This is a genomic window from Paraferrimonas sp. SM1919, from assembly GCF_010993985.1.
Taxonomy (GTDB): domain Bacteria; phylum Pseudomonadota; class Gammaproteobacteria; order Enterobacterales; family Shewanellaceae; genus SM1919.
The window spans coordinates 1-104,980 of the sequence record NZ_WINH01000013.1 but is presented as its reverse complement, the minus strand read 5'-3'; the positions used below and the strand labels follow the sequence as shown (position 1 = coordinate 104,980).

The window sequence follows — 104,980 nt, the reverse complement described above, 5'->3', positions numbered from 1 at the left end:
AGATTAGATTAGCGCGCTAAAACAGCGAGTTAACAACAAATTATGCTTGGCGACCATAGCATTTTGGACCCACCTGACTCCATTCCGAACTCAGAAGTGAAACGAAATTGCGCCGATGGTAGTGTGGGGTCTCCCCATGTGAGAGTAGGTCATCGCCAGGCTTTAAATATCGAGAAAGCCCCAACCGAAAGGTTGGGGCTTTTTAGTATGTGCGATCTTAACTTGTTGGCTGTTAATTTTTTGCTAGCACAAAGCTATGCTTTTTCATGCACTTTAGTGATTCTTTAACTTGAGTAATGCTTTGTTTGTTGTAAGCATACATTTTAGAATCTTCATTAAATGAAGCGCGTGAGTCTTGATACTTTTCTAGGTTTTTTTGTTCTGCAAAACGATCCCCTTCTTTTTCTAGGTAATTAACCTTAGTCTTTTTAACGCCTGTAGTTGCGGCTTTTAAGGTCAACTCGCTTGCAGATCTTTTAGCCTGTTTATACTGGCAAACTTCTAAAGCATTATTTAATTCAATAGGATTGACTTGGACTTTATCTAGAGAAGCCCAGTTGGTTTGATTGCTGCATGCGTTTAAAAATGCTAAGCCTACAACGGTTACTGCAAGTTTAATTTTCATGCTATCTTCCTTATGCGTGAACATGACACCCGAAAATGTGGGTGTTTTTTGTACAGTCACTGTTTGTAGTAAAGCGTAATTATGTCTATAAATCAAACACAAAGATTTACTTTATATAAGAATAGTGAATATTGATTGGTCTGAACGGCAAAATCTATTATTTCCGCTTAAGCACCTTCCGGACGCGAAGCGTTCGCCAGGATCTCTGCTGCTCCTACTTCACGATAACTGCATCAGTTTCTTAAAATTCCCCAATTATTTAGGTTTCCTAAACTCATGGGGCTAATTTGAATCACTTCCTTGTTCTCGAATCGTAGGGTTTGCAGAGAAGTTTCTATTCTTTGTTTTTGTATACGCGAAATATGTTACATCTCGTCAATTGGGCACATAATCCCGCCGTTCGCCGTTCGCTGTTTAATACATACAAAAAAGGAGCCTTACAGCTCCTTATTCAAATACCTATATCACTTTAGATGAAAGCGAATGCGTCACCATAGAGTTGCTCTACAGGTAAACCTTGGGCAGTAAATTTATCTCTTGCAGCCGCTGACATTTCGAATCGACCTGCAATGTAAACATCTAACTTAGACATATCGGGATGTTTTTCAGCGATCACGTCTAATAATAGTCCTTGTTCAGCGCTAACTCCCTCAGCAACCTCTTCCATTACTGGCACGAAAGTTAACCATGGATTATTGGCTTGCCAGGCTTGAGCCTGTTCGTAGTAATACATTGCTTCTATATTCTTACAGCCCCAATATACGATAGTAGGTTGTAAATTATTTTTTGCGATACTGTCTTCAGTCATACTTTTAACATAGCTAAAGCCAGTACCGCCGGCAACCAGAATTCGGGTATGGTTGCTGTCATGACGAATATGTGCATTACCAGCTGGGGCTTCAATGGTAATGCTGTCATGTTGTTGCATACGCTCAATGACTTGCATTGGGTAGCTTTCAGCAGCTGATGCGCCAATGTGTAATTCTATATCAGTATTACCTGGAGCGCTCGCAATAGAAAAAGGTCTCTTGTCATCTTCCGCCATGACAACGCTGAGGTATTGACCAGCATTAAATTCTAGCGGCTGTGGTGGTGTTAAAAGGACTTGGAATACAAAATCATTTAACGGCTTTATGCTTTTTACTTTACATTCAATAGTTTGCATTATTACTTCTTCTTATATTTTCTAGTCATCTAGGCCTAAATTAGCCCACATATCATCAACTTTTGATTTTGTTTGCTCATCCATAACCATTGGCACACCCCATTCTCGGTCCGTTTCTGCATCCCATTTGTTGGTCGCATCTAAGCCCATTTTTGAACCTAGGCCTGCAACTGGTGAGGCAAAGTCGAGATAGTCAATAGGGCTCGAGTCAATAAATTGAGTATCTCGCTTAGGATCCATTCGAGTGGTAATTGCCCACATTACATCATTCCAATCCCGACAGTTTATATCCTCATCGACGACAATGATAAATTTTGTGTACATAAATTGACGTAAGAAAGACCATATTCCTAACATGACCCGCTTAGCATGACCAGGGTATTCTTTACGAATGGAAACGACGGCCATTCGGTAACTGCAGCCTTCAGGCGGGAGATAGAAATCGACAATTTCTGGGAATTGCTTAATTAAAATTGGCACAAAAACTTCATTTAAAGCTAAACCCAACATCGCTGGCTCATCAGGTGGACGTCCAGTATAGGTGCTATGGTAGATAGGATCGCGCCGATGAGTAATCTTAGTTACAGTAAATACGGGAAAATTTTCCACCTCGTTATAGTAGCCGGTATGATCTCCATAAGGACCTTCAGCGGCCATTTCTTCTGGATCAATATACCCTTCAAGGATATATTCTGAGGTGGCGGGTACTTCAAGATCGCAGGTCAATGCTTTAACGACTTGAGTACGCTCTCCACGAAGTAGACCAGCAAAGGCATATTCACTCATACCATCGGGAACTGGCGTGACCGCGCCTAAAATAGTGACGGGATCGCTTCCTAAAGCAACGACCACTGGGTATTTTTCACCAGGATGCAGTTTCTTAAAGTCCCGAAAGTCCAAGGCTCCACCACGATGTTCAAGCCAGCGCATGATAAGTTTGTTTTTATCGAGTAATTGCTGACGATAAATCCCTAAATTTTGCCTGTTTTTACGGGGCCCTTTAGTAATGGTTAATCCCCAACTTACTAAGGGTGCGACATCTCCAGGCCAGCAATGTTGTACAGGTAATTTAGTAAGGTCAACATCTTGTTCATCGATGACGATTTCTTGACAAGGCGCTTTTGAGACCAGCTTCGCTGGCATATTCAGAACTTGCTTAAATTTTGGCGCTTTATCCCAGGCGTCTTTAAGTCCAGCAGGTGGCTCTGGCTCTTTTAAAAATGCGAGTAATTCTCCAATTTCTCGTAAATCCTTGATATCTGATTTACCAATAGCTCGGGCAACTCGTCTAGGGTGGCCAAATAAATTGGTTAGAACCGGAGTATCAAAACCGACAGGGTTTTCAAAAATTAATGCTGGGCCATCTGCGCGTAGGACACGATCGCTGATTTCAGTCATCTCTAAATGAGGGTCGACAGGATGGGTTATCCTTTTTAAGTCACCTTCATCTTCTAGAGTATTAATAAAGCTGCGAAGATCTTTGAAGCTCATGCTGTTTTTCATTATTGGTTAAGTACATTGCAACTATAACATAGCTATGGCTTTTGCCTAAAGCTTAGACTTAAGTCCTGAATGGCTTCATGTTATTATTCCGCAGTTTTAAAATAATAATGGATAGCATTGATGAGTGACCTTAAGCTCAACCCTTTAGAAAAGAAAGTTGCTTTCACTTTAGCCGGTATTTTTGGCATGCGCATGATAGGTTTATTTATGATTTTGCCTATTTTTGCATTATATGGCCAGCATTTAGAGGGATTTAGCCCTATGTGGATAGGGATTGCGATCGGTGCTTATGGTTTGACACAGGCTTGTCTACAGATCCCTATGGGGATTTTATCTGATCGTATTGGCCGTAAACCGGTTATTTTGATTGGGTTAGTTGTTTTTGCCATAGGATCTTTGGTAGCGGCTATGGCTGATAATGTTTTTACCATTACTATTGGTAGGGCAATGCAAGGCATGGGGGCGATTGCCAGTACAGTGTTAGCATTGTCGGCGGACCTTAGCCGAGAACAGCAACGCCCTAAAGTGATGGCTATTATTGGTGCAGGTATTGGCTTATCTTTTGCGCTTTCATTACTGATAGGCCCTATCTTAGCAGAGCAATTTGGACTCTCTGGTTTATTTATTGCTACGGCAGTTTTTGCAATCGTGGGAGTGTTGTTGGTGTTATGGTTGATTCCTAATCCGATAGTTAAGGCGCCAACCGGCGATACAACTGCAGATTTGACCAGATTGAAAAGTATGTTAAAAGATCCCCAGTTAGTTAGGCTAGACGCTGGCATTTTAATTCTACATCTGTGTCTGACCGCTATGTTTGTGGTTGTGCCAATGATGCTTATTGAGGCGGACTATTCTAAAGCACAGCACTGGAAATTATACTTTCCAGTATTCATGTTGGCCTTTGTGTTAATGGTGCCGATGATATTGATTGGTGTAAGAAAGAATATTACCAAGCCAATGTTTCAGTTTGCATTAGTACTCTTACTGGCGGGTACATTATTATTAACCTTCGCTTCGACGAGTTGGTTAATTGCATTTTCATTGTTAATCTTTTTTATTGGCTTTAATTATCTTGAAGCGAGTTTGCCTAGCCTTATTGCCAAGCTTTGCCCGATTGGAGCTAAGGGCTCTGCAATGGGAGTATATTCTACGAGCCAATTTTTAGGTGCTTTCCTTGGGGGCCTATTTGGCGGAGTACTTTATCAATATTTAGGGCAACATGCGGTGCTACTCTTTATGTCTATCATGTTGCTATTTTGGTTATTCCTAAGTATTGGTATGGTGCAGCCAAAGTTAGTTAGAAGCGTAACAATTTCTACTCAGTTTGTAGATGCTGAAGCAGCGGTATTAGGCATGCAAAAGTTGTCTCAGTTAGAAGGTGTAGATGAAGCTATAGTTGTGTATGAAGAGCAAGTTGCTTATCTGCGTGTGGGCAATAAATTTGATGTTAGTTTAGCTAAAGCTGTGGTAGGCTCTGTCAATTAATATTGAAAAATTTTGCAGGTTAAGATAGGAGATTTCCATGGCCAGTAAAGGCGTAAACAAGGTAATTATTATTGGTAATTTAGGGCAAGATCCTGAAATCCGTTATAACCCTAGTGGTGTTGCTTTTGGTAATTTATCAGTGGCAACGAGTGAGTCATGGAAAGATAAGCAAACTGGTGAAACTAAAGAAATGACCGAATGGCACCGTTGTGTTGTAAATGGTCGCCTTGCTGAAATTTGTGCAGAGTACTTGAAAAAGGGCTCTAAGGTTTATCTAGAGGGGAGTCTTCGAACTAGGAAATGGCAAAATCAACAAGGTCAAGATCAGTACACAACTGAAATTCGTGTTCAAAATTTACAAATGCTGGATTCGCGAGTTCAAGGTCAAGCGATGCCAAATCAACAGGCAGCGAATAATTTTGCTCCTGCAGGACAGCAAGGCTATAGTCAAGCCCAACCATCTGCACAGCCACAGCCACAGCCACAATACGGACAGGCTCCGGCTCAACCACCGCACAGTACAACTGCACCTGTGAATGTGCAATCACAGCAACCAGCCGTTAACCCTAGTGCAGGTGTAGCACAACCAACAGGGCAGCCTGTTCAAAATAATAATTATACCCCTGATCTTGATGATGGCTGGGATGATGACATCCCATTCTAAGCAAAAGCGTAATTTTTAAAGTTTAAAAATATAAACCCAGCGTTAGTGCTGGGTTTTTATTTGGGATTTTGACTAAAGGTTGATACAGTTAATCCACACTTCCTTTGTTTGAATATTTTTTCAAAAAAAGGCTTTTAGAGCAAAAAGTTTACGGAAGACGAAACAAATGAGTAAAGGATTGTTATTCTCAAGGCCAATAATCAATTACTGGTTGATTTTTGTATTCATTATCTTTTCGCTGACAACTACCTTGTGGGCAGTTCAACAGTCCAGTAACGCCAATACTCTTCTTAAATCTAAGCTCGAGAGTGTTAAGTTGGTGCTCGAAGCAATCGACTTTAAAGATAGTGGGATCGAACAACAACCAAAATATTCTTGGGCATTAGCGTTATTAAAGCAAAATGAGGTTGCTCAAGTTGTTATCTTTGAAGATAAGTCTGAAGTCAAAAAAATTATTATTGATGAGCAATGGACGGTTCAAGTTAGTAGTCACAACATTGATGTTGATGGTTATGGTATCGCTGTATATTTAACAACTAATCCTAATTGGATTTATAGCATTGAAAATGGGGTGTTTTTAGTTTTATTGTTGAGCTTATTTGTGATTGTTGCCGTCGTTGGAAGTAAATGGTTGCAGCTGCAATTAGCCGGTGTGGATATACTCAATCAACGCTGCGATAAAATCATTAGAGGTGAATATCAGCAAGCGATAGAGCAGCCTAAATTTTCGCAACCTAGAATTATCAATAATGCTATTTCACATCTGTTAAGAATTTATGCAGAAGCTAAAGTCGAACAAGGTGAGTTTTATGAATTTATTCAAAATTCTACTCTTATCGATAGAGAAACAGGTATCGGTAACCGACAGTTTTTAGAAAATAGGCTTCAGTTAATTCAAAAAGACACAGTTAATCAAAGTCATAGTGCATTATTTATTCTTGAGCTCGATGACATTGAATCTCCGGATTCTGGGTTTAACAGTGAAGAGGCAATGGAATTACTGAACACTATTATTAAAGTATGGAAACAATTACTGAGTAAGCACGATAATAATTTAATTGCTCGATATTCAGAACATCAGTTGGCGGTATTATTGGTCCAGATTTCTAATAAAGATGCACAAAAGGTTGCTGAAAAGTTATTGCGGGCGGCCAGCTCAGTTCCGCTGCCAAGGGGGAAAAATACCGATAACTTATTCCATATTGGCGGTGTTTACTTTAATTCAACTTCATCCGCTGATGTAATTAGTGAATGTTTTGCAGCTCTAAAGGCCGCACAATTACAAGGGTATAACAATTGGTTTATGTATGATGAGGGGCAATTAAACCACAATTTAGAGCAAGGTAGTGTACGCTGGCGAGTATTACTAGAAAATGCTGTTGCAAAAGCTTCCTTTGTAATCTTTGGTCAAGAGGTGTTTACCGTAGATGGTAGAGTCAATCACTTGGAGTGTTATGTGCGCTTGCAACAAGAACAGCAACTTATCAGTGCCGCTCACTTTATTCCAATGGCTAAGAAGTGCGGACAAATGGCGGCTATAGATAAGATAGTCCTTGAAAAGGCTGCTCAATACTTAGATTGTAACCCGCAAGCACCAGCCCTAGCTGTCAATCTATCGAGTGAAACCTTAATTGCAAATGGTTTTGAGCAATGGCTTAAAAACTTTCTGGATAATAACCGTAGGGTTATGCATAGATTATGGTTTGAGTTTAGTGAGCTTTCATGGTCGCTACAGTTTGAACAATCAGAGACCATCAGCAGGATGATATTACAAGCTGGTGGGCGTTGCACAATGGATGGTTGTGGTAGGCAACTACTCACACCTGAGGGGAATATCGTCAATAGTATTTCAAGAGTGAAACTGCATCGTTCACTAATTAGGCATATCGATAAAAATCCTCCCCAACAATTATATGTAAAGAGTCTGATAGAGCAAATTAAGCAATTAAAACTCTCCGTTTATGCGGAAGGCGTGGAGCATGCCAATGAACTGAGTATCTTAAAAAAATTAGGGGTAATGGGTTATCAAGGGATTTTGACCTCTGTACCGAAGAGATTAGGCTAGAACTTGAGATACTCTCAATTACAGGTTGACTTATCACTGCAATAAGATCGTTTTTAAGTGTAGAATGCTGTTAGGTAAAAATACTTTTTTTAAAAAAAAGTTTTCCTAGTTCAGGCATTTTCAAGAAATAATTTGATATGCTTTAGGTTGTACCAATCAGTATAAATATTGTGACTGATCTAAGCCTTGGTTCGAACAATGTTAAAACTTACAGTTGAGGCAAGTATTTATATTCATTGGTACATTTTATAGTTTAGTAAGATTGGTCGCTTGAGATCTTACAGTTTTAGTTTTTAGTATAGAAGTGAGCTGCTTTCATGTTTAAAAAGCTTAGAGGAGTGTTCTCAAATGATCTGTCTATCGATCTGGGAACAGCAAACACGTTAATTTATGTACGTGAGGAAGGGATTGTTCTAAATGAGCCATCGGTTGTCGCAATTCGTGGCGAGCGTGGTGCTCAAGGACAAAAGTCTGTAGCAGCTGTCGGTTCTGAAGCCAAACAAATGCTTGGCCGTACGCCCGGTAACATTCAAGCAATTCGCCCGATGAAGGATGGTGTAATTGCGGATTTTTACGTAACAGAAAAAATGTTGCAGCACTTTATTAAACAAGTACATAACAATAGTTTTTTCCGTCCAAGCCCTCGAGTATTAGTATGTGTGCCAGTAGGTGCAACCCAGGTAGAGCGTCGTGCTATTCGTGAATCGGCATTGGGTGCTGGTGCTCGAGAGGTGTACTTAATCGAAGAGCCTATGGCAGCCGCCATTGGTGCCGGATTGCCTGTTTCAGAAGCAACAGGTTCAATGGTGGTTGATATTGGCGGTGGTACTACCGAAGTTGCGATTATTTCTTTAAATGGCGTAGTGTATTCATCATCAGTTCGCATTGGTGGTGATCGCTTTGATGAAGCGATTATTAATTATGTTCGCCGTAATTATGGCAGCTTAATTGGTGAGGCCACAGCAGAGCGTATTAAGCATAAAATTGGTGCAGCCTACCCAACCGATGAAGTGCAAGAAATTGAAGTTCGTGGTCGTAATTTAGCAGAAGGTGTGCCACGCAGCTTTACTTTGAATAGTAATGAGATCCTAGAAGCGCTACAAGAGCCTCTACATGGCATTGTTAGTGCGGTTATGGTGGCATTAGAACAATCACCACCAGAGCTTGCTTCTGATATTTCAGAGCGTGGTATGGTGTTAACGGGTGGTGGAGCATTACTAAAAGACTTAGATCATTTATTAATGCAAGAAACTGGTATTCCGGTTGTTGTCGCTGATGATCCACTTACCTGTGTTGCCCGTGGTGGTGGTAAAGCTATCGAAATGATAGATATGCATGGCGGCGATTTATTCTCAGAAGAACTATAATATGAGGCGGCTTAGCCGCCTAAGATCTTATGAAACCAATCTTTGCTGATGGCGTATCCATCCAAGCTCGTTTAGTGATAGCAGTTTTGCTATCACTGATGCTTTTTGGGGGCAAACAAAAAATTGAGCCCCTTAGGCAGTCTCTTGCTACTCTTTTAAGTCCTCTTCAGTTTGTTGCTAACCTTCCTAGTTACGCATTAGATTGGATAGATGAATCGTTAGCTGCTAGAGAACATCTATTAAAGAAAAATGCACAGCTACTGCAGCAGCAGTTAGAAATTAGTGAGCGTTTACAGCGCTTTGAACATTTGAATCAAGAAAATGCTCGACTAAGGGCGTTGCTCGGTTCGAGAGTGCATTTTGATGCAAAAAAAATGGTTACCGAAGTGATATCAGTAGCTTCGGATCCATATCAGCATTTTGTGACAATCCCATTAGGCTTAAGTCAAGGGGTATATGATGGGCAACCTGTTATTGATAATAAAGGGGTTATTGGCCAAGTAATACAAGTGAACCAATTAACCGCTAAGGTACTACTTATCAGTGATCATCGACATGGTATCCCAGTGAGAGTCAGTCGCAATGATGTGCGTTCTATTGCCGTTGGCAGTGGTGATCTAGATCAATTAGTGCTGAATTACTTACCTAATAACACCGATATTAAAGAAGGTGATTTGCTGGTTTCCTCTGGACTTGGTGGTCGCTTTCCTGAAGGTTATCCGGTGGCTAGGGTTAAATTGGTAGAAAGGAGTGAGCAACAAAGATATGCAAAGGTAATTGCTGAACCTGTGGCGGCTCTTTCTAGGTTAAGATACTTATTATTGCTGTGGCCAGAAGGCAAAACACAAATAGGAGTGACTGATGGTGACTAATGCTAATGGTAGGCAAGTAGTCTGGACTTCTTTGTTTATAGCATTGTTGTTGCAAATCATGCCATTACCAGATTTGGTTGTAGATTTTAGACCTGATTGGTTGTTGTTAGTCTTGTGCTATTGGGCAATGGCATTACCTCATCGATATGGTATTTTAACAGCCTGGTTGATGGGGGTGATGTTAGATATTCTATTGGGTTCTAGTCTTGGGGTGAGAGGCTTAGCTCTCGCTGTTGTTACTTATATCATCGCCATTCACTTCCAAAGGTTGAGAAATTTTAGCACATTCCAGCAAGGATTGGTGATTGCACTTTTTAGTGTGTTTTATCACTTAATGATTTTTGTACTCGAACAGTTAATGGGGGGGGCTAAATTCACCATTACCGCTCTTTATCCGGCAGTAATTAATGCGCCATTATGGATATGGGTATTTTGGGTATTAAGAGACCTAAGAAGACACTTTAAGGTTAGGTAATGATACTCATTTTGGCATCGGCTTCACCACGCAGAAAGCAGCTTTTGCAGCAATTAGGTTACGATTTCCTACAAATTGCTACAGACATTGATGAAACACCAATAGCAGGTGAAAAGCCAGTCGATTATGTATTAAGATTGGCCAAATTAAAGGCCATTACCGCTTTGAATGAGCACCCAGAAGAGGCGATAAGTTTGGGATCTGATACTATAGTCGTACTTGATGGCCAGTTACTTGGCAAGCCCGTAAATAAGCAGCATGCCTGTCAGATGTTACAAAGTATGCAAGGGCGTAAGCATCAAGTTGTTACGGCGGTGGCAGTTACCAACGGTAATAAAACCCTCACCCAAGCTGTCACTACTGAAGTGGAGTTTTGTCCAATGACTTTATCTGAAATAGAACAATATTGGCTTACCGGAGAGCCAGCAGACAAGGCTGGCGCTTATGGCATTCAGGGTATTGGTGGTAATTTTGTTAAAGCCATAGTAGGCAGTTATAGTTCAGTAGTTGGTCTACCGTTGGTAGAGACAAAACAGTTACTTCAGCAAATAATGGAATGACCCATGGCTCAATTGGAGAAAATCCAAGATAAAATAAATGCCGAATTATTGATCAATGTGACTCCTACTGAATCAAGAGTTGCTTTGGTTGAGCATGGTGCACTCCAAGAAGTCCATATAGAGCGAGAGCTAAAACGCGGTATCGTTGGCAATATCTATATGGGTAAAGTTTCTCGAGTACTTCCTGGTATGCAGGCTGCCTTTGTTGATATTGGTCTCGAAAAAGCGGCTTTTTTACATGCATCTGATATTGTTCCGCACACTGAGTGTGTAGCAGAAACAGAAAAAAAACAATTTCAAACTAAAAGTATCTCAGAGTTAGTAAGGCAGGGGCAATACTTGATGGTTCAAGTAGTAAAGGATCCCTTAGGCTCAAAAGGCGCTAGACTAACAACAGATATTACTCTGCCCTCAAGGTATCTCGTCTTTATGCCGGGCTCTGCCCATGTTGGTGTTTCCCAGCGAATTGAATCAGAACAAGAAAGAGAGCGTTTAAAAAAAATCACCAAGCCATTTATTGATGATGATGGTGGCTTCATCATTCGCACAGCAGCCGAAGGTGTAGACGACAACGAACTGGCACAAGATGCCAGTTACCTTCGTAAAGTTTGGCGTAAAGTTATGGAGCGTAAGCAGTATCAACAAATTAAGCCTCTTTATACTGACGTAAAATTACCCATTAGAATTATTCGTGACTTCGTTGGAATGGGCCTTGATCGCATTCAAGTGGATTCTCGGCGTACGATTGAAGAGCTTATAGAGTTTACCGAAGAGTTCATTCCAGAAATGGCAGACAAGTTGACTTTATACCATGGAAATAAGCCAATTTTTGATCTGTATGATGTTGAAAATGAAATTCAAAAAGCACTTGATAAGAAAGTAGAGCTTAAATGCGGAGGCTACTTAATTATTGATCAGACCGAAGCGATGACGACTATCGATATCAACACCGGTGGTTTTGTGGGGCGCAGAGATCTAGAAGAAACGATTTTTAATACTAATTTAGAAGCCAGTCAAGCTATTGCAAGGCAGTTAAGGTTAAGAAATCTAGGTGGCATAATTATTATTGATTTTATCGATATGAAGAACCCAACACATCAACAAAGAGTTCTCGATTCACTGCAGTTGGCGCTTGAACAAGATAGCGTAAAAACTAATATTAGTGGCTTTTCTTCATTAGGATTAGTAGAGATGACGCGCAAGCGTACGCGTGAGAGTTTAGGCCATGTATTGTCCGATGACTGCCCTGCTTGTCAGGGGCGAGGGATAATGAAAACGGTTGAAACAGTCTGCTATGAAATTTTCAGAGAAATCATAAGGGTTGATCGGGCATACAGTACCGATGAGTTTGTGGTGTATTGTTCTAATGCCGTACATGAAGTGTTGTCACTTGATGAGCATCAGCATCTGGCAGAATTAGAAGTTTATGTAGGTAAGAAAATTAATTTGAAGTGTGATCACCTTTATACTCAAGATAAGTTCGATGTAGTGATGATGTAACACTATGAAATTTCTACAACGGCTCACTCGATCATGTATTTTAGCGATAACCACTATATTAGTGATTATTGCCTTGCTATTGAGTTTTATTCGCTTACTGCTTCCCCAGCTCGAAGATCAACATAGCAAAATAGCGCAATATGTCGAAAATGAATACCAATTGCAGATTGCCGTTGGCCAGTTAAAAGCAGGTTGGGCGGCATATGGCCCTGAGGTGATTATTCAAGACCTGCAACTGCCTGAGCAGGTTGGCATGCCTTTTACGCTCAACGTTAATCAAGTTCAAATTAAACTCGATTTTTGGCAAACAATACGCCAGCTCAAACCCGTACTTGAAGATGTCAATTTTGATGATATTGAATTAGTTCTGGATCTAAAAAAGTTCGCTCAATTAGAGTCGGATCAAAATAGTAATACCGATTGGGTTTATGAGTTGCTATTGGAGCAGTTAGGCAACTTTAGTTTAAATGACTTAGAGGTGGTTTTTAAAGGCGACCAAAAAATAGCACCACTAATTGTAAACTATCTAGATTGGCGTAATACCAAACAAGGACTCCATCAGGGTAAAGGCGAGTTGTTGCTTGATAATGACAACCCGAATTCCACTTTAGCATTAAGAATGGACTTTAGTGGTGATGGTTATGATCCCGATTCCGTAACCGGGGATATTTACTTGGTGGCTAAGGATTTTGATGTTGGCGCATGGCATCATCAACAAAAAGAACAAAGAATTTTAAATGGTGTTCTGAATTTCCAGTTATGGGGTCGTTGGCAACATAGACAACTTGATAATGCTCAATTAAGTTTTGGTGCGTCAACTATAAAGTGGGAAAATCAATATCTTAGCTTAGTTTCAGGCAACCTGATTTGGGAGATGGCTGATTCAGGTTGGCAACTGTATGGACAGAATTTTGAAGCCTACTCCAATGGCGAAAAGTGGCCGGAACTTAACTTTGCGGCACAACTCGAGAATGAACAATTAACCAGTTATTTCAGCCAAATACAGCTGACACATTTGACCCCAATTTTACCTCTACTACCAAATGTTACCGCTAAGGATATTGAGTTATGGCAACAGCTTTCGCCTCAAGTTTTAGTTCATGATGGCTTTTGGCAAAGTAATGCGCAGCACTCAAATTGGAAGGTCGATTTTGAACAGTTGAGTTGGAAAAACCATGGTTCGATTACAGGAATCGATTCCCTTACGGGCGTGCTAAGGGGTAACCAAGGGCGTCTTAAACTTGAGTTAGGACCGCAACAGCTGGCCGTTAGTGATCAATTACAATTTGCCGAAGTACGGCCTTTGATCATTAATAATGTTGAGCTTTGGGCTGATCTTACAACGTTAAACTCAATTGTTGTGGATGATCTTTCCATTGAGTTCAATGGCGTAAAATTAGATGGTTCCGTTAGTGTAAATAAAATAGAACAGCAACAACACTTAGCTGCAGCAATCAAGGTTAGCACCTCTAATATTGATAATCTGACACAAGCCTTCCCGGAGAAGTTAATGGGTAGGGATTTAGCTGGTTATTTGAAGGCGGCTTTAGTCAAAGGGTACTTTGATGATGCAAAGTTAGTTTGGCATGGTTTTCTAAACCAGTATCCATTTACCTCTGGAGAAGGTCTCTTCCAGGCTGGTTTTACTTTGCAAGATTCGGAATTTAAATTTTTAAAAGACTGGCCTAGTGTTGCTCAGATGAAGCTTAATGCCTTGTTTGAAAATGATAAAATGGAACTTTACATTGACCAAGGAGTACTTGGCGAAGTGCCTGCTGGTGGCGTATTTGTCGGCATTAAAAAGCTCGGTAAAGGATCAATTCTAGACGTCAAAGGCAAAATCACTTCGCCTGCTATTGCTGCTGCACAAATGTTCAATGAAACACCGTTAACAGGCAGTGTAGGTAAAGCTCTGGAGTTTTTGGGCATCGATGGTCAAATTAGCAGTAATTTAGATTTAAGCTTCTCCCTTTCTGGTAAGGCCCCGCCACAAATTATTGGCGATATCGAATTTACTAATAATGATTTGTGGATACAAACACCGGGCGTGGCGATTGAAGGGTTAACAGGAAGGGTCGCTTTCAATGGCGCAAGTCTGCAAGCTGAAAATCTTCAAGCGAAATTATATAAGCAGCCATTGCAGCTTGATCTAGTCGCAGACAAGCTAGGCAAAAATTATGGTATCGATTTAGATATGAGTGGCCAATGGCAGCTTGATAAACTCCCTGAAAAATTGGCCAACATTTATGATCATTATTACCAAGGGCAATTATCATGGCAAGGTAAAATGACCATTATGCTGGATGAAACAGGACATTCATTACAGGCACAAGCGCAGTCAGACATGAAAGGGGTGGAGTTATTATTACCTGAGCCACTGTTTAAAGCTCGAACTCAGTCGAGGCCACTGCTGTTGCAATTGATAGGGGATAATAAAGAAACTTCGCTTTCGATCAAGTATGCCGATAAAGCAGAGTTTTGGGGCAGAATTACTGGCAATTCAGAGAGTTTTATCGATCGTTATGATTTGATGGTTGGGCGTAAGTTAAAAACAGGTGATCCTGTCAATGATAATGACGGCAAAATTATTTTAGACTTAACGGCCACTGAGTTTGAACCTTGGTTGCAGCTAATGAAATTAAAAGAGCAACCTAAAAAAATAACAACCGCAACCAAAACATTATTTCCGCCACTTAAATCGGTAGCTGCCAAAGTAGGTAAAACGAATATTTTAGGCCAGGATTTTAATAATGTTGAATTTGATGCAAATCCACAACAACAGAATTGGATCCTCAATATTCGCTCTGATGAACTTGATGGCAAGCTCACATTTTATCCCGATTGGCACCAACAAGGCTTAAAGTTAGTGGCGTCGAAATTGCAGATTGGCCAGACTAACCTCGCTAGCCAACAGGCAAATGATTCGACTCAAGATATTGAACTTGTTGATGTCGAAATCGCCCAGTTACCGCCTTTGGCACTTGATATTGAAAACTTCGAATTATATGGCCGCAAACTTGGAAAAGTTGAGTTTCAAGGTCAACCACAAGATTATGGTTATCAAATTCAATCTTTATCTGTGACCGATGGCAATGCGGATTTTCGGGCTAAGGGGAATTGGTATATTGATAATAGCCAAACAACCGAAGTTGACTTTCAGTTAAATGCTAAGAAATTTGATGAGTTGACTAAGGCCTTAGGTTTTAACCCTGGAGTCATTGACTCTAGCCAGTCAAGTAGCGGTAGCTTGTCATGGCGAGGCGCCCCTTTCCAGCCGAACTTAAAAACCTTATCTGGCCATTATAGGTTTGAACTAGGTAAAGGCCATTTAGCTGATGTCAGTGATAAGGGCGCGCGCATCTTTTCTTTATTTTCTCTTAATTCTATTTTAAGGAAGTTATCTTTAGATTTCACAGATGTATTTGGTTCTGGCTTTTATTATGACAAGTTTAGTGGTGACCTTGAAATTAATAATGGAGTAATGAACACCAACAATACCGTTATTGATGGTGTTCCTGGTGACATGAAGATTAATGGCTACACCAACTTAGTCAATGAGCAAATACAATATGATATTCGTTTCTCGCCACATATCGCATCAAGTGTTCCAACAGTAGTGTTATTAAGTACGAGTGCTTGGAACCTTGGCTTAGGCGCTTTTGCTTTGACTAAAGTGCTTGAGCCGGTGATTTCGGTGATTACTGAAATTCGTTTTGATCTTGGTGGTACACTGTCAGAGCCAACCCTTGACGAGCTCGATCGTAAAAGTAAGACTATCGAAGTACCGGAAGAAATTTTTGAACAAAACAATTCCATTGAAAATAAGGAACAACCCGCCAATGGTCAGAGTTTGCCTACTGCAAATGCAGTCGAGCCAAAATCTACAGGTCAACCTTCAACAGCTGGATAAGTTTGCTGAACAACTTGAGCCTAGTGTTGATGGCCGGCAATTGATCGTTCTGCCTGAATGTGCGTTGTTCTTTGGCCAAGGAGCACAGCAACAACTCAAGAATGCAGATGGTATGCAGCAGTATCCGCTAAGAGATAAGCTTGCCGAACTGGCTAGGCAAAAAAATAGCTATATGATCGCAGGCTCAATAAGTGTTCATGCCGGTAACAATAAACTCTACAATCGTAGCTATTGCTTTAGTCCTGAGGGGAAAGTATTAGCTCATTATGATAAGCTGCATTTGTTTGATGCCAATGTCAATGATGGTCAGGGTTATCAAGAGAGCAAACTATTTAAAGCTGGTGACAAAATACAGGTTGTAGATACTAATATTGGCAAACTCGGTCTTTCTATTTGCTATGATTTACGTTTTCCAGAACTGTACCAGCACCAACGTCAACGCGGTGCTGAAATTTTAGTTGTACCAGCGGCATTTACTGAAAATACCGGCAAAGCCCATTGGCAAACTTTACTGAGGGCTAGGGCGATTGAAAACCAATGTTTTGTAGTTGCAGCCGGACAATGGGGTAAACACGACAATGGCCGCTCCACTTTTGGAAATACCATGGTGATTGACCCTTGGGGTGAGGTTCTCGGCTGCAAACAGCAGGGCACTGGGTGGTTATGCATAGACATTGAACTATCGAGACTGACAGAGATAAGAAGCAACATGCCAGTATTTGAGCACAAGCGTTTATCTCTCCAATAAGGCTAAATTAAGTCTGTATGTATCATTTACTGAGCAAATTCAGCTCATAGGAATTTAGATGACTATTATTGAAAATGTTGCCAATGAGTTGCTATTACCAGGCAATTTAGACTTCGATAAAATACAAAATATGCTTGAGTTAGCTCACCATCATCAAATCGATTTTGCTGATCTTTACTTCCAAGATAGTCGCAATGAAAGCTGGGTACTAGAAGATGGCATTATCAAGGAAGGCAGTTTTCATATTGAGAGAGGCGTAGGTGTTAGAGCTATAGCTGGAGAAAAAACAGGATTCTCATACGCGGATGAAATTAGTGAGGCTACCTTACAACAAGCGGTATTAGCGGCGAGAGGGATTGAGCATGCAGGGAATTGCAGTAAGCCGCAAACATTAACTCAGGTATCAGCCAAAGTGCTATATGATGGTGCGGATCCTATCAATGCCTATAGCCAAACCAAAAAAATACAACTTTTACAGCAAATCGATCGCTATATAAGGACATTGGATGAGCGCATCGTTCAAGTTGTTGTTAGCCTTTCTGCTGTTTATGAAAGGATATTAGTCGCTGCCAGTGACTCGACTTTAGCCGCTGATATTAGACCTTTGGTGCGTTTAAATTGTTCAGTCGTCTTAGAGCAAAATGGTCAGCGTGAGCGTGGTGGCAGCGGCATGGGCGGGCGTTATGGTTATGAACCATTGTTTGTAACTGATAATAATGGTGATTTGGAAGTATTTGAATATGCTAGAGAAGCTGTCCGTCAAGCGCAAATCAATTTAGATGCGGTAGAAGCACCAGCGGGGGAATTACCTGTCGTATTAGGCAATGGTTGGCCGGGGGTGCTATTGCATGAAGCGGTTGGTCATGGTTTAGAAGGTGACTTCAATCGTAAAGGAAGTTCTGCATTTAGTGGCCGTATAGGTGAAAAAGTTGCGGCAAAAGGGGTTACTGTTGTTGATGATGGCACTTTAGAGGGCCGTAGAGGCAGTTTAAGCATAGATGATGAAGGTACCCCTAGCCGATATAATACCTTGATTGAAGATGGCATCCTCAAGGGTTATATGCAAGATAAACTCAATGGTAGATTAATGGGGGGCGAGTCCACGGGTAATGGTCGCAGAGAATCTTATGCCCATTTACCTATGCCAAGAATGACCAATACCTATATGCTTGCAGGTAAAGACAAGCCTGAGGATATGATAAAAGCCGTTGAAAATGGTATTTATGCCGCTAATTTTGGTGGTGGCCAGGTTGATATTACTTCAGGAAAATTTGTGTTTTCGGCTTCGGAAGCATACTTAATTGAGAATGGTGAAATCACTAAGCCTATTAAGGGGGCAACTTTGATAGGTAATGGCCCTGAATCTATGGCTAGGATTGCTATGATAGGAAATGACTTAGCCTTAGATAAAGGCGTTGGTGTCTGCGGTAAAGACGGTCAGAGTGTTCCTGTTGGTGTTGGTCAGCCAAGTTTATTGATTGATGGTATGACTGTTGGTGGCACCGCATAATTAACAAAAGGCGCATTAAGCGCCTTTTAATTTGCCCAGTAAGCTAAATAACCTGATCAGCGATTCATAGCCGCAAACAGTACTTTAATCATCAAAAATATTCTGTTTCATATCTAATGCAGGCATTTCACTGCATGGTGAGCCCATGATTTTAGCTGGTATACCTGCAACCGTGGTATGAGGGGCGACATCTTTTAGAACGACTGAACCTGCACCAACTTTAGCTCCAGTACCAACTTCAATGTTGCCAAGTACTTTGGCACCAGCACCAATCATTACCCCTTGGCGTATTTTAGGGTGTCGATCGCCGCTTTCATTGCCTGTACCGCCCAGAGTGACCGATTGCATGATAGAGACATTGTCTTCAATGACACAGGTTTCACCGATCACTATGCCGGTGGCATGGTCAAACATCACCCCTTTGCCAATTCTGGCTGCTGGGTGAATATCAACCCCCAAACGCTCTGATACTCTACTTTGTAGATAGATTGCTAAAGATTTTCGATTTTTACTCCATAAGCAGTGAGCGATGCGATGACATTGAATGGCGTGGTAACCCTTTAGGTACAACAACACTGAACAATAATCGCTAATCGCAGGGTCACGGTCTCTAACCGCTACGATGTCTTGTGCCGCGGCTTCTACAAGCTCAGGTTGTTGAGCATAAGCTTGTTTGAACAGCTCACGAAGATCAATGGCTGGCATGGTGTCATTACCAAGTTTAATTGCTAAAAGGTAACTTAGAGCCGATGACAAACAATTATGATTAAGGATACTAGTATGGAAAAAGCTGGCCAAAGTATCTTCATGACCTGCCAATTCGCCAGCTTCTTTATGGAGAGACTGCCAAATTTGAAAGCTGCTAATAGTCATGGAGTTTCCTTATGCTTTAATGGAATTAAAAGTTAATAAAGTAAGCGTAATCAGAATAACTGAGATAGGCCAATTTGCAAAATGAAGATTATTCGAGCTCTTCTCTTAGATAGCGAAACAGTTCTTTACCTGCTTTAGAGGGGATTCCTTTTTCTGCATCTTTTTGTGCAGTACGAACCCAGCTACGAAGTTTTTGCCTGTCCAAGTGAGGGTATTCTTGCATCAGTTCATTGATTGCAGATATGCCTTCAGCGACTAGAGTATCTCTTGTGTTTTCAAGAACATAAAATTCCGCAGAAGATTGGCTGCGTTTAGAATTAATTTTATCTAAAGTGGCTTCAATATCCGTAGGGTTGAGCATCCGCAGAGCTTTACCGATAAACTGTAATTGGCGTCTGAAAGCTTCATGCTTACCTTTAAGTTTTTGAGCCAATGTAATGGCGTCTAACACGGTCTCATCAAGTTCAAATTTATCGAGTTGATCTATTGGTAACATAACGAGTTCTTCTCCGAGCTTTTGGAGTTTATCCATATCTCTTTTCATCTCGGTTTTACTAACAATTTCATATTCGATTTCTGCTTCGAATGGATCTCTTTTTTTGCGAGCCATGATTAACCTTGCTGCTGATAATAATCTTCTAATAATAACATGGAAATTCAGTTACTGGGATCTTTGCTCAATGGTCACAGCCGGTATAGCCGTTGTCGATAGCATCGGGGTTAATTCTGTCCTGTGGCTTTAGCTTCTGGTATGCTGTAGCTATCAAAAATTAGGAAATGATACTTGTGAATACTTCCCAACAAAAAGTACAACTTGAGCAATTAAAGCAAGCCGTCACGAAAGCCTTGGATTATGCCAAGCAGATGGGGGCAGAGCAGGCTGAGGTTGCGATTAGTCGCCAGCAAGGCTTAAGTGTTGCTACCCGTATGTGTGAAATTGAAACGGTAGAGTTTAATCAAGATGGTGCCTTAGGGATCAGTGTTTACAAACAAGGTTGTAAAGGAAACTCATCGACTGCAGATTTAAGTGATGAGGCTATTAAGCAAAGTGTTAAAGCAGCTATTGAGATTGCTAACTATACCCAAGCGGATGAGTGTAATGGTTTGGCTGATGCTGAATTGATGGTTGCCCAAGCCGAAGATCTAGACCTCTTCCATCCCCATCAATTGGATGCAGCTCAATTAGAGAAAATGGCGATAGCGGCGGAAAAAGCAGCGCTTAGTCATGGTATTGAAATGTCAGATGGCGGTAATGCCAGTGGGCATACTGGTACCAAAGTATACGGTAATACCCATGGCGTCTTAGAGGGCTATAGTTCTTCCCGTTATGGATTAAGTTGTGTTGCCATTGCCAAAGATCAGCAAGGTATGCAGCGAGATTACGATTATACCGTGAGTCGTAAATTTGAAGATTTGTTAGATCCTGAACAGATCGGTCTAATCGCCGCTCAAAAAGTGAAAAGTCGTTTAAATGCTCGTAAATTGAAAACCCAAAGTTTGCCTGTGATTTTTGATGCCGATGTGGCCACTGGCTTATTGGGACATTTAGTATCAGCAATCAGTGGGACAAGTATTTATCGTAAATCCAGTTTTTTAATGGATGCTGTGGGCACTCAGATCTTTCCTCAATGGTTTAATATTTCAGAAAGACCACACTTAAAAATGGGGCTTGCCAGTGCTGCATTTGATTCGGAAGGGGTAGCGACCAAAGATAGGGAAATAATCGAAGCAGGGATTTTAAGTCAATATCTACTCAGTGCTTATTCTGCAAGAAAATTAGGCTTACAGAGTACCGGGCATGCTGGTGGGATTTATAACTGGTTAATAGCGAATAGCCAAATTAATAAGTCCGCATTGCTTAAAAAAATGGGCACAGGGATATTGGTCACAGAAGTCATGGGGCAAGGAGTAAACTCAGTAACAGGTGACTACTCCAGAGGAGCCGCCGGTTTTTATGTCGAGAATGGCGAAATCCTCTATCCAGTTGAAGAATTTACTATTGCGGCTAATTTGAAAGATATGTACCGTAACATGGTGGCAATTAGTGACGATATAGATCATAGATCAACAATAAAGACAGGTTCAATATTACTTGAAAATATGAAAATAGCGGGTAATTAAGTCAGGCCAAGCATGAGGCTGGGAGTGACCCTTAGCCTCATGCTCAAAGTAAAATTAAAGTAGCTAACCCTAAGAATATAAATAGCCCTGCAACATCGGTCACGGTCGTCAAAGCCATTCCTCCAGCTAACGCAGGATCAATATTAAGTCTTTTAAGTAACAATGGAATAGCAGCCCCTGCCAAGCCAGCAATAATCATATTACATAACATCGCTGCGCCAATTAGAATGCCGAAGCGAATGTCGCCATGCCATAGCCAAACTACGATAAAAACAAAGCTCGCCCAAATTAACCCGTTTAACAAACCAATTGCGGCTTCTTTACCTATTAACCATTTTGAATTGACATCGCTAATGTGACCAAGAGCGATACCACGAATAACGAGCGCTAAAGTTTGATTTCCAGCGACGCCCCCCATGCTTGGTACGATTGTCATCAATACCGCAATCGTTGCAAATTGCTCTAAAGTCGCTTCAAACGTATGGCTTACCGATGCGGCTAACAGGGCGGCAAATAAGTTTACTGTAAGCCATAATGAGCGGCGAAGGGTGGATTGAAGGACTGGACCAAAGGTATCTGCTTCATCTTCCATACCGGCCATGGACATCATCGAATGTTCGGCATCCTCACGAATAACATCGACGATATCATCAATGGTGATACGTCCTAATAAATTCCCTTCAGAATCAACTACAGGGGCAGAAATCCAGTCATATCGCTCAAATAGATGCGCGACTTCAGTCTCATCCATAGTGGCTGAAATCGCTTCTAGCTGATCATTCATGATCTCGGTGATACTTAAACTAGGATCACTGGTGAGTAGATCGGTAATATAAACCCCACCTAATAAGCGATCATTTTTATCTACCACATATAAGGTATCGGTTGCATCCGGCAAATCACCCCTTCGCCTTAGGTAGCGCAAAATCACATCAATAGAGACATCGGGGCGAATTGCAACGGTATCGGTATTCATTAATGCCCCAGCACTTTCTTCAGGATAAGAAAGTGCCTGCTCAACTCGCGCCCTATCTTGGGAATCCATGGATTGCAGTACAAGTTGGTAAACGCTGTCGGGAAGGCTTCTTAAGATATAGGCAAGATCATCGGTATCCATACCGGCAGTGGCATTGATCAGACTCTCGGTGCTCATTTTTGCAATGAACTGATCTTTTAAATCTTCAGAAAGCTCTTCGAGGATTTCCCCTTGTTGACTGGCAGGGGTCAAGCGCCATAGAATTTGGCGAGTTTGCGATGGACTGGATTCAAGTAACAGAGCAACTTCTTCTGGGGCGAATTCCTGTAAAAGTTCTCTTACTTGAACGAACATGCCTCGGCTTAAGGATTGATTAATTTGGGCTAGGCGTATGTCAGCTTGTTCTTCTTCTAATACACCTAGAGCCATAATATATCCTCAAATGTTATTAAACTTCATCGAAACCTGACTGGATGAGCTGACAGATTGCATCGAGAGCGGCTTCAGCGTCATGACCGCAGGCGCTGATAGTAATATTCTTTCCCATGGAGCTTTCTAGCATCAATAAACCTAATACACTGGCAGCATTCGCAGATTTTTCACCTTGTTGTATGGTAATTCTAGCATCGAATTGGATTGCTAGCTTGGCTAATAAAGTTGCTGGACGAGTATGAATACCGAGTTTATTGGTTATCATAATTTCCCGCACCCACTGGCTCATAAATTCAATTCCCTATGATGGGTTTCCACTTTATGCATGGAATCTTTAAATCTGTTAGCCAGTTTTTCTACCATATAGACACTGCGGTGTTTACCACCAGTACAACCAATAGCCACAGTAAGGTAGCTACGATTGTTTTTTTCTAATGAAGGCAACCAAGTATCAATAAAATTGTAGATTTGCATCTCCAGTTTATTCACTTCTTGTTGTTGCATAAGAAACTTTTGCACCGGTTCATCGCGACCAGTAAATGGCCTCAGTGATTCTTCCCAGTGAGGGTTCGGTAGGAAGCGGACATCAAACATAAAATCCGCCTCTTTAGGTTGACCATACTTAAAGCCAAAAGAGGTGAAGTTTAGTATCAGTTCTTTTGCAACTTGACCATTGATGAGTTGATTAATTTTATCAGCTAACTCGTAAATGGTAGATTCACTGGTATTTATGATATGGTCAGCCTCCTGCTTTAATGGCTGCAAGAGCTCTCTTTCATATTCAATTGCGCCTTCTAGAGTACTTTCTTTGGCAGCTAAGGGGTGGATCCGACGACTTTCAGTGTATCGTTTAAGCAAGACGTCGTTATTGGCATCAAGAAAAATACTGGTTACTTCAATATCCTTTGGGAAGTTACCAAAAGAGATAATTGAGTTATCAATATCAGAGTTTAAGTTACGAACATCTAAACTAATGGCGATTTTGTCGAATCCGCCTTTTAATTCAGTCAATAAACTGTTAATTAAAGTGATAGGTAAATTATCTACACAATAGAAATCTAAGTCTTCTAAAGTACGTTGGACAATTGATTTTCCAGAACCTGAAAGGCCTGAGACTATCACTAGTTTCATGGGTTAATTACCTGATAAAGTTGTTCATTATCCTGTGCTCGACGCAGCTTTTTGGTGATACTCTTATCACCAAATAATTGAGCCACCTGAGACAGAGTTGATAAATGTGCTTGGCAATCCTCTGTGGGCACAAAAAGAGCGAAAAGGATGTCTACAGGTTTATTATCCATAGCATCAAATTCTATTGCATGGTCGCATTTTATAAGTACAGCAATCGGTGCTTTGAGGTTATCAAGTTTACCATGGGGAATTGCGATCCCATTGCCTATGCCAGTGCTGCCCATTCTTTCCCTATTGATTAGGGCTTCAAAAAATTGTTGAGCGGTGACATCGCTTGTTTTTATAGCTGCAGTGCGACTGATCAGCTCTAAGACTTTTTTCTTGCTGCTGATGTTTGTGCAAATAACGCACTCTTTGGCAAGTAAATTCGATATTTCCATGTTAAATACAAAATTGCTTTAGCTGTTGCAATGTTAAATGATCTCTCTGCAAATGTGCAGTTTAAAGAGTAACCGCTACCCCTTAAAAGTTGTATCCGCTGCTACAGAAAAAGCCAGCAAATAATCATATTTACTTTAGAGCATTTTCCGTTGGTTTGATGGTGGTATTTGCAAAACATCACGATATTTTGCAATCGTTCTTCTCGCAACTTTAATCCCTTGTTCTGCCAGTAATTCTGTAATTTTATTATCACTTAGGGGCTTCTTAGGGTTTTCGGCCGCAACCAGTTTTTTAATGATGGCTCTGATTGCTGTGGAAGAGCATTCACCACCATCATCAGTAGCAACATGGCTAGAGAAAAAATACTTAAGTTCAAAAATACCCTTAGGGGTATGCATGTATTTTTGGGTGGTTACACGGGAAATCGTCGACTCATGAAGGTCTAAAGCCTCCGCAATATCATTTAGAACCATAGGTTTCATTGCTTCAGCACCATACTCAAAAAAGCCTTGCTGATATTGCACAATGCAGTTTGACACCTTCATTAAAGTGTCATGGCGGCTTTCGAGGCTCTTAATAAACCACTTTGCCTCTTGTAAGTGGCCCTTGATAAATTGACTATCAGACTTATTAGAACTGGATGCCAATGCTGCATATTGTTGATTAATATTCAATTTTGGTATGGCATCAGAGTTTAGTTCGACACGCCATCTGCCATTAATCTTTTTCACCGTGACATCTGGAATAATATAATTCTCATCACTAAGGTTTAAGCTCGTACCTGGTCTAGGGTTGAGGGTCTGAATTAACTCTAGTGCTTGTTTAAGCTGATGCTCTTTAAGGCGCGTTTTTTTTACGAGACCGCGAAAATCCTTAGCGGCCAGAGTATCAAGATGATGCTCAATTAGAATTTTAGCGTGCTCTAGTGCAGGGGTATCTGGAGGCAATTGGTTTAATTGTAATATTAAGCATTCTGATAAGTCTCGGGCTGCGACGCCAATGGGGTCAAAATGTTGAATGCGTTTTAACACTGCCACAACTTCATCAAGTTCAACGTCATCATCACCTATCGCGCTTAGAATTTCCTCAGTGGTTTGACATAAATAGCCATTTTCGTCTATGGCATCAATAATGGCGGTAGCGATCGCTTTGTCAACCTCACTAAATGGCGTTAGTTGCATTTGCCAAAGTAAGTGTTGCTCTAAGTTCTCAACCGTTTGTCCTTGGTATACATAGTCTTCTGAAGAATGAACCGGTGATGCGCTTGTTGAAGTTTGCGCGCTGTAGCTTTCTTCCCATTGGGTATCAAGGGGCAGGTCATCTTTTACCTGTTCGGAATTAAGCGCTTCGCCAGTATCAACTTCACTGGCTTCAAAGGTTTCTTCTGTTTTAGTTTCACCTAGTTGTTCTTCAGCTTCTAGAAGAGGATTAGCATCTAAGGCTTCTTGAACTTCCTGCTGTAATTCTAATGACGAGAGCTGCAATAAGCGAATGGCTTGTTGCAGCTGAGGTGTCATTGTCAGCTGTTGGCTAAGTTTGAGTTGCAATGAGGCTTTCATGATACGACTTAACTTCCCTATTAATGAGTCATAGCCTTGAATGACTGATGGGTTTACTAGGTAATATAAACTAACTATAGCTTGAATTGATTACCTAAGTACACAGCTCGTACTTGTTCATTGGCTAAAACTTCATCAGCGCTGCCTTGAGCAATTAACGAACCGGCACTAACAATGTAAGCCCTTTCACACACATCAAGGGTTTCACGAACATTATGGTCAGTGATCAATACCCCTAAACCACGGTCTCTAAGTTGTTGAATAATATTCTTGATCTCACCAACAGAGATTGGATCAACACCGGCAAAGGGTTCATCAAGCAGAATAAATTTTGGATCAGCAGCCAATGCTCGAGCAATTTCAACTCGACGGCGTTCACCACCCGAAAGGCTCATACCTAGGCTGTCACGGATATGAGTAATAGAAAACTCTTCTAATAAATGCTCTAGCTCTTCATGGCGTTGTTGCGGGCTTAAACTATTTCTAGTTTGCAAAACCGCCATGATGTTATCGGTGACACTCAGTTTACGGAAAATACTGGCCTCTTGGGGTAAGTAGCCAATTCCCTGTCGAGATCGAATATGCATTGGTTCTAGGGTTAAATCTAAGCCATCGATAGCAATAGAACCCTTATCACTTTTGACAAGTCCCACTACCATATAAAAGGTGGTGGTTTTGCCTGCACCATTAGGACCAAGTAGACCAATAATTTGACCGGCAGCGACTTCTAAGCTGACATCTTTAACGACCTGCCTACCCTTGTATGCTTTGGCTAGACTATTAACCTTAAGTACTGAAGGATTCTGCATTTATTGTTTCTCTTGGGAAAGCTGTTGTGGTTGGATGATAGTGATCACCTGACTGTCATTGTTACCATTACCTTCAGCTTGAATTTCTTGGGTTTCAATATTGTAGGTGATAACCTCACCCTTAATTTGGCTTTCATCTTGTGACAATTGCGCATCACCAGACATGGTCAGGGTTTTGGCTGCTAGATCATAGCGAATAGAATTAGCACTGGCTGTCGCAATAGTGCCATTCTCCATGGTTTGGCTGTAAGTCGCAGGTTTACCAGTGGCAATTAAAATTGAGTTATTACTCTGTTCCTGGTTAACCGCTTCGACCTGGTCGGCATTGAGTTTGATAGAACCTTGGGTGATAGTGACAGGACCAAAAAAGATAACCTTATTATTTTTAATATCACCACGCTGCTTGCTTGCCGCTATTTTTACTTGCTGTAAAAAGTCTTGTGTCGCCGCCACCACCGAACTTGAGCTGAAAATTGCCCAAATCAATAGGATTAAAAGTTGTTTATTGTGCTTCATAAGTACCATTAACTTGCTGTTTGAGGTCAATATAATTTGCTTCTAAATCACCGTATAGACCAACACCAGTGAGGTGGTAGTTGCTGCCATAAATATCTACTTTTCGCTGGCTAGAGATTATCATGGTGTCTAAATTTAGTTCTAAGTATTGACTGCTAAGAGACTGAATTGGTTCATTTGGTTCAATGGCTTGTATGATAACTTGATTAGAGAGTGATAGCACTTGAGTATCGGTATTAAATGTTCCTTGGGCAGAGGTTGCTGTCCATTGGGAACTGCCATTATTCGGGTAAATATAAACCAAAGGTTTCTCAAAGTTAGTCATATCTAGAGATTGGTAGTGTTCCATATAATCGGCTTTTAATTGGCTTTCTTTAAACCCTTTTGCCGTAAACGTAACACTGGTTAACCCCGTCGCAATAAAGTCGGGCTGAATACTGGTATTAGCTGCTGCGTCACTATTCGCTCGCTTAAGCTGAGCCTGCCAGTATAAAGTAAAGGCTAATAATCCACAAAAGAGACAAACGGCAAAAATACGTTTCATATACTCAGACCTTTGGCTTGCTCAAAATTCCCCTGAGCAAGTAGGATGATATCACAAAGTTCGCGAACGGCCCCTTCACCCCCTTTGATATGGGTGCAATACAATGCGTTTTGTTTAAGTAGCGGATGCGCATCATGAACAGCAACGCCTAAGCCACAAATTTCCATCACAGGCCAATCAATCAGATCATCACCAATATAGGCGACTTCGTCGGCTGTGCACTGACATTGTGTCATTAGGTCATTATAGGCAACGAGCTTATCATCCACACCTTGGTAAATATGTTTAATTCCAAGTGCTTGCATTCTATTGTTGACAATTTCTGATTTGCGACCAGTAATAATCGCGACGTCAATCCCTGTAGAAAGCAGAGCCTTAACGCCATAGCCATCGCGGGTATGGAAGGTTTTTAACTCTTCCCCATTGTTACCCATATAGATTCGACCATCAGAAAAAACACCATCAACATCACAGATAAGCAGCTTAATTTTCTTCGCAGCAGCCCAGGCCTGTTCATTTATTTCACCATAGAAAGTGCTAGCCATTTATAATACTCCAGCTTTAACCATATCAAGCATATTCAATGCACCAATTGGCTGATTTTTTTGATTAACCATGATAATGCCATTGATATCATGTTGCTCCATCACCTTGAGAGCTTCGGCTGCCAATATGTTCTCGGTGAGGGTGATGCAGTCCGGGGTCATCACACTGGCAATATTATCCGATTTAAGGTTAAAGCCACCATCAAGCATGCGTCTAAGATCACCATCAGTAAAAACACCAGCTAAAGAGCCATCGCCATTGACTACGGTCGTCATGCCAAGGCCTTTGTTGGACATTTCAAGCAGAGCATCGGCAATTGGGTCGGTTGTTTTAACCATAGGCAGTTGTGTGCCTTGATGCATAATGTCAAAAACACGAATAAGTAATTTTCGACCTAGGCTGCCACCTGGATGTGAAAGCGCGAAGTCCTTTGCAGTAAAACCATTGGCTTGTAGTAAAGCCACCGCAATAGCATCACCCATCACCAAAGTAGCGGTAGTGCTTGAGGTTGGAGCAAGGCCTAGGGGACAAGCTTCTTCTGGAACCTCAATACACAAATGAACGTTAGCCATTTTAGCAAGAGATGAATTCTCGTTACCCGTCATAGCGATCACAGGTAAGCCTAAACGTTTAATGACAGGCATTAATGTGAGAATTTCGTGGGCTTCACCTGAATTAGAGATGGTTAGGATAATATCTTGAGAATCGAGCATACCTAGATCGCCATGGGCCGCTTCACCAGGATGAACAAAAAAGGCAGAAGTGCCAGTACTCGCTAAAGTCGCAGCGATTTTATGGCCAACATGTCCCGATTTTCCCATACCCATAACGATGACTTTACCTTTACCATTTAAGATAAGGTTGCAGGCAGCTGCGAATTCATCTGAATCAACATATTGATACAAATTTTCTAACGCAGCTTTTTCAATATCGACGACAGTCCGTCCCCATTGTTTTAATTGTTGATTACTCACTAGAGTTAACCTTATGAAATCTGGGTATTAGAGGATAATAGTACGCCTTGGTAGGCAAGGAAACATATTAATAATAAACCACCTTGCCAGCGCTTGATGGATCTTGGTTGGCGACTCAGCATTAGCAAACCAACAAGTAAGAATGCACTGGCTAACATTAAATAGTTATCACGACTGGCTGCCGCTGCATCAATAGCGCCAGGGGCAATCAAGCCAGGAATCGCCAGTACGGCGAGAATATTAAATAAGTTTGAACCGACGACGTTACCGATAGCAAGATCATCTTCACCTTTTAACACGCTCGCAACTGAGGCCGCTAATTCTGGTAATGAGGTACCTATGGCCATGATAGTTAGGCCAATAACCAAATCACTGATGCCAAAAGTTTTGGCAATACCCACTGCGCCATCGACCATTAAATCGGCACTTATTGGCAATAATACAATACCAAAAATTAGCCAGCCAATGCTTCTGGGTAAATCTAATTCTGGTTCTAAAGGCGAAGTATCGGCAAGTTTGTCTAGTTTTCTCTGGGTTAAGGCTCGGCTAATGAGGTATCCCATAGCCGCAATGAATGCCGCCATTAGAATATAAGCTTCGTGGCGCTGAAAATGGCCATCGACTAGCAGCCAGGCGGCTAACATTGATGCCGCAAGCATAATTGGAAGTTCGACTTTTAATGTAGCGGAGTCGACTTTAATGGCTTTGATGAGAGCGGTAATACCTAATATAAGGCAAATATTAGCAATATTTGAACCGAGGACATTGCCAATGGCCGTATCAGGTTTCGCTTGTAATGAAGCTTGTGCAGCAATAAACATCTCTGGGGCTGACGAACCCATAGCGACAATGGTTAAGCCAATTATCATCGGTGATAAACCCAATTTGCGGGCAACGTTAGAGGCCCCATAAACAAATTTATCAGCACTAAACATGAGTAATAACAACCCTGCACTAAGCAGGCCAAGATCCATTAACAGCATTATTGCGTTATATCCTGAAACAAATAAAGGGGAGCATTTTCGCTTTTTATTAGGTTAAATGGAAGCCTAACGACATAGCAATATCACCAGATGATGGAATTTTTAGATATAATCATTGTCAACTGATAGAATTTTTATACTTTATGATCAGATGATTAGCATATAGGTTGTCTGATATTCCAATTGGGAATTTTTCCAAGGAGAGGGGGCAGTATGGCACAAGCCTTAGTTGAGGTTGAAAACTTAAGTTTTAGTCGTGGTCCTAGGCAAATTTTTGATGGCTTAAACCTGAAAGTATTAAAGGGTAAAGTGACAGCCATTATGGGGCCTAGTGGTATTGGTAAAACCACACTATTGAAGTTGATGGCTGGCGAATTGATACCCGATGCAGGCAGCGTAACTTTGTTAGGTCAAAAACTGTCGCAATTAGATCGTGCACAGTTATTCAAATTACGTAAAGATATGAGCATGCTATTTCAAAGTGGCGCGCTTTTTACCGACTTAAGTGTTTTTGATAATGTTGCCTTAGCACTTCGCGAGCATACTCAGTTAAGTGAAAGCTTAATTAAAAAGCTGGTATTAATGAAGCTGCAAGCCGTAGGGCTAAGGGGCGCCAAAGATTTAATGCCTTCTGAACTCTCAGGCGGTATGCAACGCAGGGTTGCTTTAGCAAGAGCAATAGCCCTAGATCCGCAACTGTTATTTTTTGACGAACCTTTTGCGGGTCAAGATCCCATTTCTATGGGAGTACTCACTCAGCTTATTAGACAATTAAGTGATGCACTCGATTTAACGTCTGTGGTTGTGTCACACGATGTTGTAGAAGTTTTATCTATCGCTGATTATGTTTATGTTGTTGCCGACAAAAAAATTATTGGAGAAGGTACACCGGCGCAATTAAAAGCGACTAATGATCCAAGAATTCAACAGTTTTTGGCTGGTTCAGGCGATGGGCCAGTAGCATTTCATATGCCAGCAGCGGACTATTTACAGGAATTACAATAATGTTTGATTTTGTTGCTCGCCTTGGTCGTAGCGGTATTGATAAAGTTGGCTCCCTTGGGGCGGCCACTATAATGTTAAAACGAGCCCTTTGGGCTTGGCCTGAATTCTCCAAGAATTTCCCTCTATGGGTTCGACAAATGTATGTGCTTGGAGTGCAGTCGGTATTAATTATCACGATATCGGGATTATTTATTGGAATGGTGATAAGCCTGCAGGGCTATACCATTTTAGTGGACTTTGGTGCCGAAGATAGCCTTGGTCCCATGGTTGCATTATCCCTGTTGCGAGAACTAGGCCCGGTTGTTACCGCGCTTTTATTTGCAGGTCGGGCAGGCTCTGCGTTAACGGCTGAAATAGGATTGATGAAAGCCACGGAACAGTTATCAAGTATGGAGCTGATGGCCATTGATCCGTTAAGAAGAGTGGTGGCTCCAAGGTTTTGGGCAGGCTTCATTAGTATGCCTTTGCTTACGATGATGTTCGTGGCGATTGGTATTTGGGGGGGGCAACTTGTAGGCGTGGATTGGAAAGGAATTGATCACGGAACATTCTGGTCGATACTGCAAGCCTCGGTAGAGTGGCGCCAAGATATAGTAAATTGTTTAATTAAAAGTTTTGCCTTCGCTATGGTGGTAGTATGGATTGCGCTATACAAAGGTTACAGCACTATTCCTAATCCCGAAGGTATCTCGAAAGCGACAACTGATACGGTAGTTCATGCATCGCTTGCAATTTTAGGTTTAGATTTTGTTTTAACAGCAATGATGTTTGGGAGCTAAAATGAATTCAAGGAAATTAGAAGCTTTAGTTGGGTTATTTATTCTTGCCGGTATTGGTGCATTCTTAGTGCTCGCCATTAAAGTTGCCAACAGTGAAATAGGTAGCGATAAGCAAACGTATAAATTGACCGCTATATTCGACAATATTGGCGGTTTAAAAACTCGTTCACCAATTAAAGTTGGCGGCGTTGTCATAGGGCGGGTGGAATCCATAACCCTTGACCCTGAAACTTTGCAGCCTCTGGTTATTATGAACATTGATAAACAATATTCGGCATTGCCCGAAACCAGCAGTTTATCCATATTAACTGCTGGCTTACTCGGCGAGCAATACCTTGGATTGACTCCGGGTTTTGTTGATGACGATATTGCTATGCTGGCTGATGGTGATAGGGTTGAGGACACCCGTTCGGCGATCGTGTTAGAAGACTTAATTGGCCAATTCCTATTCAGCATTAAGTCAGAGGACTGAGTGAAATGAAAAGCATTTTTAAAGTAGCCATGTTGTTAACCCTATCTTTGCTGTCATTGATGATTCATGCCGAACAGCTCAGTATGGCCGAGCAAAAGGATCCTTACCAATTGGTGCAGCAGGTATCGGAGCGAACGTTTGCTCGCTTTGAAGCAGATAAAGCGCTTATCGCAAAGGATATTAATCATTTAAAAATCATTATAACCGAAGAGCTTTTACCTTATATCGATACCAAATATGCATCTTATAAAGTTTTAGGTCGTCACCTAAAAAGTACATCAAAACAACAACGCAATGAGTTTGTTGATGCATTTACTCAATATATGGTGATGACGTATGCGCAAGCCTTCACCGAATACACAGATCAAAAAGTGGAGTTTCAGCCGACTAAGCCGATAACAAGCAACATCGTCTCAGTAGCGGTGAACATTGTAGAGCCAGGCCGACCAGATATAAAAATTAGCTTCAAAGTTAGAAAGCTTAAAAATGAAACCTGGCGAGCCTTTGACATGATTGCCGAAGGGGTGAGTTTAATTGCTTCAAAACAGTCAGAAATTGGCGCCTTAATAGAAGCGCAAGGTATAGAGCAAGTGTCAAAAACGTTGCTGGATAAAAGTGCTACCGAATTAAAGCCGAAATCATGACACAAATTATTAAATTGCATGGTGACATTGACATAAATAATGTCGCCAATCGACAAGATATTACTGACATCCCTGATTCAGATTGCTGCCTAGACTTAAGTGATGTTTCTAGAATAGATAGTGCTGGTTTGGCTTACTTGATAGAATGCCGTCAAAACTTGCAACAGCAAGGTGTAAATATGTCATTTAGAGGTGCTAGTGAAGCTTTGCTAAAACTTGCTAAACTATATGACCTAACGGATATTTTTATAAGTAGTAAAGGCTAGGTAAAGGTAGTTTAATGGATAGTGAACAGGTTAAAGCCTTGTTGCTTGAACAAATTGTCGCTGACGAGATTCGAGTTTCTCAAGAAGGAACCCATTACAAAATCATTGTCGTTGGTGAACAGTTTGGACAAATGCGCAAAGTTAAGCAACAACAAACAGTTTATGCCCCTTTAATGGATAAAATTAAAGATGGTACTCTGCACGCGATTACGATTAAGGCTTTTACGCCTGAACAATGGCAGCGTGAAAAATTATTTAATTTATAGGTTTTGAAGTTTTGGATAAGTTAAAAATTACCGCTAGTGGCCCGTTATCAGGTAACGTAACTATTTCTGGTGCTAAAAATGCAGCGTTACCGATATTAATGGCTGGGGTGTTAGCGGATGGCCCTTTCACTTTGTCAAATACTCCAGACTTACGTGATGTGCAAACAACGGCTAAATTACTGCAATGTTTAGGGGCTAAAGTTGAGGTCAATAAAGATGTCTTTACTATCGACCCTACCACTATTGATGAATTTGTCGCGCCTTATGATCTCGTTAAAACGATGCGAGCATCTATCCTCATTCTAGGTCCATTATTAGCTAAATACGGCAAAGCCGATGTTTCTTTACCTGGTGGCTGTGCTATTGGAGCAAGGCCTGTTGACTTGCACATTAATGGCTTGAAGCAAATGGGTGCAAAGATTGAAGTGACTGACGGTTACGTTAAAGCACGGATTGATGGCAAACTTCAAGGCGCTCGTATCATGATGGATATCGTATCGGTTGGTGCGACAGAAAATCTATTGATGGCTGCTGTGTTGGCTGAAGGTGTTACCCTGCTAGAAAACGCTGCGCGTGAGCCTGAAATTCTCGATCTTGCCAATTGTTTGATTGCCATGGGAGCTAAAATCGAAGGTGCGGGTACTGACGTAATAAAAGTTACTGGAGTTGAGCGCTTAAGGGGTATTCACTATAGCGTAATGCCTGACCGCATTGAGACCGGGACCTTCTTAGTGGCTGCTGCGGTCACCCGCGGTAAAATCCGCTGTCAAAAAGCGGATCCTAAGTCACTCGATGCTGTTCTGCTAAAGCTTGAAGAAGCAGGGGCGCACATCACTACCGGTGATGATTGGATTGAACTGGACATGCAAGGTAAGCAGCCTAAAGCCGTGAACATTAAAACGGCGCCTTATCCAGCGTTTCCAACTGATATGCAAGCTCAGTTTTGCGTACTCAATGTACTTGCGACAGAGCACGGTAATGTGACTGAAAATATTTTCGAAAATCGCTTTATGCATGTCCCTGAATTAATTCGTATGGGGGCCGACATTGAAATGGCTGGTAACTCATGCACGATTACTGGCAAACAGCGTTTAAGTGGTGCACAAGTGATGGCAACCGATTTAAGGGCTTCTGCCTCTTTAGTGATTGCAGGATTAGTGGCAGAGGGTGAAACCATCGTTGATCGTATTTACCACCTAGACCGTGGTTACGAGCACATTGAAGATAAGTTTAAAGGCTTAGGTGCCCACATTGAGCGTATTAGCTAAGTTTCTGTAAAATACACAAACCTAAAAAAACCCGCTTTCATTAGCGGGTTTTTTGTACCTAAATAGAACTTACTTTGTTTCGGGTTTAGGTGGGTATTGCTTCATCATTTCAGTGACCGCATTGACTACTTGAGCTGTCGCTTCTGCTGGTGTTTGATTATCCTTAACAGTATCAGCGGCATTGCCACGCCATATTAGCTTTTTAGTAGAAGCATCAACGAAATCTAAAATTAGAGTACCAACTTTATACTCGCGAACACGGGTGTGGCTCATACCAGTACGGGAACCATAACCCCAATAGCCGTCCCAGTATGGATCATAACCAAAGTTAGAATGGAAAGTGGTTGAGTCCATTTTCTTTTCCACTTTTGTAAAATAATTCACCAGTAAATCGGCTTCGGCTGTGCTGACTTTGGTAAAGCCATCTTGGGCAAGTTGAGCCTCAACTGAAGAGCGGATGCGCTCATCCATTAGGCCGTCTAAGTGGTAAGGAGCATCCGCTTCAGTTTCCACAATCCAGGCATAAGTTTTATATTTGTTAAAGTCTACATCCGGGTTGTAATCTTGGGCAGTTTTTAAAGAGCTACAGCCTGCTAGTATTAACATAGCAACCATTGCAAATAGCTTTTTCATAAAGACTCCTTAGTCAATAATATTAAAATTCAGCTTAATAAACTGATAGTTACAGTGTAACAGAACAAATTGTATTAATACTGAACATATTACACAAATTGTATAAAAAAACCTCCTTCATGGAGGTTTTTTTGACAACTTTTTAGTAATAAAGTTCCGCAAATAAAGAGGTCACCAGACCCTAGTCTTTAAATGCCTGCCGACATACCACCGGCTACAGGCATTGTGATACCAGTCACATATTGTGCAGCAGGGCTTGCTAGGTAAACGATGGCATCCGCAATTTCAGAAGGCTCAGCTGGGCGACCTACAGGGATAGTAGAGTTTTCTAGCGCTGCAGCTTCTTCTACAGTACAACCTTCCGCTTCAGCAATAGCCGCGTAAGCTTCAGCAAGCATGTCAGTTGCGATAGCGCCTGGTGCTACCACGTTAGCACGGATATTCTTTGAACCGAACTCAAGTGCCATGGCTTTGGTGGCGCCAACCAGTGCGTGCTTAGTGGCAATGTAAGGGTAAGGCATACCAACAGAAGCACCGATACCCGCTAGAGAAGCAACGTTCACGATTGAACCGCCGCCAGCAGCTTCCATGTGTGGGATAACGCCAGCACACATAGTGAAAGTACCTTTAACGTTTACAGCGTAGTTAGCATCCCAGTCACGCTCAGAGTTTTCTAATAGGATACCAGAACCCGCACCGATACCTGCGTTGTTTACTAGGATATCAACACGACCAAATTTAGCTGCAACTTCAGCAATCGCTGCTTCTACTTCGTCAGATTTAGATACGTCAACACATACACCGATAGCGTCTGCGCCGCGAGCACGTAAGTCTTCAACCACTTCGTCTAGACCCGCTTTTGAGCTAGCACGACCGGTTAAAGCGATTTTAGCGCCTTGCTCCGCCATTTTAATTGCAATAGCTCGGCCAAGGCCTTTCATTTTGTTTGCGCCAGTAATAATGGCAACTTTACCTTCTAGGATCATGATGATTTCCTTTGTTTGGTCGCTATTTAGGCCATGCCTAAATATAAAAAATTTTAAAGCTATTAAGCCGCCTGTAACGACGGCTTATTGAACAGGCGATTAAGCTTGTTTAGCTTGCTCTGCTTCCCACTCAGCGCGTAGGCTTTCTTCAGTGAAGCCGTGACGACCTGCTTGAGTGTCGAAGAACGGTGCCCAGTGGCTGTCTAGTACTTCACAGTCTTCAGCGTTGCTTAGCAGTGATTTCCAGCCTTCTGCACCAGGCATACGACAACCGCGACTGTTTGGTAGTGGCTGGGTGTTCTCAATTGCAGTGGCTAGGGCATCAGACTTGCGCTTCACTTCTTCGATTGGACCGAAGTGTGATGGGTCAATGACTAACATGTAAGAACCACCTACAGACGTTGACTTAGCTTCACCCGCTGCGATTTCTGTGAGTGATGGTACTTCAGGAGCGATAACACCTTTAGGGTTGATGATCGCCGTCATCAGTTCGTTCCATAGGTTTAGCATGTAAGTACGTGGCTCGCCTAGTGCTTGGTAAGCGCTTTGGTCGAATACACGGCCGTAACCTTCAATTGGACGAGCGTATGGTGCGAGATCGTTAGATAGCTCACCTGTGTCAGGATCGATGACGAAATCACCCTTAAGTTTCGTGCCTTGTAGGATGGCTTGAGCGGTATCGGCATCGTACCATTCACATAATTTAGTGGACATCCATACCGGTGGTTTTTCACCGTAAGGGCCGATAGCATCTAGCGGTGGTACCGAAATAACGTTACCCATGCCGCCTAGTGGCGAACACATAGGAACAGAGTTGTTCGAAGTTAGGGCAACCATGTCTTGTTGCGCAGCCATCCAAGTGTAAGAACCGAATGAACCCGCATCATTGTGGTTATAACCAAATACAATAGCAATACCATGCTTTTTAGCTTTCTCGATTGCCGTTTGAGTCATCTTGGTTAGGGTCCAGTAACCGGTAGATTCTTTACCGTCGTATACTGCCCAAGTTTCACCTTCATCAACAATAGCTGGCTCAGCTTTGATGTCTAGTAGACCCATTTGGTTCATGATGTCGATAGCTTCGTATACACCAAGACCTTGGTTAAGTTTACCTTGACGAATACCCGTCATTAGAGCATCTGCAACCGCTTCACCGTGTTCTTCAGAGGCGCCTTCTGCCATCCATACGCGCTTTAAACAGTACTTAAGGAATGATGCGTTAGTTTTCTTTGTCTTACCAGGAGCTGCCATAATATGCCTTCCTATCTATAGTCAATCGAGTTACGGGACTGAGCCCTTTTAAACAGGAGTCAAACTAGACTCTATTAAGTTGAGTTAAGTATCTACAACAAACGCCCATTAGTGGAGTTGCTTACGGTAATGACATGGAGTGATAAGGTAAAATACCTTGATGTGACTGTTTTTATTGGGTGACAGGGCGGCAAGTTACTTAGCAAATTAAGGTAACAAACTAATCCGCAGGATACATTTTGCGCTGACACATCTCATCGAGAAGTTTTTGCTCTAGACGTAAATGTTGTCTTTGTTGTTTTAATTGTTTCTTTTTTAACAGTAGCTCAATGGTCTTCATCGCAATCGCACTTTTAGCTTGCTGTTTATGCGCGCTTTGCTGCTGCAATTGAGTCAATTGTAATTCTTGATGAGTAGTGGTTTTTAAGCTATCGAGGTTTTTGGACAGTTGGCTGCGATTTCTAAGTAAGATTGCTTGACCATTGTTATTTTGGCTACGGTAATAATGTTCAAGCTGATTTAAAGCATCAAGTTGTCGCTCTAACTCTTTCGACTGGTGGCAGAGACGATTATGCTGTTGCGCATCATTTTCTAATTGTTTTTGTCTTGCTTGCAGCAAAAGAGTTAGGCTCATCGATTAGGCTCCTTGGTTGAAAAGCCGGGCAAGTTCACTCAGACTTTGTTGGGCATCCACCGCTTGATCCATTTTTTGAGAGACATACTGTTCGAGTAATGGGTACTGCTGCACAGCAAGATCGAGCTCAGGATCGTTTCCAGCTTGATAACCACCGAGCGGGATAAGCTCTTGAACTTGACGATACTTACCAAGCAAGCGTCTGAAATAATTGACCAAATCAATGTGCTCAGGTTGGCAGCACAAGGGCATGGTACGACTGGCAGACGCGGCAATATCAATGGCCGGAAATTGGCCGGCCTCAGCAAGTTCTCGTGACAGTACAATATGGCCATCTAGGATTGCCCTAGCGGCATCGGCAATCGGATCCATATGATCATCACCTTCTGTAAGGACGGTGTAGATTGCACTCATGCCGTTTCCTGGATTTTGGCCATTTCCGGCACGTTCTACTAATTGTGGCAATAAACTAAATACAGAGGGTGGATATCCTTTGGTTGCTGGTGGCTCACCCAGAGCCAGTGCAATTTCACGTTGTGCTTGAGCATAACGGGTTAATGAGTCCATCAGTAACAGCACATTTTGGCCCTGGTCACGAAAATATTCCGCTAAGCGATGACATAATAAAGCCGCATTCTTTCGCATTAATGGCGAACTGTCCGCAGGAGCGGCGACCACAATTGCTTTTTGGCTTCCAGCTTGCCCTAAGTTATGGTCAATAAATTCTTTCACTTCACGGCCGCGTTCACCAATCAAGCCAACAATGACGATGTCGGCCTTAGTTTGTTTGGTCATCATGCCGAGTAATACACTTTTGCCGACCCCAGAACCAGCAAATAGACCCATTCTTTGGCCTTGTCCGAGGGTCAGTAAACCATTGATAGCCCTAACACCTACATCCAAAGGCTCACTGATAGCTTGTCTAAGCATGGGATTGATCGCAGGCTGATGTAATTCGATAAAGTGTTCACAATTTATTTCACCTTTGCCATCAATAGGCCGTCCAAGACCATCGATGACACGGCCTAACAAAGCGTTACCAACAGGGATTTTTGAATTCTGTTCTATCGGTATAACCTTGGCGCCAGCATAAAGTCCACTGGCTTGATCGATTGGCATTAAGCAAAGGGTCGACTCTTTAAAGCCAACCACTTCGGCTTCTACCATGCCAAGCTCAGCATTATCAACTAGGCAACGTTGACCAATCCGCAAATTAAGGCCGACAGCTTCTAATAATAACCCTGAAACACGGGTTAGGCGGCCGTAAAGCTTGGCCACAGGGATGTCATTAATGGCTCTTAAAGCGTTATCTATGGGGTTACTTTGGCTAACCATAGACTGTTAGACCTCAGCAGTGCTGTTATTAATATGCTTAGTAACGGCTTCCATGCAATCATCTAGACGTTGATTAATGGTGGCGTCAGCTTCGCTATTATCTGTGCTGATAATACAGCCGCCAGCTTCTATGCTAGGGTTAGCTTTTAGTAACCAGTGTTCAATCTGCTCTGGAGCAAGTTCTTGTAACAGTGCCACATCACGGGGGTTTAACATGATGGTGTATTTACCATCGTTATGGGGCATTTGTGAAATGGTTTCTTCAATCAGGTTCATAATCTGCTCTGGGTGCAAGCTTAATTCACCGCGAATCACCTGTTGTGATACCTTTTCAACTAATTTCAGTAATTGCTGTTTCAGCTCTTGCTGGGCATCGGCTTGTTGCTCAGAGAAATTTTGTTGCAATTGGTTTAATGCTTGGATTAAAGGCATAACTTGCTGAGTATGCTCGGCTTTAACTTTCTGTTCGGCCTCGAGTTTACCCTGTTCAAAGCCTTCTCGATGACCTTGTTGTTGGCCTTTTTGAACACCTTCTAAAAAGCCTTGGTCAAAACCTTGTTGTTGCCCAACTTCGAAACCTTTGGTTAATCGTTGCTGATACTGCTCTACTTCATTTTGGCTTGCTTCGCTATCGGCCGTTGGTAACGGTGGAAACCGATGACGATACTGATTGCTTTCTAGTGTTTTAAATAAACCTGCCATTATTCAACCACCTGAGCTGCAAATAATTGAATTTCAATTTCACCAGCATCCATGAGCTCGCGTAATAGTTGCATGATATCTTGGCGTGCTTGTTCAGCACGACGCATAGAAACGCCACCAAGGGCTTCCATTTCCGCTTGTAAAGTTTGCACCATGCGTTTGGGCATGGCCTGGATAAATTTATCTCTAAATTTAAACTCAAGTCCTTTAAGCGCCATCGCCAGAGTATTCAGCGGAACTTCCTGGACAATTCGTTGCATGGTTTGCTCGTTTTGGCGATCTAGTATGATGAAGTCGAACATGTGCTCCTCGACTTTCTTCGCTAACGCCAGATCTTGATCTTCGATGATCTTCATCATTTCTTTAGGATCACCTTGGAAGGTGGCAATCATATCGGCAACTTGTTTAATACCAGTGATGCGAGAACCTGAATTATTAACCAGCTCGGTTAAGCAGCGATTCACTAATTGATGTAACTCCTCAACCACATCCTTAGAAATCTCATTTAAGTTGGCAATTCTTAAGAGTAAATTCTGATGACTTTCTTTAGGCAGATAGCCGAGCAATTCAGAGGACATTTCTGGCGGCAAAAGTGCTAAAAATACTGCTTGCATTTGCGGGTGCTCTAACTCTAGTAGGCGTGCTAATGCGGGCAATTCAACCCATTGCAGTCTTTGCATATCGGCACGAATTTCTTCACCGTAAATTGAGTCTAGTAGGTTCTTGGCAAGCTCATGACCAAGGGCAATATCTAAGGTTTTCTGCAGATATTGTCTTGATGCACCGCTGATCCCGGATTGCTCACGATAATTATTAAAGAAGTTACCTAAAACAAATTGTGCTTCTTGGTGACGGATGCCATTTGGGCGAGCCATTGACTGGCTCACCATCTGCACCTGATCTCTAGACAAATGTCGCATGACATTTGCTGCACTTTTTTCACCCATTGAAAGTAAAAGTAACGCGGCTTGTTCTGTGCCGCTCATTTCCATGATATCTGACATATTAAGACTCTTTTTTAGTTTGCCATTAAGCGATGGATTAACGGGCTTTGTTATTTTCTAGCCAGCTCTTAACAACGTCTGCAACTCGATTAGGTTCCTGATCTGCAAGCAGGCGTAAATGATTTAATTGTTCCTGCAGTGTTGACTCAGGCGGTGGTAAATCATCTAGTGCAATGGTCGCGATGTTATTGACCTGAATATTATTGAATAGGTCGTCAATTTCATTTTGAGAACTTAGATTCTTAGAATCTTCCGCAATGGCGATGGTTTCTTCTGATTCCGTTACATCAACAATTGCCGGCTCTAAGGCCAAACTATCATCAAGAGATGACTCGGGTTCACGAGTTAAGTGCTTCACTAATGGGCGCAACACAAAGAAGATCAGAGCCAGTGCCAGTAGCGAGCCAATGATGTAGCGAGCTAGTGATTGGAAATCAAACTGGTGCCACCATACTGGTTCATATAAGGCGGTTTGTTCCGTTTCTACAAATGCAAAACTTTGCAGTGACAGGCTGTCACCACGATCGGCTTTAATGCCAATAGCATCAGCAAGCATGGTTTGCATCTGGCTCAATTGATCGGGCTGCCAACCACCTACAGGAGCAATATTATCGTTGATAAGTACCGATACGCTTAGCTGCTCCACCATACCGGTTTGAAATTTAGTATGGGTAATGGAGCGACCAATTTCATATTGAGTCTGGTTTTCTTGGCGTTGGTTGTACTGCGCATTTGTCTGAGCTTGATCGTTTTGTTGCTCAGCATTAGCCGGCGGTTGAGGGTCTGCAGGAGTAGCTGGGGCTCTATTGCTTAGGGCGCCAGGAATACCTAACCCTAAGCTTTCACTACGATTGTCAACTTTAGTAACCTGTTGGCGAACAACTGTCTGTGGATCAACAACTTCTCTAGTCTGTTCAATGCTATCGAAATTAATCGCAGCGCTGGCCTGAACTTGAAAGTTACCACTGCCAAGGATTGGTTTAAGCATATCGGTGGCACGTTTAATGGCGGCTTTCTCTACCTGAGCAACATATTCAAGCTGAGAGCTACTTAATGTCGCCAATGATTGTTGGTCGCCCACCATACTTGATAGCAAATTACCGTATTGATCTGTCACCGAAACATCGGCTGCAGCAAGGGCTGGAACACTACCTGTCACAAGATTGATAATGGCCTCCACCTGTGACGAGTTTAACTCTTGAGTCGGTGCTAATTGCAAAATTACTGAAGCTGAAGCGGTCTCTGGATTTTCTCGTATAAACAAGGTTCGTTTCGGTAAAGCAAGATGCACCCGAGCATGGTTAATGGCTTTCATCGTCATAATAGAACGTGCCAGTTCACCCTCTAAACCTTGACGGTAGCGGGCACTTTCTAAAAATTGAGAAGAACCTAAACCGCCAGCACTGTCTAATAATTCCATACCAGCAGGTATTTGTGCTTTAACCCCTTGGGAAGCAAGTAACATTCTTGTTGCTGAAAGGGTTGACTCATCAACGAGAATGCTGCCGTTATTAGGATCCAATTTATAATTGACCCCCTGGGCATCTAAAACACTAATGATTTCGGCACTATCGTAGTTTTCATTGGTTCCATATAAAGGTCGATAATTGCTATTGCTGGCCCATAATACTAATACGATAACAGCCGCAATCACAGAAGCTAAAATGGCAATTGTGACCACCTGTTGCTGGGCATTACCATCATTTACTTGGCTAAATTTTTCTTTTATAGAGCCAAAAAAATCAGAGCTGGCAGTGGGAGTTTGAGCTTGAGGCACGATTGATTGAGACATAATTAACTCTCTTAAACAGGCATTTTAAGCACTTCGTCCAAGGCACCAATAACCTTGTTACGAACTTGCACTAATGCGGAAAAAGAAATGCTTGCTTTTTGGCTGGCGATCATGGCGCCGACGAGGTCATTACTCACACCAGTTTCAATATCAGTAATTTTGTTTGCCGCTTTCACACCATCATCATTGACAGTGTCCAGTGCAGACTTAAAAACTTGGCCAAATTTAACATCACTCGCTTGGAAAGATTGTAAAGGTAAAGCAATATCATTTTTATATTGAGATAACTGCTGTAGTTGATTCATTTTAATCAACATAGGTTGCTGCTCGATTGGTGTAATTTTCATTGTAAACCTTCTTAATTACGCTGCAGTTAGTTGTTCGAGAATTTCATCAATATCAATGCCATTTTCTCGCATCTGGGTCACTTTGTATCGAAGCGCTCTGGTAGTCATCCCCAAGGCGTTTGCGGTTTTAGTTCTATGACCATTAAATTGTTTTAGGGTATCTATGATGTATTCAAATTCAGCCAGTTGCTTGCTCATTTTTAAGCCATGGCAAGCATTGGAGTGAGTATTTAAATTTTGCATTTTAGGTTGCGGCAACATTAGGTCGGAGGCCATGATGGTGAGGCTCCTGCGCATCACTAATGAGCGCTGAATAATGTTATTGAGTTCGCGAATGTTGCCAGGCCAATCATGGCTCATAAGTGCTTGCTTAGCTTCATCAGATAGGCAGACATTTGAATCAGGGCAAGCTGATTTTATGAAATGATTAGCCATTGCCAGAATGTCTGCGGGGCGGTCTTTTAAAGGGGTAATATGCAATGGCATAATATCGAGGCGATAGTATAAATCTTCTCTAAATAGACCTTTATCTACTAATTCTTTTAAATCTTTATTGGTAGCAGCGATAATACGAATATCTAATTTGATTTTTTTATGGCTACCAAGGCGTTCAACCTCGCGTTCTTGTAACACTCGCAGTAATTTTGCTTGTAATTCAAGAGGTAATTCAGCAATTTCATCAAGCAATAAAGTACCACCATTGGCCGCTTCAAATTTACCCATAGATTCGCCGCTGGCACCGGTAAAAGCGCCCTTGGTGTGGCCAAATAACATGGCTTCAAGCATGGTTTCAGGGATGGCGGCACAATTTAAAGCGATAAATGGGCCGCTTTTTCTTGGTGACACTTGATGAATATACTTTGACAGCTGCTCTTTACCAGTACCGCTCTGGCCAGTTAGCAAAATACTGGCATCGGTTTGCGCAGCCCTATGGGCAAGTTGTAATAACTGCTTCGAAGACGTGGCCTTGGCGATGTAGCTTTGCTCCTGGTTAACGATCACTAAACGCTCAATTAACTGTTCTAATTGAGCACTTTCAAATGGATGTAGCAGATAATCCGTTGCCCCATGGCTAATGGCTTCGGCGGCGAGGTGACTTTGTCCAAAATCCACCAAAACCACAAAAGGAACATTAATGCTATTGTGCTTAATCGCATTTATCGCTTGGGTCATCTTAGCTTCATTATCGCTGTTGATGATGACCATAGGTTGTGCACTTAATGCAATTAGGCGGCTAAACTCTTCAATTGCAAAGCAGCGTTGAACCTTAATGCCTTTATTGGGAATTTCCTGAGCAATATTAGGATTGGTTTCATAAATAATGATATTCATTAACTTTGCTCCGGTTGTTTAATTAGGCGTAAATCAACACGGCGGTTTTTGTTACTTTTAGAACCACTATAGTTAGGGTAGCGCTGGCCATGATTGCGAATTTCTATCATTGATAGTGATACCCCATTCTCCACTAGCACGGCAGCGACTTCTTCTGCTCGCTGTTTTGATAGGGTTAGATTTTCTAATCTATCGCCCTGTTTATCAGTATGGCCATCAATTAGCACCGCCTTAATAGAACTATCAGCAAGGATCAAGCGTGCGGTATTGATCAACTGTTGCCTTTGTGCCGCAACCAATAAGTATTGATTAGGTTGAAAGAAGAACTGTTGTTCACGACCTTTGTTGTAATCAAGAGGCAGCAGGTTTTGACGACAATTCCTGAAATGGCTTAGTTTAGGTTCAATCCCGACGGATGTAAGCGACAATGATTGCATGCGACCTTGGCGCTGCCACTGTAACTGTCCCCAATGTCCAGCGGCCATTGCTTCAATAAGAGTATCGATATTTTTGCTGATCTGAAGTTGCCCAGCCAGGTTCCAAGATTGTTTAGTTAGAGCTTGCTGATAGTCAGCTGACCATGGTGGATTAACAATATTAAGTGCGACGTCAGTGACTAAATGATTTTTTTCAAATGGCGTCAAGTGAAGTGTTAGAGACTCACCCGAACTAATTTCAAAGCCCCAAATGCCAATTGGAGTCGTGGTTGATAATTTGCATGAGAATTTATTAAATGAATCAGCCCAATTAACATCATCTAAAGCTTTATTCCAGCTTTGGCTATTAAAGTTAGCTTCGGCTTGTTTAATATTAAATGCCAAAGAGCTAAAAAATATAATAAACAGTGTATTTTTTAAACGAGGAAAAATCATATTTTAATCTGCTCTATAAATGTTCTAATTATTGCTTTTATTGTTGCATGAAAGTTAGCCAACTGTTGCCTTTGTGGTAACTCCATGAAAAGACACATTATCAGCGTCTGATTTTTATATCAAATTATTTATTTGTTGTTAACAAGTTGCTTTCAAACGCCTACTGGGGTAGGGTTTGAGGGTAGTGATTAGGTATTTAAATCAGTGTCAAAAAAGCGTTAATAAGAACTGTTTAAATATCGCTTTATAGTGATGGTTATTTAACTGGATCTGACAAAATAATGTCAGTCATTAAAAGTTATACTGTCAATTAAATGACGAAAATAATTACTCAAATAAAAGTTTATTTATTTTATTTTTTATTTATGAAAAAAACTCAAGGGTGAACGATTTATGTTCGATTCTAAAGTTATTTCGGCTTCAGAAGGAAAGAAATTACCTTTGTTGGAGTTAGTTGGGCATAGGCGCCATTTAGTTGCCGCTCAACTTTGGTTAGATAATAACAAGGAACAATTGCAGGAATTATTCGCTCTGCAATTATCTGGGATTTCACACGGAAGGATCAGCCACTTTAAAATTGATGCTATCGGTCGTTTAGACAAAGTTCAAAGTGTTCTTGATGAACTCTATGAAGTTGGCTTAGAAGCTGGCGATGAATTGCAGTCATGGCTTAGGATGCCGCGGGAACAGTTATATGTTTTGACCGAAAGCTTCTGTGGTAATACTCCAAGATCAGATATTAGCATTCCCGATGCAGTATCAGTGACAGAAAATCGTTTGTTAAGAAAAATCCAACAAAAATTGTTAGGTGAAATCTTCCCATCGCTGCAGGCATGGCAGTCGATAAATGACTGTCTGTCACAGGAACCCGGTATAGAGATTTGTATAAGTTACTGGCTAGGGGAGTCACAACACCGGCTGCAGTTGGTGCTAAGTTGTCCTTTAGCGGTGATCAATTTTAGTTCCTCTCATGTCGCTATTGCCTCAGATAGTGTGCACAAGTTAGCTCAAGTTTGTGAAAATATTCCGCTTAAGTTCACTGCACAATTAGCCAAGACAAGTTTACCTTTGGGAACACTAACCAAATTAAAAGTAGGGGATGTACTGCCCCTAGAAATTCAATCAAATGCCAAGCTTTTCCTCGGTGATACAGCCAAATTTGAAGCGAAAATTCATGAGCATTTAGGGTCATTAGTCGCCCACATTGACCAGGAGATGGAATAATGAGTCAAGACAATAAAACATTAGAAAATGAACTGTTAGATGATACTAGCTTATTAGGGGATGATCTGGATTTCAGTGATGTAGATTTTGACCCATTTGCAGATACCGAAGACAAGCCTGTAGAAGTGGTTGATGTCGCTCCGGTTCAAGCTAAAAAAGACCTCGCTTTTTTCCATAAAGTGCCTGTTACACTGACCTTGGAAGTCGCCAGTACTGAAATCCAATTAGGTGAAATGATGACACTTGCCACAGGCTCTGTGGTAGCTCTCGATAAACTTGCTGATCAGCCACTCGATGTAAAGGTCAACGGCACTTTACTCGGTCATGCCGAAGTAGTGGTAGTCAATGGCAAGTATGGCGTACGAATGACAAAAGTAGTTGAAGATGCCCAATTGCAAGACTTTACTTCTTAAGCTTTTATTCGCGGCAGGGTTACTCCTCGCCGCTTGCTTCGAAAGCTACGCCAATGAACTCACACTGTTCAGTGCGAAGGATGTTGATGATGGACAAGAATATACAGTAAAACTGCAAATCTTAATACTAATGACAGTATTAAGTTTATTGCCGGTAATGTTGATGATGATGACAGGTTTTACACGCATCATTATCGTCTTGTCTATCCTGCGCCAAGCTTTAGGTTTGCAACAAAGCCCACCTAATAAGGTGTTAGTTGGTATTGCCCTGATACTGACTATTATGATCATGCGCCCAGTCTGGGTGGAGGTCTATGAAAAGGCTTTTGTTCCATACCAGAATGAGCAGTTAACCTTATTACAGGCCATTGATGTAGCAGAGCAACCTGTTAGGGCCTTTATGCTGGGGCAAACCCGAGAAACCGATCTCGAACAAATGTTACGGATAGCTGGCGAGCCAAGCGATACCAAGGTTGAAGATATACCCTTTAGCGTATTAATGCCTGCATTTGTATTGTCAGAGTTGAAAACCGCATTTCAGATAGGCTTTTTATTATTCATACCCTTTTTGATCATTGACTTGGTCGTTGCTAGTACTTTGATGTCAATGGGGATGATGATGCTGTCACCACTGATTATTTCGTTACCATTTAAGCTAATGATCTTTGTTGTGGTTGATGGTTGGTCTATGACAGTAGGTACTCTTAGCGCCAGTTTTGGGGTGTAGTGATGGATGTAGTCGAGTTATCCAAACTATTTTCTGACGCCGTTTATCTGGTGGTTATTATGGTAAGTATTCTCATTGTCCCAGGGATGCTGATGGGACTTATCATTTCTATCTTTCAAGCTGCAACTCAGATAAATGAACAAACATTAAGTTTTTTACCGAAATTGATCATTACTTTGTTGATGTTAGTGTTCGCGGGAAGCTTTTTAATGACAAGCTTAACTGACTTGTTTGATCGGTTATTTATCAATATCCCTGTTTGGATTGGCTAACTATGTTAGCGCTTAGTTTTGGTGAAATTGGTGCTTGGTTAGGGCAGTTGTGGTGGCCTTTCATGCGGGTTGCTGCTTGTTTTATGGTAATGCCAATATTTAATGAAGCCGCATTACCGAATCGAGTGCGTTTGGGGATGGCATTAATTTTAGCCATATTGGTGGCACCAATTGTAGGGCAAATGCCTCAAGTTGAGCTGCTATCAATTAACTCACTATTGCTGGCCCTTGAACAAGCACTCATTGGTGCCATGATGGGCTTTGTACTGCTGATGTTATTTGCCGTGATGTCAAATCTTGGACAAATTCTGGCCATGCAAATGGGGATGGCAATGGCGGTCATGAATGATCCTCAAAATGGCATTTCAGTCGCCATTTTAGGCCGAATGTTTTTATTATTTGCCAGTTTAATGTTTCTTGCTCTGGATGGTCATTTAGTTGCTATGGATGTTGTGGTAGCGAGCTTTACGAGTTGGCCTGTGGGAACGGGAATGATGGCATTTGAATGGCATAGATTAGCGGGGTTATTCGCCTGGATGTTAGCCAGCAGCTTAGTCTTAGCATTACCGGCAGTTGCTGCCATGCTATTAGTTAATATCACGTTTGGGGTGATGAACCGTTCTGCACCAAGCATTAATGTATTTTCTTTAGGCTTTCCTATGGCCATGATTTTTGGTTTATTTTCACTGTTCTTATCGATTTCTGGAGTCCCAGAACATTTTACTCGATTAAGTAATGAAGCGTTAAACTTAATGGCAAGTATCGTGGGGGCACAATGAGTCAAAACAGTGCTCAAGAAAAAACAGAACAGGCATCCGCCCATAAGCTCGAACAAGCAAAGCGTGAAGGTAATGTTGCACGCTCTAAAGAACTAACGACTGCGGCAATCATTGTTGGAAGTGGCATACTGCTGCAGATATACAGCAGTTGGTATGGCGATCATATTGCCAATATTTTTGAATCTAATTTATTAATCCCGCGGCAACACTTATTTGACCCCAAATGGTTAACCATTCATCTTGGCACCACCTTGATCGGTTTTATTGAGTTACTGTTGCCGATGTTTGTGGGCTTGTTGGTATTTATTGTTTTGTCACAACTGGTGCCCGGCGGCTTTGTTTTAAGTACTAAAACTCTCCAATTTAAGATAAGTAAAATAAACCCAATTAAGGGCCTTGGGCGCATGTTCTCAAAGCAAACCTTAATGGAGCTTTTTAAAGGCATATTAAAGGTGGCACTGATTGTTGCAGGCTTATATTGGTATGCCAGTGGGGCGATGCATGAGTTTATGCAACTTGATGAAATGCCCATTAGGATGGCAATGGTAAAGTCTTTAAGTTTACTTTCTGGTTTGTTAATGACCCTTGGTGGTTTGTTAGTGATCATTGCATTGATCGATATTCCTTATCAGATCTGGCACCATAAAAATGAACTTAAGATGACTAAGCAAGATATAAAGGATGAACATAAACAAAAAGAAGGTCGACCAGAGGTAAAACAGCGGATCCGCCAAGTTCAACAATCCATGTCGAAGCAACGAATGGATCAGGTCGTTCCTAGTGCCGATGTCGTTATTGTTAACCCAAGCCACTATGCGGTGGCCATCTGTTATCAACCCGATCGGGCTGATGCGCCTTTTGTGGTCGCTAAAGGGGTGGATGAAATGGCTGCTCATATGAAAGCGATAGCTCAGCTTCATGGGGTAGAGATTGTCAGTTCTCCGCCATTAACTAGGGCAATATATTATTCAACCAGAGTCGATCAAGAAGTTCCAGGGCCATTATATGTCGCTGTTGCTCAGGTACTTAGCTATGTTCTGGCTTTAAAATCTTTCAGACAGGGTCAAGGGAGAACTCCAAAACCTTTACCCGATTTCGATATTCCCAATTCACTGCGCAGATAACAAGTAGGAAGCTATGAACTTTTCACGAATCTCAGCATTGTTTAAGAATCAGCAGGCTTTTATAGGCATCCCAATATTGTTATTAGCAGTATTGGCGATGATCATTTTACCCTTACCGCCTTTGATGCTCGATGCTTTATTTACCTTCAACATTGTTTTGGCCATCATGGTATTACTGGTGTCAGTATCAACCAATAGGCCATTAGAATTTTCCATTTTTCCTACGGTTTTGCTGATCGCAACCTTGATGCGATTGACTCTTAACGTCGCTTCGACCCGAGTGGTGCTGCAAGAGGGCCACAATGGTGGCGAAGCTGCTGGTAAAGTGATTCAAGCTTTTGGTGAAGTGGTTATTGGTGGCAACTATGTGGTTGGTATGGTGGTGTTTCTGATCTTAATGATCATTAACTTTGTGGTGATCACCAAAGGTGGCGAGCGTATCTCAGAGGTAGGTGCGCGTTTTACCCTTGATGCCCTTCCTGGTAAGCAAATGGCCATCGACGCGGACCTCAATGCAGGCGTACTAACCCAAGAACAAGCTCGCGATCGTCGTAAGGAAGTAACTCGTGAATCAGACTTTTACGGTTCTATGGACGGTGCCTCTAAATTTGTGCGTGGCGATGCCGTAGCAGGCTTACTTATTTTAGCGATCAACCTGATAGGTGGTATTTCAATAGGTATGTTTCAACATGACTTGAGCATGTCACAGTCATTTGAAATTTATGCCTTACTGACCATTGGTGATGGTCTGGTGGCGCAAATACCTTCGCTATTACTGGCGGTTGCTGCGGCAATTATTGTTACTCGAGTTAGTGATGCAGAAGATCTGCCCCAACAGGTTTCTGGGCAGCTGTTAGCCAATCCAACTGTACTGATGATGGCGGCTACAATTCTCGGCATTATTGGCATTGTGCCGGGAATGCCAACCTTCGCCTTCTTGTCATTTGCTGCCGTGGTGGGCTTTGCGGCCTGGCGCTTGAAAGTGGCTCAAGATGTCGTGCCACCGATACAAGAAGATGACATTATTGCCCAGATGACACCTAAGGAACCACCATTAAGTTGGCAAGAGTTACCCCATACCGACACTTTATGTCTGACTCTGGGGTACAAATTGGTCCACCTGGTCGATAATGAAAAAGGAGCCGAATTGGTAAACCGTGTTCGTGGGGTAAGGCGAACCCTGTCCGAACAAGTTGGCTTCTTAGCACCTGAAGTCAGAATTAAAGATGACCTTAGATTAAAGCCGAATCAATACCAAATTCTATTAAGGGGTTCGGTGGTCGCGCAAGGAACGATTGAGGCGGAGCATTTGTTGGCCATTAGTGGTGGCGATACCTATGGTGATTTAGATGGTATTGTATGTAGTGACCCTGCCTATGGTATGCCAGCGACGTGGATTAAATTAGAGCATAAGTCAAAGGCATTAAACTTTGGTTATTCGGTGGTAGATTCGGCTACGGTAATTGGTACCCATGTTTCTAAGGTGATGCAGGATAACTTAGCAGAACTGCTCACTCATGCTGATGTGGTCAAGTTAAATGATAGACTTGGTGAGCTAGATGAAAAGCTGCAAGAATCATTGGTATCTCAGTTGAGTTATTCCCAACAGTTACGGATTTACCGTCGCTTGTTAGAGGATTATGTCCCTCTGGTTGATATCCGTGCCATTGCCACTACGCTGCTGGAAAGTGCAGAATTGTCCAAGGATCCGGTATTACTCGCCGCGGATGTCCGTTTAGAGTTAAGGCGTAATATTCTCAACCAAGTTAACGGTAATGATACTGAGGTACATGCATTTACCCTATCGGCAGAATTAGAGCAGCAATTAGTCAATGCTTTCAATCAGTCGCAACAGGCTGGAGCGCAATCACCAATCGATGGTTTCCCAATTGAACCGAACCTGTTAGGGCAATTGCAGACACGGATGCCAGCGGTTAAGGAGCAATTACAAACCCAAGGTTACGCGCCTATCTTATTGGTTATGCCACAGTTAAGGCCGTTGCTGAGTCGCTATTCAAGAACTTTTGCTAAAGGTCTGAATGTACTAAGCTTTAACGAGATCCCAGATCATACTCAAGTGAATGTGATAGGGCAGTTAGGTTAGCTATAAAGATAAAAAAACCAGCGTTAAGCTGGTTTTTTTTATTCTAATAAAAGATAAATAGTTTGATTAAAATTCCTAGGGACAACAGTCCAGCGCCTAAAATAGGATAAAGGATATAATAATCTGATTGGCGTCTGGCGCGCCTAAAACTTAACTGGGTTAAAAGTAAATTGTATGCAACCAGTAGTAAAGCTACGGCAATATTTGTCGCAAATCTTAATTCGTTACTGTTATACATTAGCCAAAATAGCAAGCCGTAATCTAATACGATTAAATACAAAAATAGTTTTTGTAATTTATCAGGTCCATTTCTGACAAACGATTGGGCCATAACAGGCATTCCCTTATAAAATATGATTAATTAATAATTATTTTAGCCGAGATTGTGCATTTGCAATGAGTTTTTTTACGTGATTGCTGGAACTGTTTTCCCAGCTGACCCCATAAAAATTAAGCTTTTTATTTACCGCTTTTTCATGGGCAATAATAAATGGAATCACTTCACCTTGAGCCGTTTCAAGGGCATATTTTTTAGTCGGGCTAAGTAACATTGGTGAAAGTAGGCCAGCACCACCTAGTGATACATCTTTAATGATGCAGGGGCCTAATGTTTTCCAATTGAAGAACCCCCGCATCAAAATTTTTGCTGGCATACCAGCAGCTTGCATTGCGATGTTAGTATCTCGGTCGGTTAAATAATATCGTTCAAACTGCCGTTTTTCAGTGCTCATTGGCTATATCAGATCCTTGAAATTGCCTGAAGCCTCGATATAGGTTGATTGTCTGTTGCTAGCTGCTGTGCTGCGGCAACCGGGCTCAGGGCATTTGTTTGTTTAGTTGGTTGACCTTCAACAATATCAGCAGGTTGTTCTGCTGTTACAACTTCGTGGGGATCAAACATTTGGTTTAACTTATTTGCAGCACTTTCAGTTAAGATTAACAATTCGATACGACGATTACTAGCACTATTCGGGTTGGTTTTGTCAACCGGAACGGTATCGGCCATGCCGCTCACTTGCACGAACTGATCATTAATACCGCCATAGGCTAGAATATGCCTTGCTGCCAGAGCGCGATCGCTAGAAAGCTCCCAATTGCTGTATCCAGTTTTAGAATACTTAATACTATCTGTATGGCCGGTTAATATAAGTGAATTATCTATGGTTGATAAAATAGGCGATAAAGCCAACAACAAATCTTCAAAGTAAGGGGTAACCTCAGCTCGACCTCTGACAAACATTTGATGCTCTACATTATCTTGAAAACGTATTCTTAAGCCATCAGTGACGATATCAAGTTTCATATTATGGTTAAGCTGTGCTTGTTGCAGCTGCTTTGCAATAATATCCGCTAACGCACTGAGTGTTTGTTCGCTGTTGTTTTGCTCGGTAATGATTGAATTTGACTGCGGACCTAAGCCGGCATTGGTTTCTTGGTCACCGTTAGGTAAATGGTTCAAGGTGGCAGTACCTAAGGCCTGCACACCGTTAAACCCGCTTGGGGCCTGCCACTTGACTAATGATTGACTGCCTTCAAAATCAATCGGAAATGGACTGGAAGCGATGTCAAATGGATGACCACCGTTATCAAACACTATGGTACCATTGAGATATTTAACAATGGCTTCACGTTCACGATAGTCGGCAATTTCTAAAATCCACATCACCATGAAAAAGGCCATCATAGCTAAGGTGAAGTCAGCAAAAGCGACCTTCCAAGCACCACCATGGGTCGTTAGGCCTCTTTTTTTGCGGCTCTTGCGAACAATAATAGGGGCTGCTGAAACTGCCATTAGTGGGTCGCCTCTTCAATCCAGTGCTCAACTTGTACGAAGCTTGGTTTTATTTCGGTACGGATTTGCTTTCTTGCGGCATCAATACAAATCATGGTGGCTTTACCTTGATGGTAGGCTGATAATGCTGCGCGTATCGATTCTAACATGACGGTTTCATCTTTAACCTTGTGCTCTAGGGCACTGGCTAGCGGGTCTAAAATACAGTAACAAGCAAAAATACCAATAAAAGTACCAACCAGCGCTGCTGCAACATGAACACCAATCATGGTTAAGGGGCCATCAATAGATTGCATAGTAATAATAATGCCGACGACAGCCCCTAAAATACCAAAACCTGGCATGGCTTCAGCTGAGCGTTGTAAAGCGGCGGCAGGTCGAAGTTGGTCTTCAGTTAGATTTTCAATTTCTTGTTCTAACATTTGCTCAAGCTCATGGGGTAGGATTTTACCCATTGATAGCAATCTTAAGTTGTCAGTCAAAAAGGTGATGGCTTGAGGACACTCTAATAATTTCGGGTGAGCTAGGAACATTGAGCTTTCAAATGGTGAATCTAAGTGTTCGTCTAATGACTTGATGCCAGATTGGCGAACTTGTTCAAACATCATATAAATCAAAGCAAACATTTCTTGATAATGCTCTTGGGTAATTTGTTGCCCCTGAAAAACTTGTTGGGTTTGTTGCCACATAAGCTTTAATACCGCGATTGGATTCGCTAGCACTAAAGCGCCGATACCGGCTCCCAAAATAATGATTAATTCCGCTGGCTGCCATAAAGCCAGCATGTTTCCTTGGGCCAAAGAGTAGCCGCCGAAAACGCTGAAAATGACGATAAGAATACCTAAAAACTTTTGCATACTACTACCCTGAAAATTATCCGTTAATTAAGCTTGCTTGTAATGCACTGACGGCTTGTTTATGTAATTGGCATACTCTGGATTCTGTAACTTGGAAAACCAGAGCGATTTCTTTCAAACTCAGCTCTTGCTGATAATACAAATGCAGCAGCACTTGCTGACGTTTGGTTAAGGTTTTAAGGGCTTGTTCCAATGAACGCTTTTGAATTTCCCTTTGTAAGGCTTGGTCTTGACCATCCAGTTGCAGACCATCATCGAGCAGAGTTTCTAAGCTTTGCAAGTTTGCCGCTTGACTGGCGTAGAGACGTTCTCGAAAGTCATCCTCTGATAAATTTAAAGCGGCGGCGACTTCTTGATCTTTAGGCGGGCGGCCTAACTCTTTTGACAATTGCCTAATGGTGTCATTGAGTTCATGGGATTGTTGGCGCAATTGTCGTGGGCGCCAATCTTGACGCCTAAGCTCATCTAAAATGGCACCCCGAACTCTTTGCTTGGCATAACTGCCAAAGCCAGGATCATGTTTACCCGGATAGCGCCTGATGGACTCTAATAAAGCCATCAAACCAAGCTGTTCCATATCCTCTTTTTCGAGGGTAGGGCCACAGTGAGATTGCATCATATTGACCGTTCGTTTCACTAACGGTAAGTAACGGCTGAGCCAGTATTGCTCATTATTGATCATATCTTCTTGGTTAGCAGGATGAAGCTTCTGCTCTTCATAGCCGCCAAATGGAGAACTGCTTAGGCTTTTGTTTTTTGGCTGGTTATTATGATTAGTTGCCAACATAGAGCGCCTCCTAAAGGATTATTGCAGTACTAATTGGGTAAATAGGACATTATCAATAGCAAAAGGAAAGCCATTCTTTTCAAGGCTTTGTCTTAGTCTTTGGACCACTTCTTGTTGCAGTTGCTCGATATTGTCCATCTGTTTGACGGTGTTGTAGTCTTTAGAACCAAAGAGCTTTAATAGTTCGTTGCGAATGATGGGCTTGTTTTGCTCCATAATAGTGATCTGACGAGGATCTTTGGTTTGAATTGACATTTCTACCATTAGGTAGTGAATTTGTTTTTCGCCTTCGACGCTAACCACGATTTTCTCAAGTGGGAAATAATGGGTTCTGTCATCCCCCATTACATTTTCACCAAGTTGAGACTTTTGTGAATCTAGGTAAAAAAATACTGCGCCTAAGGTAATAACAATACTGGCAAGTACAGTGAAGACATTTTTAAAAGTAGAATTTTTCATAGGTACCTCAAATTTCCTTATTAAACTAGCGTGTTAACCATGGCAGAACGTTGCTCTTGGGTCGATTCTTTGGACTCATTAGCAATCAATCCAGGGTTAGCTGAAATAGCATCGGATTGCTGTAATTGTTGTTGATGCTGGTGTGGGTTGCTGTCACCAGAGACATCAACGCTGACTTGATTAAATGTCTGGGTAGACAAATCTTGTTTAAGCCTATCTAGGCCAGCGGCTAGGGCATCACGCACAGCAGGATTACTAGCGTTTACTTGTACATTGAGCTTGTCCCCATCCATCTTTAGGGTGAGTTCAATTTTACCCATTTCTGGCGGGTCTAAGCGCATTGAAGCATGTTGAATGCCCTGACTGGCTTGAAACTGTAATCGCTGTGAAACCGGCGCTAATAACTGTTGTGACCAAGCTGCCATGGACTTATCGACTTTGATCTGCGCCCATTGGTGTTTGGCTTCATTAGCTGCAAGAGTTTGCTGTTGATTAAGCTGTTGCAATAATGCTTCCGTTTTATTACTGCTGGCATCCAAGTTTGTCGCTTGGGTGACTAAGGTTTTTAACTGAGTCACGGCCTCAGGCTTAAGTTGATTGGATTCTGCTTTGCCTGGTAACAACTGTTGTAGTTGCTGCACGATGTGTTGCTGTTGGTCACTGGGCTGTTGTTTGAAAGCCGCCAGCCATTGCTGTAATTTAGGTTGCAACTGATGTTGCTCGACAACGGGTAAATTGCCTAGCCACTGGCTAATTTGTTGATTTAAGGGCTCCGGCAGTTGTTGTTCAAGCAATTGCACAAGATCGTCAATTGGCAGCTGTTGGTTGCTATCTGCATTGACATCACTGGGTAACGCAGCCATAAACATACCTTCGCCACTAAAAGGGTGGCCAAAAAGTGGTTGGCCAGCAGTGAACAGCTTGGCACCGTGAGAGCCAATAGCTGTTGGGTTAGCGATATTTAAAAAGCCCTGCATATTAATTCCTGGCATGGGTCTGTACCTGATTGTAGGCATTAACCCGGTTTTGGTTGTTCTTATGTGCCTTTAATTGTTGACCTAATTTGCTTTGTTCAGCTTGTAAGGTCGCCAATATGGTTTGATGTAATTTTTTTATCTTATTAAGCAACGGCTTAACGTCACTGGCAGCTTGCTGCTCCGCTGAAAGGTTTTGTAAAGTCACGGCAAGCTGTTGGTCAAGCCCTTTAATGGCCAGCCAATCTTTTTCTGCTAGGGCTTTTTGCATTAAAAAGCCCAGTTGCTGCAGTGTCTTGGTTAAACCGCTATCAGCCATTAGTTGCACCTTGCCAGCCTTGTTTAAGGTTGTGCATCACCTGCCTGACCGGTGTTAACACCTCAATGTCATTTTTTAAGCTGGCATCAAATAAACTGCGGGAGCAGTACTGATAAAGCTGGTGCAAGTTTTGCGCAAGGTCGCCGCCCCCTTGCATATCCAAAGAAGTATCAAGTCCCTGAATAATTTCCATGCACTTATTTACCGATAGCGATTTTTTTTCGTGGTTGCCGGCATTGATATGACCTTCAACACGGTCGATTTCATCGAGTAAACCGTCAATTAACATCACCACCAATTCCTGAGGACTTGCGGCAGCAGCACGGGCCTCAAGGCCGGTGTGCTGGTAATTGGAATATGGATTATTGTGAGTAAGCATAAAATCCTCTTATTAGTAAAATAGGCTCATGGTGGAGTTCATCTGTTGTTGGATGGCCTCCATTTGGGTAAATTGAGCCAAATAGCGCTGATAGATGCGATCCATGCGCATATTATGGTTTTCAATCTTGATATCGATATCGCCTAAACGATTTTGCAATGAATTGGTACGGGTCTTAATTGAGCCATCAACACCAATTTGACTGTCGATAGACACATCTAAACGTTCGATAAGGCCATTGGTTTCATTGAATAAATTCTCAATACCGGCACTGTTGTTAGCAATGGCATCATCAAGTTTGGCGCTGTCTATGCTTAAGCTGCCATCGCGGCTAGTGGTTATGCCGATTAAGCTTAGGGATAAACCATCGGCCGATTGACCGTTTAATATGGTGCGTAACTGGGAGATCACCGAACGCATTGAACCATCGGCTGAGAGGGCGCCAAAACTGCCTTCACCGTCACCACTACTGGTGGCTTCTTTAAGGGCGTTATAGAGCTCGTTATAGGAATCAACAAAGCTTTGTAGTTGGCCTTTAATGCCTTCATCATCTTGATTGATATCAAGCTTGATAGGGCCATCAATGTAGCCACCGAGGGCATCTTGGGTATGGGCCTTAGTCAACTCTAAGGTTACCCCTGGAATAGCGTCAGTGACGGTATTAGAGCTGGAGGTCAATACCAGTGGGTTCGTGCTACCGACTTCAATAATGGCGTCTTGGGCGGCAGCACGTTCAGTACGGTCATTAATTTTACCCACCAATAAATTGGCCTCGGTCTCGCCAGCGTCATAGTTGGCAAAATTAATATCAATCTGATTAGCCGCACCGGTTTCATTACTGGTCAGCATTAAGTGGGTTTTATCTCCACTTTTAATCAGTGATGCCGAAATTCCGGGGTTATCGCCAGCGGCATTGATGGCATCCCTTAAGTCAGTCAGTTTGGCCCCTGCTGGCAAGCTTGCCATATCGATGGTGAAACTATCACTGCCTAAACTTAAGGTTAAATCCCCCTGGGTGGCCATGATGGCGTCTTCACTGCCAAATTGCAGCGACACCTGGTGGGCTGAGGCCAACTGCTTAACGTATAAATCATAACTGGCACTGACCGCATTCGCATCTGAGCTGGCGGTAAAATAATCTTCACTTGAAAGCGTTGGCGCCGTGCCTTGGAAAGAGCCGGTTTTAGCCAATTCATCCATGGCAGACTGAAATGAACTCATTTTAGTTTTAAGCTCATTTAGGGCATCAATCTGGGCATTCAATCTGGCCTGTTGCATCTGAAACAGGTTATCTTTAGGGGCTCTTTCTACCATGACAAATTGGTAGGCCATATCGGCAGCGCTACTGACAAACATATTCTTTCCTTATGGTTAGTGTCTTACTAAAGCATTTATTATGCCAATATTAAAACTGGCTAAAGGCTTGTAACTAAAGGGTTGTGATGCTGAGGCGGCTCGAAGCAGGAAAACACAAGGTAGTGTTAGGAACCCATATTTCCGCATAACCAAGCGTGGCTGAGCAATCACTTACCTAATACAGGCGACCTAAACGGCGAGTGAATAAACTTTTAATGGAACGAACCAAAGCTGGCGCAGCAAGGGGGCTGTCAGTGGGGGGGGATAATCAATCCAATGGTTAAAATGGTGTAAAAGTTATTGGCTTTGGCAATAAAAAAGGCGCCCAAGGGCGCCTTAAATCAGCTTAAGCTAAAATTAACGAAGTAGTGAAGTCACTAGGCCAGTCATTTGCTTAGCTTGCGCTAGTACAGAAGTACCCGCTTGCATTAGGATTTGTTGCTTAGACATGTTTGAAGACTCAACCGCGAAGTCAGCATCCATGATACGGCCTTTAGCAGCAGAAGTGTTCTCAACAATGTTACCTAAGTTAGAGATAGTGTGCTCTAGACGGTTGATGGTTGCACCAGTTTTACCGCGTAGGGTGTTGATGTTGTCAAATAAAAGGGTAACAGCATCAATTTCGGCTCTTGCACCTGAATTAGCAGCTGTATCACCAGTAATAGTTCCGAGGGTACCAGCAAAATCAATGTTAGTTAATTCACCTGACATATCCACCTCGATGAATTCATCTGAGCTGGCACCGATTTGGAATTCCATAGGGTTCTCTAGGCGGCCATTACGAAACAGAAGGTCACCTGCACCATAGCTAGTGAATTCCATAATACGCTCAGCTTCTGCTTTTAGCTCTTGGTATTCTGCATCTAAAGAAACACGCTCAGAAAGGCCGTTTGAATCGTTCGCAGCTTGGGTAGCTAGGTCTTTCATGCGGTAAGCAATGTTTGATAGCTCGTCTAGGGCGCCATCGGCGGTTTGTAGCATAGAAATCGCATCTTGAGAGTTACGCATCGCCACAGTCATACCGCGAGTTTGTGCTTCTAGCTTGTTAGCAATAGATAGACCAGCAGCATCGTCAGCTGCCGAGTTAATGCGTAGACCCGTACCTAAACGCTCCATCGCTGTGTTTAGCGAGTTTTGGTTTTGGTTTAAAGCATTTTGTGCAACTAGTGCAGAATAGTTAGTGTGAACTGATAGTGCCATTTTCCGTCTCCTTGTAAAAAATAATGGAAGGGGAATTCCCGTAAAATGGTTATCACCCCTGGCAAAATTAGATAGGCGACATGGCTTTATCGATCGTTAAGTAAAAAATGAAAAAAAATGGGTTTTTATTTTAGTTGCTTATTTTAACGTCAAAAAAATGGCGAATAGTGACAAGGTAAAGGGTATCAAAGCAGTAAGCGCTTACTAAAGTTATGCCGTTGCATTGTTGTCTGATTGATGCGGCACAGAAACGCGCCGCCATGCTGATTAACCCATTCAGCCCAGATGGCCAAAGTATAGCGCCCAGCTGCTGGGCCCTAGTCGATTATTTTAGGAGGGCAACGGTGTGGTTGCGGCTGACATTGGCTTGGGTTTGATACCCTGCTAGGGCACCGAGTAAGCCATCATTCAGGGTTAAATGGACGCGCCCCTGGGTCATGGCTAATTGCTCATCATTAAGGGTCGGGCTGACTGGCAAAGCCTGGATCACCTGTTTAGAAAAGGATTGTAGTTGCCCCATTTGCTGCACCGCCTGTTGGCTGGCCTTTTGCAGCAGCTGCATACTGGCATTAACCTCAGTTCGATTGTCAAAACTTAATCGACTCAGATCCTTGGGGTGAATATGTTCAGTGACCTTTAGGGCAATGGGGTTGCCTGCGGGTAACCTTAGGCCTTGACCTTTTATATAAATTTGATCCTTTAGATCATAAAAGCGCGATTCTTCGGCTTGCAGCAACATTTGCCCTTGGGCATCTATGGCAACGCGAATGCCATGGGGAGCAAGGGCCATATTCAATTTATGGGCTGCCGCCTTGGCTGGCAGATTGGCCTCCAGAGTGATGGGGACCTGGACCGGGTTATCGCCCCCTAATACAAAATTTAACTGCTCAGTGCGTGGTTGTGGGCTGATTAAATCGACGTTATTTAAACTAAAAGTACGTTTATCATTAATTTGCTTGTTTAACACCCGTACTTCTAACTGATTGGTTAACAGGTTTTCACCATCAAAGCGGGCATTTTTAACAAAATCAATCAGCTGCTTTTTTTGCCTTTGTAGCTCAGCCTTATCAAGGTTGCCGCCCTTGTTATAAAAGGACAGGTCACTCATCAGTTCATAGCTTTTTTTACGGAACGCTTGCAAGGTTTTCGCACTGGCTTCGGCGGTGGCCAACTGCATATGCTGACCATTAAGCTGTTCCCACTGCGGTTGCCTTGCCAGTCGTTGGCTTAGGCTGACCCCTTTGCTGGTTGTTGTTACTGTGTTGCTATCACTAGCGGTTACTGCCGGCGCCTTGGCGTTGGGCAGTAACTGGGTTTTTCCTAAATAGTGATTGTTATGACTAGTAACATTCTGAATTTGCTGCACTTAATTCACCTTAAAAGTAATCAACCAACGACAGCTGATTCACTTGTGAATAGCTGGCCATGGTCGCTTGCAACGCCGTCGATATCTGGTTAACTTCCATGGTGGCTTCGGCGTAATCAAGGGATTCAATCTTACCTAATAGAGTATCTTGAAACAGCTCAACCTCGGCATGGGAGCCTAAAAACTGCTCTAGGGTTTTTTGACGACCACCCATTTCTGTTTGAATGGTGTTAATGCTGCTAAAGCTAGCTAGCCAGGCATCATTAAGGACAGCAATTTCAGCAGCATGGTCAACAGTAGGGTCTTTTAAGGCCGCGATAGCGTCATCAATGGCTTGAAATAAATTGGTACCATTAGCGTAGAACATCGTTGCTGCAGTATCGTTTGACTGCATATAAGTACCCTTAGACACCAATACATCACGGCTGCCATTGTCCCCTTGGTAGCTGTTATCGGCGGCGATAGCTGGGGTAGTAATTTGGTGGCCAGAAAACAAGTAGGCACCATTTTCATCTTGGGCGTTGGCAGCGCTCATCAGCGACTTGCGCAATTCGGTAAGTTCGATGGCAATACCATCTAAACCATCTTGGGAAACCGCATCATTATTAGATAAAATGATCAGTTCATTGACCCGCTGCAAGCTGTTGAGCATATTTGAGGTATAGGTTTCTTGCGAGCTTAAACGCGCCTGTAAAGATTCAATGTTTTTTTGATACTGGGCGGTAGCACTTTGTTGCCGCTCAATGCCCATGATCTTCATACTGGCTAATGGATCATCAGAGGGCTTGTTAATTTTATTACCGGTGGCCATTTGCTGCATTAACTCAGCGTACTGGCTGCCACTGCGGTGTAAGGACGACAGCATCATGGTTTGCATTTGTGTATCTGAAATTCTCATGATAATCCCCTAGAAAGTATTAATTAACGTGTTGAACAGTTCATCGGCAGTGCTGACTACTTTGGCATTAGCCTGGTAATTTTGGCTATAAATCATAATGTTGGCCAATTCTTCATCTTCATTAACGGCACTGACTGAATCACGCTTAGCGATGGCGTCATCTTTCATGGCTTGGCCAGCATCCACTTCCATTTGCGCTTGACGAGTGCTAATGGCAAGGTCACCAACAATATTGGAAAACACCTCATGCAAAGTGGCATCTTGACCTAAGCTGTTGTAGTAAATTGAGCGATCTTTAAGATCAATCAGATCCTTTAGATTGGAGTTATCCCCTGGGGCGCCGTTTTGACTAAAGGCCAAATCATTTGCTGAAAGGCCAGCGGTAACACTTAAAGTTGCCGCAGGATTGGTGGCATCAAAGCTAAATAGAGAAGCGCCTGGATTGCCATTTAAATCAAAGCCATTATTTAAAATGCCGTTGATTTCATTGGCAAAAGTTAGTGCTAATTCGTTAACTGAATCACGCATACCAGCTAAATGATTGTCACGGTAATGCAAAGTGCCGCCTAGCTTACCCCCAGGCTGGTTGATTTGGAATTGTTGGCCACCAAGTTCCAGTTGTAAATGATTCATACTCGTGTCGACAGGGTCAGTATAAACAGCCAATTTTGCTGCGGTGGTTGATAATACTAACGGTTGGCCATCAGGCAATGACAGGTTGATGGTGCCATCATTGTTTTCAGTAGCACGTACTTGTACGATGTCACTGAGTTGTTTAATCGCTTCATCACGCTTATCTTGCAGATTATAACTCTCACGGCCTTGACCTTGGGCCTGTTGGATCTTTTGGTTAAGATCGGCAATGTTGGCCATTAATTGGTTGGCGGTGTTAACCCCAGCATTTAATTCATTGGTAACTTGGGTGTACTCAGTATCAAATGATTGCGCTAATTGATTAAATTTTTTGGCAATAGAGTTCGATTCGTTAAGAATTTGCTGTCTTTGGGCGGTAGCATTTGGTTGCTCCATGGCTGCATTGAAAGCGGCAAATAATTCATCAAAACCGACACCAATATTGTTTGAGTCACTCGCGACAATGGTTTCTAGCTTGGACAGGCCGTCCAATACATTGTTATTAAAACCTTGGACACTGCTGGTACGCCATACTTGCTCGGTTAGGAAACCATCGGTAATACGACGGGCGCCAGTAATTTGCACACCTTTAGAAAAGGCATTGGCAGTTTCCTGTAGAGCCTCTAAACGGCTGAAACCTGGGGTCAACATATTGGCAATGTTATTTGAGGTGTAATTTAAATTGATGTTTGCCGCATTAATCCCTGACAAACCAATATTAATCATGTTCATAGGTGACTCTTATTATTTATTTTGGCCAATTTGATGAATGCTTGCCCTAAATGCAGGGTGAACATTGGCGTTATCATGAGTATGCTTATTTAAAGCGACAGGTTTTTGCTGAGGCTGAAGTGCCTCAGGCTGTTGCCATTGTTTTACAATAGAGTTAGCCAGCCCAAGCTGGCCACGTTGTGAAAGACTCTGTGCCAACTTGCCATCGTACATATCACGATAAAATTTATTTTCTTTGGTGGAAAATAGTGCCTCATCATCTTGCAGGGCGTCACTGGCACTGCGCATATGTTTGAGTACTTTCTGTAAAAACAGTGCTTCAAACTCTGAAGCCACACCTTGTAGATCTTGGCTATTGTTTTTAGCAATAGTGGTTTGCTTATGACTCACTTGAGCGAGGTCAATTTTATTGATTTGAGTCATTATATTACTACCAACTCCGCATCCATTGCGCCTGCTTGATGCAGGGCTTGTAAGATTGCCATTAAGTCGTTAGAAGAGGCACCTAAGCTGTTAACCGCCCTAACAATTTCTTCTAATGAGGTTCCCTCTGGCCATACAAACATATTAATTTGTTGTTGGTCAATATCAATATTACTTTCTTGCGTTACCACGGGCTCACCATCCGTTAAAAACCCGGTTGGTTGGCTGACACGTTGGCGTTCAGTAATGGATACGGTCAAGTTACCATGGCTGACTGCAGCCTTATAAACTTTGACATCTTGCCCCATTACTACGGTACCCGTACGAGTGTTAAACACGACTTTTGGACGCTTGCGACCCGTTTCTACTTTGACTTCTTCAAGCATCGACATAAAGGTCACACGTTGGCTGCTGTCTGCTGGGGCCGCCACCATGACCCGAGCATGGCTCGCCGCTACCGCGACACCCGGGCCAAATAACTGGTTGATGGCTTTTTCAATATTTCTAGCAGAGGTAAAGCTGGCTTGACGTAGATTTAAGCTTATCTGTGGCTTTGTTAAGTATTCAGTGGCAATTTCTTTTTCGATCAGCGCGCCAGCAGGGATGGTACCCACGGTAGGGGTATTAATTTGCATACTGGAACCATCACGGCCTTGGGCGCTAATCCCGCCAACAACTAAGTTACCCTGTGCTACCGCATACACTTGACCATCGATACCTTTTAACGGCGTCATTAATAGCGTGCCACCCCGTAGGCTTTTGGCATCACCAATACTTGAAACCGTTACGTCGATGGTTTGACCAGGGCCCGCTAGAGCAGGGATGCTGGCATGCACCGCCACCGCGGCAACGTTCTTAAGCTTAGGATCCGTGCGGTCAGATAGCTGTACCCCAAATTGCTTTAACATATTGACAATTGACTGACTGGTAAAGCGAACTTGGGTACGATCACCGGTACCAGATAAACCGACCACCAGACCGTAACCGATTAGTTGGTTGTCACGCACCCCTTGCACATCGACCACATCCAGTAGTGGTTTAGGTGCAGCGAAGGTGTGCAAGCTTATTAGTGATAAAAGGAAAATTAATACTCTCATGGTTAGCCTTAAATTGGGAAAATCGGGTCATTAAAGAAGCTGCTTAACCAACTTTGTTTATTGCTGTTGGCAATATCGCCTTTACCCGAGTAGGTAATGCGAGCCTCTGCAATACGTTGTGAGGAAAGACGATTTCCGCCATCAATGTCTTCCACTCTGACAATGCCCTGTAACTTAATAAATTCATCACCTTGATTGAGGCGAAGCCATTTCTCACCCTTGATAAGTAGCACACCACTTGGCAACACTTTATACACGCTTACGGTAATTGAACCTTCGAGTTTGTTTTGCTGAGTTGAGCTGCCATTACCATTAAAATCACGGTTAGCACCAATACCAAAGGTGCCCGAACCGGTATTACCACCAATACTGAAGTCACCAGAGGCGCCAACGGCCGAGTCCTTGCCTAAACGAGTGCCAGCCTGCTTAGAAGAAAAAGTACGCTCATCAAGCACAACCGTGAGAATATCGCCAACACGATAGGCTCTTCTGTCTTGGAATAATGACAGCACATGGCCCTGACGATAGAGGCTGCCATCCTTGGCCGCCGGTACTTGGTAATCCAGAAGCAGCTCGGTTTGTTGTGAATCTGGTTCGGGAAGAACGGTCTGATGCACAGTGACACAGCCACTGAGCAACAATACTAATAAAGGCGTTAGCACCCGCTTAATCATAAAAATACAGCCTTAAAGTGATTGGTTAAGGAACTTAAGCATGGAGTCGGCAGATGAAACCACTTTGGCATTCATCTCATAAGCACGCTGGGTAGAGATCATTTCTACCATTTCATCTACCACACTGACATTTGAGCCTTCTAGGTGCTTATGTTTAATTGAACCAAATGCACCTTCCCCTGGAATGCCTTCAACCGCTGGGCCGCTGCCAGCGGTTTCACGGAAAAGGTTACCGCCGATTGCTTCAAGGCCAGCAGCATTCGCAAAGTTGATTAGGTTAATTTGGCCAATTTCCTGAGGCTCGACATCACCTGCTACGCTGACGGTAACTAGACCATCAGTACCAATTGAAATACCGGTGGCTTCTTCTGGTACCTCAACTTGAGGAACCAGAGGCAGACCGTCGCCATTTACCATTAAACCCTCAGAGTTTAAGTGAAATTGGCCATTGCGAGTGAAAGCACGCTCACCATTGGCCATCTCGATTTCAAAGAAACCTTGGCCAATAATCGCCATGTCTAAATCTTGGTTGGTGGTTTCAAAAGTACCTGAAGTGAACACCTTTTGGGTACCTGTAACCCGCACGCCGTTACCAATTTGTAAGCCTGTTGGTAATTGGTTCTGTTGGTCTACTTGGGCACCTGCTTGACGCTGAGTTTGATAGAATAAATCACTAAAACCGACGCGAGATTTTTTAAAACCTACCGTGTTGACGTTAGCGAGGTTGTTGGCAATCGCTGACATCTTAGTGTCTTGAGCGGCTAGGCCGGTTTTACTTATCCATAGTGCTGCTTGCATAGTTTATTCCTTAATAATTAACTGCCACGGATCAGGCGATTACCTGCTTGGGCTAATGAGTCGGCGGCTTTCATCATTTTTATTTGCATTTCAAATTGACGACTCATGTTCATATTGGCGATCATCTCGGCCACTGGGTTAACGTTAGAGCCTTCTAAATGACCTGTGACTAACGATACCTCGTCATTGACGTCTAAAGGTTGGTCATCGATGGTTTTATAAAGCCCGTCTAAGGTTTTGGTTAATTGATTATTGGCCGGATTAACGAGTTTAATGGTATCAAGTTGCACACTTAAGCCACCGTCTTGAGGCTCCATGTTAATCATACCGTTGGCGCCAATGGTGATGCGGCGATTTTCAGGAATTTCAATTGCACCATTAATCCCCATCACTGGGCGGTTGCCTAATACGAGTTGGTTATCACCATTAATTCGCAGTTGCCCAGTACGCACATAGCGTTCCTGCTCTCCCTCTGCGACCGCAAAGTAGCCATCCCCTGAGACAGCAATATCAAGTTCTCGTCCTGTCACCTCTAACTCCCCATGAGCAAAAGAGGTACCCGCGGCAACCGCATGGTTTAGCACCCTAGCTTGATAGCCAGTGCCTTCTAAGCGGTGCGCTTCAGAACGTTCAAACTGGGCCTTGAAGCCCATCGAGTCGCCATTCGCTAGGTTATGGGCATGCACTTGCTGCCCTTGCATGGCTCGAGTTGCACCACTTACCGCGGTGTACATTAACTTATCCATGACAACCCTTAGATAGCGTTAAATAGTGCTTTAGTTAGCTGGTCAGCCGTACTAATGGTTTTTGCGTTTGCTTGATAGTTACGCTGTGCTGACATTAGGCTAACGAGTTCACCAGTAAGGTCTACGTTAGAGCCTTCATAGGCGCCACCCACAAGCGAACCTAAGGTGCCTGAATCAGGGGTGCCAACGAGTGGAGAACCTGAAGCAAAACTTGCTTCCCAAGAGGTTTGACCCACTTGACGTAAACCTTGGGTATTAGGGAAGTTAGCCAGTGCAACTTGACCTTGCATACGGTCTTGACCATTGGTGTAAACCGCAAAAATAGAACCATCGTCCTCGACACGAACGCCGGCAAGCTCGCCAGAGGTGTAACCATCTTCAATGGACTTGTTGACGTTGAATTCAGCCGCATATTGGGTCGATGAGGTGAAATCAATATTTAAGTTCATCAGGTCAGCACCAGTTTGGGGATCGATACCGGTGAAGTTATAAATTTGCCCTGCGCTTAGGTTACCGGAGGTATCAAAACTTAAGGTATGGGGTGCGCCAACCGTCGCCCCATTTACATGGGTCTGTACTTCCCAAGTATTCGGCGCTGTTTTAGTAAAGTATTGGGTCATTACATGCTCATTACCTAATGAGTCATAAATTTTTGCTGAACTTGATGCGTTGAAACTTGAAGGATCAGCCGGATCAAATGCAACAGTTGCACGGTCAACTTGAACTAAGCGTGCGTCGAGGTTCATACCCAGCTCTAGGTTTTCACTGGCTTTAGCAGGTAATGATGCTGCGCTAATCTTAAGGTCTGTGACTGCACCAGTGTTAAGCTGGCCATTGGCGTCTACTTGGTATCCTTGGAGTTTTTTGCCATTGTTATCAACGATAAAGTTATTGCGATCTTGTTGGAAGAAACCTGAGCGAGTATAAGTAGTTTGGCCTGCAGATTTAGTCATGAAAAAACCATTACCAGAAATGCCTAAATCGAGAGCACGGCCGGTATTGATCATGTCACCGTCACGGTCAAAGTTTTGGGAAACGTTAGCGTATTCGACACCGCCAGCTTGGCCACCTGAATAAATGGAGGCAAATTCACCTCTACCAGCTTTAAAACCAGCGGTTGAAACGTTAGCGATGTTATGAGAAATCGTGCCTAAATCTTGAGAAGTAGCGCGTAATCCGCTTAATGCAATATTGTATGACATAGTAATAATCCTTTATTGTTAAGCGCCAATTTCGCGCACTTGGAATAGGGGAACTTGGCCGATACCGGCAAGGTTAAGCATCAGCGAACCATCAAGCCCACTGATTTTTACTGAATCTACCGTGGCATTAACTAATGACGCTACGGGTACCATTTCATCACCGGCAGTAGCATTAATTTCAAGACTGTAAGTGCCAGGTTCTAGGCCTAATTCTTCTGGGTTAATGTGGTATTGGTTTTCACCAGCATGTTGTTGACCTAGATTAATTTGGGCGACTTCTGCACCATACTCATCTTTTAAGGTGACGGTGACTTGGTCGGCACTGCTGGCAAGGTTAATTGCGGCTTGCTGTGGCTCGGAAGTAAGGGCAATGGTGTTGCTCTCTAGCACGACTTCTTTGCCCACTAAATTGGTGGTTTGCAGTACTTGTAAGTTATTCAGTAGCACATTTTGACTGGATTGCTCCATCCGCAAAAATTCTAAAGACTCAACTTGTGAAAACTGTGCTAGCTGCGACACATACTCAGTACCATCCATCGGGTTAAGTGGATCTTGGTTATTGATTTGCGCCACCATCATTTGCAGAAACTCATTTTTTAATGAGGCGCTACTTTGACCACTGGTGCCCAATTGGCTGTTGTATTGATTGATATTATTAATTTCCATCATAGTTTCCTATTATTGACCCAGCTTCAATAAACCCTGTTGCATTGACTTAGCGCGGTTCATTATTTCAACGCCACTTTCAAAGCTGCGGCTCGCTGACATCATGTCAGCCATTTCTTCAACCATGTTGATATTGGGTAAAAATATAAAGCCATCTTCATTAGCAAGGGGATGGTCTGGTTGATAACGTTTTTCTAAAGGGGCATCCGATTCAACCATTTGTGCAACTTTGACAGAAGCATTCAGTAATTGTGGCGCGCCGAACTCTTGATTAAAGTTTGGGCTTTGCTGCTGGTAAATCGTGGCAAACACGGGTTTGATCGCACGAAAGGCTTGTTCTGCTGAACCTGCGGCGACGTCGGCGTTAGCCATGTTACTAGCAATAGAATTTAAGCGCGTGGTTTGGGCATTCATGGTCGCCCCAGCGATTTGATACAGATTATTTATAGACATAGTTATTTACCTTCAATCGCTTTATGTAAGCCATTTATTTTCATTTTTAAGAACGTCAGGCTAGTTTCGAAATCCATGGCATTTTGAGAATAGGCAGCTTGCTCGCTGTGTAACTCAACGGTGTTGCCATCTTGGGAAATATGGAGCGGATTGCGATATAGACTTTCTGCAGACATGGCAACATTAAGTTGTGAAATTGGCGCCTCAAGCTGGCCGGCTACATCTTGCATTACAGCCTTAAAATCAATGTCTTTCGCTTTAAAGCCTGGGGTGCTGACGTTAGCGAGATTACCCGCAATCATGCCAGCACGTTCAACCCTAAGGGATAAGCTATAAGGATGGACACCCAGTGCCTTTTCCAAACTAATTGCCATGAAATATCCTCTACAATAGATACAATTAAATTTCTTTGTGGCAATATAAGCGAAATCTATGCCAATCTTTGAAAACATAGGTATACCGCACTCTTAGAGGGTTTTTATTAATAAATTAAGGAAGTTACGGAATGACCTTTTCCGTTATTTTAAATTGGATTTTCCGCACTTTTTTGCTGGTAGGCTTGATCGTCAGCTTATTGTCGGTCGCCCATGCGAATAGTCAAATAAGCGCTAAATTAAGCCAATTAGTTAAACAGGATATTGCTCAATGGTCAGGCAGACAAAAGCTCACCCTGTTTGATGTTAACGTTGTAATTGAACCATCAGTGCCTTGGACTAAAATCGCAAGTTGCAGTTATAACTGGCGCCTTAAGCCTATTAATAATCGTCCCATCAGTACCCAGTACCGTCAATTTATCTGTGGTCCTGAAACATTAACAACCCATTGGCAATTTCGTGCAAAGGTAAGTGTCGACGCTTTTGCTAACGTTGTCCGTTATAAATCGGCCTTACCCAGAGGCAGCCAGTTAGCACTAAAGGACCTCTATACCACTAAAGCGTCTATTAACAGCTTAAAACGAACGTTTGTAGGGGACCCTAAACAATACTTAGGCTCAGTACTCACTCGGAAGGTAAGAAAAGGGCAGTTGCTTAATCCACAAAATTTACGTTTACCATACCTGGTCAGAAAGGGTGACGAAGTTGTGATTAAAGCCAGTAGTGATAGCTTTAATATATCAATGAAAGGTATCGCCCTAAGTACAGGGGAAAGGGGCAGGCAGATAAAGGTAAAAAACCTCACCTCAGGTAAAATTATCAAAGCTTATGTGGCTGATTTAGGTGTGGTGGAAACCCGATTTTAGTCAATTTATTGACAGCGTCATTTTTTTTGTAATTTAATTTAAGTTTGGACAGTTTATGTTCGCCTTAAAGATATGACGATTTAGTTTACACCGAAAGGAGTAATTTTATGGAAATAAATCCATTACACGGAAGCCATAGCGTCACTCAGGATGTGGTAAGTACTGAGCACGCTAGTAATCAAGTGCAAACAGTTAAAGCACCTGAATCTGTAAAAGAGTTAACCCCAGAGTTAAGTCAAGACTCTCAGTTAATGAATACAGCGACCCATGAGCTATCACAGCTGCCCGATGTCGATATGACCGTAATTAAGTCTATCCGTCAACAGCTTGAATCTGGCGAACTGCCAATCCACTATGGTGAACTCGCTAAAGCAATTAGTGATTTTCACTTTAGAGGCGAAAAGGATTAAGAGAGATTAACATTGACTTCTAAAGTGCTTACTTTGCAAGAAAAAATGAAAATCCTAGTCAATGGAGTGGCTAAGGATAAAAGTGATTATCAGAAATTATCTCAGTTATTGATGCAGCAACGAGAGTTTATGCTTAATCACGATAATGCTCAATTGTTGCAAGCTAATCAGCAGCAACAAGATTTCTTAAGGCAAATAAAAAAGCGCGCAGCGTTTAGGTATCAACTGCTTGTCAGTTTAGGTTTAGAGCCTAACTCTGAAGGTATTTCAAAATTAGCGAGAAAGTTACCAGAACGCCTCGCTAACCACTTGTTACAACAGTGGCGTGAATTAGAGTTGTTATTAACCACCTGCAAAGAAGCAAATGAAGTCAACGGCCGTATCCTCGCCAACCAAATGGAAAGCCTGGCTTTGATGCTTACCCCAAAGGCAACAGAAACCTATGGGGAGCAACGTTTAGCAGGTTTTAATGGTTAAATCTTTATTCTATAAAAAAGGGCTTTACCTGCGAGGGTAAAGCCCTTTTATTTTGGCTGTTATTTGCAGCAGAAAATAAAAAGGCCTTGGTATCACTACCAAGGCCAAATATTAATCGCTTAACTAATGGTGATTAGTTCATGCCGTATTATCCATTTTGATGTTTCCATTCGATTTTGTTTGATCTCTGTTGTCTTGCAAGTCGTTGCTGTTATAGTGTTTTTATTAAAGTGATGTTCCGGTTTGATTTTCTTGGAGCATAATTAGAAATGCATTCTGTGTACACTGGTGTGTACACGAATTGGCTGGGAGGCTAAATTGGGCAAATTGTATGACAAGCAATTAAAGTCATTAAACGGAAAGCCACAGGAAAAAGTGTTCGAGTTACCAGATGGTGAAGGCTTGTCTATTCGAGCCTCCCTTAAGGGGAAGCTCAACTGGCAATATCGCTATCGCTGGGGCAATAAGCCTAGGCGTTTAGGCTTAGGGGTATATCCTGAAATGAGTTTAGGTGATGCTCGGGAGATGGTTAAGCAGTGTCAGAAGTGGCTTAATAAAAACCTTGAGCCACATGTGCAAGTAGAGCTAGAGCAGAACCAGGCTGTTGAAAAAGTAACAGTGAGGCAAGCTTTAGAGTATTGGATAGATGAGTATGCCAAGGAGAATCGTGCTAACTATCTAAAGCATCAGCGCCAATTCGAAGTGCACATATATCCATATATAGGGAAGTTGCCTTTAGAAGAGGTTGAAACTCGCCATTGGTTAGAATGCCTTGATAGGGTTCGTAAAGGTGTACCAGGTAAACGTCGGCCCGCCCCCACTGCTGCTGGGTATATTTTAGGTAACAGCAAGCAAGCCCTTCGTTTTTGCCGTGTAAGAAATTTTGCTCATTCTACCGTTCTTGATGATCTTACAGTAAATGATGTTGGTGCTAAGGCCGCAAAAAAAGAACGCTACTTAAGCATTCCTGAGTTAACCAAGCTATTGCATTGGTGCGCTGGCGATAAAGGTAATACCTATTACCGTACTCTTGGCTTTTTGCTTGTTTGCTTTGGTGCTCGTACTCAAGAGATCAGAGAGTCAAAGGTACAAGAGTGGAACCTTACTGAACGAATATGGACTGTGCCGGCAAGTAACAGTAAAACCGGTAAGAAAATAATTCGCCCTATACCTAATAAGCTTATTCCGTTTATCAGTGAGCTGGTGGCTGCTAAAGACAGTGGTGATTGGCTACTAGGGGATTACAAACGAAGCGAGGCAGTAAGCGCCTACGCAACAACAGTAGAGAAGGCGATTGCCAGCCAAGAAAAGTGGAACTGGCATGATCTGCGTAGAACTTTTGCAACTCACATTACCGACCTAGATATTGCTCCGCATATCACTGAATTACTTTTAGGCCATGAGCTAGGTGGTGTCTTTAGTACCTACAACCGTAATACTTATTTAAAAGATAAACTTCATGCTTTAGATACATGGGTGGACTTTATTGAAGGGTTGATTAGCTCTATTGGTGATAATGTAAATGAGATCGAGATTAAATCTCAAACAAAGGGGGTACGGTATGGTTAGCATCTTAGGTGTAGGTTTTTTAGTATTTCTGATACTCAGTTTGCTTTTTGTTAATTGAATGTCTTATACCCCCCTAGGGTATGACTTAACGTAGGCAATTAGAATCCTTTGAGTTTAAATGTAATTAAATTATTAGCTTAGTTTAACTTTGCAGCTGTTGGTATGATTTTTATAGCTAATCTAGCTGCATTTTAGGCTATTTCATATGATATATTCAGGTAAAAATTATAAGAGAAGCTAGGTTTTAAGATGTTTGGAAATTTTATTAGTAAAGTCAAACAAGGAATAAAAGAGTCATATCTAGAGGATGCGTATAAAAGGCTTGCACCGATTTCTAGAGTGCAGTTAAAGCCTAGCCAGATGACAAGAGCTACAGCTTTTTTTAATGCTGTATCCGCATATGCACTTGATGAGCCGGAAATTATCAACTTCAGCACTAAGGTTCAGCTATTGGTAGCATTAAGTGCGACAGCTGATGCCGCTGGATCTGAAGGAGAGCGGGATATTAATGAGTTCATGCAGGATTTGTTTACATTTCATTGTAAAAGGCTTTTAAAAGATAAGAGCCTGAGTCAAAAAGAATTTGTCTGCGTTCAGAACCTTTCTGCAAAAATTGATGTATATAACTAAGGTGAAAAAATGTTGTTTAGAGCATTAAAAGAAGGCGTTGATAAAGGGCTAGCAGATGTGCATTTTAAGGAGTATTCAGATTTACTCCCTGGTGAGAAAAAAGATAAAAAGCTAGCATTAAAATACTTTGCTCACTACACCTCTAAAATTAAACATTTTAGAGTTTACGATAAGCTACCTGAGAAAGCTCCTTTAAAACTGAAGTTTCTGTTTAGTATCATGATCGCAATAAAGGAGCTGAAGAAAAAAAATGAGATTCAAGCTATTAAGGTTCTAGCTGAGCTTTTTCGGATAACCAGGAACAGCCTGGTCTCAGATGAGAATACTAGGGTTGATGTAATTGAAGCTGTACATATGGCAGAAACTAGCATGTCTAAAAATATACTTGTGAATGTTAACTTAGTGTAAATTTTATTTTTCATCAAAAGCTTAAATTTATTTTTGATGTAGTGTTTGCTTCAGTGTGCTGTCCTTCACCCATTAGCTATCAACTGCTGCACCCGTTTATTAATTCTTATAAAGTAGTGATAAACGGGTATGAAACTTAGAAATTTTATTGATAATGTTGGTTAGTATTATCAAAATGATGTAATCCTTCCTTTTTGTAATAAGCTTCTCGCGCTTTAGCGTTCATGCCACCATGTACCGGGCAATTTTTACCTGTAAGAGCAACAAACTGAGCCAAAGTTATAGGGCCGCCGCTAGTTACTGGTTTTTTGCATTGTCGTCCATTTTTTAGGTGGTGGTTGCATTGTATTTGGCCAGAATCTTTCATCCACCTTTGATAGTCTAGATAGCTTAAGCTAAACACACTTTCGATGAGTAACTTCGGATTACTCACGATTTCTTGATACTTTTCTAACGAGACTTTGACCTCTATATCTCTACTTGGTGTATCAATATATACAGGAACCCACCAGCCCTTCTTATGTGAGAACTTTAGAAATGGGAGTATGTAATAATCACGATCTACCTCATTAAAGTAGGGGGCCTCAGCCACAAGATACTTGCCTATTTTCTTAGAGCGTCGGGGATAATTGTTTAATAGTACTTCTTTTTCTTTATCTGAGACATTTGACTCAGCAATGCTAACCATAATTTGACCAGCTGGAGATTGGTGTCGATTGTTTGAATTGCTCATATTACTTCTTCACTTATGCCTATTGAGTTGCTGACTCCTTGTCAAAAAATCATCATCCCTAAAATTCGTGAATAGATGTTATATATCCAGAATAGTCTTATCAAGACTTTTTTAGTTAGTTTATGGTTTATGAAAGTCGGTTATAGCGTGTGAAGATCTTCTAATCTTATTTTCATAACACTCTTGATATGCAAACCGCTCAGAAACTAATTGGCTTAAATGTAAAAATTGAACGTACTCGAAAGGGCTGGAACCAATCTGAATTGGCTCATAAGCTCGGAGTAGAGCAAAGTTATGTAAGTAAAGTTGAGCGTGGTGAGATAGCGGCTTCTTGCGAAAGGGTCTATGAAATTATTCAAGTGTTAGGCTGCGAACACACCGACATCTTCCCTGATGTGTCCGAGCTTACTGGGTAGCCTTATTTGACTACCATATAGTGAAACCTAATAGCTTCTATTTATTAGACACATTATATACCTCATTATGACCATATAGAGGCAAATGCCGCATCGGAAGACTTTGGCTTAGGATTGGCTTTATCTATTGAGAATCGAATCGGAATGTTGAAAGCTGACCCGAAGCCGATAGCATCACCCCTAGGTAAACCTGAAATTTCACTAAGAGTATGTTCGTTACCATTTTCTATCGCATGCCTTAATGCATTGATGTCTCGCTCATTAGTTAAGCGCAAAGAAATCCAATTTGAACACATGGCAAGGACTGTAGAAGATAGCTCTGAAGGCCTCTGCGTACTCACGAGTAAGGAGCAGTTAAATTTTCGTCCTTCTTTTGCAAGCCTTTCGTATGCTTTAAGTTGAGTGCTTTCCTCTGAAAAAGGGTCCCTAAGGTAGTGATGTGCCTCCTCTAAAAGAAGCATTGTTGGGTAATTTTGCTCTTGGCCTCTTTTAAACAATACATCAGAATACATTTCTAAAAGTGAACCTAAAATCATTGGGGCATGGTCATTTGCAATATTTTTTAAGTTAATGATATGAACATCCCAGTCTTGCGATTCCCCTGATTTTTTCCCAAATATATAATCGACTTCTTTTTCAACTTCTTCATCCCACATTAACAAAGGGCTGTTAATAGTTTGGCCACCATTTAAATTAACTATATTATTAAAGCGTGGATCATCTACAAGTTGCTGAATAATCTTTACTAGTGGCAATACATTACCATAACTAAAGGCATCTCTTTTACTTGTACCGTTAGGTGTGAATGCTTGGCAGCCAAATTCAGCAACAAGGTTAGCTATTGCTTTAAAAGGAGGCCACTGTTGGAAATACGGAATTGAGTTGCTTCTTAATTTTGTTAGCCATTGGTTTAAATGTTCTTGCCCTTCTTGTCGACAATCATCAACTAATTGGAACCAATTTGGTTCCGTCGAAGGAGGTATTGTTTCTTTCGTCCATATGTTCCCATCCTGTGCTTTCATAACCATGTGAAGTGACTTCAATGCATTTCGTAAAGCTGGTAATTGTGTTTTGTCACTTGGCCTTAATAACTTTATTAGCCCGGCATAGCCAAATGCCTGATAAGGAATTTGATGATAGATAGGGTGTTTGCCATCGAATTTGATAGGTGGTGGTACCGGGGGGAAGCCTGCTGAATTAGTTGTTGGTGGTGGGATACTTCCTAATATGGTCTCTTTAATACGGTTATGCCCAATAAAAGCATCAGCATACTCCCCATTTATATCGAATATAACCAGTCTAGACTTTTTGAACTTATTGAGAATCCTTTGTGACAATAAAGCATTGAAATTTGATTTCCCGTAGCCAGTACTACCTAAGACTGCCAGATGTCTTGAAAGTAGAGAATTAAGGCCAGCATTTACTTTAGTTGTTCTAGTTCTAGAGTCTCGTCCGAGCTCAATTGTTGAGGCTTTTTCGTCTTCATTTACTCCGTAAATAGTCTCTAAATAGTCGCTTGATAGTGGGATAGCTTTGGCTCCTAATGTTGGTAGCTTCCAGCTCTCGGAGACAAACTTCTGATTTTCGCCATCCTGATATACATAACCAATTGAATATGCGATCAATTGCCTTAAGGGAGTATCTGTTACATTCATTGTACCGACATTAGAAGTGTGGGCCTTGTCTGGATCAACAAATGCCATGTCCGTTACTCTAGCAATAACTAGACTAGTCCCAGCATCAAATCCAATTAAATCACCAGGTTGAGAGACTGAACTTACTCCTAGTCGGTGAGCTGCCAATTGACCTTTGTGTCCCTCAAGTAAGTTAACGCGAATTTTGGTACCTTCAAGAGCAACAACATAGCCAATAGAATCAACGGTTTCTATGCTCATATTTGATTACCACTTAAAACTAAATCATTAATAGCTGACACAAGCTCTTTCGTAGAAGTGTCTTTAGGGAAGAGCACGGGCTTCGGAATGTATTGAACAAAGGCATCGAAATAAGCTTGAGAACCGCCACCTACAATTGTGATTTGATTTAGCGAAAGAGATTTAATCTTTTTGATGCACTTTTGGGCTTCATTTAAGTTTTTAGCATCTTTGGATATGTTACTGAGTTCAGGAAAGAAAATAACAATGTGTAAAGATGGGTTTAGCAATGCACCCAGTATGATCCTGTTAATATGGTAGTCGCCAAATCCATATCCATTGACGAAAATAGCAGTCTGAGGTTTGGATAGAAATTCGCTAAATCGGCGAAACATTTCGCCATATACAAAGCCGATAGTATGGTGGTATTTATTGGCACCAGGATAGATTAGGAATTGTTTTTGATATACGGGCTTACCGCTTAGCAGAGGGCCGATGTAGCGGGTTTTTGCTAGCGCAGAAGGGATTTCCTTTATTTCATTATCATGCTCTTGAACCCAAGAGAGTGAACCATGTAATTTATGCAGATAGGCGTGATAGTGGCCAAACCTTGCTTCCCCTTTTGCATTGACGTTCCTAAAGCTCAAGTCAAAGTTTTGAGGTTGAAAAGTTCTAGTGTGAAGCCCAGAGAAGCCGTTAATGAGTTGAATGCCTATTTCTTCAGCAGCCCATTCTAAAGAGAGATCATAATTGGTGGTAAAGAGCATAGGTGCAGCTTGACCTGGTTGGCGATTTGAAATCAATTTTTCAAGTAATTCTCGATGAAATCGAAATTTATCTTGTGAGCCAAGATTCTCTTCTCCAAAAGCTTCTTGCTCTACCAGTAGTGCCGCTTTGGTAACAGATTGATATAAGCAAAGTAAGATTTTTGATAGACGCTGACTATAGGAGGCTTCTTCTTTGTCTTCAGTATTAGGGGGCGCATTTTTGTACACAGATAAATATTGGGTAACTTGATCTAAAAGCTGCTCGACATTGACATCTTGATTATCAATATTTTTTTGAGTAACAAGATTAAAAGCTAGTAGCTCATCTATGAGGAAATCATTAGCCCCTGTTGCATCGAGCCATACTTCCTTCATTGTCATGCCGCCACAACCTGCAGATGCGCCAGCTCCAAGCAGGACCCCGATGTTCTCTAATTGACATAAAGACGCTAAATGACTTGTAAAGTCACCATCAGAAATAGGCAAGCCGCCTTGAAATATATAATCCGTCATTTTTAATCTACATCAATCAAGTGTTCTACAAGTTTGCTATTTTTATTGATTTAATACAACAGTTTATATTTGTAGAAAATATTGATAGCTCATTAAGAGAGATTAGTATTGCTCATGCGGAAGTGGACCGTTATGAATATGGTTAAGTGATGCCTTAATTCTGCAAATGCAGGTAGCTACTCTTCAAATTTTTTTAATCGCCCTGCTGGTGGCAAAGCTTCTCACTCCACTTTCTTTTGAATAGTTTTTAGCTAAATAGCTTAGTCTAAAGAAAGGTGCGATTAACGATTGAGGGTCATTGCTATGTACCATGTATCCAGCATTATTAGGGAAGGTTACGCGGATATCCGTCAGCATATTACAGACTGACTGAGCTATTTTTAGGCTTTGGTAGGTAGAATTAACTTTATGGCCATCTAGCAAGAGAGCTGCATGGAAATGGACTTTATTTGTACCGGGTGTTCGTTCTCTTTTCCAGATAAAGCCAACATCACAGCTATAGTATTCCTTCAGCTTAATTTTAATGCGTTGGAAGAAGCTGGATATTTTGGTGCTTTCTCGTGGGCAGTGATAAAGGTCTAAATCTAACCTGATGATAAATAGTCTGGCATGTATAGATAAGTAGTTTGAAATGCAGTCCATTGTTTTTATGAGGTACTTCTTATCTAAACCATCATCTAGAACCATTACTCGATAAGCTTTATTTTTATAAATCCATGGCTGAGATTGTTCTTTGGTAATACTTCTATCCATAAACCTTCTTATTATTCCCAGTAGTGTATACACCTAGTTAGAGCTTGATGCCCTGCTATACCTGGGTTTAATTAACCATTCTTTAAATTTTCTAGAGTTGATTTATGGATTATTGTGCACCATTTGTCTCATTTTTGGTACAAAAAAAGGCCAGATCGGCCTTTAATGAATTTTAAGAGCAGGGTGTAACTAATAGTTTTGTTCTGTATGAAAGTGTTTGCGTACAGTGTTTTTTTTCCAATAGTACTTCTTGTCCAGTATTAAGTCAGGTTTAGGAAATCCAGGTTTTTTAATTCGTCTATAAAATGAACGTAGCTCGATTTTGAGCTCGAGGGCAAAGGCCGAAGAATCGGAGTAGTCTTCAAGCGGGTGTTGCTTAGCAACTTGTTTGCATAGAGAGGGGCGTTTAATCATGGCAAGCTCCTTTAAGAGAGCCACGTTCGAGGCTGTCTATCCAAGACATTACATCTTTAAGCCACCAGCCGCGTTTACCATCTGGATAATGAATTCCCTTTGGAAAGCTGCCATCTTTCTCTGAGTTAAATAAGGCAGTGCGAGATAGGGAGGTGAGAAGGCAAGTACACTCAAGGTCTATTGGGGGGTTATCTGTGTATTGCTGTGGCAGTGAGATCATAGGAAACTCCGAAATTAAATAAAATCTTTCAGAGTTTCCTAGGCCGTATTAGATATGCAAAATTTTAGAGGTTTTTAATTTTTTAGGTTTATTTAGTCATGCAGGGTCACTTCTTACGCCTGTAATTACGCTCAGCATCTAGTTGTCGCTTTCTTCTCTCCAGAACATGTATAGGCCACCCCATCGCATTTTTATAGTTCGGGATTGGTGGTGGTATGAGCTTATCTTTTTTGTGGCGGTCTAAGGTTTGGCGACTAATCCCTAAGAACTTCGCGGATTCATTAACGTTTAGCCAGTCTTGGATATCAGACGAGTTATTCATAATGGTCACCATGACTCGAAGCTGGAAGCTCTGTTGCCCACTGGTTCAATTCGTTTAATTTCCACGCACTAGTTCGATTCAAGATTTTTACTCGCTGAGGAAAATCCTTTCCTTTTTCTAGTGAATAGCAAAGGGACTTGCTAATTCCGGTAATGCGTAGACGCTCAGGCTCCCTTACAAGCCTATTAAAAGGTAACTTTGTTTCTACTAGTTGTCGGTAAGTTAATGGTGGTGGAAGTTGCATTTCACTGGCTCCATAGTGTCATTTTGAAGTCAGTATTTGGCAGTAAGTTGGTTAATCAAAATTTTAGAGGTTTTTAATAATTTTTATGGTCAAGCTGATCATGCGTGGTGTGATCACGTTAGTGGTCAGATAGCAAAAGCGTTCATTCAGCGTCAAAGCTCAGCAGAAATTTAAAGAAAAGTAGTGTGCTGAGATTGGTACGGGAATGCCTAAATATTTTGAGTGATCAATGGCAGAGTCCCCTAGCTGAGAATAATCTCTGGAACATCAAATAGCGCAGCAGAAAATGTAAGGGGGGAGGTGGACTGAAAGCTAGATGCTGATCAGATATTCGTTGGGAGTGGATTACTCGTTTTTGTGATCAGCTTACATTTGCGATAGTTTGCTTCTAATTGCAGTTGAATGGCTTTGCACTGTTGATCAGTTTTAGTATTTTTAAAGAAAAGTTGATCACTATAGTAGCTCCGGTTAGCTAACTCATTTTTGCCCCATTCCGAGTTACGAATAGCGAGAGCGGGTTACACCCTTCGAGAAGTTACAGTTTCTAGTAATTAATGAGACTCCAATAAGCGGAAAACTCGGTTTGTAATTCGGCCTTTGTATTGATACTGTAAATTATCAATTAAATCATTGGCTTCGCTTCGCTGGTGTGGAATAAAGAAACAAATGAAGCGAGCATACCTCTTGTACAAATATTAAGTATCTAAGGAAGACAACAAATGTCAGAAGAAGACCTATTAGTAGAGCCGGATAATGATTCGGGTGCTGTTAGCACACCTGCTACTAAAGGCAGACAATCTTTTAGGCAAGTCCGCAGAGAGCTTACAGAAGAAGAGCTAGCAAGCCCTGCTGCACAACGTTTAATTCTCGATGAGTTAGACCGTCTGGAAGAGGAAAATGTCAGCTTAAAGAGGCTCAGAACTGAGTTTCATACAGTTGATAAAAAAGCCTCTGTACTTAATGAAAAACTAAAGAGGCATAATGCATTAGATATATTATCGTCAGCAGCACTTGCAGCAGGCTCTCTTTCCCTTGGCTATGCTCCAAAGGTATGGGCTGCAGATACCGCGACTGGTCCTATTTTTTTAGTTATTGGCATTGTTTTAATCGCTAGTGGCATTTGGGCTAAGGCGGTGCGCACATGAAGCTCGAAATGAAATCAATACGAGATCGGGGCATCCCAGATAAAGAGCGTGTTGTAATGCGTGCATTAGCTAGAATTGATATTGGGCAATTCGCCCTGATTGAAGCTGGGTATAGTAATGGCGAGATAAACACTGAAACTGGAGATTGTTTCTGGTTCCCAGACAAAGTTATTGATGAAGGTGACTGGGTTGTTCTTTATACGAAGCCGGGAAAATCAAAAGAAAAAGTTCAGAAAAGTGGTTCTCTTGCTCACTTTTTCTATTGGGATAAATCCAGAGCAAAATGGTCTAGCAACTCAAAAGCACCAGTAGTTTTACAGGTAGACTCATGGAGTTTCCTACCTCCCGACAATACTTAACAAGTAAAAACAGCATCTCCCTGCGGGCAGGACGCGCAAACGCGCGCCGCTGCTTTGGGCGTTGAATACAACTTAAGGAGGTATTTGATGAAGTTAAATCATTATTCCGTTCACAAAAATGAGGGTGGCGAGTGGTGTGTCACATCATCTGGAACTGTTAGAAAAGAGCATAAATTTGGAACAAAAAAACAAGCTATTGAAGCTGCTCGAAAGTTTGCTCAGCAAGGTAAAACGGTTATTGTTCACAATAAAGATGGGAAGGTGAACCAAGTTATCGGTCTCAAATATAAACCTGGTATGAAGTCGGTTAAGACTAGAAGCAAGTTAAAAACTAAAGATGTCAACCTTGCTATAGCAAAGGCAATGGAATCCAGAGCGGTCAAGGGGTAAGTAATGTCTACCGATTATGAAGCTAGTGTATTTATCAACTGTCCATTTGATAGCCAATTCGAACCTTTGTTTGAAGCCATATTATTTACTATTTATAAGTGTGGATTAAAACCAAGATGCGCTTTAGAGCATGATGATGCAGGAGAAACAAGAATCGACAAAATAAATAGTATTATTGCTGATTGCAAGTATGGTATCCATGATATTTCCAGAACTGAACTTGACACTCATAATAGTCTTCCTCGCTTTAATATGCCTTTAGAGTTAGGTTTGTTTTTAGGATGCAAAAATTTTTCAACCGGTAGAAGCTCTGAAAAAATAACCATCATATTTGATTCAGTACCTTATCGTTATATGCAGTTTATCTCTGATATCTCAGGTCAAGACATTAAAACTCACAACAATAACCCTCAAATCCTAATCCAAAATCTAAGGAGTAGTTTTAACACAAATCTTGGTGGTGGTTTACCAGGTGCTACAGCAATTTACAACGACTACACTGCTTATCAATTGCTTAAGCCCACAATAAAAAATAACTTAAATCTACACGATGATGATGATTTAACATATTCAGATCATGTTCAAATTATTCAACAGTGGATGCGATTGATTTCTTAACGCGTGGCATTTTACTATGAGTTGGTTTTAGTGTTTAAGGTGGTATGCGACAGCTTGGTATTACATTGTTCACACTTTAACAGGGCGTTACCGGCATAATTCCTAGCTCACTTTTGTCCATTTTCGAGCCAAAGTGAGCAACATACTCATTAGTAATTAACACTGATTTACAAATATTTGTCTAGGATAACTTTCGTCCCGTTTAACACATATATTCAGGAGCTTAATGTTATTAAGCTTTATTTCGAGATGTAAATTCACTTTATTTCAGCGACTTAAGATGGCACATTAACGTTATCCCATATTATAAAATGACAATTTGTCGAGCTACTGATGAAGGTTTTGTTGAGATTATTTAGGTTGAAAGATTAATGGATCAAAGTCTTATAGATTTTAAAGCACTATCAGAGCCAGCATGTAAATTAATCGATGCTGTCAGCAGTTCCATTGGGGTAGTTTACGAGCCCACTCGGATACGCCGGAAAGCTAAGGCTGAAGCTGAGGCGCTTGTAATTATGGCCAAGGGTGAGGAGGAAGCTCTTGCTGCTCGTGCAGCTGTTAGACTCTCTACTCAGGAAATCTATCGTCAAGAAAATATTGAATCCATTCTTAATAAGTCAGTAGAGCTTGTCGACCAAACAATTAAGGTCGACAAGTCACCACCTAAACGTGACTGGTTATCTTTCTTTTTTGATAAGTGTAAAGATGTATCTGAGGAAGAAGTACAAAGTGCATGGTCTGCAATATTAGCTGGAGAATTTGATAAGCCCAACTCATTTAGAAGAGTAACTCTAACTGTGCTGCAATCGATGAATGAGAGTGATGTAAAGCTATTTGAACGGTATTGCTCTTATGTTTTTCGATTAGATGGAAAGCTAACTAGAATAAAGTTTTCAGCGCATAATAAAGAGCTCGCGAAAAAGGATATAACAGAAGAAGAGATACTCCACCTTCAAGATCTAGGATTACTCCAAGAGCCCAAAATATGCCACTTTAATAAGGGGGCTACAGTGATAGTGGAATATGGGGCTAATAGATTTAGCTCTACATTTCGTTCTCATAGGCAAAATAAAGCGGAGTATCTTACGATGGCAGGACGGGAGTTGTATTCCATAATTAATCTTACTCATTCTGATAAGTACGGGGAAATACTCCTTAGTAGATTTCAAATAATGTCTAAAACAAGGCAAAAAAATGTTAAAGATTCCTGAATTCAAAAGGAAACAAAATGCAGATTAGTCAAGCAACGCTGCAAGCTATAATAAGTCATGCAATTGAGAGCAAAGCAAGCTATTTAATAAAAAATATAGCTGAAGATACCATGTCTTTAGAAAAATTTAGTTATGTTTACGATGTTTTGTTTGATCGCCAGTTTGTATCTTTAGCCGTGGAATATTGTTCAGATGAGATATTAAAAACTAATTATTTTTACTCATTACTTGGTAGTGACGATGGAGCAATCAAGTTTTCTTTATCAGATTCAAGTGATGAGGAAGTGTTAAGTATTGAATTTGAACCAGGATATGATTTTGATTCTCTAGTAGAAAATCATAAATAATCACATGCATCTTATACTGCCGAAGATGGGACACCACTATGATTTTGGTTCTAAATGAATATCATGAGCTAATCTAGTGTCCACGATTCCTAGCTCATTTTTGTCCAATTCAATGACAAAAGGTGAGCGTGTCTGAAGGCCAATAAACAAAAATACTAAGACACGGTAATTCGTTTCTTTAAGCGATATCCTAGTGCGAAAATACAGGAACTAAAGGTGCTTATCATGACGAAATTACCTACAAATTCACCAACTGACTTTTGCGTAGCTTTTATAGAAAGGGAACTTGAAGATAACCGAAAGAAAAAAATTTGGATGGACCGATGGCCGCTTATGCTACGGATGATTGATCAGGCATCAAACCTTGAAAAGGTATTCAACGAGCTAATCAATAAGTTTGGCTACGCTGACAAACTAGCAATCCTTTCTGAATCAGATAGGCCAAATGCAGAAGCTGTTTGGTTGACGTTGGAACATATCTGGATGAGCGAGGATTTTGCGAAGGAAGAGCTTATCCAAGCTAGAGCAGAGAGGCGTGAGCTACTCACATTACAAAAAGGTATCTCTGAGCTATCATGTCGCCTGGCTGGTATGCTAAGGCGCCAGACTGAATTGTATGAGTTATCTGGTTTTCGTCGGCATGACTATCAAACGGCTGTCGATTCGTTGGTGCAAGGAGCAGTCCATAACCCTCTTTTCAAGGTTTACGTTAAAGATAAACTTGAAAGTCTAGCGCACCAATATGAGCTAAAATACTGGCCTTCTCGGGCTGATGTGGTAGAAGCGATTGGTGAGTTTGAAGAGCTTCTACCAATACCACAACATGTTGAAGTCCCTGATGCGGTACTAGATGGAAGAGCATCAGACCATAAAGATTTTGTTCTTGCGTTTGACGCCCAGTTTAGTAAACCAAATCAACTACCTACTGGATTTAGATTTAGCAATCAAGCTATGGCAGACATTATAAATGTTGTTTTAGACCTTCCTGAAGATAAACTCATCCTTGGTGATACTATTAGGAAAATCAGGTATCGATATGTAGTGGCCAATAGAAATTAGCCATAGGTTTAGGGCTTATTCATAGTTTGAGTTATCTGAAATTCCGTTATTAGAATAAATGTTCTAACACGAAAATGTCCAATAGAGAGCTAGACCCCTATTACTAAACTTGAGTTGCGCTGTCCTCGGCAAGCTTCAGCTGTCGATATTAAGAAGCCTGGCCAAGTATACAGGTTAACTTTACTTGACCAGACAGACGAAGCTGAGTCTTATTAAAATAGTCAACCACCAAAAGGTTGGCTTTGGCTCATCCAAAGGTCGATTTGGCTTTCACGCCATGAGTGGATTTTGCCATTTTTTTTAATGGGTTCTGGTAGGTATCCATTTTGAGCATAACGTCTAACCGTGCTGACGCTTTTACCAAGACGTTTAGCCACTTCTTTTATGCTAATAAAGTTTTCTGCTGCCATTATACTAACCCTCATACCCAACGGTTTCTCTACTCGCTACCCAGTCGAGTAATTCTGATTCCACCCAGCCTACTGCTCTAGCAGATAACTTTCTGCGTTTAGGGAACTGATCTTTCTTTTCAAGCTCTAGGGCGTGTCTTCTGGATATGCCTGTGATTTCTTCGCGCTTCTTATCTCGAACAATCATGTTATTTCTCCTTTTTTCTAAAGATTCAGGAGGAGTATTAGTGGAGGGGAGGGAATTGCGAAATTTTAGGGGTTTTTAATTTAAGAAAATTGTTGGACTATTTTTTAAGAAATACTCTAAGTGTACATGGCTGTGTACACGAATAATAAAAAAGGCCTTTATTATAAAATAAAGGCCTTTTAAAACATGACTTTAGCTAGATGTTTTTAGTTCATGCCGTATTTTTTTAGCTTCTTACGAAGGGTACCACGGTTGATACCTAAGATGTTAGATGCACGGGTTTGGTTACCACGAGTGTGTTGCATGATGATGTCTAGTAAAGGTGCTTCAACTTCGCAAAGAACCATTTCGTAAACTTCTTGTGCTTCTTGTCCGTCTAGTTGGGCAAAGTAGTTTTGCACAGCACGCTTTACAGAGTCGCGTAATAATTGTGGCTTAATAGTGCCATTTGCGGTCTCAATTTTACCTACAGTTAGTTGCGCTTCATTAGTCGTAGTTTGGTCAAACATGCGTATATTGCTCTTGTATAAAATTACTGGTAACTAAAGCAGTGTTCTAATTCAGAACGCTGCGCTTCAATCGTTTCGTGTCGATTAAACCTTGCTCGAAATTCTTTATGTTGTGGCCCATTTAAGTACCACCCCACGTGTTTTCGTGCAATACGAATACCGAGGTATTCACCATAAAGATCAAGCAAATCATCAAGATGCTGCTGGATCACCTGGTATACCTCTTGTAACGGCGGGCTATCAAGATGCTCGCCAGTCTTCAAGAAATGATCTATCTCTCGAAAAATCCATGGTCTTCCTTGTGCAGGGCGACCTATCATCAGCGCATCGACACCAGTGTAATCTAAGACTTGTTTAGCCTTCTCTGGACTGTCAATGTCGCCATTAGCAATCACTGGAATAGTAATTGCCTGTTTAATTTGGGCTATGGTGTCGTACTCGGCATCACCTTTGTACATGTCCTTTCTGGTTCGGCCATGAACGGCTAAAGCAGAAATGCCACAGTCTTGGGCGATGCGGGCAATATCAACCCCATTACGATTTTGGGGATCCCAGCCAGTACGAATTTTAAGAGTTACAGGAGTGTCAACAGCGGCGACCACAGCCTCTAGTATTTGCCTTACTAGAGTCGGATCTTGCAGTAACGCTGAACCTGCAAGTTTCTTATTTACTTTTTTTGCTGGGCAACCCATGTTGATATCAATGATATCGGCACCATTGGCGACATTAAATTGTGCAGCCTGTGCCATTAACTGGGGATCACTACCAGCAATTTGTACTGAACGAATTCCATTCTCACCCTTATGGCTCATTCGTAAGCGGCTTTTGTCTGTATCCCAAACGTCTGGGTTAGATGACAACATTTCCGATACGGCAAGAGCCGCTCCGTACTTTAAACATAAATTACGAAAAGGCTGATCAGTCACACCCGCCATTGGGGCTAAAATCAATCGGTTCTGCAATTGATGTGGGCCTATGCGCATTAAGTGTGTCTCGTCTACCAAAGGGCGGCTATATTACTGTTTTTTGAACTATTTGAAAAGGTCGATTTTTAACCTTGAGGTAAATATTTTTCTTGACATTTGATCTAGGTAGCACCTCTGCAGGTCGCTACCCAGTTGGATTTTAATCCTTATTTACGGACGCCTGTTAAGCGCGTCCAGTCTTCTTTGTGACAGGGATCATCCATTTCAAACCATTGGCTGTAGTGGGCGTGAAGTTCGTCAGCTTGTTCACCTAATAGGCCAGATAATGCCAGCTTGCCACCAGGGCGAACCAAGTCACTAATAAGGGGAGCAAGCTCACGTAATGGGCCTGCCAAAATATTTGCTACAAGTGTGTCCGCCTTCAAATTTTTAGGCTGTTCTTCAGGTAGAAATACTTCAAGTTTCGTTTCAACCTGATTACGCTTTGCATTTTCTAGGCTGGCTTCTAAAGCTTGCGGGTCAATATCAATGCCAGTCACATGTTTAGCACCAAGTTTCAATGCAGCAATTGCTAAAATTCCAGAACCACATCCAAAGTCGATGACATTTTGATCGGTTAAATCCATAGAGTCTAACCATTCTAGACATAGGGCTGTAGTTGGATGGGTACCCGTACCAAATGCAAGCCCAGGATCAAGCATGACATTAACGGCGTTTTCATCGGGTACGGTGCGCCAGCTCGGGCAAATCCAAAGACGTTTGCCAAATTGCATAGGATGGAAATTATCCATCCATTCTCGCTCCCAATCTTTATCTTCTAGGGCTTCTACTTTTAGCGTAATACCGGTAAATAAGGGCTGCTCTGATAACCACTGGGTGACTGCTTTAGTATCGATATTAGCGTCGTATAACGCCATAACAGTAGTATCCGGCCACAGTGGTGTTTCACCAGGTAGTGGTTCTAGTACTGGAGTATCGTGTGTGTCTAAAAACGTGACGGAAAGGGCACCGCTTGCAATCATTACATCAGAAATTGCTTCTGCGTGCTCCTCAGTCGTGGATAGGCGAATTTGGATCCAAGCCATAGTTTATCTCTTAAATTACATTATTGCCCTATATTGTAAGTCATTGTCGTGAGGTGATGTAATTAATTTAAAAAGAAGCTCGAGTTTTAGCAGTTGGCATTGGAGCGAGTCAGTCGAAGGCCTGATGTCGAAAGTATCCTATCGATAGCCAAATGGTGATGGCGAGCCCCTAGTTTTGTTAGTGGGCAACCTTGAGCCTTAGGGAGGCGCTTCTTTAAGCTTAGAGCTTTAGCCAATAAAAAAGCCACCCCGAGGGATGGCTTAATATACTTTTTTTACAGCCTTTGGTTGCTATTGCAATCCTAGTTTCTTTTCTAGGTAATGAATATTGGCACCGCCATTTTGGAAGTTTTCATCATCCATAATGGTTTGCTGTAATGGTGTATTCGTTTTAATACCGTCAACCACCAACTCGTTAAGCGCGTTCTGCATACGGGCTATAGCAATGCCACGGTTCTCACCGTAGGTGATGAGTTTGCCAACCATAGAGTCGTAGTGTGGTGGTACTTTATAACCCGCGTAAATATGCGAATCCCAACGGATACCCATGCCACCTGGAGGGTGGAAGCGGGTAATTTCACCAGGGCTCGGCATAAAGGTCACCGGGTCTTCTGCATTAATACGACATTCGATCGCATGGCCACGGATTTTAATTTCATCCTGTGTCACAGACAGCGGCTGACCTGCGGCAATACGTAATTGTTCTTTAATGAGGTCAACACCGGTAACCATTTCTGTCACAGGGTGTTCTACCTGAATACGGGTATTCATCTCGATAAAGTAGAATTCGCCGTTTTCATATAAGAACTCAAACGTACCAGCGCCACGGTAATTGATATCGATACAAGCACGGGCACAACGCTCGCCGATGAACTTGCGCATCTCTTCAGTGATACCTGGAGCCGGTGCTTCTTCAACAACTTTTTGGTGACGTCGCTGCATAGAACAGTCACGCTCACCCAAGTGCACGGCATTACCTTGACCATCGGCTAACACTTGAACCTCGATGTGACGTGGGTTTTCTAGGTATTTCTCCATGTACACATCAGGGTTGTTAAAAAAGGTACCTGCTTCTGATTTAGTCAGGGCGATTTGCTCTAATAAATCTTCTTCTTTACGCACAACACGCATACCACGGCCACCGCCGCCGCCTGAAGCTTTAAGAATAACTGGGTAACCGATACGTTTAGCAATTTGCTTATTTTTGTCAGCATCTTCACCTAGGGTGCCATCTGAACCTGGTACGGTTGGTACCCCAGCTTTTTTCATTGCTTCAATGGCAGATACTTTATCACCCATTAGGCGAATAACATCACCTGTTGGCCCGATAAAAATAAAACCACTTTCTTCAACTTGATCAGCAAAGTCAGCATTTTCTGCAAGGAAACCATACCCAGGGTGAATGGCTACGGCATCGGTCACTTCAGCTGCGGCGATAATAGAAGGCACATTTAAGTAACTCTCTAGGGCAGATGGTTTACCAATACAGATAGCTTCATCAGCCAAAAGTACGTGTTTTAGGTCTTTATCCGCGGTGGAATGTACCGCTACGGTTTTGATGCCAAGTTCACGACAGGCACGCAAAATACGTAGGGCAATTTCACCACGGTTAGCAATTACGACTTTATCTAACATGGAAGTCTTGCCCTATTATTCGATGATAAATAGAGGTGAATCAAATTCTACAGCATCACCGTTTTCAACTAAGATCGCTTTGATTTCACCAGCTTTATCAGATTCAATTTGGTTCATCATTTTCATAGCTTCAATGATACATAGGGTATCGCCAACGTTTACTTTTTGGCCAACTTCAACAAACGGTGCGGCTTCTGGGCTCGAGGCACGGTAAAAGCTACCAACCATTGGTGATTTCACTTGATGGCCAGTTGGCTCAGTTGCAGGTGCTGCTGCTGGAGTAGCAGGTGCAGCAGCTGGTGCGGCAACTGGGGCAGCGGCTGGAGCAGCATAAACCTGTGGCGCAGCAGCTACATTGGCTACGGTTTGACGGCAAATACGAACGGCCTCTTCACCTTCTGTGATTTCTAGTTCAGCAATACCTGATTCTTCAACAAGCTCAATCAGTTTTTTAATCTTACGAATATCCATGATTTCTCTCTTTTATTATTTTTATCGCTGTGATTGCAGTTGGTTAACCGCAGCGGTTAAAGCAAATTGATAACCTTGGTGGCCTAAACCTACAATGACCCCTTGGGCAGCATCTGAAAAATACGAATGATGCCTAAAGGATTCACGGGCATGTACATTTGACAGATGCACTTCAATAAAAGGTATAGCGACACCAAGTAGTGCATCCCTTAGGGCAACACTAGTATGGGTAAAGGCTGCTGGATTAATAATGATAAAATCAGCATTGCTTGTATGTATGGTGTCAATTAGCACATGTTCAGCGTTTGACTGCATGAAACTAAGGTTAACCCTTAATTCTTGAGCTTGCTGCTCAAGTTGCTGCTGAATATCTGCTAAAGTAAGGGCACCATATAGATGGGGCTCTCTTCGTCCAAGCAGATTTAAGTTTGGACCATTTAATACAAGAATGTTGAAATTTGCCATAATTATGCCGGCATCCTTTATTAATTTCGTAGAAATTAAAGGTAACAAGCAGGAATTAAGTTTTCAATACTTAATCTTCTACATGTGAGTTTAATTTCCTTCTTATTTACATATTATATGCATTTCGAAGTAATTAGCAGCAAAATACTGGTCTAATCACCGAATTTTATTTCCATAACACCGAGCAGATTGGGGTCTGAGGCAAATTTGTATGGTTTGCGCCATTGTGGTGCAAAGGGGGCTTTGAGTTTGTTTTCAATTGGTGCAGGATGGATTGTTCCTTTTTGTATGTCATTGTTAAATATGGTTTTTTTGTTTTGGTATGGACTTTGGATAAGTTATGCCAGAAACAAAAATAGAGGGAAACAACATGAAATTAATCAGTGCAATTATCAAACCTTTCAAGCTTGATGATGTACGCGAAGCTGTGGCTGATATCGGTGTAGAGGGTTTAACGGTATCGGAAGTTAAAGGCTTTGGTCGTCAAAAAGGTCATACAGAGTTGTATCGTGGTGCAGAATATCAAGTGGACTTTCTACCTAAGGTTAAGCTTGAAATTGGAGTAAAAGATGAGGATGTCGATCGTGTGATTGAAGCCATCGTTGACGCCGCGAAGACAGGTAAAATTGGTGACGGTAAGATTTTTGTTACCGAGCTATATTCAGCGGTACGTATTCGTACTGGTGAATTGGATGTTGAAGCGATTTAAGGAGAATAATGATGGAACAATTAACAGAATTAAGGTTTGCACTCGATACCTTTTATTTCTTAATTTCGGGCGCATTAGTCATGTGGATGGCTGCAGGTTTTGCCATGTTAGAAGCGGGCCTTGTTCGCTCAAAAAATACCACAGAAATTTTAACTAAAAATATTTGTTTGTATTCAATCGCTTGTATCATGTACTTACTTATCGGCTACAACATTATGTATGTTGATAATGCAGAAGGTGGTTGGTTACCAAGCTTAGGCGGATTGATTGGTTCACAAGCTGCTGATGCTGATCACGCTTTAGAGTCTGATTTCTTCTTCCAAGTCGTGTTTGTCGCGACAGCCATGTCAATCGTATCTGGTGCGGTGGCTGAGCGTATGAAGCTATGGGCATTCTTACTTTTTACCGTAGTGCTAACGGGTGTGATTTACCCTGTTGAGGGTTACTGGACTTGGGGTGGTGGTTTCTTATCAGAAGCTGGCTTCACCGACTTTGCCGGTTCAGGTATTGTGCATATGGCTGGTGCAGCAGCGGCCGTTGCTGGTGTGTTATTGCTAGGTGCTCGTAAGGGTAAATACGGCCCTAACGGTGAAGTTAACCCAATCCCTGGTTCTAACATGCCATTAGCAACCTTAGGTACGTTTATTCTGTGGATGGGTTGGTTTGGCTTTAACGGTGGCTCACAGTTAATGGTGTCTGACGCTGAAAACTCAACTGCCGTTGCTAAAATTTTCTTAAACACTAACTCTGCAGCCGCCTTTGGTGCTGTGGCTGCTCTATTAGTGTGTCGTACACTTTGGGGTAAAGCTGACCTAACTATGATTTTAAACGGTGCGTTAGCAGGTCTTGTTGCCATTACTGCGGACCCATTATCACCTAGCTACGGTATGGCTGCTTTAATCGGTGCTGCCGGTGGTGTGATTGTTGTCTTCTCTATTATTGGTCTAGACCGTTTGAAGATTGATGATCCAGTAGGGGCAATTTCAGTACACGGTACTGCAGGTCTATTTGGTCTGTTAATGGTGCCTGCATCGAATGCTGATGCTACTTTATTAAACCAATTATTTGGTGCTGCTGTTATCTTTGCTTGGGTATTCCTAGCTTCTCTAGCGGTTTGGTATGTACTTAAGAAAACCATGGGTATCCGCGTGAGCGAAGAGGAAGAGTACCTTGGTATGGACGTATCTGACTGTGGTATCGATGCTTACCCTGAGTTTGTGAGTGTTAAATCACAAGGCTAACCTATAGTCGATAAATAAAGATTAAGGTCAACCAATAGGTTGGCCTTTTTTTGTATGACAGTTTTAAATTGGACCTTTTGCTATTAAGGTTATGTTATTGAAATTAAGTTTAATAGCGATTAACTTGTAGGATATAACGTTACAGAGGGAATGATAATGCCAAGAGTGCAACTGGGCATTTGTGCAGAAGGAAATTTGCACAGTAGCTATTTGTTGTTTAATCATTTAGCCAATACCAGTGTTGAACAACAACAGCTGCAATTAGGTCAGGCCGCCAAGCTTATTCACGGATTAGCTGAAGCCCATAGTGATTATGCTTTTAATGGTTTTGTGGCTATTGGCAGTGAATACTGGTCTTTAATTTCCCCTTGTGAGCGTCCTAGATTATTGCGTGGCTTCCCCACCATGCAATGTGACGACAGACACGCCCCAAAAACAGATGTTGATGTATTCATCACCCTTCGAGCAGATAGGTATGACCTTGTTCATCTTATTTGTAATCAGTTGGTTGCTTTATTAAGCACAAGCTTTGAGTTATTAGATGATACTAGAGGCTTTAGATACTTAGATAATCGCGACATTACTGGATTTGTTGATGGCACAGAGAACCCGAAAGGAAATCATAGGCAAGAAGTCGCTTTAGTTGATGATGATACCGCGATCTTTTGTGGAGGAAGCTATCTGCATATCCAAAAATATCATCATAAAATGCAAGCGTGGAATCGTCTTGACGACCATCATCAACAGCAAATTATCGGCAGAACAAAACACTTTAATGTTGAGCTGAGTGAACAACAAATGCCGATTGATGCCCATGTGAATCGTACTTCTATTAAGGGCTATAAAGGCCAGCCCCTTGAAATTTTACGGCAAAGTATGCCGTTCGGAAATTGCCTCGATCAGGGGTTGTATTTTATCTCTTTATGTAAGACACCTGAGCATTTTGAAAAAATGCTCTACAGCATGATTTATGGTGAGCAAGGGCATTTCGATAAAATATTGGACTTTTCTGAGGCATCAACCGGAGCCGCTTTTTTTGTTCCAAGCTTGTCCTGGTTTGAAACGAGAAGTTAGCTATTATAATTAAATAGTTCAACGACCATTGATTTAGTTTGTTCGATGTCTTGGGTAAATGATGGCGCGATAAAAATAGTATCATCACCTGCAATCGTACCTAAGATACCATCATGCTTACCAATAGAATCTAACAATCTCGCAATTAATTGTGCCGCTCCTGGACTGGTTCTTACTACGATCATTGCACCATTGTGATCGACATCTAACACTAAATTTTTAAGGGGACTACCAGCAGTTGGAACACCTAATTCAGCAGGCAGACAGTACACCATTTCCTGTTTAGCATTGCGAGTTCTTACGGCACCAAATTTACTCAGCATGCGAGACACTTTAGATTGATTAATGCTATCAAATCCTTGTGCTTGCAAAGCAGTTACTATCTCACCTTGAGATCCGAATCTTTCTTCCTTTAGAAGAGACTTAAACGAGCGGGTTAATTGCTCTTGGTTTTTGTTGGTTCGCACTGGGTTACATTCCTTTGGCTAATTTCAAATATTGTGCTTAAGCGCTGGCATTTAGTCAATTGCTAATCACAAATATTACATAAATATTCATTTATAGGCGGTAAAAATCGAAAATTCTTTATTATTTAGCGTCAATATCTAATGTGCGTGAATAATAGTAAAACTATGTTGATAACAACAAATATATTGTAGTATTGTGACCCCGAAAATTGATAACACGGCCTTAAGGCAAGGAATTAAAATGAAAGTTTCAGTATTAGGTGCAGCTGGCGGTATTGGCCAAGCATTAGCATTACTTCTAAAAAATCAATTACCTGCTGGATCTGAGCTGTCATTATACGACATCGCTCCAGTGACTCCTGGTGTTGCTACTGACCTAAGCCACATCCCAACCGACGTTAACGTTGTGGGTTTTGCTGGTGAAGATGCTGCGCCTGCGCTTGAAGGTGCAGATGTGGTATTAATTTCAGCGGGCGTGGCTCGTAAGCCAGGTATGGACCGTTCTGATTTATTTAACATCAACGCCGGTATTGTTAAAAACCTTATCGAAAAGATTGCTGATGTTTGTCCTAAAGCGGTTATCGGTATTATTACCAACCCAGTAAACACCACCGTTGCGATTGCAGCTGAAGTACTAAAAGCTAAAGGTGTTTACGATAAGAACAAATTGTTTGGTGTAACCACCCTTGACGTTATCCGTGCAAACACCTTCGTTGCACAAGCGAAAGGTCTAAGCACTAGCGATGTCAATGTACCAGTAATTGGTGGCCATTCCGGTGTAACCATTCTACCGTTACTTTCACAAGTTGAAGGTGTTGAGTTTACTGCTGAAGAAGTTGCCGCCCTTACACACCGCATTCAAAACGCTGGTACTGAAGTTGTAGAAGCGAAAGCTGGTGGCGGTAGTGCGACATTATCTATGGGGCAAGCGGCCTGTCGTTTCGGCCTATCTGTGGTAGCCGCGCTGCAAGGTGAAGAAAATGTGGTTGAGTGTGCCTATGTTGATAACGATGGCGCTGCCACTGCATTTTTCGCGCAACCGATTCTTTTAGGTAAGAATGGCGCAGAAAAAATTCTTCCTTACGGTGAATTAAGTGCATTTGAAGCTGAAGCAGTAGCACAAATGCAAGCTACCCTTGAAGGCGATATTAAAATTGGTGTTGAGTTCGTAAAGTAACTTGATACAGCCGCATTTAAAAAGCCGCAACAATAGTTGCGGCTTTTTTATTGACCTAAAAAACTAATAACCTAAAGCAAAATCAACACAGTTTTTTAAGGGTTGAGAGGTATGAAACCTATGGTAGTTATCTACAAATTGCTCAACCACGTCTTTGGCAGAACTCGGGGCGGCAATATGTGGCGTTAAAGTCGCGTTCTGACATTTCCACAAAGGGTCATTTTCTGGTAAGGGCTCTTGCTTAAACACATCTAAAATACCATGACTTTCTGGGTGAAGTGCTAACCATACTAATAAGTCTTGTTCATCCACGACGGAGCCTCTGCCAACGTTAATGAATACCACATCGGACTTGAGATATGACAGGGTATCTCGATTGAAAATATTCTTGGTTTCAGAGGTTGCCGGCAGAGCACACACAATAACATCAGCATGGGGCAACTGCTGATGCAGCTGACTTATGGAGTAGCATTCATCAAAATGTTGTGCTTGGTGGCCGCTTCGATTAATGCCTATGGTCTTCATGCCAAAGTGATTAGCAGTGGTGCATAAGTGGGTACCAATGTCGCCTGTTCCGAGGATTAAAATGCGTTTGTCTTTTATCTGCCTTGTTGGCAGTCGGTGCCAGCGGTTTAGGCGCTGATATTGTTTGTAATAGTGGTGTTGTTTATAGACAGCAAGTAAATGGCTAAACACGTATTCACTCATCATAGGACCAAATAAGTTTTTGATGTTGGTCAGGATGAAAGGAAATTTACGACGCTGCTTGGTGAGATCATCAACCCCTGCAAATGTCGATTGCACCCAGGTTAAATTTTTACCTAAGTTGAGAAGGGGGGCTGCTAACTTGGGTTCAGCTAACCAAATGTTGGAATCCAAAATCGACTTAGAATTATCACTCAAGATCTCTAAGTTTGGCAGGTTGTACTTTTCAAGCTGCTTTAAGTAAGCCTGATTATCACTGGTAAGCAGTAAAAGCTTGTTTTTCATTTTGAGCCTTATAAGCGCCAAGGTTGCATGTATACTTTAGAAGTGCATATTGTGGCGCACATTAATAAAAATCCTATAGCCTATTGGCGGTAATCAAGTACCTGTAATTAATTGCTCCAGACATACATTGGTCTTGTTGGCTGGCTGTTACTGGTTTTACGGGCCTTACACGGAAAGTTGCTAAAAATTCCATCCACATTAAGCTTTTGTAGTGTCTTAATATCTTCTTCTTCATCAACAGTATAGACAAAAATCTTAAGTCCACGCTGGTGGGCATCTGTTACCATGGCGGCGTTGATAAAATCAACATCGCAGTGTACCGAGTAGGCGTTAAGTTGCTCTGCAAATGCACAATAGTCAAGGGGGAGGCCGGCGGTTAGTGCGCCAATCTTCAACTGTGGGTCTAAATTATGCACCTGTTGCAATAGGTGATGGTTAAATGAAGAAATCAAAAACTGAGATTTATCAAAGTGGCTATGGGCGATGGCATAGCCAATCTCATCGATCAATGCAACTGCGGTGTCAGCCCCTTTGAGTTCAATATTGACGTCGCATCGTCCATCGATGAAACTAAGTAATTGTCTAAGGCTTGGAATATTTTGCCCTTCACCAGCATCTAGAACCGCCAGCTTTTCCAGAGACGTCTGATGAATTTGGCCGATGCCATTAGTACGCTTGTGTAACCAGCGATCATGGATCACCATTAACTGTCCATGACTGCTATAAACATCTATTTCAATGGCGCATGCTTCCGATTGTAAAGCTAATTCCATTGCCTTTAGCGTATTTTCAGGTGCCAAACCGCTGGCACCTCTATGGGCAATTATTTTCATTTCCTATCTCAGTATTTGAGGGTCACTATTTGGATTAGTGGCCATATGGATTTCAAGTTGAGGATAGGCCAAGATGACATGATTTTCTTTTAATTTTTTATTAATCGCCTTATGTAAAGCATGCCTTAAAGGCCAGCGGTTAGACATGTCATGGGCATAGGCCCTTACTTCAAATTCCTGAGTATGGCTGCCAAAACCTGTAAACCACACTTCAGGCTCTGGAATAGGTAATGCACTTGGGCATTCTTTTACTGCTTGAAACAATAATGCTTCGACAAGTGATGGGTCAGAGTCCCTAGCAACGGCAACCTTAACAATGACTCTGGTGATGGGGTCGGAGAGTGACCAGTTGACCAATTGTTCGGTAATAAAGGCTTTGTTTGGGACAATAATTTCTTTTCTATCCCAGTCAACAATGGTTGTTGCCCTAGTTTTTATTTTGGTCACTTGTCCGGTAAGGTCGCGAATGGTGACCGTATCACCAATGCGGATCGGTTTTTCAAATAAAATAATGAGGCCAGAGATAAAGTTGGCGAAAATTTCTTGAAGACCAAAACCTAAACCAACTGAAAGGGCGGCAATTAACCATTGTAATTTGCTCCATTGCATGCCAAACATAGAGAAACAGGTAATGGTGGCAACCATTACTACCATATAACGGCTGACCGTAGTGATAGCAAAAGCAGTACCTGGGCTAAGTTCTAGCTTTTGTAACACCATCAGTTCCAGTAGACCGGGTAAATTGGCGGTGATCACGAAGGCAAATACCATAATGGCCAATATTAACAGTAGGTCTCTAAGGGTAACTGGCTGGCTAAGGCTGATACCATTTTCTATGCTATTGGAATGCCATAAAACTAACGAATCTAAAAAGCTAAATAACGCACTATGAGTTTGATACCACAGACTCACCAAGGTAATAATAAAGGCCAGGGTCAAAATAGATTTGAGCAATCCAAGTGACTGTTTAGAAATAGTTTCTAAGTCTAAAATGGGTTCTTCATTTTGTTCGTTAATTGGTTCAGAAGGATCCGTTTTGATTCGATGAGCCAACATTTCTGCTCGTTTGGCTTTCGCCCTTTCAAAGCTAATATTTCTATGTTCAATTAATACCCAGCGTTTTGCAAAACCATAAATAAGTAGAAAGTTTAGCGCTAAAATTACTGAAACCTGTAACTGACCTAATAATTCATTAGCGGTAAAGAAGTAACCTAAACTGGCTAACACGATACATGCAATCGGGCTAAAAATGAGTAAGCTCCAGGCAAGATCTTGGAGTAAACGGCGATTCTTGTCAGTCGCTTGAAATTGATGCTCTCGGGCAATGGTTCGCCCTTGCCTAAACAATGAAAATAAGATGAATGCATAGCCAATAAACACTGCTCGTCCAATACCATTGTGAAATTGCGAGTTTTCTAAAGTCTGAGTTAACGTCAGCAAACCTAATAATGGTGTTGCGACAAAAATTTTGCCGACGATGGCTTGTTTGCACTGATCAACAAGGCTAGTGGAAATATGGAAATGTTTCTTAAATAAACCTTCATCATCACTGAATAAGGTTAACAATCGGTACAGGCCATAGCTTATTCCCACCATGGTTATGGCCGCCCCCGCAGCTTGGCTAATGTCGTTATCATCTAGGCTAAAACCAATGCCAGCTAAAATGATGGGTAAAGCGAGCAAACTGCCATAGCCTAAGGATGCAATAAAAACCTGAAAACTTCTGATTAAACTATCCCGAGTAACATTCCCTACGAGATGGCCATGCTTGGTTAACAAGCGGCGAAACTTGCTGCCAAGTAAGTCATGCAACATCAAACAAATGAGCAAAGCGATGACCCATAAAGACCAATAACCACTTTGTCGGTCTATGCTGAATTTAAGTTGCTGTATGTTATCTTGTCTGGTCATCCAACTTACAGTAGTGAGCACATCTACTAACCAAGTAGGGCCAATTACCATCGCATTTGGCACCCAAAATAAATGCTTTTGAAGTAGGGCATTAAGCTCTTGATACTGAATGGTTATATCATGATTTTTAACCTTAAGCCGAGCCAGTTCATCAATGTATTGTTGTTGCGCTAAGATAAGCTCATTGAGCAATTTAATATTGAGCTCATAAAGCTTTTCAACTTCTTGCTGTTGGCTTGGTAGATACTGATTTTGGTTTTGTTGTAATTCACTTAACTCTTGTTCGAAGCGGAAAAGGTCTAACCGTGCTTGGGACAAGATTTGTTTAAGAATGTGTTCTTCTGGAGGCTTAGGAAGTTGTTGTAATTGCCTTAATAAGTTGTCACCAAAAGCTGGGCTAAGTTCTAAGTAGTTAAGTTGTTCTGTGACTTTTTGCAACTTTTGGGTTTGCTTGACAAGATTCTGTTGAGCGAGTTGCTGCTGTTGATCAGTCTCTTTGATCTTGTCGTTTAATTGTGCCAAGGATACAGCGAGTTGTTTATTTTGCTGTTTAAGTTGTTCTGTTAATGGGTCGAAATGGTTTTTTGTTGGCGATGAGTTATCTAAGGCTCTTGCCGCAACGGTCTGTCGTTGAGTATTAATAAGATCATTAAGGGTTTTTAAGTGCTTGGTCCAATTTTCACTATTTTTATCAAGTAACTGAATTCTGAGTTTGGTGGTATTAATATCCCCAGCCAATTTCAAATTAAGCGTTTTGAGGTTGAGTTGCTTTTGCTGCCAGTAGCTTATTTTTAATCGAATATCCGATGTTGATGCTTGATTGCTCTTGGCCAAATACTCTAATTGCTCTGTCGCTTGGGCTAGTTGTGCTGGTAATTGTTGTAACTGTTGCTCTAATAAATTGATTTGGGCTTGTAGGTCAGTCTTTGAAAGCTGTAATTGATCGAGTTCAACATGAGCCATGGACAACTGCTGTGACAATTGGGCTTGATTAATTTTGATAGGCTTAATTAGAACACTTAATTGCCTTAGCAAATACTCTTGTTCAGTATCGAGCCTTAGGATTTCTTGTTCAATTTTGAGTTGTTGCTGTTTTAATTCAGCAATGGCTTCAGTGAGTTGTTGCTGGTTTTCAGGTTGTTGCAGTTGAGTTGACTTTAACCAGGGCTGTAAAAGGGTATTATTGGCGTAGCTAGGGGCAGCCAATATAACAAAAGATACAGCGATAAATAACCGAAAAATCATGGGCATAGTTGTATTATTTTGGGGAGAAGATATATCCAAATTATAGTCTTGTCTATTCTTTTTTGCTTACCTATTAAAGCCACTAATGTGAGCGACAAAACATAATTTTTGCAAATAAAAAAGGCGACTCTGAAGGCCGCCTTAAATCTTATAAAATTGACATCAATTATTGAATATTTAATGTCGCTAATGGTGTCCCCATAACCGTTGTTGCTGCAGGGGCAACAGAATCATCAAAAGCTTTAACCGCATCTTCAGCAAATAACATGACAACTGTCGAGCCTAATTTAAAGCGACCCATTTCATCGCCTTTATTGAAGTTAATATCTTTATCAGAATAGTCCCAAGTGAATACTTGTTTGCCAGCAGGGGGAGTAACAGTACCCGCCCAAACGGTTTCAATACTAGCGACAATCGTCGCACCGACAAGGACCATCGCCATTGGGCCAACGGCGGTTTCAAATAAACATACTACACGTTCATTACGAGCAAATAAGCGGGGAACATTACGGGCTGTTAATGGATTAACCGAGAATAAATCACCAGGAACATAAACCATTTTTGTTAATTTTGCGTCCATTGGCATATGGATGCGATGATAGTCTTTTGGTGATAAGTAGATATTAGCAAAACTGCCATCGTTGAACTGGTTGCCGATGGTTTCATCGCCACCTAGTAATTCCGTCGCACTGAAGGTTTGCCCTTTTGCCTGGAAAATTGAGTCATCATCAATTTTACCAAATTGACTGACAGCACCATCAACAGGGTGTGCTAAACACTCTTGGCGTGGGTCAAAGCTGCGGGCGCCAGGCTTTAGTGCGCGGGTGAAGAAATCATTAAAGCTTTCATATTGATGGGCTTGTGTACGTTCAGCTTCAGCTAAATTAACATCGTAACTTTTGGCAAACCAGCGAATAATTGCGTGGGTAAAGCTGCCTAATTTGGCTGCTGCTAATTTACCTACTAAACGTGAAATAGCATGCTTAGGGGTAATATATTGAAGTGCGATTTTAACTTGATCCATGGGTAAAACAGGTTCCTTAATCTATATCTATCTGTTTGATATGTCGTCCACTTTTTTGTTCCGACATGCTTTGAATAATTCTGCAGTAGTTTGCGTATCTATCCGCGCTGATCTGTTGTTGTTCAACGGCATTAATGATGGCACAGCCGGGGTCTTTTATATGCTTACAGTCGCGAAATTTGCAGCCACCGACAAAGTCTCTGAACTCCCGATAACACCAAGTTACTCTCTCAGGGTGTAGGTGCCAAAGTCCAAACTCCCTGACCCCAGGCGAGTCAATCACATCGGCACCTTGGCCTAAATGCAATAGCTTTGAAGTAGTGGTGGTATGTTGCCCGAGTCCAGAAGTCGATGAGATTTCTCCTTCTAACTGCAATTCATGGTCGCTTAAAGCATTAACCAATGATGACTTACCTACACCAGATTGGCCAACAAAAATAGAAGTGGATTCTGCCATTAAAGACCTAAGTTGTTCAATACCTTGTCCCGTTTTAGCGCTAACTTGAATGAGCGGATAACCCAAATCTTGATAGTTTTGTAATATGGGCGCGATTTCTTCGGCTTGCTGACTGGAGATCAAATCAGCTTTGTTGATGATGATGATAGGCTCAATTTCAACATCTTCAGAAGCAATCAGATAACGGTCAATTAATTGACTAGAAAAGCTGGGTTCTGTGCAACTAACAATAAAGATTCTATCGATATTCGCTGCAACAACTTTAACGCCATCATAATAGTCAGGGCGAGTCAGTTTGCTGGTTCGTGGAAAAACCGCTTCAATGATACCCCCTTCATCAGTAGTAGAAGGGCGAAACAAGGCTTTATCCCCAGTCACTAATGAAGTGATGTTGCGACGTAGCTGAGCTTTTATTAAAGCACCGTCTTGGGTCTCGATTTCGGCATGTTGGCCAAACCTAGAAATAACCACAACTTGTTGTTCTTCTCCAAGTTGCCCTTCGTCGATACTTACCTCTGACTTATCATTGAGCTTTTTCGAACGATTTTCTTTGATGCGGCGAATCTGACCTTTACTGAGTTTTTTGCGTTTACCAGCCAAGTGTATTTGTTTCCTAAAATTTTAAGACTCTATTATGATAACCCTAACCAATGATTGCAGCCACAAAGTATGGCATTATTAGTATTAATAAAAGACAGATAAGGTGATATTTGCATATGAATGAGCAAAATTTAGTTTGGATTGATTTAGAAATGACAGGTTTAGACCCTGAAATAAACCGCATTATCGAAATTGCCACTATCGTCACTGATAAAGATCTGAATATCCTAGCAGAAGGTCCTGTACTGGCTATTCACCAATCCGATGAGCATCTAGCAATAATGGATGAATGGAATCAAAAGCATCATGGCCAGTCTGGTTTAATTGACCGGGTTAAAGCCTCGTCTATCTGTGAAGAAGAGGCAATTAATCAAACTATCGCCTTTATCGAACAATATGTACCTAAAGGGGTTTCACCTCTATGTGGTAACAGTATTGGTCAAGACCGAAGATTTTTAAATAAATACATGCCAAGACTTGAAGATTTTTTTCATTATCGTAATCTAGATGTGTCCAGCGTTAAAGAGATCACTCGACGCTGGGCGCCGCATATTTGTGATGGTTTTAACAAGCGCAATACCCATCAAGCTTTGGATGATATTCGTGAATCGGTAGCGGAATTACAGTACTATCGTGAGCAAGTATTCAAAATTTGAGCAGTTGATAAGTTTTTTTCACTTTAGGGGTTGCAGCTTTCTCTAAACCGCATATAATGCGCACCACTTCCAACGACATAGTGTCTCACTTGAGTTGAAAGTGATTGGAGTGCGAGTATAGCTCAGCTGGTAGAGCGCAACCTTGCCAAGGTTGAGGTCACGAGTTCGAACCTCGTTACTCGCTCCAATTTTTAAAAATGATTTTGATTGCGAGTATAGCTCAGCTGGTAGAGCGCGACCTTGCCAAGGTCGAGGTCACGAGTTCGAACCTCGTTACTCGCTCCAATCATCATTTTTAAGTTTGCATTTTTTGTGCGCGAGTATAGCTCAGCTGGTAGAGCGCGACCTTGCCAAGGTCGAGGTCACGAGTTCGAACCTCGTTACTCGCTCCAA

General features: G+C 41.8%; 116 protein-coding genes, 3 tRNA genes and 1 rRNA gene. 49 read left to right on the top strand and 71 right to left on the bottom strand.

All coding sequences use genetic code 11. The annotated features are described in order from the left end of the window. Nucleotides 1-45 precede the first annotated feature (45 nt). Nucleotides 46-161, top strand: a 5S ribosomal RNA gene (gene rrf / locus GFB48_RS09775). 71 nt (nt 162-232) lie between these two features. On the opposite strand, the gene GFB48_RS09770 is transcribed toward rrf, so the two are convergent. The 3 genes from GFB48_RS09770 to ubiD form a co-directional block, all read right to left on the bottom strand. Then, complete coding sequence (locus GFB48_RS09770) at nt 233-625, bottom strand: hypothetical protein (protein ID WP_163934612.1); 393 nt, start codon at nt 623-625, stop codon at nt 233-235. Nucleotides 626-1,094: 469 nt separating this feature from the next. Continuing rightward, nucleotides 1,095-1,790, bottom strand: a complete 696-nt coding sequence (gene fre, locus GFB48_RS09765; protein WP_163934609.1) for an NAD(P)H-flavin reductase — start codon at nt 1,788-1,790, stop codon at nt 1,095-1,097. 21 nt (nt 1,791-1,811) lie between these two features. Further along, nucleotides 1,812-3,281, bottom strand: coding sequence for a 4-hydroxy-3-polyprenylbenzoate decarboxylase (gene ubiD, locus GFB48_RS09760; protein WP_163934605.1), 1,470 nt, complete (start codon nt 3,279-3,281; stop codon nt 1,812-1,814). Nucleotides 3,282-3,413: 132 nt separating this feature from the next. On the opposite strand from ubiD, the gene GFB48_RS09755 reads away from it, so the two are divergent. The 11 genes from GFB48_RS09755 to tldD all read left to right on the top strand — a co-directional run bounded on the left by GFB48_RS09755 (nt 3,414) and on the right by tldD (nt 18,449). After that, nucleotides 3,414-4,778: an MFS transporter gene (locus GFB48_RS09755; RefSeq protein WP_163934602.1), complete on the top strand. Its 1,365-nt coding sequence runs from the start codon at nt 3,414-3,416 to the stop codon at nt 4,776-4,778. A 37-nt stretch (nt 4,779-4,815) separates the two neighbouring features. Continuing rightward, nucleotides 4,816-5,442 (top strand): single-stranded DNA-binding protein, encoded by a 627-nt coding sequence (locus GFB48_RS09750; RefSeq protein ID WP_163934599.1) that lies wholly within the window; start codon nt 4,816-4,818, stop codon nt 5,440-5,442. 166 nt (nt 5,443-5,608) lie between these two features. Beyond that, nucleotides 5,609-7,507 carry an EAL domain-containing protein gene (locus tag GFB48_RS09745; RefSeq protein WP_163934596.1) on the top strand — a complete coding sequence of 633 codons (1,899 nt, stop codon included), beginning with the start codon at nt 5,609-5,611 and terminating at the stop codon, nt 7,505-7,507. A 317-nt stretch (nt 7,508-7,824) separates the two neighbouring features. After that, entirely contained in the window at nt 7,825-8,874 is a 1,050-nt protein-coding gene (locus tag GFB48_RS09740; RefSeq protein WP_163934593.1) for a rod shape-determining protein, read from the top strand. Nucleotides 8,875-8,903: 29 nt separating this feature from the next. Further along, nucleotides 8,904-9,746 (top strand): rod shape-determining protein MreC, encoded by an 843-nt coding sequence (mreC, locus tag GFB48_RS09735; protein WP_163934590.1) that lies wholly within the window; start codon nt 8,904-8,906, stop codon nt 9,744-9,746. Continuing rightward, entirely contained in the window at nt 9,733-10,221 is a 489-nt protein-coding gene (mreD, locus tag GFB48_RS09730) for a rod shape-determining protein MreD (RefSeq protein WP_163934637.1), read from the top strand. The genes mreC and mreD overlap by 14 nt, the downstream gene beginning before the upstream one ends. Before the next feature lie 2 nt (nt 10,222-10,223). Further along, on the top strand, nt 10,224-10,781 hold the full coding sequence (locus tag GFB48_RS09725) for a nucleoside triphosphate pyrophosphatase (RefSeq protein ID WP_163934634.1): 558 nt from the start codon (nt 10,224-10,226) through the stop codon (nt 10,779-10,781). 3 nt (nt 10,782-10,784) lie between these two features. Beyond that, nucleotides 10,785-12,281 (top strand): ribonuclease G, encoded by a 1,497-nt coding sequence (gene rng, locus GFB48_RS09720; protein WP_163934587.1) that lies wholly within the window; start codon nt 10,785-10,787, stop codon nt 12,279-12,281. A 4-nt stretch (nt 12,282-12,285) separates the two neighbouring features. Then, a complete protein-coding gene (locus GFB48_RS09715) occupies nt 12,286-16,191 on the top strand; it encodes a YhdP family protein (RefSeq protein WP_163934583.1) in 3,906 nt (1,301 codons plus the stop codon). Beyond that, nucleotides 16,121-16,939 (top strand): carbon-nitrogen hydrolase family protein, encoded by an 819-nt coding sequence (locus tag GFB48_RS09710; protein WP_163934580.1) that lies wholly within the window; start codon nt 16,121-16,123, stop codon nt 16,937-16,939. The genes GFB48_RS09715 and GFB48_RS09710 overlap by 71 nt, the downstream gene beginning before the upstream one ends. Before the next feature lie 58 nt (nt 16,940-16,997). Next, a complete protein-coding gene (tldD, locus tag GFB48_RS09705; RefSeq protein ID WP_163934578.1) occupies nt 16,998-18,449 on the top strand; it encodes a metalloprotease TldD in 1,452 nt (483 codons plus the stop codon). An 84-nt stretch (nt 18,450-18,533) separates the two neighbouring features. Here the strand turns inward: tldD and cysE are convergent, their stop codons facing one another. Then, a complete protein-coding gene (gene cysE / locus GFB48_RS09700) occupies nt 18,534-19,322 on the bottom strand; it encodes a serine O-acetyltransferase (RefSeq protein WP_163934575.1) in 789 nt (262 codons plus the stop codon). Between the two features lie 88 nt (nt 19,323-19,410). Then, nucleotides 19,411-19,932 carry a ribosome biogenesis factor YjgA gene (gene yjgA / locus GFB48_RS09695; RefSeq protein WP_163934572.1) on the bottom strand — a complete coding sequence of 174 codons (522 nt, stop codon included), beginning with the start codon at nt 19,930-19,932 and terminating at the stop codon, nt 19,411-19,413. A gap of 176 nt (nt 19,933-20,108) precedes the next feature. On the opposite strand from yjgA, the gene pmbA reads away from it, so the two are divergent. After that, on the top strand, nt 20,109-21,443 hold the full coding sequence (pmbA, locus tag GFB48_RS09690) for a metalloprotease PmbA (protein WP_205597712.1): 1,335 nt from the start codon (nt 20,109-20,111) through the stop codon (nt 21,441-21,443). A 43-nt stretch (nt 21,444-21,486) separates the two neighbouring features. On the opposite strand, the gene mgtE is transcribed toward pmbA, so the two are convergent. The 11 genes from mgtE to GFB48_RS09635 all read right to left on the bottom strand — a co-directional run bounded on the left by mgtE (nt 21,487) and on the right by GFB48_RS09635 (nt 30,351). Next, on the bottom strand, nt 21,487-22,848 hold the full coding sequence (gene mgtE, locus GFB48_RS09685) for a magnesium transporter (protein WP_163934567.1): 1,362 nt from the start codon (nt 22,846-22,848) through the stop codon (nt 21,487-21,489). Between the two features lie 19 nt (nt 22,849-22,867). Next, nucleotides 22,868-23,140: an HPr family phosphocarrier protein gene (locus GFB48_RS09680; protein ID WP_163934563.1), complete on the bottom strand. Its 273-nt coding sequence runs from the start codon at nt 23,138-23,140 to the stop codon at nt 22,868-22,870. Beyond that, nucleotides 23,137-23,982 carry an RNase adapter RapZ gene (rapZ, locus tag GFB48_RS09675; protein WP_163934560.1) on the bottom strand — a complete coding sequence of 282 codons (846 nt, stop codon included), beginning with the start codon at nt 23,980-23,982 and terminating at the stop codon, nt 23,137-23,139. Before rapZ ends, GFB48_RS09680 begins: the two co-directional genes overlap by 4 nt. Next, complete coding sequence (gene ptsN / locus GFB48_RS09670) at nt 23,979-24,422, bottom strand: PTS IIA-like nitrogen regulatory protein PtsN (RefSeq protein WP_163934557.1); 444 nt, start codon at nt 24,420-24,422, stop codon at nt 23,979-23,981. The genes rapZ and ptsN overlap by 4 nt, the downstream gene beginning before the upstream one ends. A 135-nt stretch (nt 24,423-24,557) precedes the next feature. After that, nucleotides 24,558-25,982 (bottom strand): RNA polymerase factor sigma-54, encoded by a 1,425-nt coding sequence (locus GFB48_RS09665; RefSeq protein WP_163934553.1) that lies wholly within the window; start codon nt 25,980-25,982, stop codon nt 24,558-24,560. Between the two features lie 74 nt (nt 25,983-26,056). Next, on the bottom strand, nt 26,057-26,791 hold the full coding sequence (gene lptB, locus GFB48_RS09660; protein ID WP_163934550.1) for an LPS export ABC transporter ATP-binding protein: 735 nt from the start codon (nt 26,789-26,791) through the stop codon (nt 26,057-26,059). Then, nucleotides 26,792-27,307 (bottom strand): lipopolysaccharide transport periplasmic protein LptA, encoded by a 516-nt coding sequence (gene lptA, locus GFB48_RS09655; protein WP_163934547.1) that lies wholly within the window; start codon nt 27,305-27,307, stop codon nt 26,792-26,794. It lies immediately after the preceding gene. Further along, nucleotides 27,294-27,851 (bottom strand): LPS export ABC transporter periplasmic protein LptC, encoded by a 558-nt coding sequence (gene lptC, locus GFB48_RS09650; RefSeq protein ID WP_163934545.1) that lies wholly within the window; start codon nt 27,849-27,851, stop codon nt 27,294-27,296. Before lptC ends, lptA begins: the two co-directional genes overlap by 14 nt. Beyond that, on the bottom strand, nt 27,848-28,396 hold the full coding sequence (gene kdsC, locus GFB48_RS09645) for a 3-deoxy-manno-octulosonate-8-phosphatase KdsC (protein WP_163934542.1): 549 nt from the start codon (nt 28,394-28,396) through the stop codon (nt 27,848-27,850). The genes lptC and kdsC overlap by 4 nt, the downstream gene beginning before the upstream one ends. Next, nucleotides 28,397-29,371 (bottom strand): KpsF/GutQ family sugar-phosphate isomerase, encoded by a 975-nt coding sequence (locus GFB48_RS09640; RefSeq protein ID WP_240464852.1) that lies wholly within the window; start codon nt 29,369-29,371, stop codon nt 28,397-28,399. A gap of 11 nt (nt 29,372-29,382) precedes the next feature. Beyond that, entirely contained in the window at nt 29,383-30,351 is a 969-nt protein-coding gene (locus tag GFB48_RS09635; protein WP_163934631.1) for a calcium/sodium antiporter, read from the bottom strand. Between the two features lie 216 nt (nt 30,352-30,567). Here GFB48_RS09635 and GFB48_RS09630 point away from each other — a divergent pair, with 216 nt between their 5' ends. From GFB48_RS09630 to murA, 7 genes are read left to right on the top strand one after another with little or no spacing between them, the layout of a single operon-like run. Beyond that, nucleotides 30,568-31,359, top strand: coding sequence for an ATP-binding cassette domain-containing protein (locus GFB48_RS09630; protein WP_163934539.1), 792 nt, complete (start codon nt 30,568-30,570; stop codon nt 31,357-31,359). Next, entirely contained in the window at nt 31,359-32,138 is a 780-nt protein-coding gene (mlaE, locus tag GFB48_RS09625) for a lipid asymmetry maintenance ABC transporter permease subunit MlaE (protein WP_163934536.1), read from the top strand. Before GFB48_RS09630 ends, mlaE begins: the two co-directional genes overlap by 1 nt. Nucleotide 32,139: 1 nt before the next feature. Then, nucleotides 32,140-32,610, top strand: coding sequence for an outer membrane lipid asymmetry maintenance protein MlaD (mlaD, locus tag GFB48_RS09620; RefSeq protein ID WP_163934533.1), 471 nt, complete (start codon nt 32,140-32,142; stop codon nt 32,608-32,610). A gap of 5 nt (nt 32,611-32,615) precedes the next feature. After that, nucleotides 32,616-33,254, top strand: coding sequence for a phospholipid-binding protein MlaC (locus GFB48_RS09615; RefSeq protein ID WP_240464851.1), 639 nt, complete (start codon nt 32,616-32,618; stop codon nt 33,252-33,254). Beyond that, a complete protein-coding gene (locus GFB48_RS09610; protein ID WP_163934531.1) occupies nt 33,251-33,520 on the top strand; it encodes a lipid asymmetry maintenance protein MlaB in 270 nt (89 codons plus the stop codon). The genes GFB48_RS09615 and GFB48_RS09610 overlap by 4 nt, the downstream gene beginning before the upstream one ends. A gap of 14 nt (nt 33,521-33,534) precedes the next feature. Continuing rightward, nucleotides 33,535-33,786, top strand: a complete 252-nt coding sequence (locus GFB48_RS09605) for a BolA family protein (RefSeq protein ID WP_163934528.1) — start codon at nt 33,535-33,537, stop codon at nt 33,784-33,786. A gap of 11 nt (nt 33,787-33,797) precedes the next feature. Then, nucleotides 33,798-35,054 carry a UDP-N-acetylglucosamine 1-carboxyvinyltransferase gene (gene murA / locus GFB48_RS09600; RefSeq protein ID WP_163934525.1) on the top strand — a complete coding sequence of 419 codons (1,257 nt, stop codon included), beginning with the start codon at nt 33,798-33,800 and terminating at the stop codon, nt 35,052-35,054. A 69-nt stretch (nt 35,055-35,123) separates the two neighbouring features. Here murA and GFB48_RS09595 read toward each other — a convergent pair whose 3' ends face one another. From GFB48_RS09595 to GFB48_RS09545, 11 genes are all read right to left on the bottom strand, one after another. Continuing rightward, nucleotides 35,124-35,687: a DUF4136 domain-containing protein gene (locus GFB48_RS09595; protein ID WP_163934522.1), complete on the bottom strand. Its 564-nt coding sequence runs from the start codon at nt 35,685-35,687 to the stop codon at nt 35,124-35,126. Between the two features lie 188 nt (nt 35,688-35,875). Then, nucleotides 35,876-36,673, bottom strand: a complete 798-nt coding sequence (locus GFB48_RS09590) for an SDR family NAD(P)-dependent oxidoreductase (protein ID WP_163934519.1) — start codon at nt 36,671-36,673, stop codon at nt 35,876-35,878. A 99-nt stretch (nt 36,674-36,772) separates the two neighbouring features. Further along, the gene (locus tag GFB48_RS09585) at nt 36,773-37,924 is read right to left on the bottom strand and encodes an Ldh family oxidoreductase (RefSeq protein ID WP_163934517.1); all 1,152 of its coding nucleotides are present in this window, start codon (nt 37,922-37,924) and stop codon (nt 36,773-36,775) included. A gap of 220 nt (nt 37,925-38,144) precedes the next feature. Continuing rightward, complete coding sequence (locus tag GFB48_RS09580) at nt 38,145-38,558, bottom strand: flagellar FliJ family protein (protein ID WP_163934514.1); 414 nt, start codon at nt 38,556-38,558, stop codon at nt 38,145-38,147. 3 nt (nt 38,559-38,561) lie between these two features. Next, a complete protein-coding gene (fliI, locus tag GFB48_RS09575) occupies nt 38,562-39,893 on the bottom strand; it encodes a flagellar protein export ATPase FliI (protein WP_163934511.1) in 1,332 nt (443 codons plus the stop codon). A 6-nt stretch (nt 39,894-39,899) separates the two neighbouring features. Beyond that, nucleotides 39,900-40,595: a flagellar assembly protein FliH gene (gene fliH / locus GFB48_RS09570; protein WP_163934508.1), complete on the bottom strand. Its 696-nt coding sequence runs from the start codon at nt 40,593-40,595 to the stop codon at nt 39,900-39,902. Then, nucleotides 40,595-41,599, bottom strand: coding sequence for a FliG C-terminal domain-containing protein (locus GFB48_RS09565; protein ID WP_205597711.1), 1,005 nt, complete (start codon nt 41,597-41,599; stop codon nt 40,595-40,597). Before GFB48_RS09565 ends, fliH begins: the two co-directional genes overlap by 1 nt. Nucleotides 41,600-41,636: 37 nt before the next feature. Then, entirely contained in the window at nt 41,637-43,391 is a 1,755-nt protein-coding gene (fliF, locus tag GFB48_RS09560) for a flagellar basal-body MS-ring/collar protein FliF (protein ID WP_163934506.1), read from the bottom strand. 11 nt (nt 43,392-43,402) lie between these two features. Further along, entirely contained in the window at nt 43,403-43,738 is a 336-nt protein-coding gene (gene fliE, locus GFB48_RS09555; RefSeq protein ID WP_163934503.1) for a flagellar hook-basal body complex protein FliE, read from the bottom strand. A 15-nt stretch (nt 43,739-43,753) separates the two neighbouring features. Continuing rightward, nucleotides 43,754-45,070, bottom strand: coding sequence for a sigma-54 dependent transcriptional regulator (locus GFB48_RS09550; protein ID WP_163934500.1), 1,317 nt, complete (start codon nt 45,068-45,070; stop codon nt 43,754-43,756). Further along, on the bottom strand, nt 45,070-45,942 hold the full coding sequence (locus GFB48_RS09545) for an OmpA family protein (RefSeq protein WP_163934497.1): 873 nt from the start codon (nt 45,940-45,942) through the stop codon (nt 45,070-45,072). Before GFB48_RS09545 ends, GFB48_RS09550 begins: the two co-directional genes overlap by 1 nt. Nucleotides 45,943-46,335: 393 nt before the next feature. On the opposite strand from GFB48_RS09545, the gene GFB48_RS09540 reads away from it, so the two are divergent. Genes GFB48_RS09540 through flhA form a run of 7 tightly spaced genes read left to right on the top strand, consistent with a single transcriptional unit; the run spans nt 46,336 to nt 52,585 of the window. Then, nucleotides 46,336-47,166, top strand: coding sequence for a FliM/FliN family flagellar motor switch protein (locus GFB48_RS09540; protein ID WP_163934494.1), 831 nt, complete (start codon nt 46,336-46,338; stop codon nt 47,164-47,166). Then, nucleotides 47,166-47,579 (top strand): flagellar motor switch protein FliN, encoded by a 414-nt coding sequence (fliN, locus tag GFB48_RS17795; protein WP_163934490.1) that lies wholly within the window; start codon nt 47,166-47,168, stop codon nt 47,577-47,579. Before GFB48_RS09540 ends, fliN begins: the two co-directional genes overlap by 1 nt. Next, the gene (fliP, locus tag GFB48_RS09530) at nt 47,551-48,306 is read left to right on the top strand and encodes a flagellar type III secretion system pore protein FliP (protein ID WP_163934487.1); all 756 of its coding nucleotides are present in this window, start codon (nt 47,551-47,553) and stop codon (nt 48,304-48,306) included. Before fliN ends, fliP begins: the two co-directional genes overlap by 29 nt. 2 nt (nt 48,307-48,308) lie before the next feature. Next, nucleotides 48,309-48,578 carry a flagellar biosynthetic protein FliQ gene (locus GFB48_RS09525; protein WP_163934485.1) on the top strand — a complete coding sequence of 90 codons (270 nt, stop codon included), beginning with the start codon at nt 48,309-48,311 and terminating at the stop codon, nt 48,576-48,578. Between the two features lie 2 nt (nt 48,579-48,580). After that, nucleotides 48,581-49,357: a flagellar biosynthetic protein FliR gene (gene fliR / locus GFB48_RS09520; protein ID WP_163934483.1), complete on the top strand. Its 777-nt coding sequence runs from the start codon at nt 48,581-48,583 to the stop codon at nt 49,355-49,357. After that, nucleotides 49,354-50,481 (top strand): flagellar biosynthesis protein FlhB, encoded by a 1,128-nt coding sequence (gene flhB / locus GFB48_RS09515; protein WP_163934480.1) that lies wholly within the window; start codon nt 49,354-49,356, stop codon nt 50,479-50,481. Before fliR ends, flhB begins: the two co-directional genes overlap by 4 nt. 13 nt (nt 50,482-50,494) lie before the next feature. After that, entirely contained in the window at nt 50,495-52,585 is a 2,091-nt protein-coding gene (gene flhA / locus GFB48_RS09510) for a flagellar biosynthesis protein FlhA (protein WP_163934477.1), read from the top strand. A 43-nt stretch (nt 52,586-52,628) separates the two neighbouring features. Here the strand turns inward: flhA and GFB48_RS09505 are convergent, their stop codons facing one another. The 23 genes from GFB48_RS09505 to flgB form a co-directional block, all read right to left on the bottom strand. Continuing rightward, nucleotides 52,629-52,916, bottom strand: coding sequence for a hypothetical protein (locus GFB48_RS09505; protein WP_163934474.1), 288 nt, complete (start codon nt 52,914-52,916; stop codon nt 52,629-52,631). Between the two features lie 37 nt (nt 52,917-52,953). Next, nucleotides 52,954-53,316 carry a hypothetical protein gene (locus GFB48_RS09500; protein ID WP_163934471.1) on the bottom strand — a complete coding sequence of 121 codons (363 nt, stop codon included), beginning with the start codon at nt 53,314-53,316 and terminating at the stop codon, nt 52,954-52,956. A gap of 8 nt (nt 53,317-53,324) precedes the next feature. Further along, on the bottom strand, nt 53,325-54,377 hold the full coding sequence (locus tag GFB48_RS09495; protein ID WP_163934468.1) for a flagellar motor protein MotB: 1,053 nt from the start codon (nt 54,375-54,377) through the stop codon (nt 53,325-53,327). Continuing rightward, a complete protein-coding gene (gene motA, locus GFB48_RS09490; RefSeq protein WP_163934465.1) occupies nt 54,377-55,234 on the bottom strand; it encodes a flagellar motor stator protein MotA in 858 nt (285 codons plus the stop codon). The genes GFB48_RS09495 and motA overlap by 1 nt, the downstream gene beginning before the upstream one ends. 16 nt (nt 55,235-55,250) lie before the next feature. After that, nucleotides 55,251-56,021 (bottom strand): RNA polymerase sigma factor FliA, encoded by a 771-nt coding sequence (locus GFB48_RS09485; RefSeq protein ID WP_163934463.1) that lies wholly within the window; start codon nt 56,019-56,021, stop codon nt 55,251-55,253. Between the two features lie 18 nt (nt 56,022-56,039). Further along, nucleotides 56,040-56,480 (bottom strand): flagellar basal body-associated protein FliL, encoded by a 441-nt coding sequence (fliL, locus tag GFB48_RS09480; protein WP_163934460.1) that lies wholly within the window; start codon nt 56,478-56,480, stop codon nt 56,040-56,042. Nucleotides 56,481-56,500: 20 nt separating this feature from the next. Next, a complete protein-coding gene (locus tag GFB48_RS09475; protein ID WP_163934458.1) occupies nt 56,501-57,472 on the bottom strand; it encodes a flagellar hook-length control protein FliK in 972 nt (323 codons plus the stop codon). Continuing rightward, the gene (locus GFB48_RS09470; protein WP_163934456.1) at nt 57,459-57,773 is read right to left on the bottom strand and encodes a hypothetical protein; all 315 of its coding nucleotides are present in this window, start codon (nt 57,771-57,773) and stop codon (nt 57,459-57,461) included. The genes GFB48_RS09475 and GFB48_RS09470 overlap by 14 nt, the downstream gene beginning before the upstream one ends. Next, nucleotides 57,766-58,152, bottom strand: a complete 387-nt coding sequence (gene fliS, locus GFB48_RS09465) for a flagellar export chaperone FliS (protein WP_163934453.1) — start codon at nt 58,150-58,152, stop codon at nt 57,766-57,768. The genes GFB48_RS09470 and fliS overlap by 8 nt, the downstream gene beginning before the upstream one ends. A gap of 12 nt (nt 58,153-58,164) precedes the next feature. Next, entirely contained in the window at nt 58,165-59,508 is a 1,344-nt protein-coding gene (gene fliD, locus GFB48_RS09460; protein WP_163934451.1) for a flagellar filament capping protein FliD, read from the bottom strand. 357 nt (nt 59,509-59,865) lie between these two features. Next, nucleotides 59,866-60,708, bottom strand: coding sequence for a lateral flagellin LafA (gene lafA, locus GFB48_RS09455; protein ID WP_163934448.1), 843 nt, complete (start codon nt 60,706-60,708; stop codon nt 59,866-59,868). A gap of 325 nt (nt 60,709-61,033) precedes the next feature. Next, entirely contained in the window at nt 61,034-62,074 is a 1,041-nt protein-coding gene (locus tag GFB48_RS09450; protein WP_163934445.1) for a hypothetical protein, read from the bottom strand. A gap of 10 nt (nt 62,075-62,084) precedes the next feature. After that, complete coding sequence (gene flgL, locus GFB48_RS09445; RefSeq protein WP_163934442.1) at nt 62,085-62,972, bottom strand: flagellar hook-associated protein FlgL; 888 nt, start codon at nt 62,970-62,972, stop codon at nt 62,085-62,087. Between the two features lie 9 nt (nt 62,973-62,981). Beyond that, nucleotides 62,982-64,337, bottom strand: a complete 1,356-nt coding sequence (gene flgK, locus GFB48_RS09440; protein ID WP_163934439.1) for a flagellar hook-associated protein FlgK — start codon at nt 64,335-64,337, stop codon at nt 62,982-62,984. Nucleotides 64,338-64,349: 12 nt separating this feature from the next. After that, nucleotides 64,350-64,760 (bottom strand): rod-binding protein, encoded by a 411-nt coding sequence (locus GFB48_RS09435; protein ID WP_163934436.1) that lies wholly within the window; start codon nt 64,758-64,760, stop codon nt 64,350-64,352. Further along, a complete protein-coding gene (locus GFB48_RS09430) occupies nt 64,760-65,857 on the bottom strand; it encodes a flagellar basal body P-ring protein FlgI (protein ID WP_163934433.1) in 1,098 nt (365 codons plus the stop codon). The genes GFB48_RS09435 and GFB48_RS09430 overlap by 1 nt, the downstream gene beginning before the upstream one ends. A gap of 8 nt (nt 65,858-65,865) precedes the next feature. Next, the gene (gene flgH, locus GFB48_RS09425) at nt 65,866-66,531 is read right to left on the bottom strand and encodes a flagellar basal body L-ring protein FlgH (protein ID WP_163934430.1); all 666 of its coding nucleotides are present in this window, start codon (nt 66,529-66,531) and stop codon (nt 65,866-65,868) included. A gap of 12 nt (nt 66,532-66,543) precedes the next feature. Next, entirely contained in the window at nt 66,544-67,329 is a 786-nt protein-coding gene (gene flgG, locus GFB48_RS09420) for a flagellar basal-body rod protein FlgG (protein ID WP_163934427.1), read from the bottom strand. Between the two features lie 17 nt (nt 67,330-67,346). After that, on the bottom strand, nt 67,347-68,075 hold the full coding sequence (locus GFB48_RS09415) for a flagellar basal body rod protein FlgF (protein ID WP_163934423.1): 729 nt from the start codon (nt 68,073-68,075) through the stop codon (nt 67,347-67,349). A gap of 8 nt (nt 68,076-68,083) precedes the next feature. After that, nucleotides 68,084-69,277, bottom strand: a complete 1,194-nt coding sequence (gene flgE, locus GFB48_RS09410; protein WP_163934420.1) for a flagellar hook protein FlgE — start codon at nt 69,275-69,277, stop codon at nt 68,084-68,086. An 18-nt stretch (nt 69,278-69,295) separates the two neighbouring features. Further along, nucleotides 69,296-69,943 carry a flagellar hook assembly protein FlgD gene (locus GFB48_RS09405; RefSeq protein ID WP_163934417.1) on the bottom strand — a complete coding sequence of 216 codons (648 nt, stop codon included), beginning with the start codon at nt 69,941-69,943 and terminating at the stop codon, nt 69,296-69,298. Between the two features lie 12 nt (nt 69,944-69,955). Next, nucleotides 69,956-70,396, bottom strand: a complete 441-nt coding sequence (gene flgC, locus GFB48_RS09400; protein ID WP_163934415.1) for a flagellar basal body rod protein FlgC — start codon at nt 70,394-70,396, stop codon at nt 69,956-69,958. Between the two features lie 2 nt (nt 70,397-70,398). Continuing rightward, nucleotides 70,399-70,770, bottom strand: a complete 372-nt coding sequence (gene flgB / locus GFB48_RS09395) for a flagellar basal body rod protein FlgB (RefSeq protein ID WP_163934412.1) — start codon at nt 70,768-70,770, stop codon at nt 70,399-70,401. Nucleotides 70,771-70,901: 131 nt separating this feature from the next. Between flgB and flgA the strand changes: the two genes are divergently transcribed. The 6 genes from flgA (at nt 70,902) to GFB48_RS09365 (ending at nt 75,130) form a co-directional block, all read left to right on the top strand. Beyond that, nucleotides 70,902-71,636, top strand: coding sequence for a flagellar basal body P-ring formation chaperone FlgA (flgA, locus tag GFB48_RS09390; RefSeq protein ID WP_163934410.1), 735 nt, complete (start codon nt 70,902-70,904; stop codon nt 71,634-71,636). 107 nt (nt 71,637-71,743) lie between these two features. Next, nucleotides 71,744-72,046 carry a flagellar biosynthesis anti-sigma factor FlgM gene (gene flgM, locus GFB48_RS09385; RefSeq protein WP_163934407.1) on the top strand — a complete coding sequence of 101 codons (303 nt, stop codon included), beginning with the start codon at nt 71,744-71,746 and terminating at the stop codon, nt 72,044-72,046. A 45-nt stretch (nt 72,047-72,091) separates the two neighbouring features. After that, nucleotides 72,092-72,523, top strand: a complete 432-nt coding sequence (locus GFB48_RS09380) for a flagellar protein FlgN (RefSeq protein ID WP_163934404.1) — start codon at nt 72,092-72,094, stop codon at nt 72,521-72,523. A 318-nt stretch (nt 72,524-72,841) separates the two neighbouring features. Next, on the top strand, nt 72,842-74,092 hold the full coding sequence (locus GFB48_RS09375; protein WP_163934401.1) for a site-specific integrase: 1,251 nt from the start codon (nt 72,842-72,844) through the stop codon (nt 74,090-74,092). Between the two features lie 249 nt (nt 74,093-74,341). Next, entirely contained in the window at nt 74,342-74,722 is a 381-nt protein-coding gene (locus GFB48_RS09370; protein WP_163934398.1) for a hypothetical protein, read from the top strand. Nucleotides 74,723-74,731: 9 nt separating this feature from the next. Further along, nucleotides 74,732-75,130 (top strand): hypothetical protein, encoded by a 399-nt coding sequence (locus GFB48_RS09365; protein WP_163934395.1) that lies wholly within the window; start codon nt 74,732-74,734, stop codon nt 75,128-75,130. Nucleotides 75,131-75,275: 145 nt separating this feature from the next. On the opposite strand, the gene GFB48_RS09360 is transcribed toward GFB48_RS09365, so the two are convergent. Further along, nucleotides 75,276-75,863: a hypothetical protein gene (locus tag GFB48_RS09360; protein WP_163934392.1), complete on the bottom strand. Its 588-nt coding sequence runs from the start codon at nt 75,861-75,863 to the stop codon at nt 75,276-75,278. A gap of 188 nt (nt 75,864-76,051) precedes the next feature. On the opposite strand from GFB48_RS09360, the gene GFB48_RS09355 reads away from it, so the two are divergent. Next, nucleotides 76,052-76,279, top strand: a complete 228-nt coding sequence (locus GFB48_RS09355; RefSeq protein ID WP_163934389.1) for a helix-turn-helix domain-containing protein — start codon at nt 76,052-76,054, stop codon at nt 76,277-76,279. Between the two features lie 65 nt (nt 76,280-76,344). Here the strand turns inward: GFB48_RS09355 and herA are convergent, their stop codons facing one another. From herA to GFB48_RS17810, 6 genes are all read right to left on the bottom strand, one after another. Beyond that, complete coding sequence (gene herA, locus GFB48_RS09350) at nt 76,345-78,174, bottom strand: anti-phage-associated helicase HerA (protein ID WP_163934386.1); 1,830 nt, start codon at nt 78,172-78,174, stop codon at nt 76,345-76,347. Continuing rightward, a complete protein-coding gene (locus tag GFB48_RS09345; protein WP_163934384.1) occupies nt 78,171-79,433 on the bottom strand; it encodes an SIR2 family anti-phage-associated protein in 1,263 nt (420 codons plus the stop codon). Before GFB48_RS09345 ends, herA begins: the two co-directional genes overlap by 4 nt. A 183-nt stretch (nt 79,434-79,616) precedes the next feature. After that, a complete protein-coding gene (locus GFB48_RS09340; RefSeq protein ID WP_163934381.1) occupies nt 79,617-80,186 on the bottom strand; it encodes an inovirus-type Gp2 protein in 570 nt (189 codons plus the stop codon). A 406-nt stretch (nt 80,187-80,592) separates the two neighbouring features. Then, nucleotides 80,593-80,820: an AlpA family transcriptional regulator gene (locus tag GFB48_RS09335; protein ID WP_163934378.1), complete on the bottom strand. Its 228-nt coding sequence runs from the start codon at nt 80,818-80,820 to the stop codon at nt 80,593-80,595. Between the two features lie 106 nt (nt 80,821-80,926). Beyond that, entirely contained in the window at nt 80,927-81,142 is a 216-nt protein-coding gene (locus GFB48_RS09330) for an AlpA family transcriptional regulator (protein ID WP_163934375.1), read from the bottom strand. Continuing rightward, nucleotides 81,135-81,386, bottom strand: a complete 252-nt coding sequence (locus tag GFB48_RS17810; protein WP_163934372.1) for an AlpA family phage regulatory protein — start codon at nt 81,384-81,386, stop codon at nt 81,135-81,137. The genes GFB48_RS09330 and GFB48_RS17810 overlap by 8 nt, the downstream gene beginning before the upstream one ends. Before the next feature lie 719 nt (nt 81,387-82,105). Between GFB48_RS17810 and GFB48_RS09320 the strand changes: the two genes are divergently transcribed. From GFB48_RS09320 to GFB48_RS09290, 7 genes are all read left to right on the top strand, one after another. Continuing rightward, a complete protein-coding gene (locus tag GFB48_RS09320) occupies nt 82,106-82,531 on the top strand; it encodes a hypothetical protein (RefSeq protein WP_163934370.1) in 426 nt (141 codons plus the stop codon). Then, on the top strand, nt 82,528-82,890 hold the full coding sequence (locus GFB48_RS09315) for a hypothetical protein (protein WP_163934368.1): 363 nt from the start codon (nt 82,528-82,530) through the stop codon (nt 82,888-82,890). The genes GFB48_RS09320 and GFB48_RS09315 overlap by 4 nt, the downstream gene beginning before the upstream one ends. A gap of 87 nt (nt 82,891-82,977) precedes the next feature. Further along, a complete protein-coding gene (locus GFB48_RS09310) occupies nt 82,978-83,280 on the top strand; it encodes a DUF2188 domain-containing protein (protein WP_163934366.1) in 303 nt (100 codons plus the stop codon). Between the two features lie 3 nt (nt 83,281-83,283). Next, nucleotides 83,284-83,898 carry a hypothetical protein gene (locus GFB48_RS09305; protein WP_163934364.1) on the top strand — a complete coding sequence of 205 codons (615 nt, stop codon included), beginning with the start codon at nt 83,284-83,286 and terminating at the stop codon, nt 83,896-83,898. A 371-nt stretch (nt 83,899-84,269) separates the two neighbouring features. Then, complete coding sequence (locus tag GFB48_RS09300; protein WP_163934362.1) at nt 84,270-85,109, top strand: DUF2806 domain-containing protein; 840 nt, start codon at nt 84,270-84,272, stop codon at nt 85,107-85,109. Nucleotides 85,110-85,126: 17 nt separating this feature from the next. Continuing rightward, nucleotides 85,127-85,456, top strand: a complete 330-nt coding sequence (locus GFB48_RS09295) for a hypothetical protein (protein ID WP_163934360.1) — start codon at nt 85,127-85,129, stop codon at nt 85,454-85,456. A gap of 225 nt (nt 85,457-85,681) precedes the next feature. After that, nucleotides 85,682-86,515: a hypothetical protein gene (locus GFB48_RS09290; protein WP_240464850.1), complete on the top strand. Its 834-nt coding sequence runs from the start codon at nt 85,682-85,684 to the stop codon at nt 86,513-86,515. Nucleotides 86,516-86,736: 221 nt separating this feature from the next. On the opposite strand, the gene GFB48_RS09285 is transcribed toward GFB48_RS09290, so the two are convergent. The 8 genes from GFB48_RS09285 to aroQ all read right to left on the bottom strand — a co-directional run bounded on the left by GFB48_RS09285 (nt 86,737) and on the right by aroQ (nt 92,203). Further along, a complete protein-coding gene (locus GFB48_RS09285; RefSeq protein WP_163934355.1) occupies nt 86,737-86,925 on the bottom strand; it encodes an AlpA family transcriptional regulator in 189 nt (62 codons plus the stop codon). Nucleotides 86,926-86,929: 4 nt separating this feature from the next. Then, nucleotides 86,930-87,112: an AlpA family phage regulatory protein gene (locus GFB48_RS09280; protein ID WP_163934352.1), complete on the bottom strand. Its 183-nt coding sequence runs from the start codon at nt 87,110-87,112 to the stop codon at nt 86,930-86,932. A gap of 206 nt (nt 87,113-87,318) precedes the next feature. Next, on the bottom strand, nt 87,319-87,621 hold the full coding sequence (gene fis, locus GFB48_RS09275) for a DNA-binding transcriptional regulator Fis (protein ID WP_163934349.1): 303 nt from the start codon (nt 87,619-87,621) through the stop codon (nt 87,319-87,321). A 23-nt stretch (nt 87,622-87,644) separates the two neighbouring features. Beyond that, nucleotides 87,645-88,604 carry a tRNA dihydrouridine synthase DusB gene (dusB, locus tag GFB48_RS09270; protein WP_163934345.1) on the bottom strand — a complete coding sequence of 320 codons (960 nt, stop codon included), beginning with the start codon at nt 88,602-88,604 and terminating at the stop codon, nt 87,645-87,647. 149 nt (nt 88,605-88,753) lie between these two features. Further along, on the bottom strand, nt 88,754-89,632 hold the full coding sequence (gene prmA, locus GFB48_RS09265) for a 50S ribosomal protein L11 methyltransferase (protein WP_163934342.1): 879 nt from the start codon (nt 89,630-89,632) through the stop codon (nt 88,754-88,756). 291 nt (nt 89,633-89,923) lie between these two features. After that, entirely contained in the window at nt 89,924-91,267 is a 1,344-nt protein-coding gene (accC, locus tag GFB48_RS09260; protein WP_163934339.1) for an acetyl-CoA carboxylase biotin carboxylase subunit, read from the bottom strand. 15 nt (nt 91,268-91,282) lie between these two features. Continuing rightward, on the bottom strand, nt 91,283-91,738 hold the full coding sequence (gene accB / locus GFB48_RS09255) for an acetyl-CoA carboxylase biotin carboxyl carrier protein (RefSeq protein ID WP_163934336.1): 456 nt from the start codon (nt 91,736-91,738) through the stop codon (nt 91,283-91,285). A 21-nt stretch (nt 91,739-91,759) separates the two neighbouring features. After that, nucleotides 91,760-92,203 carry a type II 3-dehydroquinate dehydratase gene (gene aroQ, locus GFB48_RS09250; RefSeq protein ID WP_205597710.1) on the bottom strand — a complete coding sequence of 148 codons (444 nt, stop codon included), beginning with the start codon at nt 92,201-92,203 and terminating at the stop codon, nt 91,760-91,762. A 370-nt stretch (nt 92,204-92,573) separates the two neighbouring features. Between aroQ and GFB48_RS09245 the strand changes: the two genes are divergently transcribed. From GFB48_RS09245 to GFB48_RS09235, 3 genes are all read left to right on the top strand, one after another. Next, nucleotides 92,574-92,912: a P-II family nitrogen regulator gene (locus tag GFB48_RS09245; RefSeq protein ID WP_163934334.1), complete on the top strand. Its 339-nt coding sequence runs from the start codon at nt 92,574-92,576 to the stop codon at nt 92,910-92,912. Between the two features lie 11 nt (nt 92,913-92,923). Further along, nucleotides 92,924-94,153, top strand: a complete 1,230-nt coding sequence (locus tag GFB48_RS09240; protein ID WP_163934615.1) for an ammonium transporter — start codon at nt 92,924-92,926, stop codon at nt 94,151-94,153. 156 nt (nt 94,154-94,309) lie between these two features. Then, complete coding sequence (locus GFB48_RS09235; protein WP_163934331.1) at nt 94,310-95,227, top strand: Dyp-type peroxidase; 918 nt, start codon at nt 94,310-94,312, stop codon at nt 95,225-95,227. Here the strand turns inward: GFB48_RS09235 and argR are convergent. Further along, nucleotides 95,224-95,694, bottom strand: coding sequence for a transcriptional regulator ArgR (argR, locus tag GFB48_RS09230; protein ID WP_163934328.1), 471 nt, complete (start codon nt 95,692-95,694; stop codon nt 95,224-95,226). The two genes, GFB48_RS09235 and argR, sit on opposite strands and share 4 nt — an antisense overlap. Before the next feature lie 241 nt (nt 95,695-95,935). Here argR and mdh point away from each other — a divergent pair, with 241 nt between their 5' ends. Further along, nucleotides 95,936-96,871, top strand: a complete 936-nt coding sequence (gene mdh, locus GFB48_RS09225) for a malate dehydrogenase (RefSeq protein ID WP_163934325.1) — start codon at nt 95,936-95,938, stop codon at nt 96,869-96,871. 63 nt (nt 96,872-96,934) lie between these two features. Here mdh and GFB48_RS09220 read toward each other — a convergent pair whose 3' ends face one another. From GFB48_RS09220 to rsgA, 5 genes are all read right to left on the bottom strand, one after another. Next, entirely contained in the window at nt 96,935-97,861 is a 927-nt protein-coding gene (locus GFB48_RS09220; protein ID WP_163934322.1) for a D-2-hydroxyacid dehydrogenase, read from the bottom strand. Nucleotides 97,862-97,968: 107 nt separating this feature from the next. Continuing rightward, entirely contained in the window at nt 97,969-98,694 is a 726-nt protein-coding gene (locus GFB48_RS09215) for a glycerophosphodiester phosphodiesterase family protein (protein WP_163934319.1), read from the bottom strand. 3 nt (nt 98,695-98,697) lie between these two features. Next, a complete protein-coding gene (locus tag GFB48_RS09210) occupies nt 98,698-101,850 on the bottom strand; it encodes a mechanosensitive ion channel domain-containing protein (protein WP_163934316.1) in 3,153 nt (1,050 codons plus the stop codon). Between the two features lie 166 nt (nt 101,851-102,016). Beyond that, nucleotides 102,017-102,874 carry an archaetidylserine decarboxylase gene (gene asd / locus GFB48_RS09205; protein WP_163934313.1) on the bottom strand — a complete coding sequence of 286 codons (858 nt, stop codon included), beginning with the start codon at nt 102,872-102,874 and terminating at the stop codon, nt 102,017-102,019. A 16-nt stretch (nt 102,875-102,890) separates the two neighbouring features. Continuing rightward, a complete protein-coding gene (gene rsgA / locus GFB48_RS09200) occupies nt 102,891-103,931 on the bottom strand; it encodes a small ribosomal subunit biogenesis GTPase RsgA (protein ID WP_163934310.1) in 1,041 nt (346 codons plus the stop codon). Between the two features lie 116 nt (nt 103,932-104,047). Between rsgA and orn the strand changes: the two genes are divergently transcribed. The 4 genes from orn (at nt 104,048) to GFB48_RS09180 (ending at nt 104,979) form a co-directional block, all read left to right on the top strand. Continuing rightward, nucleotides 104,048-104,587 carry an oligoribonuclease gene (gene orn / locus GFB48_RS09195; protein ID WP_163934307.1) on the top strand — a complete coding sequence of 180 codons (540 nt, stop codon included), beginning with the start codon at nt 104,048-104,050 and terminating at the stop codon, nt 104,585-104,587. 111 nt (nt 104,588-104,698) lie between these two features. Then, nucleotides 104,699-104,774 (top strand) — tRNA-Gly (locus GFB48_RS09190). Between the two features lie 22 nt (nt 104,775-104,796). Continuing rightward, nucleotides 104,797-104,872: transfer RNA gene (locus tag GFB48_RS09185), tRNA-Gly, on the top strand. A 31-nt stretch (nt 104,873-104,903) separates the two neighbouring features. Then, nucleotides 104,904-104,979: transfer RNA gene (locus GFB48_RS09180), tRNA-Gly, on the top strand. Nucleotide 104,980: the final 1 nt, after the last annotated feature.

Bases quoted from the DNA above. Each gene is read 5' to 3' on its own strand.
- GFB48_RS09485 (WP_163934463.1), bottom strand. From the start codon at position 56,021: ATGTTGGCAACTAATCATAATAACCAGCCAAAAAACAAAAGCCTAAGC.
- fis (WP_163934349.1), bottom strand. From the start codon at position 87,621: ATGTTTGACCAAACTACGACTAATGAAGCGCAACTAACTGTAGGTAAA.
- GFB48_RS09605 (WP_163934528.1), top strand. From the start codon at position 33,535: ATGGATAGTGAACAGGTTAAAGCCTTGTTGCTTGAACAAATTGTCGCT.
- GFB48_RS09715 (WP_163934583.1), top strand. From the start codon at position 12,286: ATGAAATTTCTACAACGGCTCACTCGATCATGTATTTTAGCGATAACC.
- mlaD (WP_163934533.1), top strand. From the start codon at position 32,140: ATGAATTCAAGGAAATTAGAAGCTTTAGTTGGGTTATTTATTCTTGCC.
- GFB48_RS09380 (WP_163934404.1), top strand. From the start codon at position 72,092: ATGAAAATCCTAGTCAATGGAGTGGCTAAGGATAAAAGTGATTATCAG.
- fliL (WP_163934460.1), bottom strand. From the start codon at position 56,480: ATGAAAAATTCTACTTTTAAAAATGTCTTCACTGTACTTGCCAGTATT.
- GFB48_RS09750 (WP_163934599.1), top strand. From the start codon at position 4,816: ATGGCCAGTAAAGGCGTAAACAAGGTAATTATTATTGGTAATTTAGGG.
- GFB48_RS09315 (WP_163934368.1), top strand. From the start codon at position 82,528: ATGAAGCTCGAAATGAAATCAATACGAGATCGGGGCATCCCAGATAAA.
- GFB48_RS09545 (WP_163934497.1), bottom strand. From the start codon at position 45,942: ATGATTTTTCCTCGTTTAAAAAATACACTGTTTATTATATTTTTTAGC.
- GFB48_RS09215 (WP_163934319.1), bottom strand. From the start codon at position 98,694: ATGAAAATAATTGCCCATAGAGGTGCCAGCGGTTTGGCACCTGAAAAT.
- lptA (WP_163934547.1), bottom strand. From the start codon at position 27,307: ATGAAGCACAATAAACAACTTTTAATCCTATTGATTTGGGCAATTTTC.
- fliS (WP_163934453.1), bottom strand. From the start codon at position 58,152: ATGCTTACTCACAATAATCCATATTCCAATTACCAGCACACCGGCCTT.
- ubiD (WP_163934605.1), bottom strand. From the start codon at position 3,281: ATGAGCTTCAAAGATCTTCGCAGCTTTATTAATACTCTAGAAGATGAA.
- GFB48_RS09565 (WP_205597711.1), bottom strand. From the start codon at position 41,599: ATGTCAGATATCATGGAAATGAGCGGCACAGAACAAGCCGCGTTACTT.
- mreC (WP_163934590.1), top strand. From the start codon at position 8,904: ATGAAACCAATCTTTGCTGATGGCGTATCCATCCAAGCTCGTTTAGTG.
- GFB48_RS09370 (WP_163934398.1), top strand. From the start codon at position 74,342: ATGTTTGGAAATTTTATTAGTAAAGTCAAACAAGGAATAAAAGAGTCA.
- rng (WP_163934587.1), top strand. From the start codon at position 10,785: ATGGCTCAATTGGAGAAAATCCAAGATAAAATAAATGCCGAATTATTG.
- GFB48_RS09305 (WP_163934364.1), top strand. From the start codon at position 83,284: ATGTCTACCGATTATGAAGCTAGTGTATTTATCAACTGTCCATTTGAT.
- flgB (WP_163934412.1), bottom strand. From the start codon at position 70,770: ATGGCAATTAGTTTGGAAAAGGCACTGGGTGTCCATCCTTATAGCTTA.
- GFB48_RS09550 (WP_163934500.1), bottom strand. From the start codon at position 45,070: ATGAATATCATTATTTATGAAACCAATCCTAATATTGCTCAGGAAATT.
- fliF (WP_163934506.1), bottom strand. From the start codon at position 43,391: ATGTCTCAATCAATCGTGCCTCAAGCTCAAACTCCCACTGCCAGCTCT.
- GFB48_RS09340 (WP_163934381.1), bottom strand. From the start codon at position 80,186: ATGGATAGAAGTATTACCAAAGAACAATCTCAGCCATGGATTTATAAA.
- GFB48_RS09355 (WP_163934389.1), top strand. From the start codon at position 76,052: ATGCAAACCGCTCAGAAACTAATTGGCTTAAATGTAAAAATTGAACGT.
- accC (WP_163934339.1), bottom strand. From the start codon at position 91,267: ATGTTAGATAAAGTCGTAATTGCTAACCGTGGTGAAATTGCCCTACGT.
- GFB48_RS09405 (WP_163934417.1), bottom strand. From the start codon at position 69,943: ATGGAAATTAATAATATCAATCAATACAACAGCCAATTGGGCACCAGT.
- GFB48_RS09470 (WP_163934456.1), bottom strand. From the start codon at position 57,773: ATGGCTGATAGCGGTTTAACCAAGACACTGCAGCAACTGGGCTTTTTA.
- GFB48_RS09210 (WP_163934316.1), bottom strand. From the start codon at position 101,850: ATGATTTTTCGGTTATTTATCGCTGTATCTTTTGTTATATTGGCTGCC.
- asd (WP_163934313.1), bottom strand. From the start codon at position 102,874: ATGGATCAAGTTAAAATCGCACTTCAATATATTACCCCTAAGCATGCT.
- GFB48_RS09500 (WP_163934471.1), bottom strand. From the start codon at position 53,316: ATGAGCACTGAAAAACGGCAGTTTGAACGATATTATTTAACCGACCGA.
- GFB48_RS09285 (WP_163934355.1), bottom strand. From the start codon at position 86,925: ATGGCAGCAGAAAACTTTATTAGCATAAAAGAAGTGGCTAAACGTCTT.
- lafA (WP_163934448.1), bottom strand. From the start codon at position 60,708: ATGGCACTATCAGTTCACACTAACTATTCTGCACTAGTTGCACAAAAT.
- GFB48_RS09320 (WP_163934370.1), top strand. From the start codon at position 82,106: ATGTCAGAAGAAGACCTATTAGTAGAGCCGGATAATGATTCGGGTGCT.
- GFB48_RS09755 (WP_163934602.1), top strand. From the start codon at position 3,414: ATGAGTGACCTTAAGCTCAACCCTTTAGAAAAGAAAGTTGCTTTCACT.
- GFB48_RS09295 (WP_163934360.1), top strand. From the start codon at position 85,127: ATGCAGATTAGTCAAGCAACGCTGCAAGCTATAATAAGTCATGCAATT.
- flgM (WP_163934407.1), top strand. From the start codon at position 71,744: ATGGAAATAAATCCATTACACGGAAGCCATAGCGTCACTCAGGATGTG.
- GFB48_RS09310 (WP_163934366.1), top strand. From the start codon at position 82,978: ATGAAGTTAAATCATTATTCCGTTCACAAAAATGAGGGTGGCGAGTGG.
- GFB48_RS09665 (WP_163934553.1), bottom strand. From the start codon at position 25,982: ATGAAAGCCTCATTGCAACTCAAACTTAGCCAACAGCTGACAATGACA.
- orn (WP_163934307.1), top strand. From the start codon at position 104,048: ATGAATGAGCAAAATTTAGTTTGGATTGATTTAGAAATGACAGGTTTA.
- GFB48_RS09300 (WP_163934362.1), top strand. From the start codon at position 84,270: ATGGATCAAAGTCTTATAGATTTTAAAGCACTATCAGAGCCAGCATGT.
- fliI (WP_163934511.1), bottom strand. From the start codon at position 39,893: ATGGTTAGCCAAAGTAACCCCATAGATAACGCTTTAAGAGCCATTAAT.
- flgK (WP_163934439.1), bottom strand. From the start codon at position 64,337: ATGAACATGATTAATATTGGTTTGTCAGGGATTAATGCGGCAAACATC.
- flgC (WP_163934415.1), bottom strand. From the start codon at position 70,396: ATGTCTATAAATAATCTGTATCAAATCGCTGGGGCGACCATGAATGCC.
- motA (WP_163934465.1), bottom strand. From the start codon at position 55,234: ATGCAAAAGTTTTTAGGTATTCTTATCGTCATTTTCAGCGTTTTCGGC.
- GFB48_RS09525 (WP_163934485.1), top strand. From the start codon at position 48,309: ATGGATGTAGTCGAGTTATCCAAACTATTTTCTGACGCCGTTTATCTG.
- GFB48_RS09740 (WP_163934593.1), top strand. From the start codon at position 7,825: ATGTTTAAAAAGCTTAGAGGAGTGTTCTCAAATGATCTGTCTATCGAT.
- GFB48_RS09335 (WP_163934378.1), bottom strand. From the start codon at position 80,820: ATGATCTCACTGCCACAGCAATACACAGATAACCCCCCAATAGACCTT.
- GFB48_RS09595 (WP_163934522.1), bottom strand. From the start codon at position 35,687: ATGAAAAAGCTATTTGCAATGGTTGCTATGTTAATACTAGCAGGCTGT.
- aroQ (WP_205597710.1), bottom strand. From the start codon at position 92,203: ATGGCAAATTTCAACATTCTTGTATTAAATGGTCCAAACTTAAATCTG.
- yjgA (WP_163934572.1), bottom strand. From the start codon at position 19,932: ATGGCTCGCAAAAAAAGAGATCCATTCGAAGCAGAAATCGAATATGAA.
- herA (WP_163934386.1), bottom strand. From the start codon at position 78,174: ATGAGCATAGAAACCGTTGATTCTATTGGCTATGTTGTTGCTCTTGAA.
- fre (WP_163934609.1), bottom strand. From the start codon at position 1,790: ATGCAAACTATTGAATGTAAAGTAAAAAGCATAAAGCCGTTAAATGAT.
- GFB48_RS09280 (WP_163934352.1), bottom strand. From the start codon at position 87,112: ATGATTGTTCGAGATAAGAAGCGCGAAGAAATCACAGGCATATCCAGA.
- GFB48_RS09710 (WP_163934580.1), top strand. From the start codon at position 16,121: ATGGTCAGAGTTTGCCTACTGCAAATGCAGTCGAGCCAAAATCTACAG.
- fliR (WP_163934483.1), top strand. From the start codon at position 48,581: ATGTTAGCGCTTAGTTTTGGTGAAATTGGTGCTTGGTTAGGGCAGTTG.
- fliD (WP_163934451.1), bottom strand. From the start codon at position 59,508: ATGTTTGTCAGTAGCGCTGCCGATATGGCCTACCAATTTGTCATGGTA.
- tldD (WP_163934578.1), top strand. From the start codon at position 16,998: ATGACTATTATTGAAAATGTTGCCAATGAGTTGCTATTACCAGGCAAT.
- lptC (WP_163934545.1), bottom strand. From the start codon at position 27,851: ATGAAACGTATTTTTGCCGTTTGTCTCTTTTGTGGATTATTAGCCTTT.
- GFB48_RS09360 (WP_163934392.1), bottom strand. From the start codon at position 75,863: ATGAGCAATTCAAACAATCGACACCAATCTCCAGCTGGTCAAATTATG.
- GFB48_RS09235 (WP_163934331.1), top strand. From the start codon at position 94,310: ATGCCAAGAGTGCAACTGGGCATTTGTGCAGAAGGAAATTTGCACAGT.
- fliP (WP_163934487.1), top strand. From the start codon at position 47,551: ATGCCCAATTGCAAGACTTTACTTCTTAAGCTTTTATTCGCGGCAGGG.
- accB (WP_163934336.1), bottom strand. From the start codon at position 91,738: ATGGATATTCGTAAGATTAAAAAACTGATTGAGCTTGTTGAAGAATCA.
- cysE (WP_163934575.1), bottom strand. From the start codon at position 19,322: ATGACTATTAGCAGCTTTCAAATTTGGCAGTCTCTCCATAAAGAAGCT.
- flgG (WP_163934427.1), bottom strand. From the start codon at position 67,329: ATGCAAGCAGCACTATGGATAAGTAAAACCGGCCTAGCCGCTCAAGAC.
- GFB48_RS09680 (WP_163934563.1), bottom strand. From the start codon at position 23,140: ATGAGCCAGTGGGTGCGGGAAATTATGATAACCAATAAACTCGGTATT.
- mdh (WP_163934325.1), top strand. From the start codon at position 95,936: ATGAAAGTTTCAGTATTAGGTGCAGCTGGCGGTATTGGCCAAGCATTA.
- GFB48_RS09770 (WP_163934612.1), bottom strand. From the start codon at position 625: ATGAAAATTAAACTTGCAGTAACCGTTGTAGGCTTAGCATTTTTAAAC.
- flhA (WP_163934477.1), top strand. From the start codon at position 50,495: ATGAACTTTTCACGAATCTCAGCATTGTTTAAGAATCAGCAGGCTTTT.
- GFB48_RS09365 (WP_163934395.1), top strand. From the start codon at position 74,732: ATGTTGTTTAGAGCATTAAAAGAAGGCGTTGATAAAGGGCTAGCAGAT.
- flgH (WP_163934430.1), bottom strand. From the start codon at position 66,531: ATGATTAAGCGGGTGCTAACGCCTTTATTAGTATTGTTGCTCAGTGGC.
- kdsC (WP_163934542.1), bottom strand. From the start codon at position 28,396: ATGGCTAGCACTTTCTATGGTGAAATAAATGAACAGGCCTGGGCTGCT.
- prmA (WP_163934342.1), bottom strand. From the start codon at position 89,632: ATGGCTTGGATCCAAATTCGCCTATCCACGACTGAGGAGCACGCAGAA.
- flgA (WP_163934410.1), top strand. From the start codon at position 70,902: ATGACCTTTTCCGTTATTTTAAATTGGATTTTCCGCACTTTTTTGCTG.
- GFB48_RS09330 (WP_163934375.1), bottom strand. From the start codon at position 81,142: ATGAATAACTCGTCTGATATCCAAGACTGGCTAAACGTTAATGAATCC.
- GFB48_RS09290 (WP_240464850.1), top strand. From the start codon at position 85,682: ATGACGAAATTACCTACAAATTCACCAACTGACTTTTGCGTAGCTTTT.
- GFB48_RS09415 (WP_163934423.1), bottom strand. From the start codon at position 68,075: ATGGATAAGTTAATGTACACCGCGGTAAGTGGTGCAACTCGAGCCATG.
- mgtE (WP_163934567.1), bottom strand. From the start codon at position 22,848: ATGGCTCTAGGTGTATTAGAAGAAGAACAAGCTGACATACGCCTAGCC.
- rapZ (WP_163934560.1), bottom strand. From the start codon at position 23,982: ATGAAACTAGTGATAGTCTCAGGCCTTTCAGGTTCTGGAAAATCAATT.
- flgL (WP_163934442.1), bottom strand. From the start codon at position 62,972: ATGAGAATTTCAGATACACAAATGCAAACCATGATGCTGTCGTCCTTA.
- flgE (WP_163934420.1), bottom strand. From the start codon at position 69,277: ATGTCATACAATATTGCATTAAGCGGATTACGCGCTACTTCTCAAGAT.
- GFB48_RS09245 (WP_163934334.1), top strand. From the start codon at position 92,574: ATGAAATTAATCAGTGCAATTATCAAACCTTTCAAGCTTGATGATGTA.
- GFB48_RS09430 (WP_163934433.1), bottom strand. From the start codon at position 65,857: ATGAGAGTATTAATTTTCCTTTTATCACTAATAAGCTTGCACACCTTC.
- GFB48_RS09495 (WP_163934468.1), bottom strand. From the start codon at position 54,377: ATGGCAGTTTCAGCAGCCCCTATTATTGTTCGCAAGAGCCGCAAAAAA.
- fliE (WP_163934503.1), bottom strand. From the start codon at position 43,738: ATGAAAATTACACCAATCGAGCAGCAACCTATGTTGATTAAAATGAAT.
- fliH (WP_163934508.1), bottom strand. From the start codon at position 40,595: ATGGCAGGTTTATTTAAAACACTAGAAAGCAATCAGTATCGTCATCGG.
- GFB48_RS09630 (WP_163934539.1), top strand. From the start codon at position 30,568: ATGGCACAAGCCTTAGTTGAGGTTGAAAACTTAAGTTTTAGTCGTGGT.
- GFB48_RS09345 (WP_163934384.1), bottom strand. From the start codon at position 79,433: ATGACGGATTATATATTTCAAGGCGGCTTGCCTATTTCTGATGGTGAC.
- GFB48_RS09610 (WP_163934531.1), top strand. From the start codon at position 33,251: ATGACACAAATTATTAAATTGCATGGTGACATTGACATAAATAATGTC.
- GFB48_RS09220 (WP_163934322.1), bottom strand. From the start codon at position 97,861: ATGAAAAACAAGCTTTTACTGCTTACCAGTGATAATCAGGCTTACTTA.
- GFB48_RS17810 (WP_163934372.1), bottom strand. From the start codon at position 81,386: ATGCAACTTCCACCACCATTAACTTACCGACAACTAGTAGAAACAAAG.
- GFB48_RS09585 (WP_163934517.1), bottom strand. From the start codon at position 37,924: ATGGCAGCTCCTGGTAAGACAAAGAAAACTAACGCATCATTCCTTAAG.
- GFB48_RS09505 (WP_163934474.1), bottom strand. From the start codon at position 52,916: ATGGCCCAATCGTTTGTCAGAAATGGACCTGATAAATTACAAAAACTA.
- GFB48_RS09745 (WP_163934596.1), top strand. From the start codon at position 5,609: ATGAGTAAAGGATTGTTATTCTCAAGGCCAATAATCAATTACTGGTTG.
- GFB48_RS09540 (WP_163934494.1), top strand. From the start codon at position 46,336: ATGTTCGATTCTAAAGTTATTTCGGCTTCAGAAGGAAAGAAATTACCT.
- GFB48_RS09435 (WP_163934436.1), bottom strand. From the start codon at position 64,760: ATGACTCAAATCAATAAAATTGACCTCGCTCAAGTGAGTCATAAGCAA.
- dusB (WP_163934345.1), bottom strand. From the start codon at position 88,604: ATGCGCATAGGCCCACATCAATTGCAGAACCGATTGATTTTAGCCCCA.
- ptsN (WP_163934557.1), bottom strand. From the start codon at position 24,422: ATGGAAATATCGAATTTACTTGCCAAAGAGTGCGTTATTTGCACAAAC.
- mlaE (WP_163934536.1), top strand. From the start codon at position 31,359: ATGTTTGATTTTGTTGCTCGCCTTGGTCGTAGCGGTATTGATAAAGTT.
- GFB48_RS09475 (WP_163934458.1), bottom strand. From the start codon at position 57,472: ATGCCAGGAATTAATATGCAGGGCTTTTTAAATATCGCTAACCCAACA.
- GFB48_RS09580 (WP_163934514.1), bottom strand. From the start codon at position 38,558: ATGAGCCTAACTCTTTTGCTGCAAGCAAGACAAAAACAATTAGAAAAT.
- GFB48_RS09615 (WP_240464851.1), top strand. From the start codon at position 32,616: ATGAAAAGCATTTTTAAAGTAGCCATGTTGTTAACCCTATCTTTGCTG.
- fliN (WP_163934490.1), top strand. From the start codon at position 47,166: ATGAGTCAAGACAATAAAACATTAGAAAATGAACTGTTAGATGATACT.
- GFB48_RS09590 (WP_163934519.1), bottom strand. From the start codon at position 36,673: ATGATCCTAGAAGGTAAAGTTGCCATTATTACTGGCGCAAACAAAATG.
- lptB (WP_163934550.1), bottom strand. From the start codon at position 26,791: ATGCAGAATCCTTCAGTACTTAAGGTTAATAGTCTAGCCAAAGCATAC.
- GFB48_RS09240 (WP_163934615.1), top strand. From the start codon at position 92,924: ATGGAACAATTAACAGAATTAAGGTTTGCACTCGATACCTTTTATTTC.
- flhB (WP_163934480.1), top strand. From the start codon at position 49,354: ATGAGTCAAAACAGTGCTCAAGAAAAAACAGAACAGGCATCCGCCCAT.